The organism is Terriglobus sp. ADX1 (assembly GCF_036877645.1).
Classification (GTDB): Bacteria; Acidobacteriota; Terriglobia; order Terriglobales; family Acidobacteriaceae; genus Terriglobus.
The window spans coordinates 57,672-150,510 of the sequence record NZ_JAEDXV010000011.1 but is presented as its reverse complement, the minus strand read 5'-3'; the positions used below and the strand labels follow the sequence as shown (position 1 = coordinate 150,510).

The 92,839-nt window shown below is 57.1% G+C and carries 81 protein-coding genes (1 of these 81 running past the window's edge); 44 read left to right on the top strand and 37 right to left on the bottom strand.

From position 1 onward, the window contains the following. Positions 1-167: 167 nt before the first annotated feature. Positions 168-944: a VOC family protein gene (locus tag JAO32_RS09600; protein WP_334239687.1), complete on the bottom strand. Its 777-nt coding sequence runs from the start codon at positions 942-944 to the stop codon at positions 168-170. A gap of 109 nt (positions 945-1,053) precedes the next feature. On the opposite strand from JAO32_RS09600, the gene JAO32_RS09595 reads away from it, so the two are divergent. Both JAO32_RS09595 and aspS read left to right on the top strand, forming a co-directional pair. After that, complete coding sequence (locus JAO32_RS09595) at positions 1,054-1,749, top strand: TetR/AcrR family transcriptional regulator (RefSeq protein WP_334239686.1); 696 nt, start codon at positions 1,054-1,056, stop codon at positions 1,747-1,749. Positions 1,750-1,935: 186 nt separating this feature from the next. Continuing rightward, positions 1,936-3,753, top strand: a complete 1,818-nt coding sequence (aspS, locus tag JAO32_RS09590; protein WP_443082585.1) for an aspartate--tRNA ligase — start codon at positions 1,936-1,938, stop codon at positions 3,751-3,753. Between the two features lie 73 nt (positions 3,754-3,826). On the opposite strand, the gene JAO32_RS09585 is transcribed toward aspS, so the two are convergent. From JAO32_RS09585 to JAO32_RS09575, 3 genes are all read right to left on the bottom strand, one after another. After that, the gene (locus tag JAO32_RS09585) at positions 3,827-4,054 is read right to left on the bottom strand and encodes a YgaP family membrane protein (protein ID WP_334239684.1); all 228 of its coding nucleotides are present in this window, start codon (positions 4,052-4,054) and stop codon (positions 3,827-3,829) included. A 96-nt stretch (positions 4,055-4,150) separates the two neighbouring features. Next, the gene (locus tag JAO32_RS09580) at positions 4,151-4,888 is read right to left on the bottom strand and encodes a hypothetical protein (protein ID WP_334239683.1); all 738 of its coding nucleotides are present in this window, start codon (positions 4,886-4,888) and stop codon (positions 4,151-4,153) included. Between the two features lie 82 nt (positions 4,889-4,970). Further along, positions 4,971-5,912 carry a GGDEF domain-containing protein gene (locus tag JAO32_RS09575; RefSeq protein WP_334239682.1) on the bottom strand — a complete coding sequence of 314 codons (942 nt, stop codon included), beginning with the start codon at positions 5,910-5,912 and terminating at the stop codon, positions 4,971-4,973. Between the two features lie 114 nt (positions 5,913-6,026). Between JAO32_RS09575 and JAO32_RS09570 the strand changes: the two genes are divergently transcribed. After that, a complete protein-coding gene (locus JAO32_RS09570; protein WP_047490226.1) occupies positions 6,027-6,245 on the top strand; it encodes a hypothetical protein in 219 nt (72 codons plus the stop codon). A 145-nt stretch (positions 6,246-6,390) separates the two neighbouring features. Here JAO32_RS09570 and JAO32_RS09565 read toward each other — a convergent pair whose 3' ends face one another. After that, positions 6,391-7,116 carry a DUF72 domain-containing protein gene (locus tag JAO32_RS09565; RefSeq protein ID WP_334239681.1) on the bottom strand — a complete coding sequence of 242 codons (726 nt, stop codon included), beginning with the start codon at positions 7,114-7,116 and terminating at the stop codon, positions 6,391-6,393. A 5-nt stretch (positions 7,117-7,121) separates the two neighbouring features. After that, on the bottom strand, positions 7,122-8,174 hold the full coding sequence (locus tag JAO32_RS09560) for an alpha/beta hydrolase (protein WP_334239680.1): 1,053 nt from the start codon (positions 8,172-8,174) through the stop codon (positions 7,122-7,124). Positions 8,175-8,264: 90 nt separating this feature from the next. On the opposite strand from JAO32_RS09560, the gene JAO32_RS09555 reads away from it, so the two are divergent. Continuing rightward, the gene (locus JAO32_RS09555; protein ID WP_334239679.1) at positions 8,265-8,987 is read left to right on the top strand and encodes a Crp/Fnr family transcriptional regulator; all 723 of its coding nucleotides are present in this window, start codon (positions 8,265-8,267) and stop codon (positions 8,985-8,987) included. A 52-nt stretch (positions 8,988-9,039) separates the two neighbouring features. Here JAO32_RS09555 and JAO32_RS09550 read toward each other — a convergent pair whose 3' ends face one another. After that, the gene (locus JAO32_RS09550; RefSeq protein WP_334239678.1) at positions 9,040-10,707 is read right to left on the bottom strand and encodes a cytochrome c oxidase subunit I; all 1,668 of its coding nucleotides are present in this window, start codon (positions 10,705-10,707) and stop codon (positions 9,040-9,042) included. Positions 10,708-11,068: 361 nt separating this feature from the next. Here JAO32_RS09550 and JAO32_RS09545 point away from each other — a divergent pair, with 361 nt between their 5' ends. From JAO32_RS09545 to JAO32_RS09510, 8 genes are all read left to right on the top strand, one after another. Continuing rightward, on the top strand, positions 11,069-11,545 hold the full coding sequence (locus JAO32_RS09545) for an Ig-like domain-containing protein (RefSeq protein WP_334239677.1): 477 nt from the start codon (positions 11,069-11,071) through the stop codon (positions 11,543-11,545). 87 nt (positions 11,546-11,632) lie between these two features. Further along, entirely contained in the window at positions 11,633-15,880 is a 4,248-nt protein-coding gene (locus tag JAO32_RS09540) for a beta strand repeat-containing protein (RefSeq protein WP_334239676.1), read from the top strand. 148 nt (positions 15,881-16,028) lie between these two features. After that, positions 16,029-17,135, top strand: coding sequence for an alpha/beta fold hydrolase (locus tag JAO32_RS09535; protein ID WP_334239675.1), 1,107 nt, complete (start codon positions 16,029-16,031; stop codon positions 17,133-17,135). Positions 17,136-17,184: 49 nt separating this feature from the next. Next, entirely contained in the window at positions 17,185-19,287 is a 2,103-nt protein-coding gene (gene glmS, locus JAO32_RS09530) for a glutamine--fructose-6-phosphate transaminase (isomerizing) (RefSeq protein ID WP_334239674.1), read from the top strand. Positions 19,288-19,308: 21 nt separating this feature from the next. Continuing rightward, positions 19,309-21,189 carry an ATP-dependent nuclease gene (locus JAO32_RS09525; protein ID WP_334239673.1) on the top strand — a complete coding sequence of 627 codons (1,881 nt, stop codon included), beginning with the start codon at positions 19,309-19,311 and terminating at the stop codon, positions 21,187-21,189. A 567-nt stretch (positions 21,190-21,756) separates the two neighbouring features. Further along, positions 21,757-22,041, top strand: coding sequence for a BrnT family toxin (locus JAO32_RS09520; protein ID WP_334239672.1), 285 nt, complete (start codon positions 21,757-21,759; stop codon positions 22,039-22,041). Beyond that, positions 22,025-22,249 carry a hypothetical protein gene (locus JAO32_RS09515; protein ID WP_334239671.1) on the top strand — a complete coding sequence of 75 codons (225 nt, stop codon included), beginning with the start codon at positions 22,025-22,027 and terminating at the stop codon, positions 22,247-22,249. The genes JAO32_RS09520 and JAO32_RS09515 overlap by 17 nt, the downstream gene beginning before the upstream one ends. Positions 22,250-22,785: 536 nt before the next feature. Further along, a complete protein-coding gene (locus JAO32_RS09510; protein WP_334239670.1) occupies positions 22,786-23,097 on the top strand; it encodes a hypothetical protein in 312 nt (103 codons plus the stop codon). 46 nt (positions 23,098-23,143) lie between these two features. Here the strand turns inward: JAO32_RS09510 and JAO32_RS09505 are convergent, their stop codons facing one another. The 3 genes from JAO32_RS09505 to JAO32_RS09495 all read right to left on the bottom strand — a co-directional run bounded on the left by JAO32_RS09505 (position 23,144) and on the right by JAO32_RS09495 (position 26,634). Further along, positions 23,144-24,700, bottom strand: a complete 1,557-nt coding sequence (locus JAO32_RS09505; protein ID WP_334239669.1) for a zinc dependent phospholipase C family protein — start codon at positions 24,698-24,700, stop codon at positions 23,144-23,146. Positions 24,701-24,839: 139 nt separating this feature from the next. Further along, positions 24,840-25,508: a BON domain-containing protein gene (locus JAO32_RS09500; RefSeq protein WP_334239668.1), complete on the bottom strand. Its 669-nt coding sequence runs from the start codon at positions 25,506-25,508 to the stop codon at positions 24,840-24,842. A 136-nt stretch (positions 25,509-25,644) separates the two neighbouring features. Further along, a complete protein-coding gene (locus tag JAO32_RS09495; RefSeq protein ID WP_334239667.1) occupies positions 25,645-26,634 on the bottom strand; it encodes an AraC family transcriptional regulator in 990 nt (329 codons plus the stop codon). Positions 26,635-26,732: 98 nt separating this feature from the next. Here JAO32_RS09495 and JAO32_RS09490 point away from each other — a divergent pair, with 98 nt between their 5' ends. The 6 genes from JAO32_RS09490 (at position 26,733) to creD (ending at position 32,951) form a co-directional block, all read left to right on the top strand. Next, positions 26,733-27,623 carry an SDR family oxidoreductase gene (locus tag JAO32_RS09490; RefSeq protein ID WP_334239666.1) on the top strand — a complete coding sequence of 297 codons (891 nt, stop codon included), beginning with the start codon at positions 26,733-26,735 and terminating at the stop codon, positions 27,621-27,623. A 151-nt stretch (positions 27,624-27,774) separates the two neighbouring features. Beyond that, entirely contained in the window at positions 27,775-28,410 is a 636-nt protein-coding gene (locus JAO32_RS09485) for a DUF305 domain-containing protein (RefSeq protein WP_334239665.1), read from the top strand. After that, positions 28,407-30,404, top strand: a complete 1,998-nt coding sequence (locus tag JAO32_RS09480) for an LVIVD repeat-containing protein (RefSeq protein ID WP_334239664.1) — start codon at positions 28,407-28,409, stop codon at positions 30,402-30,404. Before JAO32_RS09485 ends, JAO32_RS09480 begins: the two co-directional genes overlap by 4 nt. Before the next feature lie 102 nt (positions 30,405-30,506). Then, positions 30,507-31,124 carry a hypothetical protein gene (locus JAO32_RS09475; protein WP_334239663.1) on the top strand — a complete coding sequence of 206 codons (618 nt, stop codon included), beginning with the start codon at positions 30,507-30,509 and terminating at the stop codon, positions 31,122-31,124. After that, the gene (locus JAO32_RS09470; RefSeq protein WP_334239662.1) at positions 31,117-31,491 is read left to right on the top strand and encodes a transcriptional regulator; all 375 of its coding nucleotides are present in this window, start codon (positions 31,117-31,119) and stop codon (positions 31,489-31,491) included. The genes JAO32_RS09475 and JAO32_RS09470 overlap by 8 nt, the downstream gene beginning before the upstream one ends. A gap of 53 nt (positions 31,492-31,544) precedes the next feature. Next, positions 31,545-32,951 carry a cell envelope integrity protein CreD gene (gene creD / locus JAO32_RS09465; RefSeq protein ID WP_334239661.1) on the top strand — a complete coding sequence of 469 codons (1,407 nt, stop codon included), beginning with the start codon at positions 31,545-31,547 and terminating at the stop codon, positions 32,949-32,951. Between the two features lie 64 nt (positions 32,952-33,015). On the opposite strand, the gene JAO32_RS09460 is transcribed toward creD, so the two are convergent. The 3 genes from JAO32_RS09460 to JAO32_RS09450 are packed head-to-tail and all read right to left on the bottom strand — an operon-like array spanning position 33,016 to position 35,006. After that, on the bottom strand, positions 33,016-33,738 hold the full coding sequence (locus JAO32_RS09460; protein ID WP_334239660.1) for a secretin N-terminal domain-containing protein: 723 nt from the start codon (positions 33,736-33,738) through the stop codon (positions 33,016-33,018). Further along, on the bottom strand, positions 33,739-34,449 hold the full coding sequence (locus tag JAO32_RS09455; RefSeq protein ID WP_334239659.1) for a hypothetical protein: 711 nt from the start codon (positions 34,447-34,449) through the stop codon (positions 33,739-33,741). Beyond that, a complete protein-coding gene (locus tag JAO32_RS09450; RefSeq protein ID WP_334239658.1) occupies positions 34,446-35,006 on the bottom strand; it encodes an RNA polymerase sigma factor in 561 nt (186 codons plus the stop codon). The genes JAO32_RS09455 and JAO32_RS09450 overlap by 4 nt, the downstream gene beginning before the upstream one ends. Before the next feature lie 236 nt (positions 35,007-35,242). On the opposite strand from JAO32_RS09450, the gene JAO32_RS09445 reads away from it, so the two are divergent. Beyond that, positions 35,243-36,640: a hypothetical protein gene (locus JAO32_RS09445; protein ID WP_334239657.1), complete on the top strand. Its 1,398-nt coding sequence runs from the start codon at positions 35,243-35,245 to the stop codon at positions 36,638-36,640. Between the two features lie 146 nt (positions 36,641-36,786). On the opposite strand, the gene JAO32_RS09440 is transcribed toward JAO32_RS09445, so the two are convergent. The 6 genes from JAO32_RS09440 to JAO32_RS09415 form a co-directional block, all read right to left on the bottom strand. Continuing rightward, entirely contained in the window at positions 36,787-37,305 is a 519-nt protein-coding gene (locus JAO32_RS09440; RefSeq protein WP_334239656.1) for a hypothetical protein, read from the bottom strand. A gap of 467 nt (positions 37,306-37,772) precedes the next feature. Further along, positions 37,773-37,997, bottom strand: coding sequence for a hypothetical protein (locus tag JAO32_RS09435; RefSeq protein ID WP_334239655.1), 225 nt, complete (start codon positions 37,995-37,997; stop codon positions 37,773-37,775). A gap of 49 nt (positions 37,998-38,046) precedes the next feature. After that, the gene (gene rpsD, locus JAO32_RS09430; RefSeq protein ID WP_334239654.1) at positions 38,047-38,670 is read right to left on the bottom strand and encodes a 30S ribosomal protein S4; all 624 of its coding nucleotides are present in this window, start codon (positions 38,668-38,670) and stop codon (positions 38,047-38,049) included. Between the two features lie 165 nt (positions 38,671-38,835). Next, positions 38,836-39,876: a phosphate acyltransferase PlsX gene (gene plsX, locus JAO32_RS09425; protein WP_334239653.1), complete on the bottom strand. Its 1,041-nt coding sequence runs from the start codon at positions 39,874-39,876 to the stop codon at positions 38,836-38,838. Positions 39,877-39,903: 27 nt separating this feature from the next. Beyond that, on the bottom strand, positions 39,904-40,089 hold the full coding sequence (gene rpmF, locus JAO32_RS09420) for a 50S ribosomal protein L32 (RefSeq protein ID WP_334239652.1): 186 nt from the start codon (positions 40,087-40,089) through the stop codon (positions 39,904-39,906). A gap of 116 nt (positions 40,090-40,205) precedes the next feature. Continuing rightward, a complete protein-coding gene (locus JAO32_RS09415) occupies positions 40,206-40,766 on the bottom strand; it encodes a YceD family protein (protein ID WP_334239651.1) in 561 nt (186 codons plus the stop codon). 953 nt (positions 40,767-41,719) lie between these two features. Here JAO32_RS09415 and JAO32_RS09410 point away from each other — a divergent pair. The 9 genes from JAO32_RS09410 (at position 41,720) to dut (ending at position 47,694) form a co-directional block, all read left to right on the top strand. Beyond that, positions 41,720-42,751 (top strand): response regulator, encoded by a 1,032-nt coding sequence (locus JAO32_RS09410; protein ID WP_334239650.1) that lies wholly within the window; start codon positions 41,720-41,722, stop codon positions 42,749-42,751. Positions 42,752-42,821: 70 nt separating this feature from the next. Further along, on the top strand, positions 42,822-43,340 hold the full coding sequence (gene moaB / locus JAO32_RS09405; protein WP_334239649.1) for a molybdenum cofactor biosynthesis protein B: 519 nt from the start codon (positions 42,822-42,824) through the stop codon (positions 43,338-43,340). A gap of 3 nt (positions 43,341-43,343) precedes the next feature. Continuing rightward, on the top strand, positions 43,344-43,691 hold the full coding sequence (locus tag JAO32_RS09400) for a cupin domain-containing protein (protein ID WP_334239648.1): 348 nt from the start codon (positions 43,344-43,346) through the stop codon (positions 43,689-43,691). Positions 43,692-43,704: 13 nt separating this feature from the next. Then, a complete protein-coding gene (gene dnaG / locus JAO32_RS09395) occupies positions 43,705-45,483 on the top strand; it encodes a DNA primase (protein ID WP_334239647.1) in 1,779 nt (592 codons plus the stop codon). 36 nt (positions 45,484-45,519) lie between these two features. Further along, positions 45,520-45,951, top strand: a complete 432-nt coding sequence (locus tag JAO32_RS09390) for a RidA family protein (RefSeq protein ID WP_334239646.1) — start codon at positions 45,520-45,522, stop codon at positions 45,949-45,951. Positions 45,952-45,973: 22 nt separating this feature from the next. Continuing rightward, positions 45,974-46,348: a RidA family protein gene (locus JAO32_RS09385; protein WP_334239645.1), complete on the top strand. Its 375-nt coding sequence runs from the start codon at positions 45,974-45,976 to the stop codon at positions 46,346-46,348. 21 nt (positions 46,349-46,369) lie between these two features. Further along, on the top strand, positions 46,370-46,957 hold the full coding sequence (locus JAO32_RS09380) for a histidine phosphatase family protein (RefSeq protein ID WP_334239644.1): 588 nt from the start codon (positions 46,370-46,372) through the stop codon (positions 46,955-46,957). Positions 46,958-46,992: 35 nt separating this feature from the next. Next, entirely contained in the window at positions 46,993-47,226 is a 234-nt protein-coding gene (locus JAO32_RS09375; RefSeq protein ID WP_334239643.1) for a hypothetical protein, read from the top strand. A gap of 33 nt (positions 47,227-47,259) precedes the next feature. Next, positions 47,260-47,694 carry a dUTP diphosphatase gene (dut, locus tag JAO32_RS09370; RefSeq protein WP_334239642.1) on the top strand — a complete coding sequence of 145 codons (435 nt, stop codon included), beginning with the start codon at positions 47,260-47,262 and terminating at the stop codon, positions 47,692-47,694. A 15-nt stretch (positions 47,695-47,709) separates the two neighbouring features. Here dut and JAO32_RS09365 read toward each other — a convergent pair whose 3' ends face one another. Then, on the bottom strand, positions 47,710-48,279 hold the full coding sequence (locus tag JAO32_RS09365) for a GrpB family protein (RefSeq protein ID WP_334239641.1): 570 nt from the start codon (positions 48,277-48,279) through the stop codon (positions 47,710-47,712). Between the two features lie 61 nt (positions 48,280-48,340). On the opposite strand from JAO32_RS09365, the gene JAO32_RS09360 reads away from it, so the two are divergent. The 4 genes from JAO32_RS09360 to JAO32_RS09345 are packed head-to-tail and all read left to right on the top strand — an operon-like array spanning position 48,341 to position 54,625. Beyond that, positions 48,341-49,411 carry an aldo/keto reductase gene (locus JAO32_RS09360; RefSeq protein WP_334239640.1) on the top strand — a complete coding sequence of 357 codons (1,071 nt, stop codon included), beginning with the start codon at positions 48,341-48,343 and terminating at the stop codon, positions 49,409-49,411. A gap of 50 nt (positions 49,412-49,461) precedes the next feature. Then, positions 49,462-51,972 (top strand): phosphoribosylformylglycinamidine synthase subunit PurL, encoded by a 2,511-nt coding sequence (gene purL / locus JAO32_RS09355; RefSeq protein WP_334239639.1) that lies wholly within the window; start codon positions 49,462-49,464, stop codon positions 51,970-51,972. Positions 51,973-51,995: 23 nt separating this feature from the next. After that, positions 51,996-53,444: an amidophosphoribosyltransferase gene (gene purF / locus JAO32_RS09350; RefSeq protein ID WP_334239689.1), complete on the top strand. Its 1,449-nt coding sequence runs from the start codon at positions 51,996-51,998 to the stop codon at positions 53,442-53,444. Then, positions 53,444-54,625, top strand: coding sequence for an MFS transporter (locus tag JAO32_RS09345; protein WP_334239638.1), 1,182 nt, complete (start codon positions 53,444-53,446; stop codon positions 54,623-54,625). The genes purF and JAO32_RS09345 overlap by 1 nt, the downstream gene beginning before the upstream one ends. A 169-nt stretch (positions 54,626-54,794) precedes the next feature. On the opposite strand, the gene JAO32_RS09340 is transcribed toward JAO32_RS09345, so the two are convergent. After that, positions 54,795-56,273 carry an RNB domain-containing ribonuclease gene (locus JAO32_RS09340; RefSeq protein WP_334239637.1) on the bottom strand — a complete coding sequence of 493 codons (1,479 nt, stop codon included), beginning with the start codon at positions 56,271-56,273 and terminating at the stop codon, positions 54,795-54,797. Positions 56,274-56,334: 61 nt separating this feature from the next. Further along, positions 56,335-57,579, bottom strand: a complete 1,245-nt coding sequence (locus JAO32_RS09335) for an NAD(P)/FAD-dependent oxidoreductase (RefSeq protein WP_334239636.1) — start codon at positions 57,577-57,579, stop codon at positions 56,335-56,337. Here JAO32_RS09335 and JAO32_RS09330 point away from each other — a divergent pair. The 4 genes from JAO32_RS09330 (at position 57,578) to JAO32_RS09315 (ending at position 62,371) form a co-directional block, all read left to right on the top strand. Further along, positions 57,578-59,122, top strand: a complete 1,545-nt coding sequence (locus JAO32_RS09330) for a serine hydrolase domain-containing protein (RefSeq protein ID WP_334239635.1) — start codon at positions 57,578-57,580, stop codon at positions 59,120-59,122. The genes JAO32_RS09335 and JAO32_RS09330 overlap by 2 nt on opposite strands. A gap of 88 nt (positions 59,123-59,210) precedes the next feature. Further along, complete coding sequence (msrA, locus tag JAO32_RS09325; protein ID WP_443082584.1) at positions 59,211-59,828, top strand: peptide-methionine (S)-S-oxide reductase MsrA; 618 nt, start codon at positions 59,211-59,213, stop codon at positions 59,826-59,828. A 115-nt stretch (positions 59,829-59,943) separates the two neighbouring features. Then, positions 59,944-61,713 (top strand): VWA domain-containing protein, encoded by a 1,770-nt coding sequence (locus JAO32_RS09320; protein WP_334239633.1) that lies wholly within the window; start codon positions 59,944-59,946, stop codon positions 61,711-61,713. Positions 61,714-61,738: 25 nt separating this feature from the next. Continuing rightward, on the top strand, positions 61,739-62,371 hold the full coding sequence (locus tag JAO32_RS09315) for a hypothetical protein (protein WP_334239632.1): 633 nt from the start codon (positions 61,739-61,741) through the stop codon (positions 62,369-62,371). 7 nt (positions 62,372-62,378) lie between these two features. Here JAO32_RS09315 and JAO32_RS09310 read toward each other — a convergent pair whose 3' ends face one another. Both JAO32_RS09310 and JAO32_RS09305 read right to left on the bottom strand, forming a co-directional pair. After that, a complete protein-coding gene (locus JAO32_RS09310) occupies positions 62,379-63,254 on the bottom strand; it encodes a Nif3-like dinuclear metal center hexameric protein (RefSeq protein WP_334239631.1) in 876 nt (291 codons plus the stop codon). A 1-nt stretch (position 63,255) separates the two neighbouring features. After that, complete coding sequence (locus JAO32_RS09305) at positions 63,256-63,981, bottom strand: hypothetical protein (RefSeq protein ID WP_334239630.1); 726 nt, start codon at positions 63,979-63,981, stop codon at positions 63,256-63,258. An 81-nt stretch (positions 63,982-64,062) separates the two neighbouring features. Between JAO32_RS09305 and JAO32_RS09300 the strand changes: the two genes are divergently transcribed. Next, complete coding sequence (locus JAO32_RS09300; RefSeq protein ID WP_334239629.1) at positions 64,063-64,377, top strand: DUF3861 domain-containing protein; 315 nt, start codon at positions 64,063-64,065, stop codon at positions 64,375-64,377. A gap of 73 nt (positions 64,378-64,450) precedes the next feature. Next, positions 64,451-64,669 carry a hypothetical protein gene (locus tag JAO32_RS09295; protein ID WP_334239628.1) on the top strand — a complete coding sequence of 73 codons (219 nt, stop codon included), beginning with the start codon at positions 64,451-64,453 and terminating at the stop codon, positions 64,667-64,669. A 48-nt stretch (positions 64,670-64,717) separates the two neighbouring features. Here the strand turns inward: JAO32_RS09295 and JAO32_RS09290 are convergent, their stop codons facing one another. After that, positions 64,718-67,546, bottom strand: coding sequence for an aconitate hydratase (locus JAO32_RS09290; RefSeq protein WP_334239627.1), 2,829 nt, complete (start codon positions 67,544-67,546; stop codon positions 64,718-64,720). A gap of 355 nt (positions 67,547-67,901) precedes the next feature. Here JAO32_RS09290 and JAO32_RS09285 point away from each other — a divergent pair, with 355 nt between their 5' ends. Further along, a complete protein-coding gene (locus JAO32_RS09285) occupies positions 67,902-69,794 on the top strand; it encodes a YXWGXW repeat-containing protein (protein WP_334239626.1) in 1,893 nt (630 codons plus the stop codon). A gap of 69 nt (positions 69,795-69,863) precedes the next feature. Here the strand turns inward: JAO32_RS09285 and JAO32_RS09280 are convergent, their stop codons facing one another. Then, on the bottom strand, positions 69,864-71,201 hold the full coding sequence (locus tag JAO32_RS09280; protein ID WP_334239625.1) for an Nramp family divalent metal transporter: 1,338 nt from the start codon (positions 71,199-71,201) through the stop codon (positions 69,864-69,866). Positions 71,202-71,264: 63 nt separating this feature from the next. On the opposite strand from JAO32_RS09280, the gene purD reads away from it, so the two are divergent. Together purD and JAO32_RS09270 are read left to right on the top strand one after the other, a co-directional pair. Then, a complete protein-coding gene (gene purD, locus JAO32_RS09275) occupies positions 71,265-72,521 on the top strand; it encodes a phosphoribosylamine--glycine ligase (RefSeq protein WP_334239624.1) in 1,257 nt (418 codons plus the stop codon). Between the two features lie 424 nt (positions 72,522-72,945). Next, a complete protein-coding gene (locus JAO32_RS09270; RefSeq protein ID WP_334239623.1) occupies positions 72,946-74,763 on the top strand; it encodes a 30S ribosomal protein S1 in 1,818 nt (605 codons plus the stop codon). Between the two features lie 386 nt (positions 74,764-75,149). Here the strand turns inward: JAO32_RS09270 and JAO32_RS09265 are convergent, their stop codons facing one another. The 4 genes from JAO32_RS09265 to JAO32_RS09250 form a co-directional block, all read right to left on the bottom strand. Then, positions 75,150-76,040, bottom strand: a complete 891-nt coding sequence (locus JAO32_RS09265) for a hypothetical protein (protein WP_334239622.1) — start codon at positions 76,038-76,040, stop codon at positions 75,150-75,152. A gap of 60 nt (positions 76,041-76,100) precedes the next feature. Continuing rightward, positions 76,101-76,280 (bottom strand): hypothetical protein, encoded by a 180-nt coding sequence (locus JAO32_RS09260; RefSeq protein ID WP_334239621.1) that lies wholly within the window; start codon positions 76,278-76,280, stop codon positions 76,101-76,103. 392 nt (positions 76,281-76,672) lie between these two features. Continuing rightward, entirely contained in the window at positions 76,673-77,290 is a 618-nt protein-coding gene (locus tag JAO32_RS09255) for an HNH endonuclease (RefSeq protein WP_334239620.1), read from the bottom strand. 88 nt (positions 77,291-77,378) lie between these two features. Continuing rightward, on the bottom strand, positions 77,379-78,113 hold the full coding sequence (locus JAO32_RS09250) for a ComF family protein (RefSeq protein WP_334239619.1): 735 nt from the start codon (positions 78,111-78,113) through the stop codon (positions 77,379-77,381). 524 nt (positions 78,114-78,637) lie between these two features. On the opposite strand from JAO32_RS09250, the gene egtB reads away from it, so the two are divergent. After that, positions 78,638-79,957, top strand: coding sequence for an ergothioneine biosynthesis protein EgtB (gene egtB / locus JAO32_RS09245; protein ID WP_334239618.1), 1,320 nt, complete (start codon positions 78,638-78,640; stop codon positions 79,955-79,957). Positions 79,958-79,965: 8 nt separating this feature from the next. Continuing rightward, complete coding sequence (gene egtD, locus JAO32_RS09240) at positions 79,966-80,988, top strand: L-histidine N(alpha)-methyltransferase (RefSeq protein ID WP_334239617.1); 1,023 nt, start codon at positions 79,966-79,968, stop codon at positions 80,986-80,988. 50 nt (positions 80,989-81,038) lie between these two features. Here egtD and JAO32_RS09235 read toward each other — a convergent pair whose 3' ends face one another. Then, positions 81,039-81,635, bottom strand: coding sequence for a hypothetical protein (locus JAO32_RS09235; RefSeq protein WP_334239616.1), 597 nt, complete (start codon positions 81,633-81,635; stop codon positions 81,039-81,041). A gap of 97 nt (positions 81,636-81,732) precedes the next feature. Here JAO32_RS09235 and JAO32_RS09230 point away from each other — a divergent pair, with 97 nt between their 5' ends. Beyond that, positions 81,733-84,045 (top strand): GH92 family glycosyl hydrolase, encoded by a 2,313-nt coding sequence (locus JAO32_RS09230; RefSeq protein WP_334239615.1) that lies wholly within the window; start codon positions 81,733-81,735, stop codon positions 84,043-84,045. 78 nt (positions 84,046-84,123) lie between these two features. On the opposite strand, the gene JAO32_RS09225 is transcribed toward JAO32_RS09230, so the two are convergent. From JAO32_RS09225 to JAO32_RS09200, 6 genes are all read right to left on the bottom strand, one after another. Continuing rightward, positions 84,124-87,657 carry a TonB-dependent receptor gene (locus JAO32_RS09225; protein WP_334239614.1) on the bottom strand — a complete coding sequence of 1,178 codons (3,534 nt, stop codon included), beginning with the start codon at positions 87,655-87,657 and terminating at the stop codon, positions 84,124-84,126. Positions 87,658-87,751: 94 nt separating this feature from the next. Continuing rightward, on the bottom strand, positions 87,752-88,645 hold the full coding sequence (locus JAO32_RS09220; RefSeq protein WP_334239613.1) for a VOC family protein: 894 nt from the start codon (positions 88,643-88,645) through the stop codon (positions 87,752-87,754). Positions 88,646-88,712: 67 nt separating this feature from the next. Next, complete coding sequence (locus JAO32_RS09215; protein ID WP_334239612.1) at positions 88,713-89,885, bottom strand: glycerophosphodiester phosphodiesterase family protein; 1,173 nt, start codon at positions 89,883-89,885, stop codon at positions 88,713-88,715. Between the two features lie 123 nt (positions 89,886-90,008). After that, positions 90,009-90,926 carry a DUF5996 family protein gene (locus JAO32_RS09210; RefSeq protein ID WP_334239611.1) on the bottom strand — a complete coding sequence of 306 codons (918 nt, stop codon included), beginning with the start codon at positions 90,924-90,926 and terminating at the stop codon, positions 90,009-90,011. A gap of 95 nt (positions 90,927-91,021) precedes the next feature. Then, positions 91,022-91,516 (bottom strand): DinB family protein, encoded by a 495-nt coding sequence (locus JAO32_RS09205; RefSeq protein WP_334239610.1) that lies wholly within the window; start codon positions 91,514-91,516, stop codon positions 91,022-91,024. A 20-nt stretch (positions 91,517-91,536) separates the two neighbouring features. Beyond that, positions 91,537-92,839, bottom strand: partial view of an acido-empty-quinoprotein group A gene (locus JAO32_RS09200; protein WP_334239609.1) — the 3' portion only. Its footprint extends 389 nt past the window's final position; the window shows 1,303 of its 1,692 coding nt (coding positions 390-1,692); its start codon lies beyond the right edge, outside the window — the gene reads right to left on this strand; the stop codon is at positions 91,537-91,539.

The following is a 92,839-nucleotide window of genomic DNA, read 5'->3' as shown; positions in this document are numbered from 1 at the left end:
GACCTGCATTCTCCTGTGCCCTCTGCCATGCGCCAAGAAAACCACAGGATGGTTTTTATGAAGCATTCCCATTGGGGACAAGAAAAGCAGGTCCTTCGGCTTCGCTCAGGATGACGAACTTCGTTCGTTTGAGCGTCGCTGGGTTTCCTTACGCGCAGCAAGCACCGTTACGCTTTGGTGGACACCAGAGCGAAGGGGCCGCCCTGCGGATCGGTGGCCTGCAGGATGCGTGAGCCACCGGGTACGTCCATCGCCGGCAGCGTGATCTTGCCGCCGCCTGCTTCGATTTTGGGTGCGGCTGCATCTACATCTTCCACCTGAAAGTAGTAAACCCAGCGCGGCTGGCCCATGCTGCCATCGGACGGAAGAGTCATCATGGCGCCGGTGTATTTGTCCGTGTCAATGCGGAAGGTCTGATAGATGCCCATTGCACCCATGTCCATGGCAAAGTCCTTCTCCCAGCCGTAGTGGCTAGAGTAGAAGTCCCATGCCTTTTCCCAGTCAGAGGTAACGAGCTCGTGCCAGCCGACATTGCCCACTGCATTCTGTGCCAGGCGTTCGGGAGCGTATTGCGTGGAGGGCTGAAACAGCATGTATTCCACGCCCTGCGGATCAGCCACCACAGCGAAACGGCCAATGTTGGGAATATCCTGCGGCGGGCGATGCACGGTGCCGCCGTCGCGCTTGACGGCTTCGGCTTCCGCATCGACATTTGGCGTGTAAATATGGGCCTTCCACACACTGGGGTGATCCATGCCGATGGACTGCCAGCTCATGATGCCGCCAACGTCCTTGCCGTTCTTGCCGACCAGGAGATATTTCATACCGGGCATACCGGCATCGCGCACGTCCCAGCCCACTACGTCGCCATAAAATTTTGCAGCGGCATCCACGTCGCCGCTGGCCGTCAATTCATACCAGACGAATCCTGCCTTGCCTGCCATTTTTCTGCTCCCTTATCTGACCGCATGTGTACGGTGTCCACATTCAATCACTGGAAGTGCGCTTTGTCCATGTGAATCGATGAAATTTCGATTTAGAATCGATTTATAGATGATGTCCAAAACGGAATCGAAGTCGCGACGAACCCCTGCAAAACGAGCAGCGAAAGGCACCACGCGCGACACATTTCGACATGGCGATCTTCGTCGTGCCTTATTAGATGCCGCTATCGAGATGGCACGGCAGGGTGGCCCGCAAGCGGTGGTTCTGCGTGAAGCGACGCGACAGGCAGGCGTGGTGCCAAATGCGGCGTACCGCCACTTTGCCAACCAAAACGATCTGCTGGCAGCGGTTCGTTCCGAGTGCATTGCGCGCTTGGCTATGGCGATTGAAGCGGAGATGAACAGCCTGCGTCCGGGCAAGGATCCGGCCAGCTATGCACGGCGCAGTCTGCGAGCCGTGGGCACGGGCTATCTGACGTTTGCACTCAGCGAGCCGGGACTTTTCAAAACAGCATTCAGTGTGCCCGCTCCCGTGTTTGAGACACCGAACCCCGCGAATGCTGGCGCTACCGGGTTGAATCCGTTTCAGTTGTTGAGCCTGGCTCTGGATCGCATGTTGGCTGCGGGAATTTTGAAAGCCAAAGACAGACCCGGCGCCGAGTTTCTGGCGTGGTCCACGGTGCACGGCATGGCGCTGCTGATGCTGGATGGCCCGCTACGCGGCATCGATGCAGCGACTGCGCAGATGTTTGCGAAACGGCTGCTGGATATGGTGGAACGCGGTCTGGGCGAAACAAAACAGTGAGAATGCGCGACAGTACCGATTTCCTTACGGAGAGGGCGAAGAATATTTCGCCTATCTGGTCATTCTGCGAACGCAACGCGCCCAACAAATCCCGGGCAGGATGCTCGAAAAGCATTAAACCGGCTGAGTTCGTACAATAGAGGAATCGTGACACTCGACTTTCTCGGCCAACACCAGCGCACACACATGTGCGGAGACCTGCGCGCAGCCGACGCAGGACAGAACGTCACCCTGATGGGGTGGATTAACCGGCGCCGCGACCACGGCGATCTGATCTTTCTTGACCTGCGCGATCGCAGCGGCATCACCCAGATCGTGGTCGACCGCTCGAATTCCGGCGCGGAGACGCTGGCCAAGGCCGAAGCCGCTCGCCCCGAGTTTGTGGTGGCTTCGCTGGGCACTGTCCGAGTCCGTGGCGAAGGGCTGACCAATCCGAATATGCCTACCGGCGATATTGAAGTGGTCTGCACGGAACTGCTGCTGCTGTCCGATGCGAAGACGCCGCCGTTCTCCCCCGCGGAAGACGTGATTGGCAATGAGGAACTGCGCCTGCAGTATCGCTACATTGACCTGCGTCGCCCGGAGATGCAGCACAACTTCCTGACGCGCCACAAGGTTGCGCAGGCCGTGCGTGCGCAGCTTTCCAGCGAAGGCTTCCTGGAAATTGAAACGCCGTTCATGACGCGTTCGACACCGGAAGGCGCACGAGACTATCTCGTTCCCTCGCGTGTGCATCCGGGCAACTTCTATGCGCTGCCGCAGTCGCCGCAGATTTTCAAGCAGATTCTAATGGTCGGCGGTTTTGACCGCTACTTCCAGATTGCTCGCTGCTTCCGCGATGAAGACCTTCGCGCCGACCGTCAGCCGGAGTTCACGCAGATTGATCTTGAGGTGAGCTTCCCCACGCAGGAGACAATCTTCGGCGTGGCAGAGCGCTTCCTTGTTGCCGCGTTTGAGGCTGCAGGCGAGAAGATCAACACGCCGTTTCTGCGCATGACGTACGACGAGGCCATCAGCAAGTACGGCATCGACAAGCCGGACATGCGCCTGCCGCACATGGCAGACCTGTCTACAGTGCTGATAGACGATCTGCGCACGACGCTGAAGATTGAGCATGGCCTGCCCGTCTATGGCTTTGTGATTCCGAAGGTGGGCGAACTGAGCAGCACGGCTCGCAAGGCGCTGCTGAGCGAGATTCGTTCGTTCTTTGGCGACAGCGGCCTGGATGCGCTGGACCTTGTGCGTCTGCGTACGGCGGAACAGTTTGTGCCGCTGGCAGAAGAGATTGGTTCGCATCTGAACGCGACCACCATTGCTTTCAACGGCGAAAGCTTCACAACGGACGACCTTGCGGTTGTGGTCACACCGAAGCTGGGTACGCCGGAGATGTGGAACTTCGATCGCCAGTGGATTCCGAAGCGCGTGGGTGGATTGCGCCTTGAACTGGCGAAGAAGTATGCCGACAAGCACAAGCTGTTTGAGAAGAAGGGCACGCCGGACGACTATCGCTTCCTGTGGGTGACCGACTTCCCGATGTACGAGTTTAATGAGGAGAAGAAGACGTGGGATGCAGCGCATCATCCGTTTACGGCTCCGCATGAAGACGACATCAAGAGCGGCGCTCTCTTCAACGACAAGGGCGTTGTCCGCGCATTGGCGTATGACGTGGTGCTGAATGGACTGGAGCTTGGCTCAGGTTCAATCCGTATCCATCGCAAGGATGTGCAGGCGGAGATCTTCCGTTCGCTCGGCATGTCAGAAGAAGAGGCAAAGGAACGCTTCGGCTTCTTCCTGGAAGCGCTGGAGTACGGCACACCTCCGCACGGCGGCATCGCCCTCGGTCTCGACCGCATTGTGATGCTCCTGGCAGGCGCGTCTTCGCTGCGCGAAGTGATCGCATTCCCTAAGACAGCAAAGGCAGTCGACCTGATGGTAGACGCACCAAGTGCGCCAACGGAACAGCAGATGCGCGAGTTACATCTGCGGACTGCCGTTCGTAGTTAGTTCGGATACCTAACGACACGGGCCGCTGCCCCTGCAGCGGCCTTCGTCATTGCGTGAAGAGTATGGGCAATCTTTAGTGTGCGTGGCGGGCTGCTCGTAGCCGTCGCTGCTCTTCACAGGTGCAGATTCCGAGTGCGGCCCATAACGGGCAGAAGCGGAACGCCGCGGTTAAGAGTGGGACAAAACCCAAAAGCGCGAGCCAGCGCCAGTTGCCTGTGAGCAGAGTTGCCAGGCTGAACAGCGCCATTCCAATCAGAAAGCGCACGAACATATCGAGCGCACCGACGTTTACGTCGTCCATGACACTCACCTCCGCTGTGCTGGGCAATTTCCAGCCAGCGGCGTCACAGTACGCCTGTGTGCAGATTCTTGTCCAGCAGGATTTTTCGCCCGAACTTCAGCCTTTGATCCACGCCGTCAGCACGTGCCACCAACCCCAGTTCTGGGCAAAGTTGGCGCAGACGCAGACAATGGTATTTGCCGTGAACGCGACGGGATACGCAGCGTAAAGTTTGCCTTTGCGCTTGTCATCCACCATCAGCAACAGCAGAACGAAGCTCATAAGGCCAACCATCAGGTTCACGTTAAAGCGAAAGCTGAAACGCAGAAACGGCAGGATCGGCGCAGCCCGAACAAGTGCCGGCGGCATCAGGAGAACCACCGTGGACACGATGTATCGCGCATGCAACTGCGTATTGCGCGCGTACCAGACGCTGAGGCCCACAAACAGCGGAAACAGGATGAGCGAAGAGACATCCAGAAACGCCAGATGGTTCACGATGAACGGCGGAAGCTGCGTGTAACGGAACATGCCGCGAATCATGAAAAACGCGCAGACCACGATGCCTGGAACCAGCAGGTACACAGCCCATCGGCCCAGCGTGCGATGCAGCCGGATGCGGTTTTGCTGGTAAAGAATAGGTTGCACGATGAGCGTTAGAATCCACCCGCCCATGAGCGCGCCGTGGACGTGGTGCAGCAGCGGCTGCGTTCTGATCTGCGCAAAATAGCTCTGGCCGAAGCCGACCCAGGTGAGCACAATGCACAGCAGGAACCACCACTGCGCATGGGGATAGAGCACGCCAGGACGCTTGCTCTCGCCACCAGTAAACCAGGAAAGCGCGGATGTCGCCATGAGAGCGACCTCTTCCTGAAGCAGAAATTGAGAGACGAATGGAAGTATTCTGCGCCGCCATGCCGCGGATCGCAAGCGCAAATTACATGGTTGCTGCAAACTCGCGCGACGCCACCAGCAGCGAATGAGCCACGCGATTACGGCCGTGCATCTTCGCTTTGTACAGCGCCGCATCGGCTGCCATCAGCAGGCTTTCCGGCATCTTCATGCGGCCTCCATCGCGAGACAGCGCCGTAGCCACCCCAATGCTGACTGTGACACGTCGATCGCCTTCTTCATTGGCAGCGTGAGTTATATCCAGCTCTTCGATGGCGGCACACACAAGTTCTGCGACATGAAGAGCGCCCTGCAGGTCGGTTCCCGGCAGGATGATGGCAAGCTCCTCACCACCGTAGCGCGCCACCATGTCGCCGGGGCGCTTCGTAACCGAACGCACCGCATGCGCCACCGCGCGAAGGCAGTCATCACCAGCAACGTGGCCATACTCGTCGTTGAAGCCCTTGAAATGATCTACATCCAACAGCAGCAGCGAAGCCTGCGTTCCCTCGCGGAGAACGCGCCGCCATTCACGATCCAGAGCCTCGTCAAAGGCACGGCGATTGGGCAACTCTGTCAGGCTGTCGGTCATAGCAAGGCGCTGCAGTTGCAATTCCATCCGTTTTCGCTCCGCAATATCGCGGAAGATAACCAGAAACTCCAGCGGCTTCCCTTCTGCGTCGCGCAAAACACTACCGCGCATCTCCAGCCACACCCACTCGCCCTGTCGGTTGCGCACGCGCATCTCCGTGGCCTGGCTTTCATCACCCTGCAGGCGACGTTCACCCGCTGCCAGTGCGGCTGGAAGATCTTCCGGATGAATAATTTCCGCCGCACTGCGACCGGCAATCTCTTCCGGCGCAAACCCAAGAATGGTTCGTGACGCGGGTGAGACATAACGGGTGCGGTAATCCAAACCGATACGGCAGACCAGGTCTGCGCTGTGTTCGGCGAAGGCTAGGAAATCAATCGTGGAGGAAGGTTCCATTGTTGTGACTCGGAAGGCAGTGTAGGAAACACTTTCGAGGGAACGCCATCCCACGTCGGTATGCGCGAATACCCCGTACGCACTACCGCTTCGGCTGGATAAAATAAAGCTGTTATGCCGTTGTTCCCGATCAAAACCTGCGTCGTATGCGGAGAAGAGTTCGAACTGAAGCCGGACAAGCCCGGCTTTGCCAACCGCTGTCCTGAGTGCACCGAAGAAGAGATGGAAGCACAGAAGGAAAAAATGGATGCTGACCAGCGCAAAGAGAAATCCGAAATGGATGCTGCGCGGCGCGAAACCATCCGCAACATGCTTTATCGCAAAGAGAGCTGACGCACTGCGTGGGCGATACTGCGCACCTAAGCGCGCAGCATCAGAAGTGTGGCCATGGAGAGAAACAGCAGCAGAAGCGCTGTCGCGGCAGCGTGATAGAAATAACCCTTCATGCCACGTGTGACCGCAGGCCGTCCTGCGCGGACTACATCACCTGCAGAAGTTCGCGCAGATGCAGGGCGTTTGGCGTCGCATGGCCGAGTGCCGTGTTATCAAAAACAATCCACGCCGGTGTTTCAGGCTGTTGTCGCACACGTTCTGCAAGGTTCTGCAGGAACTCTTCGCTGTATTCCGAGTAGTACGTGCGTGGCGATCCGTGCAATCGCCAATAACGCAGATGTGCGCTGCCCCCAGGTTCTGCGGCACGCGGCGAGCCTTTCGCCGGATCCGCAGCTGCGCGGGCAATGTCGAACTCGCGCAACAGGCGATCAGCACAGCCATCGAACCAGCTTGCATGACGTGGTTCGCACACGGTATCGCCTGTGTGCAGTTCACGAAGCACTCCGAAGAAGTCGCGTACAGTACCTTCCTCAAACGCCAGCTTCGGTGGCAGTTGCACCAGCACAGGGCCAAGCTTTTCTCCCAGGCCGCTAATCTGTTCAAAGAACGGCAGCAACAGCGCACCTGCGTTTACCAGTTTTGCTTCATGCGTAATGCTCTTTGGCATCTTCACAGCAAAACGAAAATCCTGCGGCACACTGCGCGCCCAGCGCTCCCACGTGGTGCGTCGATGCGGACGGTAAAAGCTGCTGTTCACTTCAACAAACGGCAGCCTCGAGGCATAACGCTCCAGGTGCGAGCCATCTTCTGCAAACATGCCAGCGCTCTGCTTTGGCAGACTCCATCCCGCGGTTCCGATCCGAATACTCACTCTTGCTATGGATGCGCAAGTTGTCGGTTGAAGAAGTCTGCCATGTAAGTCCATGCCTCACGTGTTTCTGGCAACGATGCGTTGTTCCAGAAACAGTGCGGTAGAGCTTCAAACACAATTAATCGACCATCGCTGCCTGCACGAAGATACGCACGATGCAGCATGGTGGTGCTGCTAAGAAGTAGATCGCGCTCGCTGGTAAGAAACAACGCGGGCGGCATGCCATGCAGGTCTGCATACAACGGAGATAGCACGGGATCGCGCGGGTCTGTGGAACCGACATACGCATTGTCGAGCTTCCCGGTGGCCACGGGCACATAACCGCGTAGACCATCGGTGTTGTAGAGCGAGCGCGAATCGCCACCATCATCCATTGCAGCAGGCACAGAGAAAGGGCCAAGTGCCGCAGGCATAGGCAATTTCAACTGCTTGATGCGCACTGCTGCCTGCATGGTCAGTCCCGCGCCTGCGCTGCTTCCGAAGATGGCAATGTGTTGCGGCCGATACTTCTTCAGCAATTCGCGATAGACATCAACGACGTCATCCACACCAGCAGGAAACGGATGTTCCGGCGCCATGCGATACAGCACGCTGACGACACGGCTTCCCGTCATGGCAGCAACAGGAATGGATTCCGAGTACGAACCCGAGTCCGCATTGAATCCGCCGCCATGCAGGCAGATGAGCACACGGTCCGGATGCTTCATATCCTTGGGCAAAACTTCGCGCACCGGCACGTTGGCAACGGTGCTGTCGTGAACCGTGACGTCGAACATCTTCAGCAGAATGTCGCGGTGTTGCGCCTGCGATTTATCCAGCATGGCGCGGCGTTGTTCCAGTGTTTGCGGCACCTCCGCATCGCCTGCGGGACGACTGAGCCAGGCCTTCGCTTCCGGGCTAAGTCCTTTGGGCAGAGGCACCACGCGCTGCATGCGTACGGTTCCGTCGGCCTCTGTAACCGCATGATTCGTCTGAATGTTTGCCGCAGGATTTTCCTGCGCACACATACTGCCGCATACAAACGCACTCATCAGAACCGCAAGCAACACACGTGACATCGCCAATTCCCCCGTCCCAAACTACTTCAGACATGCTGTTACCAGCTACGGGAATTTTGCGACTCCTCTACACTGGAAGACAGGAGTCCCATGCCGCTGCGCCGCAGTTGTGTTCAATGCGAGACCAAAGGCCCGCACTGTTTCTGTTCGCTGGACCGTGTCGCCCTGGAAAAGCTGAATGGCCTGGGCCACTTCCTGCAGTTAGGCGCGCATGAACCTGTGCTGCGCGAAGGCTACGCGCCGGAGCAGGTCTACGTAGTCTGTCGCGGCACCATCAAGCTCACAACCTCATCTTCTGACGGCCGGTTGCTACTGCTGCGCATCGTTGGCCCCGGCGACGTTCTTGGCTTGGCCGCTGCATTGAAACGCAGCCGTTACGAAGCCACCGCGGAAACGCTGGAATCCTGCCAGGTCAAGGCGATTCCGCGCACACAATTCCTGCTGTTCATGGAAGAGTTTCAGGCGGTAAGTCGCAACTCCGTGATGGCCATAGCACGCGAATATGACTCTGCCGTGTTGAGCGCGCGTCGACTTGCGCTTTCCAGTTCTGCATCCGCAAAACTCGCCAGCGTTCTGGTGGAGTGGGGCGGTCTTGTACTCGCTGGCGAACATGACCATCACACCGGTCGATTCCCCAACGCCGTCCGATTCCACATGCCACTCACACATGAAGAACTGGGCCACATGGCTGGCATCTCGCGTGAAACTGTTACCCGCGTTCTATCCTCCTTCCGTAAAGAAGGTCTGTTGCAGATGGATGGAAACACGCTGCACCTGAAGGACATGGAACAGTTGCGCAACTGCGCTGAGTAACTGATAAAAAAGGCGGCCTGCCAGGAGAAGTCAGCAGGCCGCGGCAGAAGTGCTATATGTGAACCGGAGCGCGACGCTCGCGGTGCGGGAAATCAAGCGACTCATAGTCATACGCTTCACGCGTAACGACCGGCGTTACGGGGAAGTTTTCTGTAACGGGCGGTGACTGTGTCTGCCACTCCAGTCCGTACGCATGCCAGGGGTTGTCGCCCGCAACGGCGCCAAACTTCAGCGACCACACGAGATAGATCATGCTGAGAAAGAAGCCCGCGCCCATCACCGTTGCGCCTGCCGTGGACATCACATTCAACACTTGGTATTCCGGCGGATACGCTGCATAACGACGCGGCATTCCCAGGAAGCCAAGAATGAATTGCGGCCCAAAGGTGACAAAGAATCCCATGAAGATCATCACCGCAGCAACCTTTGCAGGGCCTTCGGGATACATGCGTCCAAACATCTTGGGCCACCAGAAATGAATGCCGCCCAGGAATGCCATCAGCACAAAACCCACCATCACAAAGTGGAAATGCGCCACGATGAAGTACGTCTCCGTCAGGTGCACATCCATGCCCAGTGAGCCAAGAAACACGCCGGTACATCCGCCCACCACAAACAAACCAAGGCAGCACATCGCATAGATCATCGGCGCGCGAAACGTGATCGATCCCTTGTACAGCGTGAACGACCAGTTGAACACCTTGATGGCCGAAGGCACCGCCACCAACATGGTTAACAAACTGAACACCAACGCGGAGTATTGCGATACGCCCATGATGTACATGTGGTGTTCCCACACAAAGAACGAGAACAACGAAATGGCGATCGAAGAAAACGCCACAGCCGAATAACCAAAGACGCGCTTGCGACTAAAGCACGCAATGATCTCGCTGATGCAAGCCATACCGGGCAACAGCATGATGTATACCGCAGGATGCGAGTAGAACCAGAACAGATGCTGAAACAACAGCGGATCACCGCCCTTGGCCGGATCGAAGAAGCCAAAGTTGAAGATGCGTTCTACAGCCACCAGCACAATGGCAATGGACACCACCGGCGTTCCCAGAATCATGATGACGCTTGCCGCATACATGCTCCAGATAAATAGCGGCAAGCGAAACCATGTAAGTCCGGGGGCACGCATGCGATGAATCGTTGCAACAAAATTCAAGCCCGTGAAGATAGACGAGAAGCCAGCAACAAACGCCGCGAGTCCAGCAGACACGACATTCGTATTCACATAACGCGTACTAAGTGGAGTCGTAAACGTCCAGCCCGTATCCACACCACCTGCGCTGATGGTGTAAAGCAACAGGCAAGCTGCAACGCAATAGAGATAGAACGAAAGCAGGTTGATCTTTGGAAACGCAAGATCCTTCGCGCCAATCATCAGCGGCACCAGGAAGTTACCAAGAATTGCAGGCACCGCCGGAATCAGCACAAAGAACACCATCGCAACGCCGTGCATGGTGAACATCTTGTTATAGGTGTCGTAGCTCATCAGGTCTGCTTCGGGCGTGAGTAACTCCATGCGGATGACCATGGCCAGGATGCCGCCCACCGCAAAGAAGATCGTCACGGCAACCATGTACATCAACGCAATGCGTTTATGGTCGCTGGTCAGCAGCCAGCTCTTTACCCCATGCCCGTTGTTTAGATAATTGCGTTCGTTATAACGGGGCGTCTCCAGATTCGGTAAAACAGGTGCAACAGCGCTCATCGGCATTCTCCTGCCGCATCGCATAAGGATGTGGCCAGCACCGCCAATACAATCAGCGGCGGGCAATTGGAGCTGGTGCCATAGCCTGCACACTTACCGGTGCATGGCCGGTTGGAGTTGAGGCAGATCTTCGTCGCGGGAATACGCATGGGCAGAACCTCTAACGCGTATCCTCATCCCAATCGCAAAACGAATCTGTGACGGCCATCACACGGTTTGTCAGGCTTGTGTAACGAGAAACACGAAGCCTACCGTCGCCAGAATTCACATCCCTCACTAAGTTCGTGCGCTAGCATTTCCTTACTGTTGTTATTTATGTACGCTCCCCGTCTGGTTACGTACGTTTTGCCCGGAGAGAACCATGTCCCCCTATTTCCCTCGCCTTGTTTTTTTTATTGCGCTTGTTCTGGTTAGCCATCCGCAAGCGCTATCCGCGCAGACCGCCACGACCACGAACCTGAGCCTCTTATCGGGCGGCGCGCCTGTTACAACGGTCACGGCCGGCACCATGGTCACCATGAGCGCGACCGTCACAGGTGGTACTTCTCCCATCACGACGGGCACCATCTACTTCTGCGACAGCGTCGTCAAGAACTGCATGATCATGCCCACCGCAACCGCGCAGGTGGTCAACGGCTCAGCTATCTTCAAAACCGTCCTGGCCACCGGCTCGTATAGCTTCACCGCCATGTACGTGCCCGCTGCGGGCTTCGGCGCCAGCACATCCTCAGCGGTCACGCTAACCGTACCCGCCTCTGCTGCGCCCACACTCAGCCAGTCAATGACTGCTTCCTATAGCGGCGGCCGCTATGACTTCGATGCATCGCTATCGGCGTAGACATTCGCCGCTCCAACTGGCACCATAACCGTCACGGATGTAACGGCTGGAACACAGCTCGGCTCTTTCCCCATCCCGAAGGGATCGGTGGCTCCAAATAGCCTCACGCTGGCCTCTCACATCTCGGGTGATAGTCGGGGAGCCTGCACAGCCGTAACGGGAGATTTCAATGGAGACGGACACCCCGATATCGCCATAGGCTCCGGCTGCAAATCGGCAGATGGGTTGAATTCCCCAACAGCATTGCAAATTTTGCTCGGCAATGGCGACGGCACCTTCACCGCTGGCCCTACCGTTCCCGCCGCGATGACAAACACCAACGTCATTGCCCTTACCGTCGGCGATTTTAATAACGATGGCACGCTCGACCTTATCGCAGCCGACAATCAGGCTTCCGGCGGCACTACCAACACCCCCCATCTGTATCTGCTTGCGAATGACGGTGCTGCGCATTTCACAGCAACGCAGATTGGCCAGGGTTGTACGGCATCAGCACTGGTGACCTCCGATCTAAACCGCGACGGAAACTTGGACTTCGTCGCCAGTTGCAGTGCCATGGTGAACAACCAGGCCATGTTGAATGTCTTTCTCAGTAATGGCGCCGGAGGATTTACTCAAACCAACACAGGTCTCACCCCCACCCAGTCCGGATTTATGGGGCCAGACAATCCTCAAACCAGCTTCGCCATCGCAGATTTCAATAACGATGGCTACCCTGACGTTGTATCCGTCTCCTATCCCAATGTCGTCGTTTCGCTCAACACGGGTACCGGCAAGAACTTCACTCAGATTGCATCCGAGCCGATCGAGGTCCCTGATGCCCTCATCGCAGGTGACTTCAACGGAGACGGCAATCCAGACTTCATGATCCTCAGTGCTTTACAGGGGCACGCTTATTCCAACGGGATGAACATCTATCCCTTTTACGGAGATGGCAATGGAGGGTTCAGCGCTGGAACAATGGTAGCTACCTCGGGTTATTGGCCCGGCCTCACGGGAAACTCTATCTCCATCGCAGATCTCAATCACGACGGAGTTCCAGATACAGCGTCCTCCATCGAAAGCCCATATCCCGATGGCATCTACATAAACTTCGGCAGCGTGCCACTTGCCAGGTTTACGTCGTCTGGCACAGTCAATAGCCTCTCGTCCGCCATCGCCGACTTCAACGGGGATGGCATCCTGGACATCGCCGTGGCCAACAGCTCTACCGACGGAGCCGACATCTATACGCTGACCGACGATGCAAGTGCCTCAGTTGAATCCCAGCTCTATGTCCTGGGTACGGGAACACATGACATCGCAGTCGCCTACAGCGGCGATGCCATCTATCCAGCAGTCACCAACCACGTCAGCGTGATCGCTGGCACTGTCCCCACCAGCTTGAGCTTGACCGCATCTTCCAACCCCGAATTTGTCGGGAACCCGGTCACGATTACCGCATCGTTGATGCCCTACAACGTAACCGTTGGTTCAAACACGTTCACGACGAACGGCCAGACCGTCACCTTCACCAGCGGTGGCACAACGCTGGGCAGAGGCACATTGGCCCATGGCATCGCCACACTGAACCTACCAAACCTGCCCCTCGGTTCTACGACCATCACCGGCAGCTACGCAGGTGACAGCACCTTTGCGCCCATCCCTGCGAGTGTACTCACCGTCGTCATAAAGGCCCCCACCGCCCCCACAACTAATCCCACCTCCCTTAACTTCGGTGCGTTGAATTTAGACACTTCGTACTCTCTTCCCGTAACCCTCACCAATACTGCCACCGGCCCACTCTCCATTGGATCAATCGTGGCCACCGGCAGCGGCTTCACTCAGACCAACAACTGCGGAGCAACCCTTGCGGCCTCAGCGTCCTGCACGATATCGGTCACCTTTGCGCCCACCGATCCCGGAGCAGTTACCGGCGCTCTTACCATCAACACGAATGCGGCAACACCTACAACCACTGTCACCCTCAGTGGTCAAGGTCGCATCAATGTAACACCGCAGTTGACTGCGTCACCGACTTCGACATCCATCGGGAATCAGGTAACTCTCACGGCGATGGTCCCGACCACGACCCACGGCATCAGCACAAACGGGATGTCTATTACCTTCTACAACAACACCGGTGTCACCAGTTCTCTCGGTACAGCCACACTTACAAACGGCATTGCAACAATCAACGTCACAAACCTACCGGCTGGATCAAATCGAATCTATGCCCAGTTTAATGGTGACGCGAATAACTTCGGCACAACTGATTCGAATGCAGTAACCGTCACCATAACGAACATCAGTGCGCCCTCAACCAATCCGAGTTCCATCAACTTTGGCTCGATTGGCATAGGCAGTTCCGTTGCGCAAACGGTAACACTCACCAACGCCGACACAGTCAGTCCCCTCGCCATTGCATCGGTACAAGTCAGCAACAGCTTCTCACTGACCAATCATTGCGGCGCAACCCTCGCACCCTTGGCATCCTGTACAGCGACAGTCACCTTTGCCCCCACCGCAGCAGCCTCGGTAACCGGCACGCTCACCTTCAACACGAATGCGAACACACCCACGCGCACAGTCGCCCTCAGCGGTACAGGTATTGTTCCAACGTTGCAACTGACGGCATCTCCCGCGTCCGTGCCTGTCGGAGCGCCACTCACACTCACCGCCACGTTGGCTCCCTACAGTGTTGGCAGCCTCTCCACCAACGGCAAGACCGTCAGCTTTAGCAGTGGCTCCACGCAGCTTGGCACCGGCACACTGAACAACGGAGTCGCAACACTCAGCGTCACCAGCCTGCCACTTGGATCAGACCCCGTCACCGCCACCTTCACAGGCGACGCAGACTTCGCTTCTGTCACCTCAAGCCCCACGATCATCACCATCACCGCGCCCCCCGCACCTACGGTCAGCCCGACCTCCTTCAACTTCGGTGCGATTCACCAGGGCTTCTCAACCACGCAAACCGTAAGCCTCACCAACACCTCCACAGGCCCGCTCACCATTGCGTCCATCGTGGCCACCGGCAGCGGCTTCACGCAGACGAATAACTGTGGCAGCACACTCACCGCCGCAGCATCCTGCACGGTGACGCTCACCTTTGCACCCACGGCTGCAGGCACAGCAACTGGCTCGCTCGCCATCACCACCAACGCAAGCGCTCCCATAACAACGGTTGCGCTTAGCGGATCGGGTATTGCGCCCGTGCTCTATCTCACAGCCTCGCCCACTTCCACATCCATCGGAACGCAGGTAGCACTTACTGCAACACTCACGCCTTACATCAACGGCAACCTCACCACCAATGGCAGAACCGTCGCCTTCACCAGCGGTTCCACCACGCTCGGCACGGCCACACTGAATAACGGCACCGCACTGCTGAACCTGACGAATCTGCCAATTGGATCAAACTCCATCGTGGCCACGTTCACGGGCGATGCCAACTTCCCCACGGCAACTTCAAGCCCGGTAGTCATTACCATCACGGGACCAACCGCCCCAACAGTAACTCCATCCTCCATCAACTTTGGCGAGGTGGTTCTCGGTAGTTCGGTATCGCAGAAAGTAACCCTCACCAACACGGCTGCAACGCCACTCACCATCACTGCCGTACAGGCCAGCGGTGGCTTCACGCAGACCAATACCTGCGGCAATCTGGCAGTCTCAGCTTCTTGCACGGCAACCGTAACGTTTGCACCAACAACCGCAGACGCAGCCACCGGCACACTCACCTTCACCACCACTGCGGTCACGTCCACCACAACCGTCACTCTCAGTGGCTCAGGCGTCGCTGCGGTATCGCCAGGCGCAGGTGGCGGCAGCTTCGGCACCATCAAGGCCGGCACCAACGCCACTCTCCCAATCTCATTCACCACCGCACCCGGAGTCTCCGGTACGCTCACCACAACCTGCACCATCAAGATGACGAATGGTGGCACCGCCTCGAACCCACCAACCTGCTCAGCTTCTCCCGGAACATTTAATGTCACCGGAGGCAGCACGGTAACCACCACACTCACCATCACAACTACTGGTTCCAGTGCTGCCCTGAACATGCCTGCAACCGGCGTTGTTCTTGCAGGAGGACTTCTCGGCCTACTCGCCTTCTTCCGCCGCAGACCAGCAATCGCATCGCTGGTGCTACTGCTCAGCTTCACCGCAATGACCATGATCAGCGGCTGCGCGGGTGGTGGCGGCAGTAGCAGTGGCGGCGGTTCGTCTTCCCCCGGAGGCGGTGGAACCACACCGACGCCCTCAACCACAGCAGGCGCTTACACCGTGACAGTCACAGCCACCATCGGCACGCAGACCTCTTCACTCAATCTGCCACTCACAATTCAGTAACGACACGCCACTCCAACCATTGGCCCTGCGACATCGCACTCGCAGGGCCAATTCATTTCGCCTCAACTTGCGTCGTTATCGCACAAATGAAAAACGCATTCCCGGCGGAACGCTAAAGTGGAACAAGCCGTTACGGAGCCGACTGCGCATGTCATTGCACCACACCGCACGCCTCATCGCACTGGCAACCCTGCTCGCAGTGCCGTGCGTCGCACAAAGCACGCAAGCCACGCAGAACCAATACCAGCGTGAAGCGGTCGATGCCGACGTCACACTCCACAACGTCCGCTTCGGCACTGGCGAAACACTCGATGCACTTCGACTTCACTACAAGACCTTAGGCAAGCCGCATCGCAACGCCGCCGGAAAAATCGACAACGCCATCCTCATCCTCCACGGCACCGGCGACCGCAGCGACAGCATGCTCACCAGCGTCTTTGCCGAACCCCTCTTCGGTCCCGGCGATCCACTCGACATCACCCGCTACTACGTCGTCTTGCCGGACGACATCGGCCACGGCCAGTCCAGCAAACCCTCTGACGGCCTGCACGCCCGCTTCCCGCATTACGACTACGACGACATGGTGCAGACCCAGCACACCATGCTGACCCAACACCTTGGCATCGACCATCTGCGCCTCATCCTCGGCGTCTCCATGGGAGGCATGCAGACCTTCGTCTGGGGCGAAACCTATCCCGGCTTCGCAGACGCACTCATGCCACTCACCTGTTTGCCTGTACCCATCGCCGGTCGCAACCGCATGATGCGCTACGCCGCCATGCAGGCTATACGAACCGATCCCGCATACAACAACGGCGAATACAAAACCCAACCACCCAGCATTCACGCGGCCAACACCATCCTGCTCGTCACCGGCACCAGCCCACTCGTTCTGCAAGGCATCGCACCCACACGCCAGCAGGCCGAAGCCTACGTCGACAAAACCGTAGCCCAGCGCGACGCCACCACCGACGCGAACAACTTCCTCTACTACATCGATAGCTCGCGCAACTACGACGCCTCACAACACCTCGACCGCATCACAGTTCCCATCACCTGGGTCAACACCGCCGACGACTTCATCAACCCACCCGAACTCCGCATCGCCGAGCACTACGCCCCGCAACTCAAGCAAGGCAAATTCGTACTCCTACCCATCTCTGCAGAAACCCGAGGCCACGGCACCAACATGCTCGCCGCCATCTGGCGTCCATACCTCGCCGACCTCATGCGCCGCTCCCAGCCCACGCACTAATACGACACGCGCAACCTCTTTTCACGCGCCGCGTCTACACTCACTAACTATGTGCGGAATTGTTGGTTACATCGGCCCCAAAGACGTCGTCCCCCTCATCGTGGAAGGTCTGCGCCGCCTCGAATACCGCGGATACGACTCCGCCGGAATCGCCGTCGCTGGCATCGCTGACAACCCAACGCTCCTCGACGTCCGCCGAGCCCCCGGCAAGCTCTCCAATCTCGAAGCCGTACTCAAAGACAAGCCGCTACACGGCACCTACGGCATCGGCCACACCCGCTGGGCCACGCACGGCCGTCCCACCGAAGAGAACGCGCACCCCCACCGCGACGGCACCGGCACGCTCGTCGTTGTACACAACGGCATCGTCGAAAACTACCTCTCCCTGAAGCACGAACTCATCGGACGCGGTCACCGCTTCGTCAGCGAAACCGACACCGAAATCATCGCGCACCTCATCGAAGACGAACTCAACCAGGCCGCGCTCACCGTCCCCGCCCCGCGACTCATCGAAGCCAACTCCGCCGAAGCCATCGTCAACGCGCCCGCCTCCCCCATCGCGCTCGAAGAAGCAGTCCGCCGCGCCGTCAAGCGACTCACCGGAGCATTCGCCATCGGCGTCCTCAGCGCGCGCGAGCCGGACAAGCTCGTGGCCGCACGCAGCGGACCGCCCGCCGTCATCGGCATCGGCGACGGCGAATACTTCCTCGCCTCCGACGTCCCCGGCATCCTCCACCACACCCGCGACATCGTCTTCCTCAACGACGGCGAAGTCGCCATCCTCACCAAGTCCGGCGTCACCTTCACCGACTTCGAAGGCACCCCGCACGCACGCCACCCGCAGCGCATCACCTGGGACCCCATCCAGGCAGAAAAGGCCGGCTACAAGCACTTCATGCTCAAGGAAATCAATGAGCAGCCACGAGCCGTCCGCGACACCACACTCGGCCGCGTCTCGCTCGACAGCGGACAGGTCTACCTCCCCGACCTCCAGATCTCCCCGGAACAAATCAAAGCCGCCACCAGCCTCACCATCGCCGCATGCGGCACCAGTTGGCACGCAGGCCTCGCTGGCAAGTTCATGATCGAGCGCCTCGCCCGCCTCCCCGTCGACGTCGACTACGCCAGCGAGTACCGCTACCGCGACCCCATCCCCGGCTCACTCGGCCTGCTCATCACCCAAAGCGGAGAAACCGCCGACACCATCGCCGCGCAGCTGGAAATGGTCAGCAAAGGCACACCCACGCTCGCCATCTGCAACGTCGTCGGCTCCGCCATCACCCGCAAAGCATCCGGAGTCATCACCACCAACGCAGGCCCGGAAATCGGCGTCGCATCCACCAAGGCCTTCACCGCCCAACTCACCGCCCTCTTCACCCTCGCGCTTTACTTAGGTCAGCAACGCGGACACGTCACCTCCGACCAGTCAAAACACTATGTCGACGAGTTAGCAAAAGTCCCTGCCAAGTTAGAAGAAATCCTGCGCTCCGTCGACGACCAATGCTGCGACTTAGCCAAACACTTCTCCACCGCGCGCGACTTCCTCTTCCTCGGCCGAGGCATCCACTACCCCATCGCCCTCGAAGGCGCGCTCAAGCTCAAAGAAATTAGTTACATCCACGCCGAAGGCTACCCCGCAGGCGAAATGAAGCACGGCCCCAACGCCCTCATCGACGAAACGCTCCCCGTCGTCTGCATCGCCACCAAGGACCCCGCAGACCCCACCAGCGTCCTCAAGTACGAAAAGACCCTCAGCAACATCCAGGAAGTAACCGCCCGCAGCGGCCGCGTCATCGCCATCGCCACAGCACCCTACCAACACAACGAGGATGCGAGTGACATGGTCATTCTGAGCGATGCGAAGCATGACCTGAGCGGAGCGAATGGGAATCCCGACAATGCAAAACCTGCCAATGCAGCCCCGCACCTTTCAGCCACGGAAGGAAAAGCCAGAGCAGCACAAGAGCAACAGGAACACGAACACCTCAAGAGCCTGGTGGAACACGTCATCACCATCCCAGCCGCCCCGGAACTACTCCTACCCATCCTCGAAGTAGTGCCCCTACAACTACTCGCCTACCACATAGCAGTACGCCGAGGCTGCGACGTAGACCAACCAAGAAACCTGGCAAAGAGCGTCACAGTGGAGTGATTTGAATGTATTCTCCTTGCGATGAGAATCAGCGGTTTCCGTATTCGCAACTACAAAAGCTTTAGCGACACCGGTGAGGTGGCTTTAGCCCCCGGAATGAACATCGTCACAGGGCAGAATAATGCAGGAAAAACAGCTCTGCTCCAGGCACTAGAGCTTAGGAATTCCTACAAAGAGCACCTAAGCGAACTTACGCTTCCCGCGAAGAACCAAGCTCATTACCAACGGGAATCCAGCACCGATTTCAAGATCACAGTAAATGGTAAGGATCTTGGGATATTTACTGACCATTTGCAGAGTCTTCAGGTGCCCATACCGCCCGATCCGAGAGGGGGCCATCACCCTTTAGGAATTCCCTACGATGGAAATTATTCTTCTGAGTCGTCCATCCGAAAAATTTGGGATTGGCTTCACTCTCAGGCAGAGATTACGTTTAGTTTTGTTCGCAAAGTCCAACCGAATGATTTGGTCAAGATAGAGCCAGTTACGATTCCCTCGCACAACCTTTTCAGTGTGGATGGCAGGCCGGGAGTACCACCGAACTACTTCCTTAGGAACGTCAGCCCCCAAGGCGATATCAGCTTCATCTTTCAACACGGATCAGGCACCGATCTTGGATCGACCCTCGTTGACCAGTTCTTAGCACGTATTTATCGCTTCTCGGCGGAAAGATTTGGACTAGGCGAATATACATTTGGCGCGAATTCAGTATTGCTACCTGACGCTCGGAATCTTGCCGAGGTACTCAACTCGCTACAACCAAATGCAGACTACTTTAAAGAATATGTAGATCTCGTTAGATTTGTATTGCCGCAAGTTAAGTGGATTTCAGTCGAACCTCGCCCGTCAAATACCCTACAAATCAAAGTTTGGACCGTCGGGAAAGAAACGTTACGAGATGATCTTGCGATGCCTCTAGCGGAGTGCGGTACTGGCCTTGGTCAAGTGCTTGCCATCCTTTATGTTGCTTTCACCTCCAATACCGCTCGAGTATTGCTAATAGATGAGCCGCAGAGTTTTTTGCATCCGGGAGCCGCTCGCAATCTCATCGAGGCTCTTAAAAAGTTTCCTCACCACCAGTACGTAATCACATCCCATTCTGCATCTGTAATTTCTGCTGCAGATGCCGGGGAAATTCTGATTCTACGAAACAGCGGAAGCGATTCGTCAATTAGCGTAACCGACACAAATGACAATGAATTGTTGAAAAAATTCCTTGAAGAGATCGGCACCCGGCTCGGAGACGTATTCGGCATGGAACAAGTTATTTGGGTCGAAGGGCCGACAGAAGCTGCTATCTTCCCATCAATTTTGAAACGTCTAAAAAAGCTACGGCCAGGTACTGTAGTGGTGAGTATTCGCAACACTGGGGATCTTGAGTCCAAGGATGCCGAACGCATTTTCGGCATTTATAACAATCTAACGTCTAAAGCGTCGATTTTGCCGCAGACAATGACATTTCTACTTGACTCAGAATTAAGAACCCCGGCGCAACAAAAGGAAATTGAGACCATGAGTGGAGGAAGAGCATTCTTCTTGCCACGCCGTAACATCGAATGTTATCTACTCCATGCAGAAGCCGTAACGGCTGTTTGTAACGCAATCGAAGGATTCTCTTGTGATGGAAACATGTTAGATGTCACACGAGTAGAGGAATCGATGATTACTCTTGCTAAACAAGGTAAGTACTGGCCATCCTCCAAAACCCCGAACTCACCTAACCTAGATTCGCCACTTATCGATGGAGCAAGACTTCTGAGTGACCTGTTTAGTGAACTATCCGAAACAAGAGTACGGTATAGAAAAACGGTGCATTCCGTTGCTTTATACGATTGGTTAAGTAAGCACAAGGGCGCTAGCGTGGATGAAATCGATGCGTTTCTCAATGCTCATACAAGTTGAGAACAATCAAGGTATCGCAGAGACTGGATTCACCAAAGTGAAAATCCCGCTCTCTCGTTTAATGATTTGGCGCCTTGAAAGTGGTGTACCTCCGCGAGCCTAGTGGAACTCCGCATGTTCAAAGGCCTGGCCGAGTACGTATCCGAAGTCCGTCGAGCAATGCCCGTTGGCGATCAAGACGCACAGGCAAACGCAACGGCACCATCAATGACCACGTCGACCTCACCGAGTACCGCCCCATCACACCGCAGGAGAAGGCCCTCCTGAACGTCATGCTCCACAGCAGCGGCCCCACAACCCTGACCTTCCTGCCCCAACTCAAAATGGCCACAGCCATAAGCGCCAAAGGCGCGACGAGATATTAGCCTGGGCCGTAGGCCCAGGAATACCAGCCCCCAAACAAAAGGGCGCGGCCAACAACTGCGGCAGGAGGGCACACCAAACCCCGCGCCCTCACAAAAGCTCATGGCTGGCTGTGGCGCTGTTAAATGTGATCAATACCGAACGTGGCTCTGCTGCGAGTTATGACCCGTTTTATCCACAGGACTTTTCAGTTCTACTCACGCTATGCAGCCGCTCCTCTTCACGCACGATCCCGCGAAGGCTCAAAGCAATCTCCGAAAGCATGGCGTCTCCTTCGAGGAAGCAGAGACTGTCTTTTTAGATTCACTCGCATCCACCTTGCCCGATGATCAACATTCCATCGATGAAGAGCGTTTCATAACGGTCGGTACATCTTCTCAGGGGCGCCTGTTATTCGTCGTTTACACTGAAACCGAATCCACCGTGCGCATCATCGGCGCGCGTCTCGCAACTGCGACGGAACGGCACCAATATGAAGAAGTCGGCTGAACTCGACCCACTCGCGGAGCGCCCCAATCTCGACTTCAGCAAAGGCGTGCGTGGCAAACACCATGATCGCGCCATGGCGTCGCGAAACATCATCGTTCTGGACGCCGATCTTCTCGACACTTTCCCTGATTCAGAATCCGTGAATGCCGCGCTACGCATCCTCAAGCAGGCGGTCGGTACCATCGCGAAGCGCTCCTCAGCCGCTTAACAAGCGGCCGACTCCGAAGGGCAGACCTTCAGCCCACCGTAAACAACCCCAGAAGAAACAAAGGCGCGGCCAACACCGCCGGCAGGAGGGCAGACCTACCCCCGCGCCCCCACAACCGCCCATGGCTGGCCCACGCCGAAGGCGGCGAACTGCACGAAAGTGCTGTCAAGCCCCCAAACCACTCAACCCCAACAAACCAAAGCAAATAGAGTTGGCATGTTATTTCCATGCAGCCGTTAAACTAAGAACAGGTCATAACTTCGCCACACGGGAAACTAAGTTAACCCCTTTAGAAAGACGATTTTGCCTCTAACCCCAATGGGCAGACGATTTTAGCGCCACCCGCGAAGTTAAACCCAATAAAAAGACGATTTTACAAAAACAGAGGGGGGTACCTACCCACCGGATAACTGTATAACTATGCACAAACTCGCATACTTATACATAAATGGCGCATTTTGTTGTATTTGCCGTAAATTAACTCGACTTTGTAACTTATCTGGGTCAGACTTGAATAAGTAACAAAGGGTATTTTTATGTTCCACAAGCATGCAGCAAATACATTCCTCCAGAACAAAGGTCCTCGTCTCGTAACGGCGGAAGATAGCTCGCGTTCCGCGCAGTCTTCCCGCGCAGAGTTGGTAACCATCGCCTCGCGCCGCTGCTCCTCCTTCTTCGCAGAGGCTGCGGTGCTGGTCCTCGTCTTCGGCATCCTGGACTTCTTCTTCCAGCGTGGCCACATCTCCCTGCTATGGGCCGCAGGCGCCATCACCCTCTCGGTCGCCCTCCTCGCAGCCAGCGTTGCCACGGACTTCACCGCCCGCCGCTGGCTCGGAGCACATCCCTAGCGTCTCCACCGAAGACCACGAATAGCCGCAATCCGCCACGACGGACTTAGAGGCTTCCGCCTTCTGCCGCAGCCTCATCGTCATCCCCGTCCCCGAAGGTCGGGTAAGGCGTTGGCTCACTGCTGGTCGTCATCGTGCTCAGCGTAGCCAGGTCAGCCTGCAACTGCTTCCACTTGTCCGGATGCTTCCGGGTATCGAACGGCAGGTCCATGTCCGCGTAGTAGGACAATATCTCCCGCTTGATGCCGGGCGGTATCGCCAGCGACGGCTGTGCCGCCAGCGTATGCGCCAGCCTGCAGAACGTCTGGTCCGTAAGCGGGTACCCGGACGGCCGCACCACCACCCCCGTATCCAGATCCCGGTTAGCCAACGGGTGCCGGGGGTCCGGCGGCGTCCGAGTCCCCCGCCGCTCAATCGCCAGCGACGTCCCGCTTGCCAGAGATCCTGAAGCCGACGTTTCCGTCCCCGGCGCCGGCGAAGTAGCACTAGCGACTACCGGAGCAATCTCCCTCGTAAGCTCTGCGTCCAGCTTCCCGGTTGTGATCGGCGGAGTGGCTGCAGGCATAACCGTTGCAGGCGGCGGTGTGAACCGCCGCAATGCCGCGTTGAGCCTATCCGTGGAAACCAGCACAGAGTGGATATACTCCGCCTCCGTATCAGGGGTGGGCCCCTTCACCGCCGCCAGACTAATCGGCCCCACCTTCGGCAGAACCCATAGCACCCCCGCCAGGGTATACGTCCCGATCCCAGGCTTTTGCCGATATTCATCCCAGTGATTCTGCGTTGCGACGGTAGCAATCTCCGCATCGAGCTTGCGCACGTCGTCGCTGGGAATTTCCTGCGGCAGTTTCTTGTGATGCAGCAATGTCACGGCATATGCAATGCGCGGGATGAAGCTGCGCACGGAGAAGCGATAGCCATGCACATTGATGCGACGTGTGCGCTTCACCGTGAAGTCTGCACGGATGCCGTAGGTCTGGTAAAAAGCCAGCGACAACTGCCGCGTGGATACTTCAAGTCCTACGTGCCGCAGGTAATGCTGCGGTGCAAGGCGACGGTGTGCCACCTCATTAATGTCGAACCCAAACTCCACGCGAACATGCTGATGTTCGCCCTGTGCGTAGTTCACGGTGTTGCCGTACTTCTGTTGAAGCTTGTGAAACTCCACAGGAACGGCGCGATTGGTGGCAGTGGCGTGACCTACGTTGTCACCGATGTAATGCGAGAGAGCACCGACGGCAAAAGCGAGTTCGTTGGCGTTCTCTGCATTGCGGAAGAGATTTACGACGAAGTCGCCGCTACGTACGTAATGCGTGAGGTTGCTGAAGAAGGCGTCACCGAAGGGATAGTAGCCAATGTCCTGAATGACGCATCCACCATAGGCGTAGGCGCGTGCCTGCTCTAACTGATCGGGTGTTAGCGAAGGATAGCGACTGCGAAGGAGCGGGACAATGGATGCATCCCACGTGAGGTCGATAAGTTGTTCATGCGTGAGAACAGAGTAGCCGCGCGCAGGCTGGCTACCGCTGACGCCAATCAGACAGACCATCCAGAGAACGCATCGGCGCAGGGACTTCATCGGGCGAAGGGCCATGAGAGCCATAAGAGTACGCCACTGCCGCGACCGTTGCCAGAAGTCTTCTAGAGTTATTTCCGTGTCATCCACTGAAGAACAACTTCAGATCAAAACAAAAAGCCCCCTTGCAAAATACAAAGGGGCTCTCGGTTTTGAGGTAGTAACGTTATTTTTCCTTGGGTGCTGCGCCAGGCCACATAAGATCGTTATCCACGGAGAAGGCGCCGGGTGTTGAGTTGGCCTGCATGAAGGCAATGTTTGCATCCGACTCGTTATTGACGACACCTGTGAGGATTACGTGACCATTGTTCACAATAATGTGAATCGCATGATACCCCTGCGGGGGATCCTGGGTGATTCCGCCAGCGGCACGCGCCACGGAGGGAAACATGCCAAAGCCCACCGGGCTACCGGTGTACTTACGCAGCGCCGCGTTGCCATAAATGCGTGTGTACACACCCACGCGAATCCGATCGTCAAAGGGCGAATTGGGCAATACCTTTATCTGGTTGACGACACTGGCCACCCCTTGAATCTTTTTCACGGCTCGTTCGGCATCGCTCTTTAACGTGGGGCGCGAGGCGTATCCGCGAAGCACAATGCTTTTGCCCTGAATGCTAAAGCTGAGGGAATCGAACACACCATAGTTGGTCAGGCTAAGCAGTTCGTGTCGCACCTGCTGCACGATGCGCTGCGCGTCTTCGGGTGACCAGGTTTTCTGGTTGTATTCCATCTGCTGCTGCGGTGCAGGTGCGGTCGCAGCCTTTTGCTGTGCCACAATACCCTGTCCCGCGCATAGTGCTGCCGTCATAGTCCAAAGCAAAATCTTCTTCATCGCTGACGTTCCTCCGTACTCACGTTCCGGCCAACTGCCCCGGAAAGAATACTTCTGTATATGGTTATGACGCCAAAGGGTGGCCTGTCTGCTGTTTAGAGGCGCAACAAAATTTGAATGTCCCGTAAGAGGGCGATCATGAGATGGATGGGCTTGCATAACGCTTCGGAGAGCAACCCATGACGCGCCGGAAAGCCTTGCCGAACGCACTTGGAGAGTCATAGCCCAGTGAATGCGCTATGGCGGAGAGACCTTCGTTGGAGTTTCTGAGGCGATCGGCCGCCAACAGCATCCGCCACCGTGTCAGATACTCCATGGGAGTTGCGCCTACAGTTTCACGGAATCGCTGGGCAAAAACAGAGCGCGACATGCCGACGCGTTGCGCCAGCGAATGCAGTGTCCAGGGATACCCCGGATCATTGTGCATACAGGCGATGGCCGCGCTCATGTGCTTGTCTGACAATGCGGAAAGCCATCCGGGGGCGACGTTCGTCGCATCGGCAAGATGCAGGCGCAATGCCTGGATCAGCATGGTGTACGCCAATTGTTCGGCAATTAAGGAACCGCCGGGCTGCGGGTTGCGCAACTCCTCGCGCAGGCGTTCCAGCGACCATCGCAATGCCGCCTTGTCCTGTTCGCGGCGAATATGCACGACCGGAGGCAGAGCGTGCAGAAGCATCTCAGCATGACTACCGGTGAAGGCAAAGAAGCCACCTGCCATGTAGCGTGCGCCATCGCCCAGGTGCGGCATCTCCGCACTTTTCTTCAGACGTTCCAGCGCCATGGTGTACGGGACAGGCTTTAGCGCGAGATCACTTGTGAGTTGAAATGGAAGGCCGCGCGGCAGGATGAAACAGTCGCCGACGTTCATTTCGATGGGATCGGGAAGCCCCTCCAGAACCAGCCAGAATTTGCCTGCGAGAACGGCGTAACACTTAATGCCCTGATGTTTCGGGAAGGAGATGGCCAGATCTTCTGGAATGGCAAAGCCACCACAGGCAAGGCTCCGCGGCTTAAGCAAGGCAAGCACTTCCGAAAGCGGATCCACCACCTGGCTTTGGCCAAAGACCGCGGCAGTGGCAGGTTGCAGATCAGAAACTTCCGTCAGGACGATTGAGCCATTCATGCGGACTATCAGTATAGATCGTCCTATATGGCGTTCCCATCTACTGATCGACGGCTGACGAAGACGCCTTCGCATCGTTCGAAATAAGGAGATTCACCATGCGCACTTTTGTAACGGGAGCAACAGGGTTTATCGGTTCCGCGCTTGTACCGGAGCTGATTCAGGCAGGCCATCAGGTCGTTGGGCTGACACGTTCGGAAGCTGGTGCGGAAGCGTTGCGGGCAGCTGGAGCCCAGCCGCTTCACGGCAATATTGAGGACCTGGACAGCCTGCGTAAAGGAGCGGCCGATTCTGACGGCGTGATCCACCTTGCCTTTAACCATGACTTCTCGCGGTTTCAGCAGAACTGCGAAGATGACCGCCACGTGATTGAGGCCATCGGCGAAGTGCTTGCAGGATCGAATCGCCCGTTTGTCGTCACGTCCGGAACAGCGATTGCCGCGAACGTCGACGGCAAGCCCTCCACGGAAGAAAGTCCGCTGGCCTCGTGGAATCCACGTGGCGCTTCCGAGGCCGCAGTGCGAGCGGTAACGGAACGCGGCGTGAACACATCTGTAGTGCGTCTGCCCCAGGTGCATGACACGCGCAAGCAGGGGCTGGTGCCGTACCTGCTGGCAGTGGCACGGCAGAAGGGAGTTTCCGCATACGTTGGCGAAGGACAAAACCGCTGGCCCGCGGCACATGTCACCTCTGTGGCGGAGCTCTACCGCCTGGCATTTGAGAAGGCAGAACCCGGCGCAATCTATCACGCCGTGGACGAAGAAGGCGTGTCGATGAAGGAGGTCGCAGAGGCACACGCACGCGGCCTGAAGATTTCGGCAGTAAGTATTCCGCTGGATCAGGCGCAGGAACACTTCGGTTGGCTTGCCCACTTTGCGCCGCATGACATGCCGTCTTCCAGCGCGCTGACACAGAAGAAGCTGAACTGGAAGCCAAGTGGCCCCGGACTCATTGCAGATCTGGATGCCATGGACTACTCGCAGGCGTAACTCAGGACGACGAAGCGCGTCGGTTCCCCTCTGGAGGATGCCGGTGCGCTTTGTTTTTACGGCAGAATCTGGCGGGAACCAAGAGGATTTGCGCTCCGTATGGACTGACTAACTCCATTGGCAAGCGTGTTAGTTTGTCCTTATTGCAATCGTGAAAATCTTCCCCACTTTCGTTTTGCTACTCAGTGCTGCGTTGTGCCCCGCGCAGCAGAAGCCCACCGTGGTGCAGCCGGGCGCTCCGGGGCAACCGTCGAAGCAGTTACCCGCAGATACACATGGCACACTGCCTGCGCCGTCGAAAGATGACATCGACTTTATGCAGGGCATGATCATGCACCACGGACAAGCAGTTGAGATGACGGAGATGATTCCGTCGCACACTACCAATCCGCAGATTCGACTGCTGGGTGCAAAGATTCGTTCGTCGCAAACGGATGAAATGAATTTCATGAAACGGTGGCTGATTGCACGCGGACAGCCAACGAGCATGGCAATGCCGGGTATGCCAGAGATGGACATGAACGGCCAGCCAATGAAGTCCATGCCGGGTATGCTGACCCCGCAACAGATGGATGCGCTGAAGCAGGCGCACGGAGCCGCGTTTGATCATTTATTCCTGACCGGAATGATTCAGCACCACAACGGTGCACTCGTTATGGTGAAAGACCTGTTTGCCGCTCCCGGAGCAGGACAGGACGCGGACTTGTTTAACTTCGCCACCGATGCGGACAACACGCAGCGGGCGGAGATTCGCATTATGCAGGACATGTTGAAGGAGACCAAATGAACGCACGCATATCACGCTGGGCATGCGCGGCTCTTGCCGTAGCCATGTTTGGCCTTTCCCCCATGCACTCGTTTGCGCAGGATGCAAAGGCTGCGCAGTCCACTTCGAAGGCGCAGCCAAAGGATGAACTCGACGAGTTTGCGGCGCAGCCTGCACCGCCGCTGCCTCCGGGCATGACGGGCGCAAATGTGAATGATCCGCGCTTCAAACTCAAGCCTGGCCTGTATGACGCCGGCGAAGTCGCTATGGGCATGAAGCGCCTCACATCCCTGAAGAAGCCGGATGCATTTCAGCTTGGCACACGTGATCCCAACTCTGCGAAGACCACGGAGACGTTGAAGCAGGTCATTGCAGGCGATCCGTCGAAGATTCCTGCGCCACTAAAGCTCGTGCTGGCTGATCTTGGATTTGCCAATAGCGATTTTGCATTCCAGGGGAAGTATCTCTTCCAGGGTAACTTCTATGGCGTAAGCATTTATGACATCAGCAATCCGGCAAAGACGTCACTCGTAACAACGATGGTTTGCCCCGGTGGACAAGGTGACGTTTCTGTTTATGGCCACTTGATGTTCATGAGTGTAGAGATGCCAAATGGCCGCGTGGATTGCGGCACGCAGGGATTCCCGCTGAATCCGCCGCTGCCAGAAGGCACGAAGCCCACGCGTGAGAACTCGATGCCTGCTGCATCGAAAGATCGCTTCCGCGGTGTGCGTGTATTCGATATCTCCGACATCAAGAACCCGAAGCAGGTGGCTGCTGTGCAGACCTGCCGCGGATCGCACACACACACGCTGCTGGTCGATCCAAATGACAAAGACAATGTGTATGTTTATGTCTCTGGCACATCGTTCGTTCGTCAGAGTGAAGAACTTGCAGGTTGCAGCGGAGGCACACCAGACAAGGATGAAAACACGGCACTGTTCCGCATCGATGTGATTAAGGTGCCTGTGAATCATCCGCAGGATGCAGCCATTGTGAGCCATCCACGCGTGTTCATGGATCCACGCACCGGCGCATTTAATGGTCTGAATAACGGCGGCAGCCACGAAGATAAGGACCCGACGAAGAAGGCAGACACGAACCAGTGCCATGACATCACGGTGTATCCGCAGATTGGTTTAGCTGCGGGCGCATGCTCTGGCAACGGTTTGCTGCTGGATATCAAAGATCCCGTCAATCCCAAGCGTGTAGATGCAGTGAACGATCCGAACTATGCGTACTGGCACTCGGCTTCGTTCTCCAACGATGGGACGAAGGTCGTGTTCACAGATGAATGGGGCGGTGGCCTGGGTGCGCGTTGCCGTCCAAACGATCCGCTGAAGTGGGGTGCGGATGCCATCTTTGCTATCAAAGATGACAAGCTTAGTTTTGAAAACTATTACAAACTGCCTGCTGCACAAGGCGATACGGAAAACTGCGTAGCTCACAATGGTTCACTCGTCCCTGTTCCGGGACGCGATATCGAAGTGCAGGCGTGGTATCAGGGCGGCATCAGCATCATGGATTTCACCGATCCCAAGAAGCCGTTTGAGATTGCGTACTTCGATCGTGGCCCCATTGATCCCAAAATGCTGGTACTCGGCGGCGACTGGTCTGCGTACTGGTACAACGGCAATATCTACGGCAGCGAAATTTCGCGCGGCCTGGATGTTTTTGAACTTCTGCCATCGAAGTTCCTGACGCAGAACGAAATCGATGCGGCAAAGACCGTGCATGTGAACGAACTAAACGTGCAGGATCAACAGCGCATGGAATGGCCTTCAAAGCTGATTGTTGCGAAAGCATATCTCGACCAACTGGAGCGCTCTCAGGCGCTTCCCTCGGCAAAGATCGCATCGCTGCGTAAGGCGATCAACTCCGCTGAGAAGTCGAAGTTGGCCGACAAGGATGTGGCAAAGCTGAAGGCTGAAGCAGCCGATATCTCCGGTGGCACAGGTGCGGATGCCAAGCGCATCGAAGCACTCACCGCAATCCTGAACAATCCCACGGTATAACTCATTACGCTGCAACAACGGTCTCCGCTTCGGCGGAGACCGTTTCTTTTTTGCTTGCGGAATCTCGTAGATTTACTTTACATTGCAAAGTAGAGGGCAGCCATGACAGATCTGCGGCGAGCACTGGGTGATATTCACGCGATACGAAAGCAGGTGGCGGATCGCACCGAGTTTCGCGGCTATGGGCCAGTTGCGGTAGCGTGCACTGCACTGTTTGCCGCATTTGCTGCTCTGATGCAGCCATACCTTGCACCAGATCCAGCACACATGCCGGTGCGTTATCTAACAGTGTGGTTTGCCGCTGCGACGTTATCGCTGTTGCTATCTGCGGTAACGGTATACACGCGTAGCCGAAGAATGCACTCAGGTTTATCGGACGAGATGATTCGCATGGCAGCGCAACAGTTTGTCCCTTCGCTAGGCGCGGGTTTACTACTGACACTGGTGCTGGTGTTTGCTGTGCCGCATGTGGTGTGGATGTTGCCGGGATTGTGGCAGGTGATCTTCAGCCTGGGAGTGTTTGCATCCTGCCGCTCGCTGCCGAAGACGATGTTCGCACCTGCATGCCTCTACCTGGGAACAGGCATTGCCGCGATAGCGATAGGCGACGCACGTGCGCTGTCGCCGTGGGTGATGGGTGTTCCCTTCGCGTTGGGACAGATGATGATTGCAGCAGTGCTTCGCTTTGATGGCGCTGCCCAGGAGGATGCCGATGCCTGAACAGGAAGGACGATTTGCATATGAGGGACTTGATCGGCTGATTCATGAGCGCGCGCGGCTGAGCGTGTTGACATCGCTGCTGACACACCCCAAAGGATTAACTTTCGTTGAGTTGAAGGCTATGTGCTCTTTAACAGACGGTAATCTCAGTCGGCACTTAAGCATCCTGGAACAGGATGGCATGGTGTCGATCGAAAAAGGACACGAGAAGAATCGCCCGCAAACACTGTGCCGCATTACTGCACACGGAAAGAAGCGTTATCTGGAATACCTGGAAACGCTGGAACAGGTAGTTCGTGACGCAGCGAAGGTAGCTGAAGGCTCCAAGGCAAGTTCGCGCGGACGCATGCGTCCTGCAGAAGCATAATTTTTTTGTTCATTAACTTTACAATGCAAAGCTCTTTACAGGAGGAAGTTCATATGGCATCCGCACCCCCTCTTTCCCCCATAAGCGCCGTAACAGGGCGCTTCTTCACCAGCGTTTCAATGGGCATGAAACTCTTTGTGCTGACCGTCCTCACGCTGACCCTCAGTCTGTTTGCCATATGGATCAATGGTCTGGTGGAAGAACGTACAGACCGCAAAGGTGACGTCGTTAAGGAAATTAGTAGCAGTGTGGGCGGTGCGCAGACATTGCTGGGTCCAACGCTCTTAATTCCGTATTCCATCCCGGCGAGCGAAAAGACTGCAGAACAACATGAGGTCTATTTCCTCTCTGCAACCGACGCCAATGCAACGGTGAAGACGCTAACGCAAGAGAGAAAGCGGTCGCTGTTTCGTGTACCCGTGTTTCAGGCCGACGCAGAGATGCACGCCACTTTTGATACGAGTCATGTAGGTGCAAACCTGCCTCAGAATGTGCAGATTGCATGGAAAGACGCAGAGATTGTCGTAGGCATGAGCGATGCGCGTGGCGCGCAGTCAGATGCAGTGGCGGAGTTTGATGGCACGACACATATGCTGCAGCCTTCACGCATCTGGCCGCGCATGTCGCTTTCGTCAGAACAGAATGCAAAATCAGTAGCACTGTTCGGCACAAGCATTAGTGCTGCGATGGAGCATGGTGCTGTTACGCCAGTGACGGTGAAGATGAAATTATCTGGCGCACAACATATTGCTTTGCTGGCGTATGGGCGATCAACACGCGTAACGCAAGTGGGCGATTGGCCAGACCCAGGATTTGATGGCGCGTTTGCCCCCGTATCGCGCGAAGTGACACCGCAGGGCTTCCGCGCCACATGGAACATCCCATTCATTGCACGCGGTGTTGCTGCAGAAGGCATTGCGGGGAATATCAGCGGACTCGACGGCACTGCGATGGGAGTTGCGTTAGTAGAAGTAGCCGATCCCTATCAATCCGTGACACGTGCATTGAAATATGCCCCGCTATTTCTCGGCGTCATCTTTCTTTCCTACTTCGTGTTTGAAGCAACAACGGGAAGGCGTGTGCATGTGGCGCAGTATGTGCTGGTCGGCGTGGCACAGCTGATCTTTTATCTACTGTTGCTTTCTTTCGCGGAACACATCGGTTTCAGCGGCGGCTTTGCATTGGGTGGCGGAGCAACCGTATTGCTGCTTGCTGCGAATGCGGGATGGATCTTCGAATCACGTAGACAAGCATTGCGTGCGTTGGGTGTCTTCGGCACCTTGTATTCCATGATCTATCTGCTGCTGCGACTGGAAGACAACGCACTGATGGTCGGTGCAATTGGAAGTTTCCTTACCGTAGCCGCAGCGATGTACTTCACGCGAAACATGGACTGGTTCGGAAAAGTTAAGTCTCTGAGCGAAACCGAAATGCCGACCTTGCGTGTAGGTGAATTGTGATCACAGTCTTCGGATATCCCGCTGCTGCTGGTGCAGCGGGATATCCGATGGCTTGAGGCAATGGCTACTTCACAACTTCAACAAGTGCATCCACCTGAAGCTGGCGCGTGCTGCCGATAACGTCAATGTTGCCGAGGTGTTGTGGCTTGCCAAGCGTGAGGTTTACGACGCCCGTGATGCTGCTTTGACGGATGAGGGGATCTTCTGCAAGAACACTTGTCCTTTCCTGTGCGACGGCAGAACGTTCCATCTTGCTTTGCAGGCGCACACCGTCTGTCCCATACGGGGTGACAGTGGCGTCGAAGCTAAACCCTACGTCGAGATATGTGGTCTGCTTGCTGACGCCGCCGGTGTCTTTGTCTAAGGAACCGGTCATCACAGGGACTTTGTCGCCTTCTTTTAGCTGCATGCGCTGCGAGGGCGCGAGCACCATGCTGTATTGTTGTGCGCCAATGCGCTTACCACCATCGGTTTCCGTGAAGATGTAGGTGAGGCGATAGAGCGGAGCAGGTACGTCGAGCATGTGGAGCAGTTCGACGATCTGTTCGTTCTGCTCTGGTGTGCCGCTGACCACAATCTGACTCTGACTGGGAACGAGAAAAATCTTTACGCTTGGCGCACCGACGTTGCGGATGGCAGTGAGAATCTCATTCTGCTCTGCTTGCGACGTGGCGTAGTGGAGTTGGTAATTGTGAATGGGATAAGCCTGTGGCGCGTTGGACTGTGCATGGGACTGCACGAGAGCCATAGGCATTGTGATGATCAGTGCGAGGGCGGCCAGTTTCATTTAGTTTGCTCCGGAGATTTGTGGGTGTTCGATAGGCTGCACGTAGATAGGTTGGCCATCGAGAGAAGTCGCCGCAAAGTAATCGTGATAAGCCTGTGCGTCTTCATGCAGCTGACGTGCACGCGCGTCAGGCGTGTATTCGGAGAGCTGCTGCGCAGTGTTATGACGCATCATGCGGATCACGAGACGCTCTTGATTCGTGAGCGGGAGCGACGGTTCCGGGATGTATTCGTGCGTCTGAATTGCGACTTCAATACGCTGAGGCTGCGTACTCTCTTCGCGATTTTGTGCCTTCTTTGCGTGTGGCGGTGGCGCGTGCTTCGTGGGTGCAGCCACCTCTGTCTTTGCCTTAGGGACAGCGTGAGGCAGCGTTGATATCCCATTGCGTTGCGTCACCTGAACAGAGCTGCTCTGCTGTGTGGAAGTCGATTGCAGATGTGACCGCACCGCAGTGCCAACGATAAGCGCGACTGCGCAGGCCGTTGCCCATGACATGTATGGCAAGAGATATGCAAGTAGCTCCTTTGCCTTCGCTGCGTTTCGGTGTGAGGTGTGGCTTGTCAGTGTGTTGAAGTGAACATGGTGCGACTCTTGTTGTGCTTGTAGCAGTGCGTTGTGGATGCGGGCTTCGTAGCCTTGCGGTGGTTCGGTGGTGCGAAGCGCATGCAGGATATCTTCGATTGCCTGGTCGTGTTGGTCTTCGTGCATCATGCGTTTCTCCTTGTCTGCCACCGGCGTTCGACACGTTCGCGGAGGCGTGTGCGTGCGCGAAAGAGCAAAGCGCGCACGGCCGATTCGGATCTATTAAGCACCTCTGCTATTTCCACGGTGTTCATTTCGTCAACTGCATTGAGAAGCAACGCGTGACGTTCTGCACTGGGCAGGCGCTCCATCTCGTCCAGTACGTTTCGCAAATGTGCGGATTGCGCGAGCGCTTTATCTGCGGGTACCGTGGCAGATGCAAGCGCTTCGGCAAAGGCATCGTCCATCTGCGATGGGCGAATGCGGCGCCGCCGATCCAACGCCAGATTCCATGCGATGCGTACCAGCCACACACGCATGTCACGCACTTCCTGCAGCGTTTGATGATGCTGCAACACACGCACAAACGTTTCCTGCACTACGTCTTCTGCTTCAGCACGATTACGAAGCGCAGCATGAGCCACACGAAACAGCAGCGTGCCGTATTGCGGCACCAGAGCAGCAACCACATCTGCCGCAGCGGCATGCGTGGTCTGCTGTGAACTGTCCGTTACTGCCAAGGTCAAACGGCACCCTTCCGCGGAGATCATCATGGTTCTCTAAGCATCCTTTGCGATTCGTTCCACATGGAAAGGCATGAAACATTCCCTTTCCTTGAGAGGCGAACATCATTGCCGCGCAAGCTCCTTCGCAAAGGATGCTCTAACGGTACAGACGGGGAAGCGCGCTGTGCGCTCGATATTTTTTCTTTCAGGCACAATTTTGCTGCAAGTGGTTCATACGTTCAGGCAGAATGCGGAGCATGAACAACGCAGAGACACAACAACACTGGCGGAGTTGGGTACTGCCGATGGTGGTGGGATTTCTTTCCGCGTGGCTGGTGGTGGCTTTTGTGTCAGTGCCTGCGGCGCATTCGCTCACGTGGCCACGGCTGTTCTCGCGATCGGCATGGCTGATGGCGTTGGCGGCGGGTTGCGCTTTGGCCATGATCTGGGGCATCTGCCGCGTCTTTCGTGAAGAACTTGGCGGCCCAACAGCGTCACTGCGCGCATACGCGTGGAGCGCGGCCATCTGGCTTCCGCTGCTAACGCTGGTGTGGAACGAACATGCCGTGTGGTTGATGCTGGCACCGCTGCCGATCGCCGCAATTCTGACACATTTCTTTCGCCGCCAGCATCTGGCCGTAACTGCCGCAGAACAGGACGACGCGCCGTTCCTCTTCATGCACGAACTGTTCGATTCACTCCATAAGCTTCGGCGCACACCACCTGCGCGCGAAGCCATGTTATTGGCCGCTTTGATCCTGGGAACGATTATGGCAGTCGCAGGCGGACGCGATACAACCGCAATCTCGTTGATGATTGTGCTGACGGCCGCAACAGTGTGGTGCTTCACCACGCTTGCCCCCGTAGATGCGCGTGTGACCGGCAAGATTGGCACACACGGTCGCCGCGCTGCTGTCCTTCCCTGCTTCCTGCTGACGTGCCTTGCACTGACGCCGTTTCTGCGACTGGGGCTCGGCTCTTCCAAAGTCAGTTCTGTAGTACTGGCAGGAGTGAGGCAAACTCTACAGCCACCGCACATACAAAGTATCTTCCGCGGTTATCGCGGTATTGTGCTGCTGGCGCCGCCCATGCCAAAGCAGAAGCTGATCGACATCACACCAAAGTCCATCGCGGCCATGTCACAAACCATGCGCCCCACGCACCCTCTTGTAATCGCGTTTGATGGCGCATATCGCTACTTTGAAGTGCATCCTCTTCCCGGCGCTACCGGCGTCCGCACTCAGCGAGGCGATCCACTGAAAGCCAACGTACATTCCGCAGATCAATCGCCGTTGACGATGGAAGCAGTGCAGCCATTGGCGAATCGCGTAGACGCAGCCTGCTGCTCCGCAATGCACGTAGCACTAACGAATGCGGATACCCGCCTGGGACGTGTGGATGTCGAATTGATTCTGCGCAACCGGCTTGCAAACGGGCACACTGTAGAACGCTCACTGGGAAGCGCGCCTGTCATGTCCAGCCTGCAAAGCCACATTTCGATCTATCGCCCTGCCGTGCGCGAGGATCTGCGCTTCTCCATGAAGAACGCGAACGACATGGCCTTCAATGAAGTCGTGGTGAAGTTTCATCTTGCAGCGCAACGCAATCTTGCTGGCGCAAAGATGCAGCTTCGCCACTTCGAACTGGTTCCGTAAACAGAGCAGATGGATTGCAAAAAGTAGCACAGAGCGAAGTCACGCGAGGGAACAGCCCTTAAGAAAACCAGCAGCAGATGAAAAGCAGCATTCTCCAAAGGTGAATGCTGCTAACTTGCATAAGGTTTATCCTGCCAGTTACCAAACTACGGTTGTGCAATCGGAATCGCTGCAGCGACCTGCACATCAATGAGCAGTTGTGCTTTCCGCTCTATCTGCTCGTATAGCGCGGCTTTCTTGGCCGGAAGAACTTTACGGAATGCTGGCTGATACTGGAGTCGCAGCGATGTTACTGCCGAATCCAGTTTCAAGAGACGCATACTCCAGTCATCAGCCTGCGCGTCGGTGATTGTGTCGTAACCCTGTGCGTATTCCTCGATCAGTTGGTATTTGTCATTGTTCACATTCACAAGATCAGCAGTGTATCGGTCATAGACTGGCCAAAACGCTTGCGCCTCTGCATCAGTCAGTGGCACGTTCGCCGCGATGAGCTGTTTCTTCTGTGATCGAATATCTTTCCGCAGCAGATCAATATCCTTGTCCGTTGAGCTCTGAGCACTTTGATTTGCAGATGTCTGTGCCTGGGTGTCTTGGGCAATCGCTGAAGTGCCGGCGAACAATGTCACACAACCGAATGCCAACACTACAAGTAAGGGTTTCTTCATTGCACATCTCCTCAATTTGATATTTGCCACGTCATACTTTTCTGGATAAGCATCAATCGATGTGCGGACTCCGGGTAGCACTTACGAAGCGAGGCAGGAGACAGGAAGGACTCCATTTCTTCGAAATTTCTAAGTGCGAATCGACAGGCAGTTCGGCCATATTGCGAAAGAAGATTCTCCAGGAAAATCGCCAACGCAATCCGGCGCGCCAGAAATTAGGAGCCGCGCTCGTTATCGTCAACACCAAGATTTGCTTGTTGTCTCTCGTTTCAATATCCAGAGTTGCTGACTTACTTTCCCCCGATTCGCAGTTTGAGGGAACTGTCAGGTTTGGCAGGTTCGCCAACTCAAGTCGGGCATCCTTATGGCAAGGGATAGGGCTTAAGAGACCTGTGCTGAAGGAGGAGAAATGAGAAAAGGCGGGACGGGGCCACTCACGTGAGCAAGGGGCCCCGGCGGGATTGCGGCTAGTGTAGGACGCGGTCGGAAGCTGGGAGCGGTGGAAAGCCGCCTTCCAGTAGGAGCTGCTGTGCAGCATCCTGGCACATGGTGAGCATGGCGTGGAATGCTTCCGGCGCGAGGCGAAGGGTAACTCCGCCTACAGAGAGGTGAAGCGTGCCACAACCGCAGAGAGAAACACCGCCGAGGCCTTCGCGTTCGGCAAGGAGATGGTCGCGTACGGGAATGCACATAGGTGGTGTTCTCCTGTTGCTGCGTTTGTGAAAAGTTGAGGGGAAAGGTTTAGACGCCGCGTTGCGCGTAGTACTCGGCCACCTGCTTCGTGTTCAGCTCAAACGGAACGTGGTGCGATCCCGGCATGCTGAGCACGCGACCGTGCGTATTGGTGTCTGGCGTGGCGAACTGGAGATAGCTGGGCAGATCCAAACGAGGATTGGTGCGCGCATTCTCTGTCATGTCTCCGGCGGCGTAGTCGGTCAGACGAACGAAGTCGCCCACCCGAACCACGATGCTGCCAATGTTGACCGCGCGACCGTTGAGCAGAACGTGGCCATGCGCTACAAGCTGACGAGCAGAGGCGATGCTGCGCGCAAAGCCGAGACGGAACACAACGTTGTCCAGTCGGCGTTCCAACAGACTGAGCAACTGCTCAATCCAGTTGCCGCTATTACTGCCCCGCCGAGCCTCGCGAACGAAGCGACGAAGCTGCTCCTCGCGCAGGCCGTAGTGGAACATAACCTTCTGCTTCTCGCGAAGCTGAACGGCAAATTCCGACGGCTTGCCCTTGCGGCTGGCCCCGTGTTGACCGGGAGGATAGTTCCGTTTTTCCAGAGCGCCAGGCTTGCCGAGACCGGGTAGCTCGATACCTAAGGCGCGTTGAATCTTAAATTTGGTTTTATGGCTCATGCTGTTTGCACTCCTTCCGAAAGGTCTGGAAAGAGCAACGCCCCTCAACGCTGCTTCGAATCGAAGACTAATCTAGTCCTAGATAGCGCGGAGACGAGAATTCAGCGAACGGTAGAAAATAAGACCTGAACGGTCTTATATGACAGCGGCTGCTTGGGAAGCTGATTAAGCTTCGACGGAAGCAGTGCCGTTGGCTGCTTGCAATGCCGCTTCAATGTGGCGGCTGACGTCTGCCTGTGCGAACTGGCTGGCCACACGGATCGCATTCAGAATGGCCGTCTCATTCGACGATCCATGCCCAATGATGCATGCGCCACGCACGCCCAGCAGCGGCGCACCGCCGTACTCGGAGTAATCGAGACGGCGTTTGAAGTTCTTGAATGCCTTGCGAGAAAGCAGCGCGCCAACCTGCGAGGTGATGGTCGCTTTCAGGGTCTGCTTCAGGCTTTCCGAGACCAGTTTGGCGATGCCTTCCGTGGTTTTCAACGCGACATTGCCCACGAAACCGTCGCAAGCCACCACATCGCAGCGGCCATTGAACAGATCGCGGCCTTCCACATTGCCCAGGAAGTGATGAAGCACATTGCGATCCTGCAGGTCACGCAGAAGCGGAAGTGTTTCGCGGGTCAGCGCATTACCCTTGGAGTCCTCTTCGCCAATGGACAACAGGCCGATGCGCGGCTTGGGGATGCCAAGCACGTTCTGCGCATAGATCTGTCCCATCAGAGCGAACTGGACGATGTTGTGGGGGTCGCTGTCGACGTTAGCGCCCGAATCAAGCATGACGCAGGGCGAACCTGTCTGCGTGGGCAGAAGTGTCGCCAGTGCGGGACGATCAACACCCTGCAGAGTTCCCAGCACCATCTTGGCCGTAGCCATGGCGGCACCGGTGTTACCGGCAGTCACAAAGCCGCGAGCCTTGCCCTCACGGACCAGCTTTAGGCCAACACGCATGCTGCTGTCCCGCTTTTGGCGGACAGCCTGCGCGGCCTTGTCGTCCATGCTGATCCACTCGGAGGCGTGCACCACTTCAATGGGCAAACGTTCGCCCATCAGGTGCTGTTTCAGCGCCGGCGTGATCCGATCTTCCGGGCCCACCAAGTGCACGCGCACCGGGAAGTGCCGGCACGCAGCGATGGCGCCGCGGATTTCCGGCTCAGGCCCCTTGTCGGAGCCCATTGCGTCTAGGACGATGTCAGTCAGCATTCAGAAAGAATACGAATGCAGAGCTACTTAAGCTTCCTTGGTCGCTGCCACAACGGCGCGGCCACGGTACTCACCGCACTTGGGGCATGCGTGGTGGGGAAGCTTACGCTCACCGCAGCTCGGGCAGGTTGCCGAGTTCGGGGCGGTCAGAAAGTCGTGCGAGCGGCGCTTGGCCGTACGCTGCTTGGAATGGCGACGCTTTGGATTCGGCATCGGTCTTACCTTTCAATACGAAAATCAGCACAATCGCCTCCGTTCACGCCCGTTTCTTTCGCGTGTTCGGAAGCGTTCGTTACGAACTGGTGCAACCTCGCAGTGCGTTCAGCACTTCACTTGCCGGACGACTTACCATCACCGAAGCCCTGAAGCGCACCCCACCGCGGATCCACAATTTGCTCTCCGCAGTTACAGGTTGTCTCATTCAGGTTCGCTCCGCAGTGCGGGCAAAGTCCCTTGCAATCCTCCCGGCAGAGCGAGCGATCGGGCAGGGAAAGCAGCACCTGCTCGCGCACCGCGTCTTCCAGCAGAAGGCCGCTCGTTTCATAATACCCGATTTCTGTCTCGGCTTCACTGATACTGCGCTCTCCAGCGTCAGAATCCGCACCAGCTGGTCGGAAAACCAGGTCGAAGGCCTGCTCCACGTGCCGCTGAAGTGGTTCCAGGCAGCGTCCGCATAGCAATTCGAAGTCGCCAACAAGATGCGCACGCAGGCGGATATCTTCCACAATCTCGCGGGGGCCACGATATTCTTCGAGGCGCTCCGCTTTGCCCTTCACTGCCAACGGGCCAATCTGGCGAATATCCTGCGCATAGTCCACGGCACCGGGCTCCAGGCGAAGGTCCAGTGTCATCGGGTCGGGAATGAGATCGGCGGGGGTAATACGGGTCACACCTCTATTATCCTCCACAATCCAATCCTGCAAAGAGCCCCTCATAATTCCATCTGCCGGAAAGCGCCATCCAGCAAAATTCCAAATTTGGAATATCAGAGAGGCCCTCACAGCCAGTCGTTTGCGAATTTCCGGTAAAAACCGCAGATTCACGGTTTGGCACGGAACCTGCTCTAAGGAACGGCGGGAAGAGCGTGCGGATAGGTGCTGCTGGCAATGCTGGTAGCCCAATGCACCAGAAACCACCCGGCCCGGTGATGCAGACCTCGCCAGATCCGAGACCCACAGCGGTACGGACTGAGCAGATGGCGCCCCGGCCCGGTAGCAAGACCCTTTAGGAGGCCAGTGATGGCCATTAAGATCGACGAAAACGGCCACCCGGAGTGGCCGTTTTCCGTTGGAGGAAGTTTCATTGCACAAAAAATTGTGCAATTGCCACTTGCATACCTCCTCCGATACGCGTAGAGTGGTGTTGCCTGATGAACCGGCTGAGCATGGCCCAAGCAAATGCCCGGGTAGCCGCTCGCTGAAGATCGCAGGCAGGAACGAAATCATTTAGACACTGAAAGTGAATTCTCTCCGTCCGGCCCCGGATTTCGTGTGCCGAGGACAGAGAGCAGAAGATAAGGCGCAGAGAACCGCTCGGCACCACATCCTTAATTTCGTTTGTGTGCCAGCTGTCTCCGGCGACCTTCAGATGCAAGCCGAAATACCAAACGCTGTCGCAATGCAGCGGCATGCATGGCAATGAACTGCACAAGGATTCCGGGACGAAACAGGCAAAGATGTTGCCCTTCTCCCGCAGGATTTCGAGTTAACGCTTGAGACGCAATTCCCTTCTGAACGCATCCCGTGTCTGCCGGCCACCCCGGCACCCGTAACGAAGGCGGCTAAGAACCGCCAGAAGAGTCCTGTGTGCATAAAACACAGGGCCTGAGACAGAAAGAAGAAGCATGAACGCAGAGCAACTGAACTTCCCCGAGCCCAATGTTGCCGTTGTGGCTCCGACATCTTCCTCACCAGCCAGCGAGGAGGGCGCATCGAATGGCGCTCCCGGCGGAGCAGCAGGAAAGAGCCGCCGTCGGCGTCGCAAGCGCAAGAGCCGTCCCGCCGCAAACGGTGAAGCAGGTGCAGCACCGCAGGCAGCAGCCGGTGCAGAGGGTGGCGAAGCAGCCGCTCCCGCTCAGAATGCCAACCAACAGCAGCAGCCCCGCCAGAACAATGGCCAGCAGCAGGGTCAGGGCCAGGGCAAGCGCTGGAAAAAGAAGAAGCATGGTGGACGCGGCGATGGCCAGCCCCGCCCTGAGCCGGGCAACAGCCTGCAGGGCAGCAACTCTGGCATGGGCAACCGTGGCCGCAACCGCAAGCAGCAGCAGCGTGGACCGCGTTCGTTCGTGGGCCCCATGGACCACAGCTACCGCGAGGTAAACGGCAACTTCGCCGACACTCCGGCCAGCACCATTGAGATCCACGGCAACCATCGTCCGCGGCAGAACAACCACCGCAACCACCACTTCAACGAAGACCGGTTGCCGCCCGAACTGATGCACCATCAGCGCGCCGTGGCCATTCCGGAAGATGCGCCAACGCATATCTACTTCTTCATTGAAGACCTGTTCTTCACCGCGAAGATTCAGGAGACGGCACGTCTGCAGGGTGTGAAGGTCGCGTTCATGAAGCCGGATAAGGACATCGTGGCGCATCTGGCAGAGCTGCCGGAGCACGACCATCCGTCGCTGATTGTGTTTGACCTGAACAACACCAGCGCCAAGCCGCTGACGCTGATCCCGAAGCTGAAAGCCAAGCTGAAGAAGGGCACGTCGATCATCGGCTTCCTTTCGCACCTGCAGGGCGACCTGAAGGCGAAGGCAGTGGAAGCAGGTTGCCACTCGGTGATGCCGCGTGCGGCCTTCTCACAGAACCTGCCGAACCTGCTGCGCCGCTACGGCGTGGAAGACGAGCACGAGCCGAACTACAACATGTAAGTAAGGCAACGAAATACATGAAGGGCATCCGGAAAAGGATGCCCTTCGTTCTTTCTGAAGAAACGAATGTATGTCTGAAGCTATCTTTCAACCGATACGCATTGCTGTTCTGACCGTTAGCGATACGCGCAATGCCTCCGATGACCGCTCCGGCGATGCGCTGGCCCAGCGGCTAACGGATGCAGGCCATCTGTTGGCAGCGCGCGATGTCGTTCAGGATGAAATCGCCAGTATTCAAGCATGTTTGCGCGCATGGATCGCGGATGCGGCGATCGACGCAATCCTTACCGTCGGCGGCACAGGCATCACTGGCCGCGATGTCACTCCAGAAGCTCTGCGACCGGTCTTCGACAAAGAATTACCCGGCTTCGGCGAGTTATTCCGCATGCTTTCTTACCAGAAGATCGGCACCGCAGCGATGCTATCGCGCGCACTGGGTGGAGTAAGTGGTGGTAAGTTGATCTTCGCTCTTCCCGGCTCAACTAACGCCGTGCTTCAGGCATGGGATGAGATACTTGTCCACCAGTTTGATCGCCGAACCCGCCCTGGAAATCTTGTGGCACTGATGCCTCGCCTGAAGGAGAAGTGAGTTATGCCGACTCGCATCGTCGATACCAGCAACGCAGAGCATTACACGTGGGGCATCGACTGCGATGGATGGCATCTGGTGAAAGCCGACGGCCTAAGCGTAATTGAGGAGCGTATGCCGCCGGGACGCAGCGAGGAGCGTCACTCCCACACCCAGTCACGGCAGTTTTTCTTTGTGCTGGAAGGCGAGTTGACGCTGGAAGTGGAGCACCATGACTTCGTCATCGCCGCCGGCAAAGGCGTGGAAGTCCATCCCGGCCAGGCGCATCAGGCCATCAACCGCAGCCAGGCCGACGTACGTATGCTCGTCATCAGCCAGCCGCCAAGCCACGGCGACCGTACGCCAGCGTAACCTGTAGACAGCAGTGGCCGACGACTTCAAAGAACAGGTAAAAGCCGCCACCGACATCGTCAAGGTGATCGGCGAATACGTGCGCCTGCGCAAGAGCGGCGCGCAGAACTTCAGTGGCCTGTGCCCTTTTCATCAGGAGAAGTCACCCTCGTTCAGCGTGAACGCTGCGCATGGATACTTCTACTGCTTCGGTTGTCATGCCAAAGGCGACGTGTTCACCTTTGTGCAGAAGATTGAGAACATCTCATTCCCTGAAGCGGTCCGCGCCGTTGCGCAGAAGATGGGCATTCCGCTGCCGAAGCGTGAGTGGAACTCGCCAGAAGAAGCGGCACAGGCTGGCTTGCGGCGACAACTCATCGACATTCATGAAGCCGCGACACAGTATTTCCAGCAGGCTCTGCAATCGGCAGAGGCAGCGCGTGCACGCGAGTATCTTTCCAGCCGCGCCGTTAGTGCTGACACGGTTGCAATGTTCCGCATTGGTTATGCACCAGACGATTTCAACCACATGCGCGAAGCGCTATCGAAGCACTTCAACGATGAGGCGATGCGCTCCAGCGGCTTGTTCTCCTCGCGCGAACAGAGTGATGAAGGAAGACCCGTGGGGCCGCTGTATGCGCGCTTCCGCAAGCGCATAACCTTCCCCATCTGCAACGAGGCCGGAAAGACCATCGCCTTCACCGCACGCGCTCTGGACAGCGATGAAAAAAGCGGGCCAAAGTATCTGAACTCGCCGGAAACGCCGCTGTATACAAAGGGACATGTTCTCTTCAACCTGGACAAGGCCAAAGCTGCAATCCGTTCGCAGGATTACGCGCTTCTGGTGGAAGGACAGATGGATTGCATCCGGGTGTTCACCTCAGGATTGCAGCCGGTGATCGCCACAAGCGGCACTGCATTCACGGAACATCAGGTGCGCCTGTTGTCGCGGTTCACTAAGCGGGTCGTGGTGAATTTCGATCCCGATACCGCAGGCGCGAATGCCGCAGAGAAATCGTTAGCATTGTTAACAGAAGCAGAGTTTGAAGTCCGCATCATGACGCTGGAAGGCGGACTCGACCCAGATCGCTATGTTCTTGAAAACGGAATAGCGGCCTACGCCGAAGCCTTGCGCAATGCGAAGCCACACGCGGATTACCTGATCGATCGCGCACGCACACTCTTTCCGCAGCGCACCGCCGAGGCAAAAGTAAAGGCAGTGAACTTCCTGCTGCCGCATGTGCGTCGTTTACCCTCTGCGATTCAACGCACGCAGTTTGTCGATGATGCTGCGCAGAAACTCGGCATCGACTCTTCGCTGATGCGACAAGAGCTGCAGCATGCAGCAACACATCGACTGGAGAGCGTGCGCAGCACATCTGCCATGCAGTTGAGTGAGACAGAACGCATCCTGCTGCGTGCGCTGGTGCAGCCGGAGACGGATCGTGCACGCCAACGTGCTGCAAGCGAGCTCACCGCTCATCCTGAGTGGCTGGATGGCCTCGCTGCGGCGGAACTCATCGAAGCACTCGCAGCGGCTCCGCTAACAGACAATCCGCTGGAAGCAGCGCCCGACGATCGTAGCCGCGAGATGCTGGCACGCCTGCTGCATGAAGACGCCATCGGTGACCCCGCCACGCTCGCCAATGAAGTCGGCAACACGCTACACACGCTGGAGCGCCGCCGCCTCGAACGCCGCAAAAGCGAACTAAAAGCCCTCATCGGAGAAGCCGTACGCCGCGACGACACCGACATGGTGACGCAACTTCAAATGGAAGCCGTAGAAGTGAACCGCGCACTGCGCATGCTGTAGCAGACATGCTCCGTTGTTTCTGTTCAGGAGGAAGGTATGGCAATCACGCGTCGATCTTTTACCACGCGCGCGCTTGCGCTTGCGTCCATTCCCGCCGCGGATGCAGCGCAGCGCAAGCGCATCCATCGCATGGGGTCGGCAACGACCGCCGTCTATTCGCCTGCGGTCCAATGGGGAAACCTGTTGTTTCTCTCAGGCAAAGGATCAGGCACTGCACCCGATCCAACTGACATTCGCAGTTGCACGAATCATGTTCTGGATGCCTTCGCAAAAGAGCTCTCCAATGCAGGCTCATCGATTGAGAACGTGCTGAAGGTTACGGTCTATCTGCAACGCCCGGAGGACGTGCCCGCAATGAATGAAGTCTTTGCGCAGCACTTCCCCAAAGACCCGCCTGCACGCACCACTATCATCACGCGCACTCCGCATCCCACGCTGCTGGAGATGGATCTAATAGCTGGTATCTAGTGGATTGCGAGAGAATGACAGTATGAGCACCGAAGAAGCAAAGTATCTTGCCATCAATCCGAATCATCCCAACGCGGGCATTTACTCGCCTGCGGTTGTCTTCGGAAACGTGGTGTATCTCTCGGCAAAAACTTCATGGATTGCGCCGGAGCCGAACGACATTCGCGCTGCAACGGCCTATCTGCTGGACCAGGTGGAGAAAGAACTTCTGAATGCCGGATCGTCCATGCACAAGGTGTTGAAGGTGATTGTGTACCTGCGCGACATGAACGATTACACCGCCATGAACGAGGTCTACACCGGTCGCTTTGGCAAGAACGCGCCCGCACGCACCACCATTGAATCGAAGCTGCCGAAGAACAGCATCGTGGGCTTTGATGTAACGGCTTATCTCTAACCGCATCCACAAAAGAGAACAATGACAGAACAAAAGAAAAAGCAGGCGGAACTGTGGCTCTTTCGTCACGGTGAAACAGAGTGGTCATTGAACGGCAAGCACACCAGCTACACCGATCTGCCGCTGACGGAGCATGGACGCGAGCAGGCAACAGCCCTCGCTCCAGTAATTGCAAAGACACAGTTTGATCTGGTGCTGACCAGTCCTCGGCAACGTGCACGCGATACCGCTGCACTTGCCGGATTGGGTGATCGCGCGGAAGTCGAGCCGAATCTGCAGGAATGGAACTACGGCGTGTACGAAGGCAAGAGCACGCCGGAAATTCAGGCGACTGAGCCGGGGTGGAGCGTATGGGCCAATCCGATTACGGACGGCGAATCCGTCGATCAGGTGGCCGCGCGTGCGCAGCAGGTGATAGACCGTTGCCTGAAGCATGGTGGACGCTGCGCGCTGTTTGCCCACGCGCATATCTTCCGCATTCTGGCGGCAGTGTGGGTGCAGCAACCGGGTGTCTTCGGGCAGCGGCTGACGCTGTCCACGGCCACCGTCAGCGTCCTGGGATGGGAGCACGGCACCCGCGTCATCACACGCTGGAACGCGGCTCCATGATTGTTTTCGCGCAGTAACAGGCGCACAATAAATGTATGTGCAACTGCGGTTGTGATCCATCGACGCAGGACGAAGCGAATAAGCTCCGGAAGAAGGCGGCTGTCACCGGCGGTGCAGTCGCATGCCTGGCGGCGATTCCGGCTGTGGTGAACTCACCGCAGCATCCGCATCCAGCAGTGATGTGGGCGGTAATTGCTGTGCAGGTGCTTTTGCTGGTAAGAGCCGCGCTGTTGTTGCGCAAGCGGAAACAGTTACTCGCTGGCGCCTGAAATTCCCTCAGCCTGAGACTTTAAGCTGTAGGCATGCCGCACATTCCGACCAAGCGCCTTCATCCCGATGCCAAACTGCCCAAGTATGCCCACGAGGGCGCGTGGGGCGATCTGGCTGCCGATCTCTACAGCGTCCACGAAGCCACAGTAGAACCGCGCAAAACGGCGCTCGTTGCGACAGGTCTGTCGATGGCCTTCCCTGAGGAGTATGGCGCACTGGTAGAAGACCGCAGCGGCCTGGCCGTGAAAGGCATCACCACGCTCGCAGGTGTGATCGACCCCGGTTATCGCGGTGAAATCAAAGTCGTTCTGACCAACGTAACCGATGCCCCCATCACTCTCAGCGCAGGCGACCGCATTGCCCAGCTACGCATTGTGAAAAAGCTGCAGGCTACGTTTGAAGAAGTGGACGACCTTGACTCGACCCATCGCGGCGAAGGCGGCTTCGGCTCCACAGGACATAACTAAGCAGCGATCAAAAGGCTACTCTTCCCAATCGTGTTCGATTGGGAGGCCCAGACTCTGGCGCGCCTGATTTGTGATGTGGCGCAGAAAGGGTGTCTTTGCGGCTGTGTATCGCGGCATATCGTCGCCATACGCAGCCGCAAGGTCCGACTTCAAAGCCTCATACATTCGCGCAACATCCGGATGCTGGATGAGCCAGTCACGCACGAGCAACTCATTCTTGATGGGCCATCGGGGGCAAACTGCCAGGTGCAAATGATAAGCAGGCTGCGCTCCCCTCGGCTCTCTGCGGAAAAAGCGCCGTTTGAAAAATCCCGCGTCGAGCTTGCGATATCCAGCGCCAGCAAGAATAGACGTTAGCGCATCAGCGTCCTCCAGCGACGCAATGGGAGCCATCATGTCGATGATTGGTTTCGCGCTGAGCCCAGGCACCGCAGTGCTACCGTAATGCTCCAACTCTTTTGCAACGTCGCCAAGGAACGCGCCTAAGCGTTCGCGCTCGCGCCAAAACAGTTCCGGCCATGAGGCATCGGACGGCACCACGCGGACCATGCCCAGAACGCGCCTCGCATTTTCAACATCGTGCATTTGAAACACAGTGTAACCAGCCAGCGACCCGAACGGAGAGGCGGCGTATGCTGAATCTGCTATGACGCTTACCAGCTATCGCACGCTTGGCCGATCCGGTTTGGTTGTTTCCCCGCTTTGCCTTGGCACCATGACCATGGGAACGCCGCGCTGGGGTTCGCCGGATGAGGTTTCTGAGGCCATCTTCAACACGTATGTGGATGCTGGCGGCAACTTTATCGATACCGCCGACACCTATGCCAACGGGCGCAGCGAAGAACTGATTGGCGGCTACATTGCCGCGCGCAGCCTGCGCGACCGGATCGTGCTGGCGACAAAGTTCACCATGACCTGCGACGCGCAGAAGGGCAATCCCAACGGCAGCGCGAACGGTCGCAAGAACATGTACCGCGCGCTGGACGCGTCCCTCAAGCGTCTGCAGACCGATTACATCGACCTGTACTGGATGCACGCCTGGGACACGGTCACGCCGGCGGAGGAGGTTCTGCAATCGCTGGGCGACCTGGTGCGTGCAGGCAAAATCCGCTATTTCGGCTTCAGCGACGTCCCCGCCTGGTACGCAGCCAAGGTAGCCACGCTGGCACAGGTGCACGGTGTTCCGGGGCCGATCGGCCTGCAACTGGAATATTCGCTGGTGGAACGGGCCATTGAGCGCGAACACGTGGACTGCGCCCGCGAATTTGGCATTGGCATCACCCCGTGGAGCCCGCTGGCCAGCGGCTTCCTTGCTGGAAAATACAAGCGCGAAGATGACGGCAAAGGCAGCGGCGACGGCCGCCTGAGCGTGCTGGGCGGCGGCGCGAACCCCGTCTTTCACAAGTACACAGAGAAGAACTGGGCCACGCTCGAAGCCCTTCGCAAGGTGGCCGCAGAAATAGGAAAACCGATGGCGCAGGTGGCACTGGCATGGGCGCTGGCGCGGCCGGCCATCTCCTCGCTGATCATCGGCGCCACAAAGGTGGAGCAACTGCAGGACAACATCGCCTCACTGGAAGTGAAACTGACCACGGAACAGATGGCCGAACTGAATACCGCGGGCGCGCTGGATCTGCTGCATCCGTACATGTTTTTCACAGGAATGCTGCATCGGGAACGCGTTTTCAGCGGCACGGACGTAGAAGGCTGGCAGTAACCGGCCATTCCGGGTACGAATAGGGCCGCTGCTCATGCGACACTAGAAGAGTGAGCGAGCCCACAGCCATCCCACACGAGGCGGAGGCGGTTGCCACTACGCCTGCCGCAGCCCAGTCACAGGAAGTTCCGAAGCCGTGTAACGTCACGCCGGAGCTATTGAAAGTACACAACATCACCGACGAGGAGTATGCAAAGATCCTCGCCACGATGGGTCGTACGCCATCGTTGACGGAACTTGGTATCTACTCCGTCATGTGGAGCGAGCATTGCTCGTACAAGAGCAGCCGCGTCCACCTGAAGCGCCTTCCCACCAAGGGCACGCGGACCAGCGGTCCCGGCTCCGTGATGCAGGGCCCCGGTGAGAACGCCGGCATTATCGACGTGGGCGAAGGCTGGGCCTGCGCCTTCAAAATCGAGTCACACAACCATCCCAGCTACATTGAGCCATACCAGGGCGCCGCAACGGGCGTCGGCGGCATTCTGCGCGATATCTTCACCATGGGCGCACGCCCGTATGCCGTGATGGATTCGCTGCGATTTGGCCCGCTATCACCTGCTACCGGCTCCAAGGACGTATCGAAGCACGCTACAGCGGATGCATCCTTCCATGGCGTAACGGAAGACACCTCAGAAGAAGCAGACAGCACCGTCAAGTCAGCCGGTTCTGACGATATCGACTACGCCAAGAACCGCAGCGTGATGGAAGGCGTGGTCCACGGCGTCGCCGGATACGGTAACTGCTTTGGCGTTCCCAACGTTGGCGGCGAAACACGCTTTGAAGAGTGCTACAGCACCAATCCCCTGCTGAACGCGTTTGCGCTGGGCCTCGTGCGCCACGACGAAATCTTTTATGCCAAGGCCACCGGCGTTGGAAACCCCGTAATCTACGTGGGTGCGAAGACCGGCCGCGATGGCATCCACGGGGCCACGATGGCCTCTGAGGAATTTAAGGAGGGTTCAGAACAGAAGCGCCCCAACGTGCAGATGGGCGATCCGTTCCTTGAAAAGCTTCTCCTCGAAGCCTGCCTCGAAGCTATGAAGACCGGCGCGGTTGCGGGCATTCAGGATATGGGCGCGGCAGGCCTCACCTGCTCCACCTGCGAGATGGGCGGACGCGGCGGCGTGGGTCTGGAGATTGAACTCGACCTGGTTCCGCAGCGCGACAGTGGCATGAGCAGCTACGAAATCATGCTTTCCGAATCGCAGGAACGCATGTTGCTCGTTGCCCACGCAGGCCGCGAACAGGAAGTGCTGGACGTCTTCGATAAGTGGGGCCTCGACGCTTCCGTCGTCGGTACCGTCATCCCGGAAAACCGGATGAAGGTGCGCCACCACGGCGAACTGGTCGCTGATCTCTCCAATGAATCACTGACAGACGACGCCCCGGTCTACCACCGCCCCGTGGGCGAGTGGAAGGCTCCGGTATCGCTCGACGCTCCCGCCGCTGTGCTCGCAGAGCTGCAGAAGCCCCGCGACTACACTGCAGATCTGAAGAAGCTGCTCGGTTCGCCGAACATCTGCGACAAGCGCCATATCTACGAGCAGTACGACAGCATGGTGCAAACCAACACCGTGCAGGGCCCCGGCTGTGAAGCCGGAGTCATCCGCATCAAGGGGACCGGCGGCGACGGCAAACCGGAACGCGGACTCGCGATGGCTCTGGCTGGCAACGGTCGCTGGACATGGCTTGATCCCAAGCTTGGTGCGATGCACGCCGTTGCAGAAGCAGCGCGCAAGGTCGCCTGCACCGGTGCCACTCCTGTTTCCGCAACCAACTGCCTCAACTTCGGCAATCCGCAGAAGCCGGAGATCATGGCACAGCTTTCGCAAGCCATCGACGGCATCAGCGAGGCCTGCACCGCACTCGGCACGCCCATCACCGGCGGCAACGTCTCGCTCTACAACGAGACCAAGGGCGAAGGCATCTTCCCCACGCCAGTGCTCGGCATCGTGGGTATCCTGGACGACGTCACCAAGGCTGTGCCGAATGGCTTCCAGAATGTGGGCGACGAGATCGTCTTCCTCTCCGCACACCGCGGCGGTGGACGCGAATGGCAGCGCGATCTTGGCTCCTCTGCCTTTGCGCAAACGGTACTGGGCAAAGTGTGGGGTAAGCCGACTGCCCTGGACGTACACGAAGAAGCAGCGCTACACAAAGCGCTGATCCAGCTTGCGGATAAGCGCTTGCTGAACAGCGCGTCGGATTTGACGGACGGTGGCTGCATCACCGCTTTTGCGCGTGCCGCATTCCCAAAGATGCTGGGTGCGCGCATCGCCATGAATGTTGGCAACGATCCGCTGATGCGCATCGAACGCCTGTTCAGCGAGATTGGTTCGTCCGTCATCGCCACCATTGCTCCGGGAACACTGGAACAGGTGCGCGCTGCAATTGCGAAGATAGAGGGCGTGTTTGTTGCGCCGCTGGGCACAGTCACGGCTGATCGCCTTGAAGTATTGCTGGATGGTGACGCTGTCGTGAATGTCACTACAGCCGAACTTGCCGGAGCTTTCGCCGGCGCGCTGGAAGAAGAATTGGAAGCTGAGGTGGTGCTCGCGTGATCGACGAAATCGAAGTAACCGACATGCAGGATCACGAAGCGGAAGAACACTTCGACAAGCTGCGCGAAGAGTGCGGCGTTATGGCGATCTACAACCATGACGACGCCGCACGCCTCACCTATTGGGGCCTGTACTCGCTGCAACATCGCGGACAGGAATCCGGCGGCATTGCTACCGCCGATGGCGAAGAGATTCATGACCTGAAGGGCATGGGCCTTGTCAGCGAAATCTTCACGGATCCCGTGCTGGAAAAGCTGCCGGGCCGCATGGCCATTGGCCATACCCGCTACAGCACCACCGGTGACTCCGCGCTGCTGAATGCGCAACCCATCAAGGTGGAATCCACCAAAGGCCTCATCGCCATTGCGCACAACGGCAACCTGGTGAACCTTGGTACCGCACGCGAACGTCTTGAACGCGATGGCGCTATCTTCCAGACCACAAGCGACTCCGAGATCATTGTGCAGCTCATCGCGCACTCGAAGGAGACCACGCTGGTCGACTGCATCGCCGACTCGCTCGGCCAGGTGGATGGCGCGTTCTCCATCGTCATGATGACGCGCAACCGTATCTTCGCTGCACGCGATCCGCACGGTTTCCGTCCACTCTCGATGGGCCGCATCGCCGGTAAAGACGGCGCTCCAGACACCTTCGTCTTCGCCAGCGAAACCTGCGCGTTCGACCTGCTGCATGCCAAGTACGAGCGCGATGTCGAGCCCGGCGAACTGGTCATGGTAAGCGAAGACGGCGTGACCTCACGCTACTTCAATCGCGAAACCAAGCAGGCAAGCTGCATCTTCGAACACGTCTACTTCGCGCGCCCCGATAGCCGCATTTTTGGCCGCTGGGTGCAGAAGAGTCGCGAAGAGATGGGCCGCACGCTGGCGCGCGAGAGCGGCGTTCCTGCTGACCTGATCGTTCCCGTACCTGACAGCGGCGTCACTGCTGCCATTGGCTATGCGAACGAAAGCGGCATCCCGTTCAATTTTGGCCTCATCCGCAACCACTACGTGGGTCGCACCTTCATCCAGCCGGAGCAGCGCGTGCGCGACTTCGGTGTCCGTATGAAGCTGAACCCGGTACGTGCCCTGCTGGAAGGCAAGCGAGTCATCCTCATCGACGACTCCATCATCCGCGGTACCACCTCGCGAAAGATTGTTCGTATGGTGCGTGCAGCAGGTGCGACGGAAGTCCATATGCGCATCTCATGCCCGCCGACCATCTCGCCCTGCTTCTACGGTGTGGACACTCCCAGCTCGCGCGACCTCATCGCCGCAAATAATTCGCTGGATGAAATCTGCAAGTACATCGAAGCAGATTCGCTCGCATACCTTTCACTGGAAGGTGTGGTGCATAGCTGCACCACCGGCGATGAGAAGCCCAACGGCTACTGCACCGCCTGTTACACCGGAAAATACCCGACCCAGTGGGTGGACGTGGAAGATATCCTGCCAGCGACAACAACTGCGTGATGCGTAAGCCACTGTTAGCTCTTGCCGTTGCCGCCTTCGGCATTGGCACAACGGAATTCATCATCATGGGCCTGCTGCCGGATCTGGCGCGCGACTTCAGCGTGTCCATTCCGAAGGCAGGCACACTGGTCAGTGCCTACGCGCTTGCCGTCACCATCGGTTCGCCGCTGCTGGTTTTGGCTCTCGCAAAAGTCGATCGCAAAAACGCGCTGATCCTGTTGATGACCCTGTTCATCCTGGGCAACACGGCTTGCGCGCTCGCGCCGACATTCAGCCTGCTGCTGACGGCTCGTATTCTTACCGCGCTGATGCACGGCGCTTTCTTCGGCATCGGCAGCATCGTTGCATCGAACGTTGTTCCTCGCGATCAACGCGCACGCGCCGTCGCCATCATGTTCAGCGGACTCACGCTGGCAAATGTTCTCGGTGTACCTGCAGGAACAGCATTAGGACAAGCCTTCGGATGGCGCGCGGCCTTCGTTGCCATTGTGCCCATCGGCTTGATTGCAGCATTCGGTGTGTGGCGGCTCGTACCACATCAACATTCCGAACCGGTCCACCTGAAGCATGAATTGAAATCCGTCATGCGCCGCGGCGTCTTGACCACGCTGGCCATCAGCACCATGTCTTCTATCGCGATGTTCTGCGTGCTGACGTACATTACCCCCATTCTGGAAGACGTCACACACATCTCGCCGCACGGCGTAACGGGCGTGCTGGTATTGTTCGGCGTCTCCATCACGGTAGGCAATCTGCTGGGCGGAATCATGGCTGACTGGAAAGGCATTCAGGCAGTCGCGTTCGGGTTCATTGCACTGGCTATTCTGTTTGTACTGATGCCAGTGGCAGAAGAGCACATTCCTTCCACACTGATCGCCATCGCTATATGGGGTATGCTGCACTTCGCAGTGGGCGCACCATTGCAGACGCGCGTAGTAGATCAGGCGCGTGGTGCGCAGAACCTGGCCTCCACATTGAATCAAGGCGCGTTCAATCTGGGCAATGCGTTGGGCGCAGCTCTGGGTGCAATCGTGTTGACGCATGGCCTCGGCTATCGCAGTCTCGCGTTAGCAAGTTCTGTCGTAGCCGCTCTCACAGCAGCACTTACCCTGCTGGCCATGGTGTGGGAACGTACCGATCGCATGAAGAGCGACGCGCGGCTCCGCATGCACGCCGGCTGAACCACGCTACAAGCGCAATAAACTTGCGTCATAAGCAATCAATGACACACGCTGTCATCCAGCAGGCAATGAAGGTGTTGCGTGTAGTAACGATGAAGATGATTGCCGACACCGCCGAAGTATAGAGATCGCTGCTGCATACCGAATGCTGCGGTATGCAGCAGCTTTTCTAAATACGGACAAAGTCGATGTGTGCGCGCGCCGGATCGGTGTGCACCAACTTCACATTCAGGCGATCACCGACATCCAGCCCCTCTGCACCATGCACCAGCATGCCTTCCACCGCGGGCTTTAGAACGCGCACAAATGTACCGTTTCTCCCGGCCCCAGTAACCACTGCACGAAAGTGCTCTCCGATACGCGAAGCCAATGCCAGAGCCTGCGCACGCTTCAGCATAGCGCGCTCTACCTTGCGGCCGGCCTTTTCACGTTCGTTGCAGTGCTCCGCAATGGCTTCTAACTCATCGTCGGTATAAGGAGGCGGAGCATTGTCCAGCATGGCGTGCAGAACACGCTGTGTCACCATATCCGGAAAGCGGCGGTTCGGCGCCGTGGAGTGCGAATAATCATTCGCTGCCAGTGCAAAATGCGGCGGCGGATAAGGATCGTTTGCATGTACCACCACATACTCGCCCGCACCCATCAGTTTGATGATGGCAAGCGCAAGGTCTGGATAGTGATCGGGATCATGCTCACGTTGTTTACACAGAAACTCGTTCAGCGGCTTCGCATCCGGCTCCGAGGGCAACGTGACACGATGCGAAAGATTCTCGCTGGTGACATAGACCAGGTCCACAATGCGCTGCCAACGTTCCGGCGATTTCACCACGCGACGTAAACCACTGCGATGCGCTTGTGATAACAGATGCGCCGCCGTTTCATTCGCCGCAATCATCAGATCTTCAATCAGATCCATCGCGCGATTGCGGCCCACATCCTCAAGCGACAGCACACGTCCATCAGCAACCACAGGCGTGGACTCCGTGCGACGAAAATCCAATGCGCCTGCCTCCTGCCGATGCCTGCGCAAACGCTGTGCTGCCTCATCCTGCAAACGAAGTTGATCGAGAATCGCAGGATCAATCGCAGGCGGAACAGCATGTTCCGGATTCACAAGCCACGGCCCCACATGACTGTACGCAAGCTGCGCGGCATTGCATACCAGCGCAGGAAAGATGCGCTGTTCACGCAAGGAACCATCGGCATCCACAATGAATTCCGCAATCATGGCGCGGCGTTCTTCACCAGGATTCAGACTGGTCAAACCGGTGGACAATTCCGTAGGCAACATCGAGAAGTTGCGAGCCGCTGTATAAATCGTGGCGCACTGCCGTGCAGCAAATTTATCCAGCGGTGTGTCCTTGGCAATCGTCGAGGTAACGTCAGCCACTCCAACACGCACAAGGATGCCGCCATCTTCGAGCCGCTCCGCCCACTCAATCTGATCAAGATCACGGGAAGTATCGTTATCAATCGACGACCACGCAAGCTCACGCAGATCCGTACGCTTACGGTTATCGTGCACATTGCCAGCAAGAATGTCGGCAAGCTGCTGCTGTTGTCCGGGAAAGGGTTTCAACTCGAACCCCTGCAGCTTCATCTCTTCCGCGGCAGCGTTCGCAAGGTTAAACGAAGTATGGTTATGCATCGCAATCCATAGGATGCCGAATGCCGCGCGAAGTCAATTCCATTCTTGAAATGGGAAGGAATCAGCGCGTGAAACCGACGGCAGACTTCACCTTATTCCAAACCCACGTGGGAACCGTGCTGCGCATCATGTGATTGCGAAGCTGCTCATACGTAGATGCACCCATGCTGTAACCAATAATCAGACGCAGCAGCTCCGGGTCTTCCTTCGCCTTGCGCACCAACGCATCCATACGCCCACTGCCATTGAAAAGACGATGCTGAATATCCACGGAATGTAAAAGGTCATCACCGATCTCGCGCTTCCATGCTTTCTCATACGCTGAGAGCGTGCGCTCGTCATACTGCTGCGTACGAATCGCGTTCAGCGCCGTATCCGCAGCAAGCGCTCCGCTTGTCATCGCATAGAAGATGCCCTCTGCTGTAAACGCATTGACGAAACCACCTGCATCGCCCGCCAGCAACACACGATCGGTATAAGTCTTCGCAAGCGGGCCGCTGACCGGGATAGGAAACGCTTTGTAACCATTGCGATTTGTCTCGCCGGTGACATCGCCCTGCTGCTTCAACGTCTCCACCCACTGCGCATGGTGTTCCGCCCCTTTGCCACGCAGCTCCTTCAGATACCAGTCAAGCTTGCATCCAAAACCAAGATTCAAATGATGCGTCTTGGGAAAGATGTAGCCATAACCAAAAGTCTCTGTCAGAGTCAGGAAGAGATAGATAGCATCACGATCCTTTACATCCAACCGCGAATAATCCGTTTCCTCCATCATGTCCACGGCGTATTCCTTATGCGCCGCTTCACTGCGAAGTCCCGTATGCCGTGCGATGACAGAGTTGGCGGAATCCGCACCAATGATCATCGGCGCGGCGATGATCCCGCCTTCGGTCGTCTCCAACTCCACATGCGTTGGCTTCACTTCGCATTTGCGAATCATCGTCCCCAACCGCACAGTGCAAACGGAAGCTGCGCGCTTGAACAGCGCTTCATCAAACTGCCAGCGACGCACCAGATACAAAATCGGCTCACCCTGCTGATAGGTTACACGCGTTCCATCCGGCGACTGCAGGTGCACGCGGCTCACAGGATTAACCGGCACCTCACCTACATCGAAGAATTCGCGCACATAAGGAAAGCGATCTAACAGACGTGCCGATAGCCCACCACCGCACGGTTTTTCGCGCGGAAACGCCTCAGCCTTATCAATGAGAAGAACCTTCGCGCCAGCCAGGCCAAGCTTATAGGCAGCAGTGGAACCAGCTGGGCCACCGCCAACAACGATGACGTCAAATGGAGAACTCATGGCAGATTTCCATTTTGCCATCTTCCGCCACGCATCGCGCCTTAATCCTTTGCACTACACTGCGGATATCTGTAATGCAGGAGATGAGACCTTGCGGATCCTCCCGGCTTTTGCACTTTCCATTGCGCTGACAGCACCTGTGCTTCTGTCTGCGCAAACGCTCAACGATGCCGACAAGGCAAAGATTGAATCGGCCATAACAAAGGTGATGGACGAGACCGGAACACCGAGCATCTCCCTTGGCATTGCCCGTGGCGGTAGCGTGGTTTACACCAAAGCATTTGGCCAGGCCATCATCGGAGAACAGTCTGCATCGGTAAAAGCAGATGCAGCCATGGCATATCCCATCGGCTCCATCTCCAAGCAGTTCACCGCTGCATGCATTCTGCTGCTGCAGGAGCGCGGCAAGCTGAAGCTGGACGATCCTGTCAGCAAGTGGTTCCCCGACTTTACAGAAGCAAACAAAGTCACCATCCGCAACCTGCTTACGCACACCAGCGGCTACAGCGATTACGCTCCGCAGGACTACACCATTCCCGCATGGACCAAACCCATTAAGAGCGAAACACTGATACGCGAATGGGCCACCAAACCATTGGACTTCGAACCAGGAACCAAGTGGCAGTACAGCAACACCAACTTCCAGATGGCCGCGCTGATCGTTGAAAAAGTCAGCGGACAGAAGTTCCATGACTTCCTCTGGGCAAACGTCATCACACCGTTGAAGCTGCAAGGCGTGCTGGATCTGGATACAGACCGCGCCAAGCTGCAGGTACGCGGCTATGAACGTCACGCCATGGGCCCACTGCGTGCCGCCATCCTCGAATCGCCCGGTTGGTACACCGGCGATGGCGGATTGGCCATGCCTGTCGCCACGCTTCTGCAATGGGATGACAGCATCGTGCATCGCACATTGCTAAAACCCGCAAGCTACGACGAAATGATGAAGCCATTCGTGTTGAAAGATGGCAGCGACTCGCGCTACGGCCTCGGCGTCTTTTCGCAGGTACGCAATGGCAAACACATTCTGTCGCATTCGGGTGAAGTCGGCGGCTTCGTTTCCAATAACGTCATCGACCTTGATGACGATGTTGCTTTTGCCGCACTGACCAATGTGGAAGGCCCAGGCGCTGCCCCGGCAACAAATGCGCTCATCCCCATCCTGCTGCCATCACTGATGAACGCCGCTCCGAAGAAGGTCGCATCCAGGCCGGAAGAAGCCAGCCTGCCCACAGAACCCACCTACGACAAGACACACGCAGAACAGGCAAAGGCGATCCTTCAGGGATTACAGAAAGGATCTCTGGATCGCAACCTGTTCACCGCCGATGCCAACTTCTATTTCAATGAGGTGACAATCGGGGACTTTAAGTCCAGCCTGCAACCGCTCGGCGCTTTGCAGACTGTCACGCAAACTTCAGAAAAACTGCGCGGTGGCATGATCTTCCGGACGTATGATGCAGAGTTCGCAGGCAAAACTCTCGACGTAACCACTTACACGCAAAACGACGGCAAGCTGGAACAGTTCCTGGTGGAACCGTAAAGCTGGCCGCGCGCGTCCAATCCATGTGAGGTTCGCCATGCGCAGATTCATCCGTGTTGTCCTTGCCGCTGCTTTTCTGTCTGTCACGATGGCCTGCTTTGCCGTGGATCGCGGAACATTCCCCGTGCCCAAGGTAGATGCAGCAAAAGCTCCCGGCAAGTTGCAGACCGCAGTGTTTGCAGGAGGCTGTTTCTGGGGCACACAGAGCGTCTTTGAGCGCGTGAAGGGCGTGAAGAAAACGGTTGTGGGCTATGCTGGCGGCAAAGCATCCACGGCGACCTACGATCAGGTAACAACGGAAACCACAGGCCACGCCGAGAGCGTTGAGGTGCAGTACGATCCTGCCGTCATCACTTACGGCCAACTGCTACGCATCTTTTTCTCCGTCGCGCATGACCCGACACAGTTGAACCGCCAGGGCCCAGACGTTGGCACATCCTATCGTTCTGCCATCTTCTTCATGACCCCGGAACAGCAACAGATTGCGCAGGCATACATTGCACAACTGGACGCAGCCCACATCTTCAAGGCAAAGATCGTCACGGAAGTAACACCGCTCAAAGGCTTCTATCGCGCAGAAGACTACCACCAGGACTATGCTCTGAAGAACCCCGACAATCCGTACATCCTGGTATGCGATCGCCCGAAGATCAGCGCACTCAAGAAGCAATACCCTGACCTGTTCGTGGAATATCACGGTCAGTAAACGCCGACGCTGACCGCTGAGTCATTTTCTTTAGCCGTGCAGGCATCTGCGGTGATAGGCTCTTTCCCACACCATGCGAGCCACTTTTTTGTGGCCGTAAAGGAGAGCCAACATCGTGCGCTGCCTTGTCCTGCTTACCTCTGTGATTCTTTCTGCCACTGCGCTGGCTCAGAGCAACGCAGTCCCCACATTAAGGACTGATGTTCGCCTGACAACGGTAGATGTCATCGTCACTGATAAGAAGGGCGTTCCTGTACACGGACTCAAGGCGGACGACTTCTCCGTCCGAGAAAATAAACAGCCGCAGGCAATTCGCAATTTCGAAGAACACGCTGGCAATGCCCCCACCACGTATGACCGACCGAGACCGGGCGTTTTTACCAACGCGACAGTGGCGCGCGGCGGTGCCAACAATGTACTCCTGATCGATTTTCTCAACACGCCGCCGGAATTGCAGGCATTCATGCGTGATCAACTGGCCAAGTTTGTGATCTCGCAACCTGCAGGAGCGCATACCGCAATCTTCACCATGAACTCTTCTGTTCATCTGCTGCAGGACTTCACCACCGATCCGGAAATCCTGAAGATGGCATTGAAGCATATGGGCACGAAGTTCTCCGCGTTCACTGGCCAGATTCAGACCGGCCCCGACATGCAGATGCAGGCGATGGAAGGTCTCTACGAAGGTTCAACCGCTGCGTTACAAGCGCAGATAGGCCAGGTGATGCAGTCCCTTTCAGACTTCACCGCAAAGGAACAGGCATTCCTTCAGCGCAACCAGGCCTTGCTGACTATGAGCTGTCTTCGTGACGTGGCGCGTTATCTCAGCGGTGTACCGGGACGAAAGAATGTGATGTGGTTATCCACTTCTTTCCCTGTCTATATCCAGCAGGATCCAGAAAGCAATGGAAAACCCTTCCAGGTAAATGAAGTTCTGGATGCGGAGATGCGGCAGACGAAGAATGCACTGGCCAGCAGCCAGATAGCCCTTTATCCAGTGGATCCGAGTGGCACACCCGTTCCTCCATCCTTCCAAGTGTCCAACGACAGCTCCAGCACAAGTCTGGCAGCACAACAACGCATGTATGGCAGCAGTAGTTTCACACCTCAAAACAAGGCCGCCGACAACGCTCTCTTTCAACGCCACAGTTCCATGAACGAATTGGCCGATGCCACTGGAGGCAAGGCCTTCTATAACGGCAACGACATTGCCGGAGCACTGCGTGATGCGCAGGCGGATGGATCGCAGTTCTACACACTTACGTACACCCCACCTTTAAATGCGAAGCCTGGACAGTTCCGCAACGTTGAAATCAACGTACAAGGCAAGGGCCTGCGTGTTCGCTATCGCAAGGGCTACTACACGTCCGAAGCAACGACAAATGGACTGGCTGATCTGAATTCCAAGAAGACCTCGTTCAGTATGCAGGCAATGGCGCCGCAGAGCAGCGAAGTGTTGTTTCAGCTTGAAGTGTCAAAGCCCAGCGGCGAAACCAATGCCGCAAAGATCATCGGCGCGCCGATCTTTGAAGCGTTGCCGCATGGCATGTATCAATTGAACGCTTTGGTGGACTTCTCCACCCTGCAGTTCTCACCCGATGCCGATGGCAAGATGCACGGCGTGGTGGATGTTGCCACTGTGATCTACGACAAGAATGGCAAGGTGCTGGATTCGCGCAGTGACCGGGCGACGCTCGCGTTGGATGACGCACGCTATCAGGCCATGTTGAAAAGCGGCATGCGCTATCATCAGGTGGTTGCGTTGCCAGACAAGGGAGATGGCTACGTTCGCGTTGCCGTGCATGACGCCATGACAGATAAGTTAGGCACGGTCCAAGTCAGCATGTCCAGCGTGCGCGAATCCGCGGCAAAGACCAAACAATAACCGGAACCTCTGCTACTCTGCTGCCATGCTCGATGTACACGAACCGGAACACCCCATCTTCGGGGTACGGGACTTCCTCATCCACCTGTTCACCATCACGGTGGGCCTGCTGATCGCGCTCGGCCTGGAAAACCTGGCGGAGTGGCGCCACCACGTCCACCTGAAGCATCAGGCCGAGGAGAACATCCGTCTTGAACTGAGAGCCAACCAGCACGACCTGCAAGAGGTCACTAAAGCCCTCCCTGGCGAGATGAAGCTCATGGTCAACATGCAGGCCGCATTACAGACCAGGCTGGAAGGGAAACCCCTACCCGACGGCAAGTTGCAAACCGGCATCGTTCAGATGACACCACAAAGCGCCGCATGGAACACCGCATCGGCAACCGGTGCACTCAGTTTCATGGACTACGCAGAGGTGCAGCGCTTCTCCTCTGCGTACACGCTGCAGGCCAAGCTCGAACGTTTTCAGGATCAGGCCATCGGCCCGCTGCTCGGCATTGCCGCGGCTATGGGAATCTCTGACCCCAACAAGATGACGCCTACCCAGATTGAAACTGCTATGTCCCAGGTTCAGCTCTCGCTTGCCCACCTCTCCGCCACCGCAGGTCTCGCACGCGATGTGAACAAGGCCTACGACGAAGCCCTCAAGGGCGAGTAACGCCGCCCTAACGCGCCAGCCAGTACGGCTCTCCCGCAGGGATAAAGTCCACCTTCATGCCCGGCAACGTCGTCTTCAGCCAATCAGCCACGGTCTTCATCCCGGGCTCCTCGCTGGTGTAATGCCCCATCAGGATCAGCGCCTTGTGTCGCCCCTGCTGCTTCGCATCCCACACATACGAGATCGTCTCCCACTCCGGAATCTCGCCACCCACCAGCACTTCGACATCATCGCGTTCCAGTGTCTTGATCTGGCGATCCGCACCTGGCGCGCCGGGCGCATACGCAATCTTCGTTACCACTAACTTCGGGTCACCAATCACACGCACAATGGTTGCGCCCGTCGCTTTGCGTAGCTGCTCTGCCAGCACCGCTACCGTCACAGGCTTCGCGGTGTACAGCATAGGGCCACCGGGGTCACGATGAGCATCAACCCAACCCACCTTTGCCTTCCAGCCCTCCATGATGAAGTCCGGTCGCCGTGTGTGCGCTCCATCATGCCAACGGAAGATCACCAGTTTGTGATCCGCAATGTACTTCATCTTCTCCGCGAGCACGGGATCGTTCGGATACAGATCCGTCTTATCCAGATGGTTATAGAAGCTCGGCTCATGTGTGACGATCAGGTTGTCACCAGCAGCGACAGCCTTGCGCAACACGTCCATCGTGGGCGAGATCGTCGTCGCAATCCCGGTAACCACCGTCTGCGGATCACCTTCCTTGATGGTGTCCACTGTGTTCGGCGCGGGCGTAATCTGCGCCGCAGCACGCATGGCAGCAATCACCTGTTCCGCGGTCTGAGCCTGCTGCGCATGGGAAGCGATACCAGCGATAAGAAGCGGTGCAACAACGAACGTCCGTGTCCAGTTCAACATGGGAAGCATGTTACTGCATACGCTGCATCGCCTTCAGGTACGCTTCATTTTCCGCTTTGTAGATCGTCTGCAGATCACGCTCTCCATGCGCAGCCTGCTCGGCAATTGCGTGAATCGTGGCAAAGTTCAGCGCAATGCTGCGGGCCTGATTCTGCTGTGCCGCCAGCGCGGCCATGTAACGACGCACATCGTCCGGTGTCGCGTCCTTCCATGTGTTCGCAGCCGTTCCCGGCACGCCGAAGCGAGCCATGAACTCATTCAGACCGCTACCTGCCTCATCCAGCACGTTGAACGACGCAGTCAGATTCTGGATAGGACCATCCACTTCTGAAAAGACACGGATCTCATCCTCAGACAACAATGCCAACCGTCCGCTAGCCTTAGCCGCCTGATAGGAAGGATCGTTCGGCTGATCCCAGTCAGCTACTCCCGGAACCTCAGGCAATGCAGGAATTGCAGTGTGATGCAGAAACGCATCCTGCGTCTGTCGAATCACGCGAGCATCGCGCGAAACCATCGCCTCGTAATACCGCTGCGCGCCTTCCGCATTCGTCGCAATAATCTCCAGATCGCGCTGCATGCCTTCACGCACCTCATGCCGCTGATGCCCACGGTGCAGCCACTCCGCAGTTTGCTCCAGAGCAATGGCAATCAACAGTCCCAACACAACAATGCCCATGTGAATAAAGAACTGTCGCCAGGTCATCACTGGTTCTTCTGGCACGTGCACTTCCATTTGCTAGCGGCTCCTTCAATGCTGTTGTTCAAGAAACACCATACCCGAATCCGCAGCAGCATTCCCTGCGTCGAATGAGGTATGGATCAGTATCGTTACAAGCTGACGTTGGAACGCGTGGCAGGCAAAGACGGCGTAGTGCGTGGAAACGCCGACGACAAAGTCACCTTCGAAGCCTACAACCACGACGATCTGTTCAACATCCTCGAACGCCAGAAAGCGAAAGGCCTATGGGACGACGACACCGCCGCTCAACTTGCCATTGGCTTCAAAATGTTCGCAGAGGTCGCGCTGCACCACCGCAACGATCCCCTCTTCGAACCATTGATGCCCCATATCAAAGAGTTCATCAGTCGTCTTAAGTCGCTCCCTGCAAAGAACGAATCCGCGCAATAAACCGCCGCCTTCAGTACACTTCCTGCTGGAGGGCGGCAATTTGAAGAACCTACTTCTCCAGATAGCTCCATGCATGCTTCTGCTCTTGGCAGGATGCAGTGCCACCAGTGTCGTTGCGGGCCAACGATTCGTGCTGGTAAACGATCCCACCGGAATATCGGACAAGATTCCCAGCGGTGCGCTTGCATTGGATACACGAACCGGACAGCTTTGCTACACAATCAGTGGAACCTCAGCAGGAGCGCCCGCACTTCCCATGTGCAGCGACTTGGCGCGAAAAAACCAGCAATAGCAAGAGGCCCGGATCACTCCGGGCCTCTTCTGTTATTACGGCAACTGCTTACGCCTTGCCAGCCAACTGACGCAGCACGTACTGCAAAATGCCGCCGTGCTGGTAGTACAGGATCTCCTGCGGCGTATCGATGCGGACGGTTGCCGGAATGTGCAGCACCGTTCCATCAGCCTTCTTCGCTTCCACTGTGATCTGCTTGCCGTTAGCGAACTTCGCATCCAGCATGTCCTTCAGGCCGGGCACGCTGTACACCTCTTCGCCGGTCAGGCCCAGCGATTCCACGTTGTCACCTTCCTGAAACTGCAACGGCAGAATGCCCATGCCCACCAGGTTGCTGCGGTGAATACGCTCGTAGCTCTCGGCAAGCACAAAGCGAATGCCCAGCAAACGCGGACCCTTTGCAGCCCAGTCGCGCGACGAACCGGAACCGTATTCCTTACCGGCAAGAATCGCCAGCGGCGTGTTGCGCTTCGCGTACTCGACGGACGCATCGTAGATGCTCATGCCTGTGCCTTCCGGTAGCAACCGCGTTACGCCGCCTTCTGTTCCGGGTGCCAGCTTGTTGCGCAGACGCACATTCGCAAACGTGCCACGCACCATCACCTCATGGTTGCCGCGACGCGAGCCGTAGCTATTGAAGTCTGCAGGCTTCACGCCGTTCTCCGTCAGGTACTTGCCCGCGGGACCATTCAGTTTGATGGAACCAGCAGGCGAGATGTGATCCGTTGTCACCGAATCACCCAGCACTGCAAGCACACGCGCATCGTGAATATCCGTCACCGGCGCGGGCGTTGCAGGCATGCCGTCAAAGTACGGCGCCTTGCGAATGTAGGTGGAATCAGCTTCCCATCCATACACATCGCCCAGCGGGAACTTCAACGCCTGCCAGTTGTGATCGCCGTCAGAGACAGTGCTGTACTGCGTGCGGAACATCTCCGCATCAATGCTGTCGTTAACGGTCTTGTTGACTTCTTGCTGCGTCGGCCAGATGTCTTTCAGGAACACATCGCTGCCATCTTTGCCCTTGCCGATGGGTTCGTTATCGAAGTCGAAATCAATACGGCCAGCCAGCGCATACGCCACCACCAACGGCGGCGACATCAGATAGTTCGCACGCACATCCGAGTTGATACGACCTTCAAAGTTACGGTTGCCAGAAAGCACGCTGACTGCGACAAGGCCGTGTTCTTCAATCGCCTTCGAGACATCCGTAGGCAAAGGACCAGAGTTACCAATGCAGGTGGTGCAGCCATAGCCCACGGTGTTGAAGCGCAACGCGTCCAGGTACTTCTGCAAACCAGCCTTGTTGTAGTAATCGGTCACCACGCGCGAACCCGGCGCGAGCGATGTCTTCACCCACGGCGGCGTTTTCAGGCCCTTCTCCACAGCCTTCTTCGCCAGCAGGCCAGCGGCCAGCATCACGTACGGGTTCGACGTGTTCGTGCAGGACGTGATCGCCGCAATCACAATGCTGCCATGATGCAGGTACGGATCCACGTCGATGCCAAAGCGATCCTTGATCGACAGGATTGGCTCACTGGCTTCTGCCAGCACGCCATCTTTGCCCGGCTCCGGTGCGCCCACGGTTGATTCCACGGAGCCATCCACCGATGCGTGGCCGCCTTCACCCTGCCAACGTGCAATCTGACGATCGCCCTTGGTGTTTGCATTCGGGCCATACAACGACGGCAACTGCTTCGCGAACGATGCCGCAGTCTGCGACAGAGCAACGCGATCCTGCGGACGCTTCGGTCCGGCAACGCTCGGCTCCACCGTTGCCAGATCCAGTTCCAGCGTGCTGCTGTACTGCGCTTCCGGCGCGTCGGCAGTGTGGAACATGCCCTGCGCGCGGTAGTAATCCTCAACCAGCTTCACCTGCTCATCCGTGCGGCCGGTCAGTCGCAAATAAGCCAGCGTCTCCGCATCCACGGGGAAGATACCGCATGTCGCGCCATACTCCGGAGCCATGTTCGCAATCGTCGCGCGATCTGCAAGAGGCAGTTCGCTGATGCCGCTGCCAAAGAACTCCACAAACTTGCCCACCACGCCATGCTTGCGCAGCATTTCGGTCACGGTCAGAACAAGATCAGTAGCTGTCGTTCCCTGCTTCAGCTTGCCCGTCAAACGGAAGCCAACAACTTGCGGCACCAGCATCGAAACCGGCTGGCCCAGCATGGCAGCCTCGGCTTCAATACCACCCACACCCCAACCCAGAACACCCAGGCCGTTGACCATCGTCGTGTGCGAATCCGTACCAACGCACGTGTCGGGGTACGCTTCACCACTCGACGTCGTAAACACCACACGCGCCAGATACTCCAGGTTCACCTGGTGGCAGATACCCATTCCCGGCGGCACCGCGCTGAAGTTGTTGAACGCACTCTGTCCCCACTTCAGGAAGGCGTAACGTTCGCGATTACGCTGGAACTCCAGCAGCGAGTTGATGTCATACGCATTCTTCAGACCGTACTCATCCACCTGAACCGAGTGGTCGATGACCAACTCAGCAGGGATCAGCGGATTAATCTTCTCTGCATCGCCGCCAAGAGCCTTCATGGCATCACGCATCGCGCCCAGGTCCACAATCGCCGGAACACCGGTGAAGTCCTGCATCAGCACGCGCGCCGGCATGTAGGCAATTTCGCGCGAAGGTTCCGCGCTGGGCTGCCACTTCGCCAGAAACTCAATGTCGTCGGCAGTAACGGTCACACCGTCTTCGCGGCGCAGCAGGTTCTCCAGCAGAACGCGTAGCGAGAAAGGCAGGCGAGCCAGTTCGACTCCCTTTTCTGCCAACGAATCCAAACGGTAGTAGGTGTAGCTCTTGCCGCCGGAGTTAAGGGTGGCGCGGCTTGCGAAAGTATTCAACGAAGTGCTCATGGTTCAGTCCTCAATCGCGCCTGTGCAAAGGCGCGAGGTCTGGCCGCAGACCATGTGGCTTTCGCAACGCGAAGCCTGGCCCGGGCGGCTGTGGCAATCAAGAGTAGCAAAACGGGAGCGATACAGAATTACAGCGAGATGCGGCCGCGATCATGCCTGCCGCGGCGGAAACGCTTCAACCTCATCAGGGAGCGGTCCATAGGGTCTATGGTAACGCGGAATGGGTGCACTTCAAAAGTGTCGGGAAGTGGGAAATAGTTTCTCGCAACCCTTTCCCCCAGACCGGGTTTGATTCGTGCAGGATGGGATCAACGGCAGACAGCTTCGCAGCATCTGACCATCTCTGAGGATTTTTATGAAGAACGTATCGCTCTACCGGTCTGCAGTACTCATTTCCTCGCTCGGGCTCGTCCTGACAGGATGCCGGAGCAACGCGGCGAACACTCCCGCACCAATCGTGGACGGCAACGCTGCCGCGACCGATCCTGCCAATGCGAACATGCTGCCGACACAGGTAGCCGGTGTAAGCTACGCCGCCATGCCGCAAAGCAATGGCACCAGCTACGCGCCGCAAGCCCAGACTGCACCCCAGTCCGGCCGCAACACGCAGAATGAAGCACTGCAATACAACACCGCGCCGCCTGCCTATCAGGGCAACAACCAGCAGCAGCAGCAACCCGTTTACGACAATTCCCAGCAGCAACAACCCGTCAACGACCAACAGCCATACACCGATCAGCAGGCTGCCAACGCCGCGGAATACGACGAATACAACGCCCTGCTCGATCCCGACGTGCCTGCCGCCTCCGAAGCTCCTCCTCCATTGCCGCAGGATTATGAACAGCCTGTAGCGCCCGGTCCGGACTACATGTGGACGCCCGGCTACTGGGATTACGCAACCGCCGGTTACTACTACGTCCCCGGAGCATGGGTTGCGCCACCGTTTATCGGTGCACTGTGGACACCCGGATGGTGGGGTTGGTATGGCGGCCATTACCGTTGGCACCACGGCTATTGGGGAAACCACATCGGCTTCTACGGCGGTATCAACTATGGCTTCGGCTACATCGGCTACGGATATCAGGGTGGCTACTGGAATAACAATCACTTCTGGTACAACACCGCAGTGAACCGCGTACAACCGCGCATCGTAAACAACTACGTTTACAACCGCCGCGTAGAAGTGGTGAACAACACGTACATCAACAACTCTCGCGTCTCCTACTTCGGCGGCAACGGCGGTCTGCGCCGTGCGCCTTCGCCACAGGAGTTTGCGGCTGTGCGTGAACAGCGTGTGCCTCCCATGCAGTCGCAGGTGCAAAACCGGCAGGCGGCCATGCAGAATCGCGCGCAGTTCTTCCAGCAGAATCGCGGTCGCCCCACGATGGTCACGACAGCACGACCTCTGCCTGCACAACGCGGCATCGTAGCTCCTCCGCGGACGGTAGCCCCCATGCAGGGCAACAACATGCACCCCGGACAGAACGGGTTCAATGGTGCGCTGCCTGCCAACGCAACGCAGCAACAGCGTCAGCAGTTTGAACAGCAGCGCCAGCAGTTCAACAATCAGCAGCGCATACAGCAGAACATGAACCCGCAGCAACGCCAGCAGTTCGAACAACAGCAGCGTGTGCAGCAGCAGAACATGCAAAACCAGCAGCGCATGCAACAAAACATGAACCAGCAGCAACGCCAGCAGTTTGAACAGCAGCAGCGCGCGCAACAGCAGAATCAACAGAACCAGCAACGTCAGCAGCAGGAACAACAGCACCAGCAGCAGCAGAACCTGCAGAATCAGCAGCGTCAGCAACAGGAACAGCAGCGCCAGCAGGTAAATCAACAGAACCAGCAGCGCGAACAGGAACAACAGCGCCAACAGCAGATGCAGAACCAGCAGCGTGAACAACAGCAGAACCAGCAGCGTGCTCAGGAACAGCAACGTCAGCAGGAGCAACAGCGTCAGCAGCAGCAACAACGTCAGGCGCAGGAGCAGCAGCAGCGCGTACAGCAGGAACAACAGCGCCAGCAGCAACAACAACAACGCCAGGTGCAGGAACAACAGCGCCAGCAGGTGCAACAGCAACAGCGCCAGATGCAGGAGCAGCAACGCCAGGTGCAACAACAGCAGCAGCACCAGGTGCAGCAGCAACATCAGATGCAACAGCAAATGCAGCATCAGCAACAGCAGGTGCAACACGCCGCCCCACCGCAGGCTCCTCACGGCGGCGGTGATCCACACCACCACTAAACCAAATAGAAAATCTGAAATATAAAAAGAGGCCGCACCGGAAAAAAGGGGCGGCCTCTTCTTTTGTCGCTATGCCGTAAACATCTGCCAGAGAAGCACGCAGTTCAACCCAATGATGAGCATGGCCACAGTCCATCCCGCAATGGCCGTCGCGCGGTTATTGCAGAACTCACCCATCACATTCTTCTTGCCCGTCAGCAACAACAGCGGCACCAGCGCGAACGGAATGCCGAAGGACAACACCGCCTGCGACAGCAGTAATACCTTCAACTCATCCAGCCCCATGGCAATGACCACCAGCGCAGGGATGATCGTGATCAGGCGCCGAAGATAGATAGGAAACTTAACATGCAGGAATCCTTCAATCACCACCTGCCCGGCCAGCACACCAATCGTCGATGAAGACAAGCCGCTGCACAACAGCGCCACGGCAAATGCAACCTGCGCCATCGGCCCCAGCAGCGGTCCCAGTGTCTGATGCGCGCCTTCCAGCTTGCTGATAGCGGCTTCACCCACACCACTCAGCGCCGCTGCCGCCATAATCAACATGGCAGAGTTAATGAGCCAAGCGCCATTCATGGCAAAGATAATGTCAATGCGTTCAAAGCGAAGATAACGCCGACGGAAGTCGCGCAAACGGCTCGCTTCCTGTGCGCGATTGGCACCACCGCTAATGCCGCGTTCCACAAATGTCGTCAGACGCGGCTGCATCAGCGACGAGTGCAGATAGATCACATGCGGCATCACCGTCGCACCTAGCATGGCCACGGCAATGTATAGAGTCTCGTGATTCAGGTGCGGCACCAGCGTGCCACGCACTGCCTGCGACCAATCCGGATGCACCAGGAAAATCTCAATCGCGTAGCAGAAACCAATCGCGCTGACTAACGCAATGATGACGCCTTCAAAGTGACGGAAGCCGCGTTGATTCAATGCCAGCAACAAAAACACAAACACCGTTGTCGCCAGCGCAGCCAGAAACATCACGGTGGTGCGGCTCATGCCATGCGCCAGAAAATACGGCCCCACCAGCAAATAAAAGCCGAGCGCCGCGCCAAGAAACTCCGCCAGGTCCGTGGCAATCGCGCTGATCTCTGCGCCCACCCAAAGCAGCCACACCACAGGCTTTGAAAAATGCTCGCGACAACACTCTGGCAGCGTATGTCCCGTCGCAATGCCCAGCTTCGCGGACAGGTATTGCACCAGCATGGCCATCGCATTCGACCACAGCAAGACCCACAGCAACGTGTAGCCATACTTGGCGCCGCCCACAATATTCGAAGCAAAATTGCCGGGATCGATATAAGCAACAGACGCAACAAACGCTGGACCAAAGAACGTCCATAGCTCGCGCAGCGTGATGCGCGGCTCAGCCTTCTCTTGCGAAATGGCAGTCTTTAGGCTCACCTAAATAGAGCATAGCAGCATCTGGGCCACCTTCCACGCAAATCCCGCGAGATACTAGAAACTATGAAGGTTCTGGTGATTGGCGCAGGTGGCCGTGAACATGCCATCTGCTGGGCGCTGCGAAAGTCCGCGCGCGTGAAGGAACTGGTGTGCGCACCGGGCAACGCGGGCATTGAAACCATTGCAAAATGCCTGCCCGTAAAGCAGGACGACGTGGCAGACATGCTGCGCGTCACAGACGCCGTACAGCCCAACCTGGTCGTCATTGGCCCAGAAGTCCCGCTTGCCGCTGGCATTGTGGATGCGTTGCAGGAACGCGGCATCCGCGTCTTTGGCCCCACCCAGGCTGCAGCGCAACTGGAAAGCAGCAAAGCCTTCACCAAGGACTTCCTGCAGCGCCACAACATCCCCACCGCCCGCTACGTCACGGTCCAAACTCTGGACGAAGCGCAGACGGCACTGCCGGAGTTTTCCCTCCCCGTGGTGCTGAAGGCCGACGGCCTGGCCGCAGGCAAGGGCGTCATCATCGCCACCACCGACGCCGAAGCCGACGCCGCAGTGCAGGAACTGCTGCCCATGAACGGCTCGCTCGTCATCGAGGAGTTCCTCACCGGCGACGAACTCAGCGTCTTCGCCCTCTGCGACGGCACGCACGCCACCATTATTGCCGCCGCGCAGGACCACAAACGCATCGGCGAAGGCGACACTGGCCCCAACACCGGCGGCATGGGCGCATACTCCACAGACCTCCTGCTCCCCGACGAGCTCAAAACATGGGTGCTGCAGCACGTCGCACAGCCCACTGTCGACGGCATGAAGGCCGAGGGCTATCCCTTCCGCGGCATCCTGTTCATCGGCCTGATGATGACGCCAAACGGACCTAAAGTCCTTGAATTCAACACCCGCTGGGGCGACCCGGAAACGGAAGCCATCCTTCTCCGCTTGGAAACGGACTTCCTCGACCTCGTCGACGCCTCCGTTGACGGCACGGCCGACAAGCTGGACATCCGCCTGAAGCCGGGCGCAGCCATTAGCGTCATCCTTGCCAGCGCAGGCTATCCGGCCAGCGCGGAAAAAGGCGTCGTCATCCACGGCCTGGACACCCCGCCCCCCGCCAGCGTCGAGATCTTCCATGCCGGCACCGCCCGCAATGAAGCAGGTGAAGTCGTCACAGCAGGCGGTCGTGTCCTGGCCATCGCCGCCGAAGCAGAGAATCTGCGCCGCGCCGCCGGAAAGGCCTATGACGCCGCCTCCACTATCTCCTTCAAAGGCATGCAAATGCGCCGCGACATCGGCTGGCGCGCCTTGCAGCGAGAATAAACAACAATTCAAAACCAATCATGCGCGAGCCAGGTGAGAGAAAGTTACAAGCTCTCCCTGGCTCATTTCATCCTGCGCACATTCTTCCACTCCGCTGGCAGCTTCTGGCGCTTGCCTTAGAAGGGCCGATTTCGTTGACCCCTGACCTTTTTAAGTCCTATACTTAAACTAAGCTCTGGCGCCTAAGAATTTGCGCGGGCTACCTTGGACAATTCGCTCTTGCGGTTTCAACCAGCCGGCGCCTGTGCGTCGTCTGCTCACACGTCGAAACACGTTTCAGCGCACTGCCGGTAGTGGCCCTCTGAATCCTTCGGGCACTGCGGAGCGTCAATAGCTGAGGCAGCCCGGATGCACATGTATCTGTCGCCATCCCCCCGCTAAATCTGAACCTGAGAGCAAAACTCTGACCACCGAACTGGAAACCATGCCGACCGAAACCACCACTCCTGACAACCAGCACGAAGAAACCGTAGGCGCCAACCACCTGGTTACGCCTGCACCGGAAACCACCACCGCCGACGACGACATCGATTACGACGCAGCCGACTTTGCTGCTGCGCTCGAAAGCTTTGACCGTGAGCAGGCCGAAGAAAAGGCCGCTGCCTCCTCCGCCATGGAAGAGGACAAGGTCGTTACCGGCACCGTGGTGAAGATCACCGACAAGCATGTGGTCGTAGACATCGGACTGAAGTCCGAGGGCCTGATTCCGAAGGAGCAGGTGCTTGACCACACTGGCGAGCCGAAGCTGGCCGTGGGTGATGCAGTGGAAGTCGTGGTGGAGCGCGAGGAGCCGGAAGGTGGCTACCTGGTTTCCTACGAGAAGGCACAGCGTCACCGCCTGTGGGATCAGCTCGAGAAGGCCGCTGCAGACAAGACCCCGGTGACCGGTACGGTTCTGTCCCGCGTCAAGGGTGGCCTCACCGTTGATATCGGCGTGAAGGCATTCCTCCCCGGCTCACAGGTGGAGATCCGCCCCGTTCGCAACCTGGACACCTACCTGGGCCAGCAGCTGGACGTTCGCGTCATCAAGCTGAACAAGAAGCGCGGCAACGTGGTTGTCTCCCGCAAGGAAATCCTTGAGGAAGAGCAGAACGCCAAGAAGTCCGTCACGCTTGAGACCCTCGAAGAGGGCACCGTGCTGACCGGCGTGGTGAAGAACCTGACAGACTACGGCGCATTCGTTGAGCTGGGCGGCCTGGATGGCCTGCTCCACATCACCGACATGAGCTGGGGCCGCCTGACGCATCCGCGGGACCTGGTTCAGGTTGGCGACGAGATCCAGGTGAAGGTTCTCAAGTTCGACAAGGATAAGCACCGCGTCTCCCTCGGCTTCAAGCAGCTCACCCCTGACCCGTGGCTGGACGCGACTGAGCGTTACCCTATCGGAGCACAGGTAAAGGGCCGCGTTCTGTCCGTGACCGACTACGGCGCATTCGTCGAGTTGGAGCAGGGCATCGAAGGCCTGGTCCACGTCTCGGAAATGACCTGGTCCAAGCGCATGAAGCACCCGTCGAAGATGGTTAAGCCCGGCGACGAAGTCGACACCATCATCCTCCAGGTCAACCCGAACGATCGCCGCATCTCGCTTGGCATGAAGCAGCTGCAGGACAATCCGTGGGAGCAGTTGGAGAACAAGTACCCCACCGGTGCAACGGTGGAAGGTCGCGTGCGCAACCTGACCGACTTCGGTGCGTTCATCGAGATCGAAGACGGCATCGACGGCCTGGTTCACGTTTCGAACCTGAGCTGGACGAAGCGCATCAAGCACCCCTCGGAAGTCCTGAAGAAGGGCGAGAAGGTCAAGGCTGTTGTTCTCGGAGTTGAGCCGGAGAACCGTCGCCTGAGCCTCGGTGTGAAGCAGTTGGAGCCCGATGTATGGGATACCTTCTTCGCGCAGCACCGGGTGGGCGATGTGGTCAAGGGCAAGGTTCTGCGTACCGCCCAGTTCGGCGCCTTCGTTGAGATCGCCGAGGGTGTGGAAGGTCTGTGCCACGTCTCTGAAGCTGTTGACGAGACCGGCAAGCAGGCTGAACTGCAGGTGGGTTCGGAGCACGAGTTCAAGATCGTGAAGATGAGCCCCGAAGAGAAGAAGGTCGGCCTCAGCCTCCGTGGCATCGGCGAAGAAGCCAGCCGCGAAGAGGTGGAGAGCTACAAGACACCTTCCTCCAGCAGCTCCTCCAGCTCGTCCTCCAGCACCACGCTGGGCGACCTCATCAACTGGAAGCGCTCAGAGCGCGAGTAACTCTCGCCTCGCGCAACATAAGCAAGGGCCACCCGCAAGGGTGGCCTTTCTGCTTCCTATCGCGTATCAGCAGGAGCTGCCTGTATTGAAGCAAAGCTCACACACTCGAAGTCCGTCAAGCAGGGCCGCATCCTTGTATTGAAGCAGACTCATACGCTCGAAGACCGTCATTCTGAGCGAAGCGAAGAATCCCGACACTCTTCATCGCGCCTATAGCGCCCATCCCTTCCACCACAAATCCAAACCAGCTTCGCGTAAGCGAAGCTCGTACGGTCGCAGGCCGTCATCCTGAGCGAAGCCGAAGGACCTGCATTCTTCTCCTGAACAACGATTCCGCGGGAAGGAATATCCGCTCGCTGCAATAGAAAGAGGAACAGGCCAATGACCTAAATTTCTTTTTCTTTCTCGTCCGCTGGGTTCATCTTTGCCGAAGCACGATGAAACACCTCAATCTCAGCCGCGGCAAAGGCATCCGGCGGAACGCCACCAATGGCAACATACCCTGGCTCCGCACCAAACTGCTCCGCAATACGGTTCCACGCATGGAACGGCGACGTGGTGGCAAGCAGCACGAACTTGCGCTTAGGCTCAGGCCTGCTGAAATACCAGATCCAGATCAATTGCGCGAGCCAACCAACAAGAATCTGGACAATAGCGTATGGCCGGTAGAGATAACGCTGTTTGAACAGAGAGGGCGCCTGGATTGTGGTGACCAGCGAAGTAATGACAAGACCAAAGCTAACGCCGAAGACACGACTCTTCAGAGACAGTCCCATCGGGCGAATAGCCAGGCAAACAAAGATCACCAGGCTCACGGTGAGCGTGCCGCTAATGCGCTGAAGCTCCGTGACAAGGCCCACGATGACTTCACCGCCTTGAACATTGGTCGCCTGTGCCGCATCCAAAGCTAGGAAGACAGAAATGGCAAAGATCCACCAATACACGATATTGCCAAGCTGCTGTAGACCCTTCAGAGGCCGCATGGCTTCGCGCAGCACAAAGTAAGTCATAAGTACGGCAAAGATTGCCTGGAGTGCGAAGCAGATATAGAAGGCATAGAAGTAGATTTGATAGGCTGTTCGAGCCGTCAGGTTATGTTCCCTGCCATGTGCACGCAGCCATTCAAAGGTAAAGAAGGGAATCGTCTGCCAGTTGCTGATAATCAGCATCGGCCAGTAGGTCTTCAATTCGCGCGCTCGAATGAGGAAGATCAACGCAACAACGCTCAGCGCAATCTCGATCGCGCTGAGCGTGTTGTAGAGCGGGAACGTGGACACCGGAAATCTCCTTGAGCAAGAGCATATCAAGGAGCAGCGTGTCGGCTGACCCGATAAAAATTAGTCGTAGATACCGCAGCCGTTGGGATCGCTCGGGGGGCACGACGGCGGGGGGATCGAAGCCGCTGTCGCGGTGGTCTTCTTCGTGGTTTTGGTCTGTGCGTTTGCAGATCCGGTAGAAGCAGCGCCCAGCATCAGCAGAAGCGACATCACGGCAGAGGTAACAACGGTCTTTTTCATTTGGGAAGTCCTCCAAGACTCTTCCGGAAATTCATCCGGGCAAGACTTACCCTAAGTGACCGATAACAGCGCGTCCATTCATTCCGAAGACATAACAATGCCTACAACAATCGCAGTTACTGAAGTCATTTTAGATGTCATGGGGGAAAGCGATTAGGACAGAAGAATGCGTGTAGTCAGAGGAATCCCTGCGCACATCCACAACCTTTCGGGAACCGGTGCACACCGGTGGCACTCACTACCCGTTGGACGTCGGAAGGAGGCAACTGCTCTTATCGGCAGTGTTGTGCAAGTCTTTGAGTTAAGACTAGGAGATATTAAGAAGAACCTTACCAAAAACAACAGCGCTCCTCCACAAAAAGAGCGCTGCGTGGTATCAGTTCTGATACTTTTTATGCTTCGAAGTACAAATACTTTCGCCAGGCTGCATCGCCGGAGCCCAACATCCGCATAATATGCCGCGAAGTATGCAGTGAAAATGGGCGTGGCTCACGCATCAGCTTCATATCCTGCAGCTCATGTAAAAGCTGGTTGCCCTTGCGACGATTGCAATCATGGCAGCAAGCTACCAGGTTCTCCCATGTCGAAGTGCCTCCACGCGAACGCGGCAGAACATGATCCAGCGTAAGTTCGCTAGTGGTCAGAACACAGCCACAGTACTGGCACGTATTCCGATCGCGCAGAAGAATGTTCTTACGTGAAAGCGCGCGTGTCTGATGCGGAATGCGACGATACTCCAGCAGACGAATCACTGACGGCATGGGCATGCGGATGCAGGCTGCGTGCAGCGTGTGTCCCTGCTCTTCTTCCGTACGGGCCACGCCTTTCAGCACCAGCACCAGCGCACGACGCGCACCACAGATGTTGATGGGTTCATAGGAAGCGTTCAATACCAGCACCGGCGTCTGCAACGTGGTTCCTCCACGACGCGGACGTGGATCCTCACCGGGTGGAGTGAGGGTGTGGCACTTAGCGAGCGACTTCTGCTTACGGGCTTTGGCGGAATGCATCTCGAGCACTGCTCCTTGCGAAGGGTGATTTCGATCTGTTCGTGCTTGCCTGTCGTTCTTTACGTCTCTCTTTGCACCTGGCGATCGACTACTGGACCGGGTGCGGGTAAATCGAAGTTCCAAATCGGTTGGGCGACGGATACTCCGTGCTATCCATCGGTGCGGTCCACAAAACAGGGATCTGACTTCCAGCACGAGCAAGCGTGACCACACGCACACTCTCTGCTCCTGCAGCCAACAACACTTCCGTGCATTCCGTGACAGTGGCGCCGGTGGTATACACATCATCCACCAGTAGGACGTGGCGTCCGCCAACGGAGCCTCGCACACGAAACGCGCCACGCACATTCTCGCGGCGTTCCTCGGGCGACAAACGATACTGTGATTCCTTGTGATGAACGCGCTTCATTCGCTGCGGAGCCAGCTCCATCTTCCAGTGCGGATAGTGTCGCCGAACGACACGTATCGCAGCATGCGCCAGCAGGTGGCTCTGGTTATACAAACGACGACGCCTGAAGAGCGGCACTGGAATCACCAGCAGCGACTCCGGCATGCCCTCTGCCTGCGTCAGGACAGCCTCCGCCAACATCGCCCCCATAGGCCGCGCCAGCGAGCGTACATTGCCAAACTTGAACAGCCGCAGCGCATGCCGCATTAACTCATAAGAGCCAAAGGCCGTAGCGCGTACAAACGCAGGCGCAGTCAATCTGCATTCGCTGCAAAGAATCCGCTCGCCGAACTCCCGGTACGACGGTTCATACCCCAACGGCTCGGCGCAATGATGGCAGCAGACACCCAGACGGAAGCTTTCAACAGCCGCCATGCACCCATCGCACAGCGGCACCAGCCGTCCGTCGGTCAGTGGATGAACCCGGCACAGCCGACACCGTGCAGGTGCAAGAAAAGCAGTAGCTGAATGGAGAGCGGAGCGGAACAGCGAACGAGGCGAGACGAAATCCATGGCGCAGGAAGTACTCTCTACTGCCATTGTCACTTCGGATTCACCACCTGCGTACAACGTCTTATGGAAGACGCACCTCGCTGGCATTATCCCCTGCGAAGCCCTGAAATAGCCTTGCAATTCCCGGCCCAGAACGGCATGGGGATGTATTTGACCGCAGTATATGCCGCTTTGCGCCTCCGGCGAAAGAGCCACCCGGCCAAGAATCCAAAAAGATTCCGCCATGACCTGCAGCCCCATCAAATCGTGGAACTTTTTTCTGGCGCACCGCCCCTAAGAAAGCAGAACATAGTGCGTCAATTCTGCATCCAATCCACCTGCGGCAACATCTTCCTCTCTACCCAATGCGTGCGGTTATCCATCCCCTTCCCTGAGGTTCATGCGAAATGGCCACCACTGTTGCTTCAAATGTCCTGCATCCCGTGCAAGCCACGCTGTTGCAACGATTTCTGGCCGCACGACAGGCCACGGAAGATGCCTGCCGCACGCTGACAACTGAGGATCAGATGGTGCAGTCCTGCCCGGAAGCCAGCCCCACCAAGTGGCATCAGGCACATACAAGCTGGTTCTTTGAGACTTTTGTGCTGACGCAGTTTCTCCGCGGCTATCAGCCCTTCCACCCGGATTTCCATTGGCTCTTCAACAGCTACTACCGCAGCCTGGGCAATGAGATTCCCGAGAAAAAACTCCGCGCATCCTTCTCGCGCCCCTCTCTGGAAACCATCGTCGCCTTCCGCGCGCATGTAAACCGACACATCGAGCTGCTACTGCAACAGGACTCCGTGCCCGACGACGCACTGCGTCGCATCGTGCTCGGCATCCAGCATGAGCAGCAACACCTCGAACTGCTGCTGACCGACATCAAGCACGCCTTCTTCACCAATCCGTTGCATCCCATCTATCGCGAAACGCAGACTGCCACAGACGCAGAAGGAACACCCGCGCGCTGGATCGAATTCCAGGGCGGCCTGCAGGAAATCGGATACGCCCTCAACGATGCAGACCCGCTCGACTTCTGTTTTGACAACGAAACCCCGCGCCACACCGTCTATCTCCAGCCCTACGCCTTGGAGAATCGGCTCGTCACCTGCGGCGAATACCTCGCCTTCATGAATGACAACGCCTACACGCGCGCCGAACTGTGGCTCAGTGAAGGCATTGACACCATCGAACACGAGCACTGGGAAGCGCCTCTCTACTGGCAGCGATGTACGGATGACAGCACAGGCTGGCGCATCTTCACACTCGCCGGATGGCGTGGCCTCTCCACCATGCTGGCCACACCGGTATGCCACGTAAGTCTCTTCGAAGCCGACGCCTACGCACGCTGGCGTGGTTGTCGACTCCCAACCGAAGCGGAATGGGAACATGCAGCAAGCGAAGCACCAACGGAAACAACCGGCCTGTTAGAACAAGGCAGACTCCATCCCTCTGCCGCCGCCTCCGACGGCCTCACACAAATGCTGGGCTACGCATGGGAGTGGACCGCATCAGCCTATACCGGCTATCCCGGCTACGTCCCGCTACCCGGCGCGCTCGGTGAATACAACGGCAAATTCATGTCCAGCCAGATGGTGCTTCGCGGAGGCTCCGTCGCAACTCCGGCAACTCACATCCGCGCCGCCTATCGCAACTTCTTCACGCCGGGCACACGCTGGCAGTTTTCCGGCATCCGTCTGGCACGGGCTTTTTCTCACAACGAATAGGACCACTGGTGAGCACATCTTTTTCCTCCCCTGAGCTTCTCACGCCGCCTCTCGCCAATCCCGTACAGGATGCGGTGGCCACAGCCGTGCGTGAAGGCTTGTCCTGCACGCCAAAGTGGCTGCCCGCGTGGCTGTTTTACGATGCGGAAGGTTCACGACTCTTCGAACGCATCACCACACTGCCGGAGTACTACCCCACGCGCACCGAGCGTGCCATCTTCGCGGGCTACGCGGACGGCATCATCGACACCGCCATACGTACATGGCAACAGACACATCCCGGTCGCAGTGGCCGACTCCGCATCCTGGAACTCGGCGCAGGAACCGCCACCAAGACAGGCATCCTGCTTGACGCCGCAGTGCGCCGACAGGGTCAAACGGAATATCTCCCCATCGACGTATCCGAGTCCGCGATGGCCGAAGCATGCGCCTCCATGGAACGCGTACAAAGCGGAGTCATCGTCTCGCCACAGGTTGCCAACTACGTCACCGACGCATTGGAAATCCCGCAGCACGACGGCCCCACCATGGCGCTCTACATCGGCAGCAGTATCGGCAACTTCGATCCTGAAGAAGCAGCCACCATCCTCGGCAATCTACGCAGACAGTTGCAGCCAGGCGACACGCTGTTGCTCGGCACAGACATGGTGAAAGATCGCCGCAAACTCGAAGCAGCATACAACGATCACGACGGCGTAACCGAAGCCTTCAATCTGAATCTGCTACGCCGCATCAATCGCGATCTCCGCGCCAACTTTGATCTCGCACGCTATCGACACATGGCGGTCTGGAATGAAGAACGGTCGCGCATTGAAATGCACCTGCAATCCCTGCGCGATCAGATCGTGCGCATCCCTGCGCTGAATGCCTCGTTCCAATTCGCAAAAGGCGAAACCATCCACACGGAAAACAGCTATAAGTTCACCGGCTCATCCATTGCATCACTGCTGCACAGCGCAAGCTATGCACCCGTAGAGCAATGGACTGACGAGCAACGTTGGTTCGCCGTCACACTCGCCACTCCTGAATAAGAATGGGCTGCCTCGAAAGGCAGCCCAAAACATTTGCAACAAACGTCCTCTTAGTGCGCGAACGCCGTCACCAGATCCATCACGTCAGCAATGATGCGTGTGGTCGGATTATAGGCAACCATGTAGCCGTCATAGTAGCCATACTGATAGCCCGCGGGCGGTGGCGGCATCCCGCGCCAGTACGACGAAGGCACCGGACGAATCGAGTAATTGCGAGGAATCGTGTATCCCGGTGCGAACGCAGGACGCTTGCGATTCCGGTAACGCATCGCATCCGAGCGATAGTGCTGCGCAACCTGATTGCGATAGTTCTGGTCGAACTGGAAATTAGGCCGTCCCGCATTGCCCTGCGGTGGACGCTGATTGTTTTGAGGCGGCCGTTGATTGTTCTGAGGAGGACGCTGATTCCCCTGCTGCGGTGGACGCTGGCCGTTCTGAGGAGGGCGTTGATTTCCCTGCTGCGGAGGACGTTGTCCGTTCTGTGGCGGACGCTGGTTTCCTTGCTGCGGTGGACGCTGCTGGTTCCCCGGTCCTTGCTGCCCTGGCGGAGGACCACCCTGCCCCGGCTGCGCGCTCACATAACCCGTAGTCATCACTGCGGCTGCAAGCGCAACGGCAGGCAAAAAACGCTTTCGATCAAATTGCATGATTTACCCCTGATGCGGAGTTGGATGCCGTGGAAACGGCAAAGAGTGCCTGACAGAATTCCTATCGATCCGTCGCGCGGGTTTACCCTGTAGCGGCATGCGTTTTCCATCTCTTCGCACATTCGTCGCCTGCAGCCTGTTCCTATTGGCTGCGGCCAACGCACAGCAATCACCCGTTGCTGCTGTCGATCCTTTCATCGGTACCGGCCCAGAAGGCCACACCTTCCCCGGCGCAGCCGTCCCCTTTGGCATGGTGCAGCTCTCGCCCGACACACAGATCCGCCCCTTCAAGCAAAGCTACAAGTGGGCCGCAGGCTATCGCTATGAAGACACCACCATCCTCGGCTTCTCGCACACACACTTCTCCGGCGCAGGCCACTCTGACTTGGGCGACATCCTTCTGCAACCCATCAGCGGCGATAATGTAAACCTCGAACCCGGCGATGCAGATCATCCCGGCTATCGCTCGAAGTTCAGCCACACATCAGAAAAAGCCTCGCCCGGCTACTACGCTGTAACGCTTGAAGACTACGGCATCCGCGCAGAACTCACCGCCACCACGCGCGTTGGCGTGCATCGCTATGCCTTCCCTTCCGGCAGGCGTCACATCCTCATCGACCTGCGCTCCAGCATCTACAACTATCCCGGCAAAGTTCTGTGGTCACGCATCCGCGTACGCAACGACGGCACCATCACCGGCATGCGTGAAACACGAGGCTGGGCGCCTGGACGCCAACTCTACTTCGCTATCCGCTTCTCGCAGCCACTCACCGCGCACCATCTCTACAACCGCGAGTCGCAGCCCATCCTCTACAACGGCTTCAAAACTCCCGGCAACACACCGGAAGACACGCAGAGCAAAGAAGGCCGCGGTCTCATCGGCGTCTTAGACTTCGCCTCTTCTCCCAAACCATTAGTTGTCAAAGTCGCCATCTCGCCAGTAAGCGAAGACAACGCCATCGCCAACATGGACGCAGAAGTTCCCGCATTCGACTTCGAAGCCGCGCATCGCGCAGCTACAGCACAGTGGGAGAAAGCACTCGGCGCGTTGGAAATCACCGCCCCCGAAGCCACACGCAAGAGCCTCTACACCGCGCTGTATCACACACTCCTCGCGCCCTCCGTCAGCATGGACGTCGACGGAAGCTATCGCGGCCCCGACAATCAAGTCCACAAAGCACAGGGCTTCAACTTCGTCAGCAGCCTCTCGCTATGGGACACCTATCGCGCAGAACAGCCGCTGATGACGCTGCTGCAACCTGCATCGCGCACCGCTGACCTCGCGCAATCGATGCTCGCCTCGCAAAAGGAAAGCCCCTTCGGCATCCTTCCCGTGTGGCAATTCCAGGGCATTGAAACATGGTGCATGATCGGCTATCACGCCGTGCCCGTCCTCGCCGATGCCATTGCAAAAGACATCCCCGGCTTCGATAAGAACGCCGCACTCGACGCCATGGTCGCATCCGCAAAGTACGCACCCTACGGCAACCTCGGTGCATACATGAAGCTCGGTTACGTCCCCGTCGACAACGATCAGGAAGCCGCATCAAAGACAGTCGAATACGCCTTCGACGACTGGACCATCGCCAGGACCGCAGAGAAACTCGGCCGCAAAGATATAGCCGCCGAGTTCTACAAACGCGCACAGTACTGGCGCAACAACTTCAACACCAAAGATGGATTCGTTGAACCACGCCTTGCCAACGGCGACTACCGCACGCCCTTCGATCCCACGAAAGCCGGCGCAAACAGCGGCTTCACCGAAGGCAACGCATGGCAATACTCCTGGTATCAACCGCAGGATGAACTCGGTCTCATCAAGTTACTCGGCGGCCCTGACAAGTTAGTCGCAAAGCTCGACGAAATGTTCGACCAGAAAGTCGATCCCGCAAAGTACGCCGACGTGGAAGATATCTCCGGCATGATCGGCCAGTACATCCACGGCAACGAACCCAGCCATCATCTTCCCTATCTCTACATGTACGCCGGTCAACCCTGGCGCACACAGGCGCGCCTCAAACAGATCGTCGATTCGCAATACAAACCCGCACCCGACGGCCTCGTCGGCAACGACGACCTCGGACAAATGTCCGCATGGCTACTCTTCACATCGCTCGGCTTCTATCCCGTGGCACCCGCCAGCAATGAATACGTCATCGGCAAACCCTTCGTCGATCAAGCAACCATGCACCTTCCCAACGGTAAGAGCTTTACCATCACCGCTGAAAATCTGAGCGACACCAACGCCTTCGTGCAAAGCATCACGCTCAACGGCAAACCACTCGATCGCAGCTTCCTCACAAACGATGAACTGATGAACGGTGGCGAACTCCACTTCGTCATGAGCGCCAAAGAAAAAGCCTCATGGTCCATGAAGAACCACACTGCCCCGTACTCCATGACAAAGTAAGAAACTACGAAACAAAAAGGCCGCGATGAAAACTCATCGCGGCCTTTGCGCATGTAGCGCGTTTATTCCTTCTTGCACTTAGAACATTGCCTTCAATGCGAACTGGATCACGCGCGGCGTAAACGTGCTGGTGATAATGCCACCAGCGTTAGGCGCTGCGCCCTGCGTACCTGTCGGGCTTGAGGGCAGATAAAGGTTGGTGTGATTGAACACGTTGTACAACTCTGACCGGAACTCAACCTTCAGGCTCTCAATCGGCGTGACGAACTTCTTGCTCACGCTCATGTCCGTCTGATACAGCGCAGGCGAGCGCCCCGCATTACGCGACAGGTTGCCAAACGGCGACTGCAGCGTACCAGCCGCATTCGTGATCGAAGGCAGTGTCAGTGCGTTGTAGTTGATGTATTGGATATAGCCCGTCGTGGGCTGCTTCACACTGCGACCCTGCGTCAAAGGCACACCCGCCACACGGTTCGGACGATACAGGTTCACACCACGATAGCTCGCCGTAATCTGAGTCGAAGCAAGCTGCGCAGCGTTTGGCGAATACGTGATGTTGAACGGCGTACCACCCTGTGCCGTATTTACGCCGCTGATCTGCCAGTCGCCAAGGATGAAATTCTCGACAGCGTTCATGTTGCCGCCGAACTTGCGACCACGACCAAACGGCAGCTCATACACCAGGCTGGTGACGTTAATCACAGGCGTGTTGTAGTCGCTCTGTGCATATTCACGTGACAGGTTGCTCGCATCCTGCGGCGAAGGCGTATTGCCTTCCAGCGATGCGCTCGCATTATCCAGTGAGCGCGACCATGTAAAGCTGTTCAGCAAGGTAAGCCCCGCAACCATACGCTGCTCATAACGAACCTGCAGCGCGTTGTAGTTACTCATCGACTGGTTCAGCGCTTCCGTAATATCGGAGCTCCAGTTGCTGAACGGACGCGAATACAGCGGCGCCGCCAGCGTGCCACCCAGCACCGTACGCTGGTTGCCATTCAGAATGCCTTCCAGCTTCACGCCGTGGTTGCCCACATACGCAATGTCCACAAGGCTGTTCTTGAACAACTGACGCTGAACCGCAAGGTACCAGCTCTGTACGTAGCTATCGCGCGTGTTCTTCGGGCGCCACGTGATGTTGTCCGTTGCAGGATTGAAGTTTGTGGTCAATCCCGTCGGGAAACCTTGCTCCATCGTCGCGTAGCACGTAGGCGTCGTAGCACCAATCGGCACCATGTTTGCTGGCAGCGGTGTCGAGCAGTGATTCGTCGCACTCGGCGTAATCTGCGTCACCGAAGCAAACTGTGCCTGCGGTGCGTTGATGGCGATAATGTCACCCGAGCCCGCACGCGTGTAGTGCACATAGCCAATGCCAAAGCCACCACGAATCGCCGTATTCGGAGTCGCCGCATACGCAAATCCAACACGCGGTGCAAAGTCATTCAGGTCAGGATTCACCAGCGTCTTGCCATACGTTCCGCCCAGATTACTCACGGGTGTAATACCGTTGCCCGCAACCGCTCCAGGAGACAGCGTCAGCACCGTCTGCGAGGTCGGATCCCAGTTTGAGATGTAGTTATCCTTTTCCGAATAAGGCGAGCCATACTCCCAACGCAGGCCAAGGCTCAGCGTGAAGTTATTCGCCACCTTCCAGTCATCCTGCGCATACACGCTCTGCATCGTCTGCCGCAGATGTGCCTCAAAGTAGTTCGACTGCGCAAAGCTGCTGGTCAAACCAAACAGGAAGTCTGCAAAGTAGGTATCCGCAATCTTCGCGCTGGACTGCGCCACCGGAGCGTTCGCTGCAGAAGAGCACGTGGTTGAAGTTCCCGGAATCACCGTGCCTGCAGGGCATGCGCTGTATCCGCCACCAAATGCAAACTGGCCATACAGTGGGTTGTTATCCAGCACGCCCATCCAGATCTTTTCCCACTCATATCCAAACTTCAATGAGTGCGATCCCTTCACCCACGTGTAGTTGATCTTCGGATCAAGCAACGACGGGTTCTGAAACTGTGGATTCGTTGTCTGACGTCCAAATCCGGTAAAGCCACCAGAGATGCCAATCGCTGGCAGACCGCCCGCAATGTTTGCCGCTGTGGGCAAGCCAGGAATATTGAAGTTCTGCGACCCGATGCTGAGCGGCGTCTTACCAGCCTTCGTCTTCGAAATCCCCAGACGAACGTCCAACACGCGGTTCGGTCCAAAGATACCTGTGTAACCAATCGCAATCTGCTGATTCAGGATGCGCTGCGGTCCAGACGCCTGTCCATCCAACGGCTCAGGAATGGTGGGGTTATTGGTGCCCGTTTCCTTACGCTGGCTTACACGAACAAAGTAACGTGATGAAGCATTCGGCGCATAGTCCAGGCGAAGGTCACCCTTGTCGCCATAGTCTTTGAACGGAACCAGCACGGCATAATTCGCGGCAGCCTGTCCCGTCGCAGGAGAACCCGAAACCGGAAGTCCGGAGATGCTTTTGAAAGCATTCGCAATCTGCACTGCAAGCGGATTCATCGCACCGGTCGGAATCGGCGTGCCTGCGGGATACACCACGGAAGGGTTCAACGGATTACGAACCGGCGTCACAAAGATACCGTTCAGTTCGTTCTGTGTAGGCAGCGTCAGCACGAACAACGGCTTCGTGATTGAGCGCAGCCCCTCGTAATCCAGGAAGAAGAAGAACTTATCCTTGAAGATCGGTCCGCCAATGTTGCCGCCAAATTGATTGCGGTTCGTCGTCGGCTTACGGAACGGCACATTGCCTGTCGGCGGCTTGAAGAAGCCAGCAGCATTCAGGCTCGTGTTGCGGAGGAAGTCATACAGCAAGCCATGGAACTGGTTGCCGCCTGACTGCGATGCCACGTTGATAGTCGCGCCAGAACCGCGGCCATACTCCGCGCTCTGGTTGTTCGTCACCACACTGAACTGCGCAACACTGTCCGGCGGCACCGAGATGATCTGGTTATCAAAACCCTGGTTGCTCTCGCCATAGGCGTTGTTATCCATACCGTCGAGCAGGAAGTTATTCTGCACAGAACGCTGGCCGTTCACGTTGTACGCACCCAGGCGAACCAGCGCGTTGCCATTGCTCGACGTTGTCGCGGCACTTGGAGCCTGGCGCACACCCGTAACAAGCCCCATAAAGTCGGAGTAGTTACGGCTCACCAACGGCAGTGCAGCTGTCTGGTAGTTCGTAATCGTCTGGTCGCGCTGCGTGGATTCTGTCTCCACCTGCACCGCAACGTCCGTTACCTGAACCACAGTCTCGTCGCCGCCCACTTTCAGGCTCAGGTCAATGCGCTGACGATTGCCCACGGCAACCGCAATCTTTTCGGCCACAGCCTTTGAGAAGCCCGGCGCAGTCGCCGTGATGGTGTAAACGCCAACACGAATCTGCGGCACATCATAGTTGCCGTCCGCATCCGTCTTTACATGGCTGGTAATGCCCGTTGCTGTATTAACAACGGTAACGTCAGCATTGGGAACCGCAGCGCCGGAAGCATCACGAATCGTGCCCAGCAAGCTACCGTTCTCATACTGCGCAAGGGAAACAGCAGGCGCGGACACACACACGGCCGCAAGGACCAGCGAGGAGACTACACGATTACGCATATAACCCTCAACTTAGGCGCGAACCATAAAAGGACAGCGAAACCACTGTCAATACCACGTTACAAACCGGGGCGATTCGCGCCTTCACTATCACTTACTTGTTTTCAATCGCTGTTGGTTGCGGCCCGGTAAAGTCAGAGCAACAAGGCTTCTGGCGTGGGGAGAACTCCATATACTCCAGCCGGCTTAGATCTGGGTCATACAGATTCAACTGCATCTTTCCATCCAATCCAATCTGCGTCTTGCTGCATACCGCATCGGTACAACCGTTGGCCTTCAACTTCGCCAGCACCGTGTCCATGGTTTCCGTGCCCAACGAAAAGTGGTCCTGAACGCCCACTGACTTCAAACTCGCTTCAGCCGGAATGTGCAGCATGTACTCAATCCAGTCGGTACCATCCGGTACCTGCAGGCTCACCCAGTCGTCGCGCTCCGCCGGTTTGCGTCCGCCATGCCAGTACGGCTTGAAGCCAAGAATCTCACGATAAAACGCATCTTCTGCGGCTTGATCCCGTACGACATGGCCCACATGGATAATCCGCGAAGACGTCGCCTTCGCAGAAGGCGCAGCCTTGGCCACAGCGCGGTTCGATCCCGCCTGCACAAAATACACCAGGTACCCGTCAGGATCGTGCACCGCAAACATCCCGTCTTTCAGCGGTTCGGCTATCGCAACATGATGCTCAGTCAGGTAATGCTGCAGCGCCTTCGCATCTCGCGTCGTAAATCCAATCGCGGCCATGCGCGAGTGCAACGACGGGTCCGTCAGTGGCACCCATTCCACCCACTGCGACGCATTCACCGGATAAACAGAGCGTCCCCCTTCTGTCATCCGCCGTAGGCCCACCGTATCGCCATAAAAGTGTTGCGACGCATTCGGATCCGAAGCATAGAACCGAGCAAAAGCAATGCCGGTAATCGCTGGCCGTTTCTGCTGCGCACTGGCAGGCAGCAGAAACGACCAAACCATACCGGCAACTAAAGCCATAAACACGCGTGTCTTCATATCGCCAGCCAATCTAGGCCCAACAAAACACGCTGTCAAAGCAAAACGGTTACTGTACGCGCAATGGCGCAGGAACAAACTCGCTGCTCAGCGTCTTCGGATTCTCCGTGAGATAGAACGTCTGAATCTTCGGATACTGCTCCTCGACCAGTTGCAGCGTCCGGAAATCAAAGCTCTGAATCGCTGCGCGACCTTCCATGTGCTCCTTGGCAATCGTTCCGGCAAGCGCATCCACAAACGCCTGTGGCGGCTTCGTGTGATTCTCCATGCCCTTCGGCACCGGACGCCCCTGGCTGCTCATGCTTACATCAGGAACAATCTTCGTCTCAATGTTGAAGTGAACCGTACGCGCATTTGCAGCACGCTCCTTCGCATGCGGATCACTCTTCCCTGCGCCCGTCGTGTAGTACTCCACATAGAACTTCACAAAGCGGAACAACTGCGGCACATTCGTCGGTGCATAGATCGACGGCATACCATCCTTCTTCGCAAACGCCACCGTCACCGGCGACAGCGAAGCATCATTCTTCTGCATATCGCCAAAATGAATCTTGTCGCAGATCAGTGTCTTCGCCGCATCGGTCGACGAGATATCGCGCAGATAAATGCGATTCTCCATCGTGTACTCCGAACCATCCACCTTGCGGCATGCCTGCGGGTTATAGAACTGGTCATGCCAGATGGTAGAGATACCGTCCGTAGAAACACCAGTGTCTGTCTCCAGCTCCGTTGCAAGCTGATCCAAACCGCTCTCAAAACTCGGCAACGTATTTTCCGGACGCAGCCCACGTCCACCACGATGGGCGCTAACAACAAACCGCTTCAGCGTTTCATTGTTAGGGTTCGCCGCGCGCTCTTCCTTCAACACCTGCTGCAACAAATCCGGACGATCGCTGATCAATCCATCCACTCCCGTGCGAATCACTGCACGCATCTGTTCCGGATCATTCGTCGTCCACGGCACCACATGAATGCCCATCGCCTGCAATTGCTTCACAGGTACCAACGGCATATCCGCAGGCAATCCAGCAGAGCGTACAACCGTGCGATCCAACGGCGACAGCAGCGGTGTACGTCCGCCATGCTGCTTCGCATGCGCGGCAGCCTTCGTCATCAACACGATCCACGGATTCTGCATATCAGAAGTAGATGCAGCCTGCTGCGCGACAAGCGGCGCAGTAGCAAAAAGAAAAACAGCAGCGGGAAGCAGTCGAAAATTCATAGCATGTCCACCATGGAGCATTCAGATGAAGAGAAGGTAAATCACCATGAGTTGATATGGAACTCGACAATCTCGCCATCAGTCACAGTAGGCAGACCGTACGGTCAGAAGCAATCTGAATAGCTACTCAGGTCTACCCGTCCCAACAAGGTTTGAAGGCCAGCCTGCACGCTGTGCACCAGCACTGTAGGTTGTTTCGAAAAACGCCAGCAGGTCACCGTCGGGATCCTCAGAGTTGCGTAGATCGTCATAGTCCAATAGGAACTCGCCCATCGATGCATCCCATCGAGCGCTTGATGAACTGACGCTTACGTTTTCAATTCCCTCGGGCTGCGGATATGTAAACGAATAGAACGCCGGCTTAGGATAAGCAGCGCTGCCAGACCACCAACCCACTTCAACTAACTCTTCATTCATCGCGTTTCTTCGGATGTAGTCGGCTTTCGCTCCCGGCGACGCAGGCTTACCGTTATAGCGCACATCGCGAATATCGAGCGTCCCCCACATCAGGCCAATGGGCTGTGTCTTGCCTTTGAACCGCCCTTGAAAAATCTGCATCACGCGTTGCGTGCTCAAAAGAATCCGCCACCAATCAGTCACCAGCGACGACTCATACGGGCGTTGTTCTGTATCCAGGTCAAAGGGAATGGGATTGGGCACTTCCTGCGGTTTAAGGTTTATGGAAACCTCAACGCCTGCTTTACGAAGCACGTCAAAGATTTGCTCCGTAAATTGCGCCACCGACATCGACCGTAGTGAAACCTGTCCCGAGGAACCCCAACTCGTCACACCCTCCACCGCGTGCGACAACAGGTCAACCTTGATCTCGTAAGCGCCATCACCATACGCGATCGGCCCAGTAGTCAATCCTCGTGCAGAAAGCCATAGCGGCAACTCTGCCCATTGCGGTTGAAATGGCTCGCTCAACTTCAGCTTGCCCAGAACCTGCAGGCACATATGAAGAAGATGTTGCGTAGCCGCGAAATCGGGATAAGACAGCGAGGGCCAGGCATTGAGAGAACGATTCTTCGTAACCAACATGGCATATCCTCCGCGGAACGCTTCGTAGGTCGATCGAGAGTATAGGAAATTCTTCACACGCGTAGCTTGTCAACATCTGTGCTCCGCAGGATTCCCTATTCCCTTCCCATAACTCCCATGAAGAGATAATCCATGGGCCACCCCGGAGCAATACCACCCTGCCGAACCAGCATAGCCATCTGCGCATAGTGCCGGATTCCATGCAGCAAAGTGTGATTCAGCACGGTGCGCCGCGAAGCCCGCAGCGACCCCATACTTCGCGTCTGGAATGAAACAGCCTGTTCCCAATCGAACGTGGCATCCGCAAAAAGTTCACGGACCCGCTTCAACATTCCTACATGCGCTGCTTCCATCCCCGCCACGTCCGCGGGAATGTCCTCATACGCAGTCTCTACCTCACCGAAAAGCCGCTGCGCATAACGCAGCTCCGCAGCAACGATATGGTGCAGCAGCCCATTGATATCCCCAACGCCATACACATCGCACGACAGGCGCAAGATCTCAGGATGTCGCTTCACCAACTCCATCCATCGGACAAAGGTGGTGTCGTTCCATGCAAGTAGTTCTTCACCACTCAATCCTGCTGACATTGCGCCTCCCAGCCTCGCAACTACTGTAGACGAAACGCGTACACCATATCTCCCGCACCGGCCAGTACATACTGATGACCATCCAGCATGTACGTCTCCGGAGCGTTGCTCACACCAATGCGTGCATGCCACAACTGCTTACCCGTAGCCGATTCATACGCAACCAGGTTGCCATGCTGATCACCGCTGAACAGTAGATGTCCCGCAGTCGCCATCACACCAATCAGCGAACCACCGCCAACACCGGGATAGCGATGTTTCCACGCCGGCTTGCCTGTCTTGTAATCCATGCCGATGAGATACGTGCCCAGCGTGCCAAGGCCAACCTCATCCTTGCCACCCAACCCCATCGCACCGCGCGGGTCCGTCGTGGCCAGGTAATACATGGCATAGCTCTCATTCGCATTCACATAGAACAAGCCCGTCTGCGGACTGAACGCTGGAGGAGGCCAGTTCACAACGCCGCCATTCGCAGGCGAAACCAGCGCACCACCGTAATCAAAATCCTTCGCCGGAATACGAACAGGAGCACCGTTCTTATCCAGCTTGTCCTCTGCCCAGTTCGGCGAATCCACCAGCTTGCTCGTCAACAGATGCTCGCCCGTCGTGCGATCCAGCACAAAGAAGTAGCCGTTACGCGCAGCCGTCATCACCATCTTGCGAGGCTTGCCCTTGAACATGCCATCGACCAGGACTTGCGTCTGTGCCGAATCAAAGTCATGCGTATCATGCGGCGACGTCTGGTAATACCAAGCCATTTTGCCGGTATCGACATTGATGGCTACCGTCGCGCATGTGTACAGGTTCGCCCCCGGCCCACGCATCTGCGACGTGTACGCCGCAGTCGGATTGCCCGTGCCAAGAATGTAAAGATGTGTCTCCGGATCATACGATCCGTTCACCCACACATTGCCACCACCATGTGAAGCTGCATCCAGGTTGCGCCATGTCTCAATGCCCGGATCATCCTTCTTCATCGGCACAGCAAACCACTTCCACTCCACATCGCCCGTCTGCGGGTTGAAGCTCTGCAACATACCCGGCTCATCCAGATCGTTGCCAGTACCTACAAGCAAGTGATCGCCAATCACCACCGGGGCCATCGTCGAGAAGTACTGCAGATCGAACGACGCAATCTCCTTGTGCCAGATTTCCTTGCCTGTCTTCGCATCAATGGCAACCAGGTAATCGTCCGGCGTCTCCAGGAACAAGCGATCATGCCACATCGCCACACCGCGATTGCCAATGTGTGTGCCGCCGCGCGTCTTCCATAGGAAGTGCCACAGCACATGACCATCCATTGCATCCATCGCCCACACGTTA

Coding starts and splice junctions, on each gene's coding strand:
- JAO32_RS09600 (WP_334239687.1), bottom strand. CDS start 944: ATGGCAGGCAAGGCAGGATTCGTCTGGTATGAATTGACGGCCAGCGGC.
- JAO32_RS09595 (WP_334239686.1), top strand. CDS start 1,054: ATGATGTCCAAAACGGAATCGAAGTCGCGACGAACCCCTGCAAAACGA.
- aspS (WP_443082585.1), top strand. CDS start 1,936: ATGTGCGGAGACCTGCGCGCAGCCGACGCAGGACAGAACGTCACCCTG.
- JAO32_RS09585 (WP_334239684.1), bottom strand. CDS start 4,054: ATGGACGACGTAAACGTCGGTGCGCTCGATATGTTCGTGCGCTTTCTG.
- JAO32_RS09580 (WP_334239683.1), bottom strand. CDS start 4,888: ATGGCGACATCCGCGCTTTCCTGGTTTACTGGTGGCGAGAGCAAGCGT.
- JAO32_RS09575 (WP_334239682.1), bottom strand. CDS start 5,912: ATGGAACCTTCCTCCACGATTGATTTCCTAGCCTTCGCCGAACACAGC.
- JAO32_RS09570 (WP_047490226.1), top strand. CDS start 6,027: ATGCCGTTGTTCCCGATCAAAACCTGCGTCGTATGCGGAGAAGAGTTC.
- JAO32_RS09560 (WP_334239680.1), bottom strand. CDS start 8,174: ATGTCACGTGTGTTGCTTGCGGTTCTGATGAGTGCGTTTGTATGCGGC.
- JAO32_RS09555 (WP_334239679.1), top strand. CDS start 8,265: ATGCCGCTGCGCCGCAGTTGTGTTCAATGCGAGACCAAAGGCCCGCAC.
- JAO32_RS09550 (WP_334239678.1), bottom strand. CDS start 10,707: ATGAGCGCTGTTGCACCTGTTTTACCGAATCTGGAGACGCCCCGTTAT.
- JAO32_RS09545 (WP_334239677.1), top strand. CDS start 11,069: ATGTCCCCCTATTTCCCTCGCCTTGTTTTTTTTATTGCGCTTGTTCTG.
- JAO32_RS09535 (WP_334239675.1), top strand. CDS start 16,029: ATGTCATTGCACCACACCGCACGCCTCATCGCACTGGCAACCCTGCTC.
- glmS (WP_334239674.1), top strand. CDS start 17,185: ATGTGCGGAATTGTTGGTTACATCGGCCCCAAAGACGTCGTCCCCCTC.
- JAO32_RS09525 (WP_334239673.1), top strand. CDS start 19,309: ATGAGAATCAGCGGTTTCCGTATTCGCAACTACAAAAGCTTTAGCGAC.
- JAO32_RS09520 (WP_334239672.1), top strand. CDS start 21,757: ATGCAGCCGCTCCTCTTCACGCACGATCCCGCGAAGGCTCAAAGCAAT.
- JAO32_RS09515 (WP_334239671.1), top strand. CDS start 22,025: ATGAAGAAGTCGGCTGAACTCGACCCACTCGCGGAGCGCCCCAATCTC.
- JAO32_RS09510 (WP_334239670.1), top strand. CDS start 22,786: ATGTTCCACAAGCATGCAGCAAATACATTCCTCCAGAACAAAGGTCCT.
- JAO32_RS09505 (WP_334239669.1), bottom strand. CDS start 24,700: ATGGCTCTCATGGCCCTTCGCCCGATGAAGTCCCTGCGCCGATGCGTT.
- JAO32_RS09500 (WP_334239668.1), bottom strand. CDS start 25,508: ATGAAGAAGATTTTGCTTTGGACTATGACGGCAGCACTATGCGCGGGA.
- JAO32_RS09495 (WP_334239667.1), bottom strand. CDS start 26,634: ATGAATGGCTCAATCGTCCTGACGGAAGTTTCTGATCTGCAACCTGCC.
- JAO32_RS09490 (WP_334239666.1), top strand. CDS start 26,733: ATGCGCACTTTTGTAACGGGAGCAACAGGGTTTATCGGTTCCGCGCTT.
- JAO32_RS09480 (WP_334239664.1), top strand. CDS start 28,407: ATGAACGCACGCATATCACGCTGGGCATGCGCGGCTCTTGCCGTAGCC.
- JAO32_RS09475 (WP_334239663.1), top strand. CDS start 30,507: ATGACAGATCTGCGGCGAGCACTGGGTGATATTCACGCGATACGAAAG.
- JAO32_RS09470 (WP_334239662.1), top strand. CDS start 31,117: ATGCCTGAACAGGAAGGACGATTTGCATATGAGGGACTTGATCGGCTG.
- creD (WP_334239661.1), top strand. CDS start 31,545: ATGGCATCCGCACCCCCTCTTTCCCCCATAAGCGCCGTAACAGGGCGC.
- JAO32_RS09460 (WP_334239660.1), bottom strand. CDS start 33,738: ATGAAACTGGCCGCCCTCGCACTGATCATCACAATGCCTATGGCTCTC.
- JAO32_RS09455 (WP_334239659.1), bottom strand. CDS start 34,449: ATGATGCACGAAGACCAACACGACCAGGCAATCGAAGATATCCTGCAT.
- JAO32_RS09445 (WP_334239657.1), top strand. CDS start 35,243: ATGAACAACGCAGAGACACAACAACACTGGCGGAGTTGGGTACTGCCG.
- JAO32_RS09440 (WP_334239656.1), bottom strand. CDS start 37,305: ATGAAGAAACCCTTACTTGTAGTGTTGGCATTCGGTTGTGTGACATTG.
- JAO32_RS09435 (WP_334239655.1), bottom strand. CDS start 37,997: ATGTGCATTCCCGTACGCGACCATCTCCTTGCCGAACGCGAAGGCCTC.
- rpsD (WP_334239654.1), bottom strand. CDS start 38,670: ATGAGCCATAAAACCAAATTTAAGATTCAACGCGCCTTAGGTATCGAG.
- plsX (WP_334239653.1), bottom strand. CDS start 39,876: ATGCTGACTGACATCGTCCTAGACGCAATGGGCTCCGACAAGGGGCCT.
- rpmF (WP_334239652.1), bottom strand. CDS start 40,089: ATGCCGAATCCAAAGCGTCGCCATTCCAAGCAGCGTACGGCCAAGCGC.
- JAO32_RS09410 (WP_334239650.1), top strand. CDS start 41,720: ATGAACGCAGAGCAACTGAACTTCCCCGAGCCCAATGTTGCCGTTGTG.
- moaB (WP_334239649.1), top strand. CDS start 42,822: ATGTCTGAAGCTATCTTTCAACCGATACGCATTGCTGTTCTGACCGTT.
- JAO32_RS09400 (WP_334239648.1), top strand. CDS start 43,344: ATGCCGACTCGCATCGTCGATACCAGCAACGCAGAGCATTACACGTGG.
- JAO32_RS09390 (WP_334239646.1), top strand. CDS start 45,520: ATGGCAATCACGCGTCGATCTTTTACCACGCGCGCGCTTGCGCTTGCG.
- JAO32_RS09385 (WP_334239645.1), top strand. CDS start 45,974: ATGAGCACCGAAGAAGCAAAGTATCTTGCCATCAATCCGAATCATCCC.
- JAO32_RS09380 (WP_334239644.1), top strand. CDS start 46,370: ATGACAGAACAAAAGAAAAAGCAGGCGGAACTGTGGCTCTTTCGTCAC.
- JAO32_RS09375 (WP_334239643.1), top strand. CDS start 46,993: ATGTGCAACTGCGGTTGTGATCCATCGACGCAGGACGAAGCGAATAAG.
- dut (WP_334239642.1), top strand. CDS start 47,260: ATGCCGCACATTCCGACCAAGCGCCTTCATCCCGATGCCAAACTGCCC.
- JAO32_RS09365 (WP_334239641.1), bottom strand. CDS start 48,279: ATGCACGATGTTGAAAATGCGAGGCGCGTTCTGGGCATGGTCCGCGTG.
- JAO32_RS09360 (WP_334239640.1), top strand. CDS start 48,341: ATGACGCTTACCAGCTATCGCACGCTTGGCCGATCCGGTTTGGTTGTT.
- purF (WP_334239689.1), top strand. CDS start 51,996: ATGCAGGATCACGAAGCGGAAGAACACTTCGACAAGCTGCGCGAAGAG.
- JAO32_RS09345 (WP_334239638.1), top strand. CDS start 53,444: ATGCGTAAGCCACTGTTAGCTCTTGCCGTTGCCGCCTTCGGCATTGGC.
- JAO32_RS09340 (WP_334239637.1), bottom strand. CDS start 56,273: ATGCATAACCATACTTCGTTTAACCTTGCGAACGCTGCCGCGGAAGAG.
- JAO32_RS09330 (WP_334239635.1), top strand. CDS start 57,578: ATGGCAGATTTCCATTTTGCCATCTTCCGCCACGCATCGCGCCTTAAT.
- JAO32_RS09335 (WP_334239636.1), bottom strand. CDS start 57,579: ATGAGTTCTCCATTTGACGTCATCGTTGTTGGCGGTGGCCCAGCTGGT.
- msrA (WP_443082584.1), top strand. CDS start 59,211: ATGGCCTGCTTTGCCGTGGATCGCGGAACATTCCCCGTGCCCAAGGTA.
- JAO32_RS09315 (WP_334239632.1), top strand. CDS start 61,739: ATGCTCGATGTACACGAACCGGAACACCCCATCTTCGGGGTACGGGAC.
- JAO32_RS09310 (WP_334239631.1), bottom strand. CDS start 63,254: ATGCTTCCCATGTTGAACTGGACACGGACGTTCGTTGTTGCACCGCTT.
- JAO32_RS09305 (WP_334239630.1), bottom strand. CDS start 63,981: ATGGAAGTGCACGTGCCAGAAGAACCAGTGATGACCTGGCGACAGTTC.
- JAO32_RS09300 (WP_334239629.1), top strand. CDS start 64,063: ATGGATCAGTATCGTTACAAGCTGACGTTGGAACGCGTGGCAGGCAAA.
- JAO32_RS09295 (WP_334239628.1), top strand. CDS start 64,451: ATGCTTCTGCTCTTGGCAGGATGCAGTGCCACCAGTGTCGTTGCGGGC.
- JAO32_RS09290 (WP_334239627.1), bottom strand. CDS start 67,546: ATGAGCACTTCGTTGAATACTTTCGCAAGCCGCGCCACCCTTAACTCC.
- JAO32_RS09285 (WP_334239626.1), top strand. CDS start 67,902: ATGAAGAACGTATCGCTCTACCGGTCTGCAGTACTCATTTCCTCGCTC.
- purD (WP_334239624.1), top strand. CDS start 71,265: ATGAAGGTTCTGGTGATTGGCGCAGGTGGCCGTGAACATGCCATCTGC.
- JAO32_RS09270 (WP_334239623.1), top strand. CDS start 72,946: ATGCCGACCGAAACCACCACTCCTGACAACCAGCACGAAGAAACCGTA.
- JAO32_RS09260 (WP_334239621.1), bottom strand. CDS start 76,280: ATGAAAAAGACCGTTGTTACCTCTGCCGTGATGTCGCTTCTGCTGATG.
- JAO32_RS09255 (WP_334239620.1), bottom strand. CDS start 77,290: ATGCATTCCGCCAAAGCCCGTAAGCAGAAGTCGCTCGCTAAGTGCCAC.
- JAO32_RS09250 (WP_334239619.1), bottom strand. CDS start 78,113: ATGGCGGCTGTTGAAAGCTTCCGTCTGGGTGTCTGCTGCCATCATTGC.
- egtB (WP_334239618.1), top strand. CDS start 78,638: ATGGCCACCACTGTTGCTTCAAATGTCCTGCATCCCGTGCAAGCCACG.
- JAO32_RS09235 (WP_334239616.1), bottom strand. CDS start 81,635: ATGCAATTTGATCGAAAGCGTTTTTTGCCTGCCGTTGCGCTTGCAGCC.
- JAO32_RS09230 (WP_334239615.1), top strand. CDS start 81,733: ATGCGTTTTCCATCTCTTCGCACATTCGTCGCCTGCAGCCTGTTCCTA.
- JAO32_RS09225 (WP_334239614.1), bottom strand. CDS start 87,657: ATGCGTAATCGTGTAGTCTCCTCGCTGGTCCTTGCGGCCGTGTGTGTG.
- JAO32_RS09220 (WP_334239613.1), bottom strand. CDS start 88,645: ATGGCTTTAGTTGCCGGTATGGTTTGGTCGTTTCTGCTGCCTGCCAGT.
- JAO32_RS09215 (WP_334239612.1), bottom strand. CDS start 89,885: ATGAATTTTCGACTGCTTCCCGCTGCTGTTTTTCTTTTTGCTACTGCG.
- JAO32_RS09210 (WP_334239611.1), bottom strand. CDS start 90,926: ATGTTGGTTACGAAGAATCGTTCTCTCAATGCCTGGCCCTCGCTGTCT.
- JAO32_RS09205 (WP_334239610.1), bottom strand. CDS start 91,516: ATGTCAGCAGGATTGAGTGGTGAAGAACTACTTGCATGGAACGACACC.